This is a genomic window from Henriciella marina DSM 19595, from assembly GCF_000376805.1.
Lineage (GTDB): Bacteria > Pseudomonadota > Alphaproteobacteria > Caulobacterales > Hyphomonadaceae > Henriciella > Henriciella marina.
The window spans coordinates 1,197,345-1,311,628 of record NZ_AQXT01000002.1 but is presented as its reverse complement, the minus strand read 5'-3'; the positions used below and the strand labels follow the sequence as shown (position 1 = coordinate 1,311,628).

The following is a 114,284-nucleotide window of genomic DNA, read 5'->3' as shown; positions in this document are numbered from 1 at the left end:
CGTTGTCGCACAAGGACAATCCCGGCCGTCTGTGCGCGCGCCCCGTTCGGGAGGTTCAAGGCCTCACGCGTGCTGAGCGTCCGCATGGACGCATAATGCTCGCGCAGGAAAGACATGGGGTGGGCTTTGAGCGACAGCCGGGTGGTCTGATAATCCTGAAGCACATGCTCCGAAGCGGGCATCTCGGGCAGGCGCGTTGCCGCCTCGCCGCCCTGTTCGGCGGTGTCGGCCGCTGCAAAGAGCGGCAGGGTCTTGCCAGCCGCTTCCCCGCGCGTGGCCCAGAGCGCTTCGCGTCTGTCGAGGCCCATGGAGCGGAAAGCATCCGCCGCCGCCAGCACCTCCATTGCGCGGCGCGTGATGCCTGTGCGGCGGCGGATATCTTCAGGTTGCTCGAAGCCGCCGCCGCGCACTTCCATCATGGCTTCCATCTCATCCTCGCGAAGCCCGTCGATCTGACGAAAACCAAGGCGCACCGCGAGGGAGGCATCTTCCGCAGGCTCCAGCGTATTATCCCAGTCCGACAGGTTCACATCCGCTTCGCGCACCTCAACACCATGCTCACGCGCGCACCGAACGATTTGCGCAGGGGCATAGAAGCCCATTGGCTGACTGTTCAGAAGGGCCGCGCAGAAGATATCCGGGTGATGGCATTTCAGCCAGGACGAGACATAGACCAGAAGCGCGAATGAGGCTGCATGGCTTTCAGGAAAGCCATACTCGCCAAACCCCTTCACCTGATCGAAACAGCGCTGGGCAAAGGTTCTCTCATAGCCGCGCGCGACCATGCGTTCGACCATCAGTTCTTCATAGTTCTGGATCGTCCCGACCTTCCTGAACGTCGCCATCGCCCGGCGCAGGCCATTGGCTTCGTCGGCAGAGAATTTCGCCGCATCCATGGCGATCTGCATGGCCTGTTCCTGAAAGAGTGGCACCCCATTGGTTCGCTTCAGGATGGTTTCCAGCTCATTGGCCGGGCCATGCCTCGGGGAGGGCGATGGATAGGTCACCGTCTCCTGTCCGTTGCGGCGGCGCAGATAAGGGTGGACCATATCGCCCTGTATCGGCCCCGGCCGGACAATGGCGACCTCGATGACAAGGTCATAGAAGACCCGCGGGCGAAGGCGCGGCAGCATGTTCATCTGCGCCCGGCTCTCCACCTGGAAGACCCCAAGGCTGTCGCCCTTGCAGAGCATGTCATAGGTCGCCTCATCCTCCTGCGGGACGGTCGCCAGCGAATAGTCGAGCCCCTTGTGAAGGCGCAGCAGGTCGAACGCCTTGCGGATACAGGTCAGCATGCCAAGCGCCAGAACATCCACCTTCATGATGCCCAAGGCGCTGATGTCGTCCTTGTCCCACTCGATGAAGGTGCGCTCATCCATGGCCGCATTGCCGATGGGCACGGTCTCGACCAGCGGCCCGCGCGTCAGGACAAAGCCGCCGACATGCTGTGAGAGGTGACGCGGAAACCCGATCAGCTGGCGGGTCAGCTGGACCGCGCGGCGCACCACCGGATTGGTGGGGTCTAGGCCCGCCTGCCGGATCTGCTTTTCCTTCACGTCCGATCCGAAACTGCCCCAGACAGTCCCCGCCAGCGCCGAGGCGATATCCTGCGACAGGCCAAGCGCCTTGCACACTTCGCGCACGGCAGAGCGCGGACGATAGGAGATCACGGTCGCCGTCAGCGCGGCCTTGTGGCGGCCATAGCGGCGATAGACATACTGGATGACTTCCTCGCGCCGCTCATGCTCGAAATCGACATCGATGTCCGGCGGCTCTTTCCTTTCCTTGGTCAGGAAGCGCTCGAAAAGAAGGCTGGTCACCGACGGATCGACGCTGGTGATGCCAAGACAGTAACAGACTGCCGAATTGGCCGCCGAGCCGCGCCCCTGACAGAGAATGCCCTTGTCTTTTGCCCAGGCGACGATGTCATGGACCGTCAGGAAGTAGGGTGCGTAATTAAGCTCACCGATCAGGGTCAGCTCTTTCCTGATGGCCGCCGATACCTTGTCTGGAACACCGCCAGGATACCGCCAGGCGGCCCCCTCCCAGGCCAGTTTCTCGATATGCTCCTGAGGCGTCGTTCCGGGCGGGACGGGTTCGTCAGGATACTCGTAAGCAAGCTCATCCAGTGAAAATGGACAGCGATCGGCAATCTCCTGTGTCCTGCGAAGAGCAGGCTCGAACCCCTTGAAAAGCCGCACCATTTCTTCAGCCGGCTTGAGGTGGCGTTCGGCATTGGCTTCCAGCCGGAAGCCCGCCTCATCAACGGTGCAGTGCTCGCGGATACAGGTCACGACATCCTGTAGCGGGCGGCGCTCAGCGGCATGGTAAAGCACATCATTGACGGCCACGATGGGCACACCGCCTGCCTTGAAACCGAGGTCTGCCAGCCGGGCAATCCGCTCACGGTTCTGGCCCTGAAACCCATAGCGCGCGCCAAGATAAAGCCGGTCGCCCCATTGCGTGCGCAGCCATTCAAGGCGCAGCCGGTAGGTCTCATCCGGAGAGAGCGGCGGCATGGCGATGAAAACCATGCCCTCGGCATGGGCAAGCACATCCTCAAGCGTGATATGGCATGCGCCCTTTTCGGCCCGCAGCTTGCCTTCCGAAAGAAGCCGCGAAAGCCGCCCATAGGCGTCCCGGTCCTGCGGGTAGGCGATGAGGTCGAACCCGTCTGTCGTGATCAGGCGCGCCCCGACAAGCAGGCGCATCTCATAGTCCCGGGCCGCAAGATGGGCGCGGACCACGCCGGCCAGCGTATTGCGGTCTGCAATGCCAATCGCGGTGAGCCCCAATCCCTTTGCCTGCGCGACCAGTTCTTCTGGATGGCTGGCGCCCCGCAGGAAAGAGAAGTTCGTCGTAACGGCGAGTTCTGCGTAACCGGTCATGCAAACAGCCCATGCATGAACCAGAGCGGCGCGCCGCCCCGTCCATCCTCATAGAGCCCCTGCCGGAACAGCCAGAAGCGGCGCCCATCGCTGTCTTCTATGCGGTAATAGTCGCGGGCCCGCGGCAGGTTCGAGACAGGCGCACCAATGTCCTCCATTTCAAGTTCGGCGCGGATGCGACTTATAAGGGCCGCGTCCGCGCGCGGGTCGAGCTTTGGGTTGAGCCATTTGCGGTCCACCCCTTCAGGGCTGCCGGATGGCGGCGGGGGCGCTGTCCATGTCCACCATTCAGGCGCAAGGCGTTCTGGCCCATCCGCCCGCGTCACGGCATGCGGGACCCGCCGCCAGATAAAGCGCAAGGGCGGACCATCCGGCACTTCGGCGAGGACTTTTATCTCTTCAGGTGGGTCGATCAGACGGATCGGGCGCGGCCCATGAGAGATCTGAGGGACAGCAGGGGCTGGCAGCGCCCCATCAAACGCCGCTTTGCGTTCAGCCTGTTCAGGCAAATGGCTTTCATGCGCCTCTGTAATCCTTACCGCGCCTTCACCGAGCTTGGCGGTGATCCGGTCGGCAAGGGCCGAGAGAAGGACGGGGTCTGTATCGCTGGCGGCAAGGTCGCCGGAAAGGGCTGGCGCGCTGATATCCATCGCCCCGGTACGCCGGGCTTCCAGCATCATGAGGTCGATGCCGAAGCCGGGGTCGATCTTGTCCAGCTTCTCTGAAAACAGGCGCAGGATGTGTTTCGGGGTCCGCACCGGTCTTGCGAGCGTGACCGAGATAGAGCTGACCTCTCCATCTGCGCGAAAGGCATGAAAGGCAAAGGCACGCGCGCCCTGTCCCTGATCGGTTAGCTTGACGCAAAGCGCGTCTGCCAGCTGCTGCAGCCCGGCTTCGACGCCCTCGATGGCAAGAAGCGGTTCAGGGCAGGGCAGGCGGGTGATGTGTGACGGTGGCTCTGTGAGCGGGGTGAGCGGTTCCCGGCGAAGGCCCAGCGCCTGATCGAGACGGAGGAGGACCGCATCACCGGCCGCGCGCGACTGAAACCGCCGCCCCAGCGCCCTGCGGTCTATGCCGTAAAGCTGGCCGATCCTGCGAAGGCCGAAGCGTTTGAGCAGGGTTTCCGCCTCTGCCGACAGGCGAAGGGCGCTGATCGGAAGGTCGGCAAGGTCGGCCGCTTCCTCGCCGTCGGCAAGGATATGACCGGGCCGTGCCCGCGCGAGGGCACTGGCAGCGCCCGGCGTGCTCGCAAGGCCAAGCGTATGCGGAATGGCATTGCGCTCAAGCAGGCCGGCTACGGCCTTCATCATCTTCGCTTCGCCGCCATGCAGGTGATCGCACCCTGTGGTCTCGACCATCAGCCCGTCATAGCCGTCAAGCGCGACGACAGGAGAGAGGCGCACCATCCAGTCGCCGATCCGCTGCAGGGCGGTCTGGTCGGCCTGCCGGTCGATATCCTCGTGCAGGAGGTCCGGGCAGCGGGCGCGCGCATCGGTAAAGCCAAGGCCAGCCGATATGCCAAGCGTGCGCGCCGAGGCATTCGCCGCAGCGACGCGCAGCCCATGCGGGCCATCCTCGACCAGGACGAAGGGCTTGCGGGCGGGCTCAACCTGTTTGCTGCCGGGGCGGGGCGTCACGGATGTCGATGTCGGCTGGCGCCGCGCGCGGCGAAGGCGCGTGAGCGGCCAGCCCGGAAACCACACGGAGAGATAGCGTTTCATGGTCGAGCTCGATGTTGAAGACGTGCCCCGCCATCTGCGGTGCCTGCCGGGACTTCTCCAGGACGGCCTGCCAGCGGCTGGCGCCCGGCGCGCGGGCGTCGAAGGCATTTGGGGCGGATGGGCGGGAGGTCACACGCCAGCGGGCTGTGGCGGCGCTGCTGCCATCCCGGCGCCATGGCAGAAGCAGGATGAGCGGGATGCCATGACGACTGGCCGCAAGGGTCAGCCGCCGCGATGCGGTAAAGTCCAGGCTCTCAATCTCGGCGATGACCAGGCCGACAGCGCCTGAACAGATGGCTTCCTCGCTCGCCCAGAGCGCATCGCTTGTCTTGCGGGTTTCCACCGAGAGAAGGCCCGCAGGAGGGCGGGCGACCGTCTCCAGCCCGGCATGCAGCAGCTGCCCGTGTTCGCGTGACAAACCGAACTGGCGAACCCAGAACACAGCCCCGGCTGGCGGGCGCGCGGCAGCCAAGGCAAAGCCTGTCATCGCCGCCATGTCGCCATGAGACGCCTCGCAGATCTCATGCACGCCTTCGCGGCCAAGGTTCAGCGGAAAGCCGGGGTCGGGCTTTCTACGCGTCTCGCCAAGCCGGAAGACGCCGGGGATATCTAGGGCTGTGGACTCCATATGTTCTTATTTTGTTCTCAGGCCAAAGAGTCAAGCGAGAGGCGCCTTCTGCGCGCATCCTTCGGTGGAATTCCAGAAAACCGGAAAGCCCGAAATCCATCTGACCGTTGCCAGCGCTTGCGAAACTATGGTCTGTTTGGAGGTGGAGGACGAACGGCATGCCGGACACAGTGAAGACAGGGGAACGCTGGACCAACTGGTCTGGCAATCAGACGGCAAAGCCAGCCGTCATCCATGAGCCTTCAACGCCTGACGCTTTGAAAGATATCGTGAAAACAGCTCCCGGCCCGATACGGGTCGTTGGGGCTGGCCATTCGTTTACCCCTGTCGCGGCGACGGACGGGACGTTGCTGAAGCTGGACAGGATGGGGCTGGTTCATTCGGTTGATCCCACGACCAAGCGCGCCTGGGTGAATGCCGGGGCCCGTTTGAAGGACCTGTCGCCCGAGCTTGAGAAACACGGGCTCGCTTTCAGAAACCTCGGCGATATCAATGTTCAATCGCTGGCGGGCGCCATTTCCACAGCGACCCATGGCACGGGCGAAACCCTCGCCTGCCTCTCAGCTGAGACGACGGCCTTCAAAGTGATGACGGCCAATGGCGATCTCCTGACGGTTTCGCGTGATCAGGACCGGGATATTTTCGAAGCTTGCCGCGTCTCGCTTGGCGCAATTGGCGTGCTGGTGGAGGCGGAAATTCAGCTGGTCGACGCCTACAGGCTCCACCGCACGACATGGGCCGAACCGCTGGATGAGCTTCTGTCCAAGGCGATGAAGCGCTGGCAGACCCTTAGAAATTATGAGTTTTTCTACGTGCCGTTCTCTGGCTACGGCATCTCGATCGCACATGAAGAGACCGATGCCCGCGCAACTGAGCGCGCGGACGCCGACGATGATGACGCCGTCCTCGGCCTGAAACGCGCCCGCGACTATGCCCCGGACGACATTGCCTCCAGGCGCCAGTTCCTTGAGCGGGCGTTCTCGAATTTCGAGGGTGAGGATGTCATCGGCAATAGCTGGCAATTGCTCGCCAGCGAGCGGAATGTCCCCTTCAACGAAATGGAATATCACCTGCCAGCCGATGCCGCGCTGGGCGTCCTGAAAGAGGTCATCGATTACATCGAACGCGAACGTCCGGACGTTTTCTTCCCCATCGAAGTGCGCAAGTCCGCAGGCGACGATATCTGGCTCAGCCCGTTCAATGGCGAGGGCCGGATTTCCATCGCCGTCCATGCGTTTGCTGAAGATGCCTATGACTTCTTCTTTTCAGACATTGAGCCGATTTTCAGGCGGGCAGGGGGGCGGCCACACTGGGGTAAGCTGCACAGCCTCGGTCATGATGAGTTGCAAGCCCTCTATCCGGATTTTGCCCGCTTCTGCGAGGTCCGCCGCCGCGTCGACCCGAAAGGCCGTTTCATGACGCCGTACATCAAATCGCTCTTCGCGCCGGAGGCAGAATGACCCCCTCTGACGCGGCCTATTTCGAGAAGCTCCAAAGCGCGCTCAACGCCGCTGGCATTGCGCAACCGACGCTGGTCATCGACCGGGCGCGTCTCGATGCCAACATAGAGACATTCAAAGGCCATCTGCCAGACGGGATGGGCTACCGCATCGTCGCCAAATCCCTGCCGAGCCTGCCGCTGCTTCAGCATATCCGCGAGAAGACCGGCACAGACCGCCTGATGACGTTCAACCTCGAAATGCTGATCGAGATTGCGCGCGCCATGCCGAATGTGGGCCAGCTGCTTGGAAAGCCGATGCCCGTCGCGGCGGCGCGCGCCTTTTACGCAAAAGCGCCGAGCGACGCAAAGGTGCAATGGCTGGTCGATACGCCCCTGCGGCTGGCGCAATATCTGGATCTCGCCGAAGAAATTTCCACTGAGCTCGATATCGTCTTCGAGCTGGATGTCGGGCTTCACAGGGGCGGCTTTTCAGCTGACGAGACCCTCAAACATGCAGCGGACAAACTGAAAGCGTCCAACAGGGCGCGGTTCGGAGGTCTGATGGGGTATGAACCGCACATCGCGAAGATGCCCGAAAAGAATGATTTGCGGCGGAAAGCCCAGGACTTTGCCCGGGAAAGTTTCGAGTCCGCGAAGGTGCTCACAGGGTGTCTGGGCGGTGTCTCGGCGGTACACGATCTGACCCTGAATACGGCTGGCAGCCCGACCTACCGGCTCTACACAGACACGGAGATGGCGAATGAGGTGTCGGCCGGATCGGTCCTGGTCAAACCCACCGATTTCGACACCGACCTCTTGAGCGAACATGTGCCGGCAAGCTTCATCGCCGCGCCGGCCCTCAAAGTGATCGACGGGATCAATGTGGCCGGCTTCGATTTCCTGCCGGGCCGCGAGCCTGAGGTGCCAGAAGGCCACACAAAGACGGTCTACACTTTTGGTGGCAACTGGATGGCAAAACCGGTCTGGCCCGAGGCCATCGAAGTGAACGAGAAGTACGGCCGCTCCAGCAACCAGCAGATGCTGACCGGCCCGGCCGATATGACGCTCCAGCCCGACGATTTCGTCTTCTTCCGGCCCACCCAGTCAGAAGCGGTCTTCCTGCAATTTGGCGATATCGCCGTCTACGAAAACGGCCAGATCACAGAGACCTGGCCGGTTTTCAAGGCATCGGCTTAAGCACAATTCAGGAGCTCCGAAAGGTGTGTCGGCGCTCGTCCTTCGACTTCGCTCAGGATGAGCGCCGTGTACCTTCGCAACCTCATCCTGAGCCTGGCAAAGGATGACGCGCTACTCCCCGCTAACTGACAGAATCTCACGCGCGCCTTTTTCCGGGTCGCTGACCATTTCAGGCTCCACGTTGAATTCCATGACCATGCGGTCCTCTAGCGAGTAGGGCTGCCAGTCGGGCAAGAGGTCTGAGGTGGGGGTGCCGGTTCGGGCGAAGCTGATCCAGGCGTCGGACATCATCTCGCCGAGCTGGACCGGCGCGGCGCCCGGGCCGACGAGGACGCGGGACTCCTCGACATTGTCGAACATGAAGGGGATTTCGAGCGTGTGCGGGGTTTTCAGGATGCCGCCGCTGACCGGCGTCTCATAGGTGAGGCGGTACATGTAGACCGGTGCATCTTCCTGGCGGGCTTTCTGGTCGGCGATGATATAGGAGCCCTGAATGAAGCGCGTGCCCATGGCGCGCACGGCCACATCTGTTGGTGTCGCATCTTCGCCGAGGAGGCCCCGATAGTTCTCAACCAGGGCAGGGCCCGCTTCTCCGAAACTGCTCGCCATGGCGTCCAGCATGCCGTCGGTCAGCATGCCGAACCATGGCTGCGAGGCCACGAAGAGCGTCATCTCATCCTTGTTCCAGCCAATCATGAGCGGCACATCGCTCGACTGTTCAGGGGCGCTCGGCAGGAACGGGTCGCCGGGCAGGACGACACCGTCAGCGACGGGGCGAAGTTCCAGCCGGCCAGCAAAAATGCCGCCCATTTCTTCCTGCGCGCGGAAGGCGGCCTGTAGCAGATCATCTGCCGGTATGGTCATCAGGTCCTCGGCCGTCTCGATCCCGGCCTGATCGAGCACGGCGTCGGCGGTCTTGATCGCATCTTCGATGCTGACGGCCGTGACACCGGGCCCCGATTGCACGATGGCCTTGTCGAAGAGGCCGTCGGCCGCCGGGGTCGCCATCAGGTGGGATACTTTCGAGCCGCCGCCGCTCTCGCCCATGATGGTGACATTGTCCGGATCGCCGCCAAACGCCTCGATGTTCTCTTCAACCCATTCAAGCGAGGCGATGAGGTCGAGGTTGCCGAGGTTGCCGGACTTGGCGAAATCGTCGCCGAACCGGTCAGCCAGATACATATAGCCAAAGGCGTTGAGGCGGTGGTTCACCGTGACGACGACAACATCGCCTTTCTCAGCCAGGTTGCGCCCGTCATAGGCAGGCCAGTTGCCGGAGCCATAGGCGTAACCGCCGCCATGAAACCAGACCATGACAGGGCGTTTTTCCTCGTCTGCGCCGGGCGTCCAGACATTCAGGAAGAGGGCGTCCTCATTGTCGATCTTGGTTTCGCCATCGGTCGGGAAGATGGTCTGGATCTGGCGGGTAAACTCGGTGACGCGCGTGCCGCTGGGCGTGTACATCTGCATGGCCGGGGCGCCCATGCGGGTGGCGTCATAGATACCGTCCCAGCTTTCAGGCGGCTCTGGCGGCTGGAACCGCAGCTCGCCGATGGGCGGGGCGGCGTAGCGCAGGCCGAGATATTCCTGGATGCCATTATCCTTGAAACCCTGCACCTTGCCCTGCGCGGTCTCGACCACGGGCGTCACCTCAGGGATCGTGGTTTTTGCCGGGGCGTCATCATGGGCGACCGCACTGAGCGGCAGTGTAAGTGCGAGCGCCGATGCGGCGGCAATGGCCTTCAATACTGGTCCGGATATCATGTGCGTTCCCTCTGGCTAGTTTCCTGCTCTTGGCGCCAATACTAGCAGAAAGGCCCGGCCGCCCGCCACGTCTAAACGGGGCGACCTGACTGAAAGGGTGGCAGGGGCGCGCGAGAGAAGGGCTGTTAAGCCTTTGCCTGTCGCGAAATTGCTGCAGGTGCGCTAAGAACAGAGACAGTAAAGGTAAGGCAGTCGTTTCATGGCCATTCTCGCCAGCATATATCACCTCACGTACTACAAATATGACCGGCCGGTCCTGCTTGGCCCGCAGGTCATCCGGCTACGGCCTGCGCCGCAGTCGCGCACGCGGATCGTCTCGCACAGTCTGAAAGTGTCGCCGTCGACGCATTTCGTGAACCATCAGCAGGACCCGTACGGGAACTGGCTGGCGCGGTTTGTCTTCCCTGAGCCGGTGCGTGAGCTGAAGATCGAGGTCGACCTCGTCGCTGACATGACGGTCTACAACCCGTTCGACTTCTTCGTGGAAGAGCGGGCCGAGACCTGGCCGTTTCAATATGACGATGAATATGCGCCGGACCTTGAAATCTATCGCAAGCCTGAACGCCTGACGCCGCTGCTGAAAGCCTTCCTCGATACCATTCCAGAAGACCCGATGAACACGGTCGACTTTCTGGTCGATGTGAACCGCCGGGTCGAACAGGTCGTCGATTATATCGTGCGTCTGGAGCCGGGTGTGCAGACACCGGAAGACACGCTGCGGATCGGCTCTGGCTCATGCCGGGACTCGTCCTGGCTGCTGGTGCAGGTGCTTCGCCGGCTTGGTTTTGCCGCGCGATTTGTGTCCGGCTATCTCATCCAGCTGAAACCTGATCTGGTCGCGCTTGATGGCCCGGCCGGGACAGATCACGACTTCACCGACCTGCATGCCTGGGTCGAAGCCTATATCCCGGGCGCTGGCTGGATCGGTCTTGATCCAACCTCCGGCCTGATGACCGGCGAGAGCCATATTCCGCTGGCCGCCACCCCGCATTACCGCAATGCCGCGCCAATCTCTGGGGGCTTTAGCGGTGATCCGGATACCGAAACCACGTTCGACTTCGACATGACGATCAACCGGGTCGCCGAGCATCCGCGCATCACCAAGCCGTTTTCGGACGAAAGCTGGGCCGATCTCGATGCGCTCGGCCAGAAGGTCGACAAGGAGCTGGAAGAGGGCGATGTGCGCCTCACCATGGGCGGCGAACCGACGTTCGTGTCGATCGACGACTTTGAAGCCGCAGAATGGAATACCGCCGCCGTTGGTCCGACCAAGCGCGCGCTGGCCGATGATCTGATCCGGCGCCTGCGCGACCGGTTCGCGCCGGGTGGCATGCTGCATTACGGGCAGGGCAAGTGGTATCCGGGCGAGACCCTGCCACGCTGGACGTTCTCTCTCTACTGGCGCGGCGACCGCAAGCCGGTCTGGCGCGACGCCGACCTCATTGCCCGCGAAGGCAAGTCCAATGGCGCAACCGCCGAGGATGCGCGCCAGATGGTCGAGAGCATGGCGAGCGAGCTTGGCCTTTCAGAGGACCTCGTCGAGCCCGCCTATGAGGACCCTGCCGAATGGCTTCTGCGCGAAGCCAGCCTGCCGGAGAATGTCACGCCGGAAAACTCCAAACTGAAAGACCCTGAAGAGCGCCAGCGCATCGCCAAGGTTTTCGAGCGCGGCCTGACAGAGCCGGTGGCCTTTGTCATTCCGGTCCAGCGCTGGCAGGCAAAGGCGGCAACGTCTCGCTGGCGCAGCGAGAAATGGTCGTTCCGGCGCGGCAAGCTCTTCCTCGTGCCGGGTGACAGCGCGGCGGGCTACCGTCTGCCGCTGGAGTCGCTGCCGCACCTTCCGCCTGCGATCTATCCTCACATGAATATCACCGACCCGGCCGAACCGCGTGGGCCGCTGCCGGAGTATTCAATCGAAGAAGCCGTCGAGCAGCGCGGCGCAGAGCCAGGGGCCCGCCAGACCGTCTCCAGCCGCAAAGAGGCCGTCAAAGGCCAGGATGTTCGCGAACAGCAGGTGACGCCTCAAGAAGAGGTCAGCGTTCGCACTGCGCTCAGCGTCGAGGCGCGTAATGGTCATCTCTGCGTCTTCATTCCGCCGACCGAAGCGCTCGAAGACTATCTGGAGCTTGTGGCCGCAGCCGAGAAAGCCGCAAAAGGAGTGGGCCAGCCGGTCCATATCGAAGGCTATGCGCCGCCGGCCGATGAGCGTCTCAATGTCATCCGCGTCGCCCCCGATCCGGGCGTCATCGAGGTCAACATCCATCCGGCCCATAACTGGGAAGAATGCGTTGCGACGACCGAAGCGGTCTATGAAGAAGCGCGCAACACACGGCTTGGCACGGACAAGTTCATGATCGATGGCCGTCATACCGGTACCGGCGGCGGCAATCATGTCGTTGTTGGCGGGGCGAACGTAAACGATAGCCCGTTCCTGCGCCGGCCTGACCTCCTGAAAAGCCTGATCCTGCACTGGCAGCGTCATCCGAGCCTGTCCTATCTCTTCTCAGGCCTGTTCGTCGGCCCAACCAGCCAGGCGCCGCGCATCGACGAAGCGCGTAACGATACATTGTATGAGCTTGAGATCGCGCTGTCGCAGATCCCGGCGCCGGGGGAGGGCGATGTCCCGCCATGGATGCTGGACCGGCTGCTGCGCAACTCGCTGATCGACGTGACGGGCAACACCCACCGTACCGAGATCTGCATCGACAAGCTGTTCTCACCCGATGGGCCAACCGGCCGTCTGGGCCTTGTTGAGTTCCGCGCTTTCGAGATGCCGCCAAATGCGCGCATGAGCCTTGCCCAGCAGCTTTTGATCCGTGCGCTGATTGCCCGGTTCTGGAAAAGCCCGATCACCGGCACGCCCATTCGCTGGGGAACGACGCTGCATGACCGGTTCATGTTGCCGGAATTTGTCTGGCAGGACTTCATGGAAGTGCTGGGCGACCTCAAGGCGCATGGCTTCGACCTCAAGCGTGAATGGTATGAGGCCCAGTTCGAGTTTCGCTTCCCGTTCTGCGGCGAGGTCAGCTATGAAGGCACGACGCTGGAACTGCGCCAGGCTATCGAGCCGTGGCATGTCCTCGGTGAGACCGGCGCGATTGGCGGCACTGTTCGGTATACGGATAGTTCCGCAGAGCGCCTGCAGGCCAAGCTGGTGACCGGTGCGCCGGGTCGTTTCACGGTCACTTGTAATGGCCGCCGCCTTCCGATGACGAAAGCGGGTGGCAGTGCAGCAGAGGTGGCCGGTCTTCGCTACAAGGCGTGGGCCCCGCCTGAATCGCTGCATCCGACACTGCCGGTGAACACACCGCTGACCTTCGATATCTTTGATACGTGGAGCGGGCATGCTGTCGGCGGCTGCGTCTATCATGTCTCGCATCCGGGCGGGCGCAACTATGATACCTTCCCGGTCAATTCCAACGAAGCAGAGGCGCGGCGTCTGTCCCGGTTCGAGCCGCACGGTCACCGCCCCGGAAGCTTCCTGCCGGAAGCCGAGCGCATGCATCCTGAGTTTCCGCTGACGCTGGACCTTCGCAGGCCACAAGGCGTGTAGTGGATGCCCCGCACGACGAAAGCTGCAGACGAAACAGTTTTCAGGCTGCTGTCTAACTATACCCCTGTCCCGGGTGTCCCTGATGAACTCATGGATAGCCAGGGCAGCGTACGGTCTGTCTGGCAGAACTTTCTCAGCCATCTTTCGCAGCATGATCCGCATACACTCGAGCAGATGTTTGCGCGAGGCGACGCCTATCTCCGCAACTCCGGCGTCTTTCTTCGTCAGTACACGGAAAACCGTGCGATTGAGCGTCCATGGCCGCTGAGCCATATGCCGGTCCTGATCGACGGGGCCGAATGGGACGATATTTCAGGCGCGCTGAAACAGCGGGCCGACTTGCTGGAAATGATCGTCGCCGATCTTTACGGCGAGAACCGCCTCGTCGCCGATGGCGCCCTGCCGGGTCAGCTGATTGCGCAGAGCTCTGAGTGGATACGTCCGCTTGTCGGCATCAAACCGCGCGGCGGGCATTTCCTGAACTTTATCGCCTTCGAAATCAGCCGCGGCCCGGACGGAACGTGGTGGGTGCTGAATGATCGCACGCAGGCCCCGTCGGGGGCAGGCTATGCGCTCGAAACCCGCGTGGCGACGTCCCGGATATTCGCTGAGCATTATGCGACGGCGCAGGTCCACCGCCTCGCTGGCTTCTTCGCGGAGTTTCGCGCCGCGCTCCTCAATATGCGGACCCAGCCGGACAGCCATGTGGCGATCCTGACGCCGGGGCCGTTCAGCGAAACCTATTTCGAACAGTCCTATATTGCCCGCTATCTCGGGCTCCTCCTTGTCGAGGGCGAGGATCTGACGATCCAGCAAGGCCAGGTCTTCGTGCGGACCGTCTCTGGCCTTCAGCCTGTCGATGTTCTCTGGCGGCGGCTTGATACGCTCTATGCTGACCCGCTGGAGCTGGATGAGACCTCGCAGATCGGCACGGCCGGTCTGGTTGGCTCTGTCCGCCGCGGCATGATTTCGGTCGTGAACGCGCTTGGGGCAGGCATACTGGAATCGCGGGCGTTGCTGGCTTTCATGCCGCGCATATCACGCAAGCTGACGGGCGAAGCCCTCCGCATGCCGAACATTGCCACTTGGTGGTGCGGGCAGCCGGCCGAGCGTAGCCATGTCCTGTCGCGGCTGGAAAACATGCTCATTGCACCAGCCCTATCGACCCGCCAGATATTCGATCCGGACGAGTCCTCAATTGTTGGCAGCCAGCTACGCAAGCAGGGCGTCGATTTCGCGCGCCGGCTGATCGACACCGAGGGTGATCTTCTGGTTGGCCAGGAAGCCATTTCCTTCTCGACATCACCGGCCTGGGTAAATGGCAAGCTCGTTCCGCGCCCGATGAGCCTGCGCGTCTTCATGGTCCGGACGCCAGCTGGCTGGAGTGTCATGCCCGGCGGCTTCGCCCGCATCGGCGAAGAGATCGATACGAATGTTTTCAGCATGCAGGCGGGGAGTTCCGTGGCCGATGTCTGGATCGTCAGCGACAAGCCGGTCGATACGACAACCCTGCTGACGACCGGGCAGGCCCGCGACCCGCGACCCAAAAAGGGCGCGCTGCCAAGTCAGGCCGCAGAGAACCTTTTCTGGCTCGCACGCTATATGGAGCGGGCCGAGAGTTTCACGCGGCTTGCGCGGGCGCGCCACGACCGGCTGGCCGAAGCGGCCTCTCCGCAATCGCCTCTGCTCGTCTATCTCACAAGGTATACGTCCCAGATCGGTCTGGACACGCAGGCGTCGATCCCGCCGTCGCTGGCTGCCACAATTCACGCGGCGCTCCGCGCGGCCGGCAGCGTGCGCGACAGGCTGTCGCCGGATGGTTGGGCGGCCATCGTTCAACTCAATGACCGGCTGGATGACGCGCTGGAGCAGGACGTTGCGCCCGGCGACGGCGCCGCGCGCGAAATGGGGGTGCTGCTTCGCCAGTCGAGCGCGTTTACCGGCCTCCTCAAGGACAATATGTACCAGTTCACCGAGTGGCGGTTCCTCAGCATTGGCCGGTCGGTTGAGCGGTTGATGGCGCTCTCCTCGGCGCTCTCCTGCTTTCTGGCCTCCGAGGCCCCTCAAGGCAGCCTCGATCTGGCGCTGGAATATGCCGACAGCTCGATTTCGCACAGGCGCCGCTATGGCTTTCAGGCGACCCTCCACTCCGTTGCTGAGCTGACCGTTCTCGATGAGCTGAACCCGCGTTCGCTGATCTTTCATCTCTGCGAACTGGAGGCGCATATGCATCCGCTGGTCGATGTGATGAGGTCTGCTGACAGCGAGGCCCTGCGGCGGACTTGCCGGGATTCGCGCAAGACGTTTCAGTCGCTCCAGCCCGAAGATATCGACCCTGCCTATCTTGTCGCGTTCCGCACCAAGGTCGCCAATATATCCGACGACCTGACACGCATCTTCTTTAGCTGAGGTCACCCGGCGTGCTTTACGATATCTCTCTCAAGGTGATGTACCGATATGGCGGCCCCGTTCGCACGGGACGGCATCTGGTTCACCTCTGGCCTCTATCGCTGCCGGGCATCCAGTCGGTTGGCGAAACCCGTGTCGATATCACGCCAGAGCCCGCAGACCGCAGCGGCTTCAAGGACTTCTTCGGCAACTGGGCATCCGAGATCGTCTTCGACACGCCGCACCAGCGGTTTGAGGTCAAGCTTTCGACACGTGTCGAACGCCACCTGATTACAAGCCCCCGGCCGGCGTCCATAGCTTTCGACAAGCTCGCCGAGGCGCTCGGTGAGACCAATAGTCTCGCGCCGAACTCCCCGCTTCATTTCCTCGGAACGACGCCCCGCGTGCGGCCTAATCTGGTACTTCAGGACTATGTCATGGACCTTGCCCCGCCGCAGGCGTCTACGCGCGACATGGTCCGCCTGCTGGGCGAACGGCTAAACAAGGACATGACATTCGATGCATCGGCGACATCTGTCGATACCCGCCACGAGGATGCCTTCGCCTCGCGCAGGGGCGTCTGTCAGGATTTCAGCCACATCATGATTGCGGCCCTCCGCAGCGTTGGCGTGCCGGCAGGATATGTCAGCGGGTGCCTGCGCACCGAGCCGCCGCCCGGGAAAGAGCGTCTTGAAGGCGCAGATGCGATGCATGCCTGGGTACGCGCATGGTGCGGGCCGGAGACAGGCTGGATAGAGTATGATCCGACCAATGCCTGCGAGGTTTCGACCAATCATATCGTGATCGCCTATGGCCGCGATTATTCCGATGTCTCACCGGTGAAGGGCGTTCTGCGCTCAGCTTCGGGGCAGGCCGGGTCGCAGGCGGTCGATGTCGTGCCTGTCCGGGAGGCCGAAGGCGCGGCCGATCATGGTTAAACCGACCCGTTAAATGCGAGCGGCCTGCTTGCGGAAGGTTTAAACCGCGCAACGTTACAACGAGGCTTTCCAGCTATCTGGAGGGTTTCCCCTCGTGAAAATGACACCGATCGTATCTCTTGTGCTTTCCCTTGTTTTTGCCGGGGCCGCCGTTCTCGGCGCGCGCCTCTGGCTGGGCGGCAACAATGATGAGCCGGCCCCGGCCGAAACCGTCGCCGCAGACCCGGTTGTCATCGAGACGCGGGAGGTTCTGGTTGCCGTTCGCGATATCCCCCGCGGGGTCACGCTGGATCCGGCCTGGTTCGAACCAGAAACCATTCCGGTGAGCGATGTGCCGCGCGGCGCATTTGAGAGCCGGCCGGAACTGGAAGAGGCAGGCCTCGAACGCCCGACGCTGATCGAGATCGCGAGCGGCGAAGTTCTCTCCGAAAAGATGCTGCTGGCGGTCGGTATGCGCGCCTCGCTCTCATCGAAGATCCGTCCGGGCATGCGCGCCTACACGATCCAGATGAATGACGTCTCCGGCGTTGCCGGTTTCGTTCTGCCAGGTGATCTGGTCGATGTGATCTTTATTGCGAATGACGGCGCAGCGCTGGTCGATGACCTGCCCGTGAGCTCCGGCGGTGCAAGCGCCGAAGTGCTGTTGCAGAATGTGGAAGTGATGGCGCTGGACCTCAATGACGACGTGGCCGGCAATGATCCAAGGACTTTCCGGACAGCGACGCTGGCGGTAACGCTCGAGCAGGCCCAGACGCTGTCGGTCGCTGGCGAGTCCGGTTCGCTGTCGCTGGCCCTTCGAGGCAGCGCCGACGATGCCTATGAGCAGGCCGAGGCAGTCCGGCTACGGTCCGCGCCAGCGCCGCGCCGCCAGGTCGCTGCGACCTCCCAGCCGCGCGCGCCAAGGCAACCTTCAGGCGCTCAGATCGCCGTCATTCTTGGTGATCAGGAAGCGACCGTGCAGGTCCCGGCCAGCCAGTAAATTGCGAAGCCGCTTGCGAAGGGCCTGACTTTCGCGTTTCATGAGCGTCTCTTTGAAAGAGGCGCTTGATGGACCCGGTCACGACCATTGTCTTATGTCTTGTCTTCATCCTGCTCATCGCTGTCATCAATGCAGCGGTGGCGGCAGGGCGAAGCGGCACGGGTAAAACGGATGGCGGCGCTGACAAGACAGCGCCAGCTAAAGTTTCTGATCAGCGAGGCCCGCCACCGCAGGAAAAGCCGCGTACACGACCTGCCCAGTCAGGCGCGGAGCCTTCGCTGTCGCATCCGCTGATGGCGACGTCCGCAGATGTCTGGATTGAACCGGATGGAAAAGATCCTGTCGCCGCGCGGTCACAACAGACGGAGATGCCGAGAGGGCGCGTCGGGCTGGTCACATTCGTGCAGTATACCGAGTTTATGGTTATACGCCGCAGACCCTGATCCGTCCCGGGATAGCCCGTCAGCTCGAGGTCGCCGCCATAACGTCCATCATCCGCACGACCGCCGGGAGCATGAGAACCGTCAACAGGGACGGGAAAACGAACAGGATCAGCGGCACGACCAGTTTTGCGGGCAGGGCGAGCGCCTTTTCTTCTGCATAGAGCATACGCTTCTCGCGCATGTCATTGGCAAAGACGCGCAGCGTTTCGCCGACACTGGTGCCAAGTTCTTCGGACTGGCGCAGCATGGTCGCAAGCGCGCGTGCTTCATCGAGACCCAGCCTGTCGGCAAAATTCTTCCAGGCTTCCGAGCGGGCGCGGCCAGCGCGGGTCTCTAGGTTCATGATCTTGAGATGGTCTGAGAGGTTTGGATAGCGCTGTGTCAGCTCTTCAGAGACACGCTGAACGGCGCCATCAAGGCTGAGGCCCGCCTCGACGCAGGCAACCAGCAGATCCATCATGTCGGGAAAGCCCTCGCGGTACTGGCCTTCCAGTTTTCCAAGCTTCTTGTCCAGCATGAAGGAGGGCGCGACGAAGCTGATGACGGCAAGGCCGCCTGACGCAAGCATGAGCGCATTGCCGGGGAGCTTGTCGCCATAAAGCGGCCATGTCAGCAGGAGAATGACCTGCGGGACGATCAGGGCAATGAAGCGAAAGCCGACAAAGAGGTAAGGCGCGGCCTTGGAATAGTAGCCAGTCTTGAAAAGACGCGCGCGCAGCTTGTTCAGCGCTTCGGAATTGGGGTCGGAAAAGCGGCGCCCGAGTTTCTCGATAAGCTGATCGCGTTTCTGGCTGGCGCTCTGGCCCGTTCCCCGCCTTCGCCGGGCCGCGTCATTTTCAAGTCGCTGCGCCATTTTCTTATTCGTATCGACCACTTTTGCGGTCTTGGCCGCAACATAGGCGATCACCGAAAGCGCCACGATCGCGAGGATCGAGATCACGGGGAGGTTTGGCGTATTGAGAAGACTGGCGAGCATGGCTTTGCGGTCAGACCTTGAAATTAATCATCTTGCGCATGACGAGATTGCCAACCGCCATCCAGACAAGGCAGGCGCCGAGGCCGTATTGGACGAGCTTTTCGTCGAGCACGCTGCCGTAGAAGTGCGGGGTCAGCATGTGCATCGCGCCCATCACGATGAAGGGCGCTGAAGTCAGGATGAGGGCTGAGGCGCGGCCCTCCGATGAGGCGGCCTTGATCTTCAGGCGCATCTTCTGGCGTGCACGAACGGTCGACGAATTGACCTTCAGAAGGCTGCCGAGGTTGCCCCCTGTTTTGGCCTGGAGCCGGACGGTCGCGGCGAAGAGCTCGACATCTGGTTGCTGGGTCCGCTCGGCGAGTTTCTTGACCGCTTCCTCCAGGCTGGAGCCGTAAGCGATCTCGTCGGCCGCCATGCCGAATTCCGAGCCGATGGGGTCCGGCATTTCCCGGCCGACAAGCGACACCGCCGTCGGCACGGGGTGGCCAGCTTCGAGGCTGCGGACGATGATTTCGAGCGCGTCAGGGAGTTGCTCGCCCAGTTTCTTATCGCGCGCGCCAGCCTTCATCTTCAGGAACAGGATGGGCAGGACGAGGGCCGAAAGAATGCCGACGAGAGGCGTCAGAAGCAGGCTGCAAGTAAAGTAAAAGACAGCAGACGCGGCCCCAATGCCGACCGCCGCTGCGATCATGGCCCAGGTCAGGGGCTCATAGGTCAGGCCGGACCGTGTGACGAGATCGTTGAACCAGCGCAGGGACAGCCGGCCATTGCCATCCTTGTCCTGGCCGCGCTGGCGCCGCAGCTCCACGATGAGGTCGGCGACGCTTGCCTGCTTTTCCTGTACGCGAAGCCGTCTGTTCAGCTTACTCTTCTGGACCGCGCCCTGACCAAAGCCGAGCATGGACTGCGCCGCAAGAAATGCCGAGGCGAACGCCAGAACATAGATGACGGCGGATGTGTCCATTTATTTGCTCGGTACTTCCAGCAGCGGCTTCGACGGGTCGAAATATTCCATGGGCATCTGAACGCCCCGGCGCTGCATTTCATCAAGGCATTTTGGACGCAGGCCAGTGGCGCGGAACTCGCCAATCACGGTCCCATCCTCACCCGTGCCCAAGCGGTTGAAGAGGAAGATATCCTGCATCTGGATGATGTCGCCCTCCATCCCTGTGACTTCGGTGACGTGGGTGATGCGGCGCGACCCGTCAGACAGGCGCTGTGCCTGAATGATGATACCGATGGCAGAGGAAATCTGTCCACGGACGGCTTCAGACGAGATGCGGAGCCCGCCCATGGCAACCATCTGTTCAAGTCGGCTGATCGCCTCGCGCGGATTATTGGCGTGGATCGTCGCCATTGAGCCTTCATGGCCGGTATTCATGGCCTGAAGCATGTCGAAGGCCTCTTCTGAGCGCACCTCACCTAGGATCACCCTGTCAGGCCGCATACGGAGGGCATTCTTCACCAGTTCGCGCTGGCGGATCTCTCCCTTGCCTTCCAGATTTGGCGGACGGGTTTCCATGCGGGCGACGTGCGGTTGCTGGAGCTGAAGTTCGGCGGCATCCTCGATCGTGATCAGGCGCTCCTTGTGACTGATCGCCTTGGAGAGCGCGTTCAGCAGCGTCGTCTTGCCTGAGCCGGTCCCGCCAGAAATGATGCATGTCACCCGGCATTTGACGGCGTTGAAAAGAAACTCGGCGACCTCTGTCGGCATGGCACCGAAACTGACCAGCTTTTCTAGCGTCAGAGGCTTCTTCGAAAACTTCCGTATAGAGACGAGTGGGCCGTCGATTGCAACTGGCTCAACGGCTGCGTTTACGCGGGAACCGTCCAGAAGACGCGCATCGACCAAAGGCTGGCTTTCATCCACCCGGCGGCCGACCGCAGACACGATCCGCGAGACGATCCGGCGAAGGTGGGCATTGTCCCGAAACTTGGCTTCTGAGAGCTCCAGCTCGCCGCGTCGTTCGACATAGACCTGTTTGGCGCCGTTGATCAGAATATCGGAAATGCTTGGATCGGCGAGGAGAGGTTCCAGAGGCCCGAGCCCCGTCATCTCATGATAGACGGAATCGGCGAACTCCAGCACTTCGGCCTGGTTCATCGGGATGCGCTCATCGCGCACGATTTCCGATACCAGGCGCCCGACCTGTTTCTTGATCTCCGTCTCATCGAGCTTGTCGAGCACGGAGAGATCAAGCTCGTCGATCAGCTTGTTATGGACCCGCAGCTTGGCCTCCAGAAGGTCAAACGAAGCTGGCTCGTCTACCTTGTCCTTTTCATCGGCGTCGTCAGCTTCGAACGCCGGGTCTTCCAGCGTGATGTCTTCGTCGCTGCCGGTGCCTTCAGGCAGAGACGACTTGGTGTCCTTGGCCTCGGAAGGCTGTGCAGATTTCGAGAGAAGTGAAAAGCGCGCCATCTATGATCTTTTTCTGCTTGGGATTGGGGGGCTGAGGGCGGCCTCCTCGCCTGGTTCGAGAAGTTCGATGATGCGGGTAACATCCTTGGCGAGCCTGTTTCCTGGCTTTGCCTGACTGACAGATTGCCCAAAATTCACGGCGGCAAGTGCAGCTTCCCATTCCGACGAGATGGTCGCGAAAACCGGTCGTCCGATCGCTTCTTCCGCCTGCGAGACTGTAACCGTATTGCCGAACAGTTTCTTGGACATGCGGTTCAGGATGACCCGCGGTTGCGCAATGCCTTCGGACACGTCTTCCAGCTCCTCTGCCCTGTTGCGGGCGGCGTGGAGCGCAGGGACGGTCAGCTCGCTCATGACGATATTTTCGTCTGCGCCAGTGACGACAGACGACATCCACGGAGACGGCCAGCGCGGCAGATCCACGATGACATAGTCATAGAGGCGGCACGCAATATCGAGCACTTTGAGGATTGCTTCGGGCTTGATCGCATTCCAGAGACGATTGGAGCGCGGGGCCGCGAGCAGGTCGATCCCGTTCTTGTGATGGGTAATAAACGCCTGCAGCAGGGCCTCATCGATCCGGTCGGCCGACTGGGTGAGGGCGCTCTGGCTGAGGTTTGCGGGGCAATTGAGATAGGACGCACAAGCGCCATCGAAGAAATCGAGATCGACGAGACAGACCTTGTTGCGCTCTTCGCGCTGGCTGAGCTGATAGGCAATCTCAACCGCGACAAGCGTGGCCCCGGCACCGCCAACAGAGGGCGTCACCGTCCAGCATTTGCCGGACGTTCCGTCTGATGGCGCGCTATCTTCCCTGCAGATCATCTCCAGCGTCTCGGCGAGGTGCTGGCTCTCTATCGGCGGGGGCAGCATGTCCCAGCGCTGAAGGGTCATCAGGCGTTTGACCGCCAGGATAGGGATATTGTCGCCGATGATGATGCCGGGCAGGGTCGGGGCCGTCTCAGAGACCCGGATCAGGAATTCAACGAGATCAAACGTGCCGGTATTCTCTATCACCAGAACGCTGCCGCGCTCAGCGCTCGCTGCCTCTAGCGAAGTATTGGGATCGCGATGAGTGGCGATGGCCACATTGGAGAGACCCTTCACGCTCGCCGACAGACTTTCGCCTTTACCGGGCGCAAAGACATGAAGGCGGACTGAGCCTGTCGTCTGAACCGACTGACTGCTCATTTTTACTGGCCTCCCATGCCCGGGACATAACCAAGGTCCTGTCTTGCAGGCTGGGGCGCGGGGCGGACCGGCGTGATCCCGGTGGAGGCCTGTGAAGGGGCAGGGTCAGTTTCGAGCTTCCCCAGGAGCAGGCGCTCTGCTTCAGATGGCATCGGATTATTGGTCAGCGGATCTGGAATGCGTGTACCTGCGGGTGCTGGCAGGACGATGCGCGGCGTGATGATGATGATCAGCTCGGTCTCATTCTCCCGGAACCGATTGGAGCGGAAGAGGGCGCCAATCACGGGCACATCACCAAGCCACGGCGTCTGTACCGATGTAGTATCAACAGTGTTCTGTATCAGGCCCGCGATTGCGAAACTCTCACCATCTGAAAGCTCGATGATGGTCGTTGCGCGGCGCACGCTGAGGGCAGGAATTTCGACGTTCGATAGGCGCACGGAGTTTCGCGGATCGAGCTGGCTGACCTCCGGGCTGACTTCCAGGCTCATCCGGCCATTGGAAAGGATGGTCGGCGTGAATTCGAGGCTGACGCCAAACTCACGAAACTCGATGGTGATTGTGTCCTCATCGGCTGAGACCGGGACCGGAAACTCACCCCCGGCAAGGAAGCTTGCCGTCTCACCTGAACGCGCAACCAGGTTCGGCTCGGCGAGCGTTCGGATGATGCCGCGTTGTTCGAGCGCTTCCAGGAAGAAATCGATATTCACACCGCCGGACGCGCCAAGGAGGCTGAGGATCGACTGCGGAGCGCCGCCCGAAAGAAGGCCCGAGCCTGTCGCAAAGAGAAAGTCACCGGAGCGGCTGATTTCGCTGCCAATGCCAAGCTCTTTGACGTCTTCGCGCGAGGCCTCGACGAAGCGAACTTCAAGCATCACCTGCTGTGGGCTGTTCACGTCCAGCGCATCGATGACCGCGTCAGGGGCATAGCTTGATGCGATCTGGATGATCTCGGCTGCCGTTTCGTCATCGGGCACGTTGCCGCGGATGTGCAGACGCTGGGCCACGGTGCGCAGCTGCAGACTGATATCAGGGAAGAGGGCGGCAATGTCATTGCGGATGGCGCCGAGGTCGTGCTCAACCCGCACATCGATGAGTTCGATCAGTTCGCCGTCTTCATCGTACACAAGGATGTTTGTCGAGCCGACCGTCCGTCCACGAACGTAGAGCCGATTGTCCGACGTCGGTGACGCGTCGGCGATTTCAGGCTGGGAGATGGCGATACGTTTGAAGGCGCGGTCGATTGAAACGGGCGTCGACCGGTTGACGACAACGGTGAGGTCAGTCTGTGCAGGTCCGGACTGGCTCGAGACCGCCGGATAGGCAGCTGTGTCGCCCGTCGGCACGGGGTCTGCCTTCGCCGGCGCGAACATGGATAGTCCGAGCGCGACCAATGAAACTGCAAACACTTGCAAGATGGAGGACGTCATTCTGTGCCTCTGAGCCGCTATCTGAGACCTGCATTTCTTGCAGGCGTTCAGAAAGCAGCCCTAGAGGACAGTCTTGAAGCCGGGCTGAAACAGCCGCGGCAAACTTGCGGAAAATTTGCCGTATCCTGATCAAGATGTGTCAGCACTTTCGCGCTGATAGGCTGGAAGACGGTCAGGCGGGTTTGGCCGGACCGATCCAGACCTGCTGCGCGTTCACGAACTCCAGGATGCCATGCGGGCCAAGCTCACGCCCGAGGCCTGAGGCCTTGGTGCCGCCGCTTGGGAGACGGGGGTCTGTCTTCACGATGCCATTGATGCTGACCTGGCCGGTATCGATCGAACTTGCCATCGCTTCGCCGCGATCCGTGTCAGTCCAGATGCTGGCGGCAAGCCCGTAGCGGGTATCGTTTGCCAGTTCGAGCGCATGGTCTGCGTCGCGCGCCCGCACCAGGACCGCAACCGGCCCGAAGGTCTCTTCATTGAACGCACACATGTCCGGCTTCACATTCGAAAGCAGCGTGACCGGGTAGAAATAGCCGTCGCCGTCCGGCAGCTCCCCGCCAAGCAGGCAGTCAGCCCCTTCGCTGATCGTGGTCTGGACCTGTCTGTGCAGCTGATCGCGAAGATCGGGCCGCGCGATGGCGCCGACATCGGTCGTCGTCTCGCGCGGATCGCCAACTTTCAAGGCCGAGAGCTTCTCACGCATAAGTGCTTCGACCTTATCGTAGATGCTTTCCTCAATGATGATCCGTTTGGCCGCGATGCAGGACTGGCCAGCATTGATGATGCGCGAGAGGGTCAGCACATCGGTTGCCTTGTCGAGGTCGGCATCGGCGAGAACGATAGACGGGTCAGAGCCGCCAAGCTCCAGCACGGCCGGCTTGATTGCAGAGCCTGCAATACCCGCGACGGCAGAGCCACCCTTGGATGAGCCGGTAAAGGAGACGCCGCGAATACGGTCGTCGCGGATGACCGCTTCGACGCTCGGCGTTTCAAGGTAGAGCGCCTGGAAAAGGCCTTCGGGCGCGCCCGCCTTCGCGAAACACTCCACGATGGCTTCGGCGCAGCCCGGCACATGGGGGTCATGCTTCATGAGACAGGTATTGCCAGCCATGAGGGACGGCGCGGCAAACCGGAAGGCGAGCCAGAAGGGCGCATTCCAGGGCAGGATGCCTAGGATCGGGCCAATGGGCAGATGCTGAACGTAAGAGAGGCTGGCATCGGACTCCAGAACCTGCCGGGAGAGATAGCCCTCGGCATGATCTGCATAATGGTCCGCGCAGAGCGCTGACTTTGCGACTTCGCCGTGCGCTTCCTTGATGGGCTTGCCCATCTCTTCGGTCATGATGGGCGCCAGCGTCTCGACATGTTCGCGCATATAGGCCGCGACAGATTTCAGCAGTTTCGCCCGTTCGGCAAAGCTGGTCTTCTTCCATTTCTGGAAAGCGGCAACGGATGCTTCGATCTTGGCGTTGACGTCGGCCTCGCTGTCGAGCGAGGTTTCACGGACGGTCTCGCCGGTGGCCGGATTGACGGCTTTCAGCATAGGTCTCTCCTGATTGTTTCGGGCAGCTCGGACTATTTGGCTGGCTGGGCCTGTTTTCCATTTGTCTTCGAAACAGGCGCAGACGCAGGCTTTCCGGTGCCAGGTTTCAAGGTGAACTCTTCGGGCATCGTGAAGAAACTTTCGCAGCCATCTTCAGTGACATAGAAGGTGTCCGAAATGCCGACTGTCTTGTCGCCATCAACGCCCCAGACCCATGGAATGATATGGAAGGTCATGCCTTCCTTCAGGATCTGCGGATCGCCTTGCATGAGGGAAAGGATATACCCCTCGTCCCAGCTTGGCGGGAACGCGATGCCGATCGAATAGCCGGACCGCGTAATCAAAGACCCGCCATGTGAGCCGTCCGCAATGATGTCGCGGACGATCTTGTCTGCGTCCGACACGGTGAGGCCCGGCTGTACGCGTGAGCGCAGCTCCTTGAGGGCCTTCTGCATCTGCTCTTCGGCGCTGCGCATGGAGGGCGAAAGCTCATCCTGCATGACGACGGTTCGCATCATGGCCGTGTGATAGCGCCGGTAGCAGCCGCCGACCTCGAGGAACACATGTTCGCCTTCCTGAACGGTGCGGCCTTCCCAAGTGGCGTGCCCGATCATCGAACGCGGACCGGATGTTACGTAGGGCATGACGGCGGGTGGCTCGCCGCCCGCTTCGAACATGGCCGCCGAGATGGCCGCGCCAATCTCATTCTCGGTGACGCCGGGCTTCGCGATCTCGATACCGGCCTTCATGCCGGCTTCGGTGGCACGCGCCGCCTTCTTCATCACTTCGATTTCATGCTTCGACTTGCAGGCCCGGCCTTCTTCGACAATGCCGAAACAGTCCAGCAACCGGCCGCCGGTATAGGCGGAATGGAAGCGGTCCTGCTGATAGGCGGGCAGGAAGTATGAGTTCCGCTCATAGCCAACCGTGCTGTTGTAAAGCCCGGCCTCACGCAGCGCTTCGATCAGGCGCTGAATGGCATCGCCATTATCCGCATAGGGACGGGTTTTCTCGACCCATGTGCGGGCGTGAACATTGGATTCCTCCATGTTCCGCGTGACCATGAAGCAGTCGCCATCGAGCGGCACCACAAGCGCCTGGAAGAAGGAATAGCCGGTCGTCTGGTAATCCGTCAGATACATGATGTTCTCGGGGTCCGAGATCACCACCGCATCGAGACGGCGGCTTTTCATCCGCTCGCGCAAATCCTCGATCCGGCGGACATACTCCTCCGCCGGAAAGGTCATGTCATCGCGGTGCTTCATGCGGGCTCCATGACGGTCTGCATTGCGGTTTCCATGATGTTGAGGCCTTCATCGAGGTCAGCATCATCGATTGTCAGTGGCGGAATAAGCTTGGCCACCCGGCCTTCAGTGCCGCAGCCGCCAAGCAGAAGACCCTGATTGAAGGATTCGGCGACGACCTTTTTGGCGAATGCGCCGTCCTTGGTATCAAGCCCCTGCATCATGCCCTTGCCGCGCACTTCCATGCCGGGACCGGCCATCTTCTTGAGGCGTTTTTCCATGATCTCACCCTTGCGGCGGACCTCTGCCATGAAGCTGTCGTCCTGGAAGTAGTCCATGGCAACCTTGCCTGCGATGAAGGAAATGCCCTGTCCACGGAAGGTGCCGGTATGTTCGCCCGGCGACCAGTGCTTGTCGAATTCAGGCTTGTTGAGGTTCATGGCGAGCGGGGTCCCGAAGCCGCCAATGCCTTTGGCGAGCGTGATGATATCGGGATCGAGGTCCATGCCATCGAAGCTGAAATAGGACCCGGTGCGGCCACACCCGGCCTGGATGTCATCGAGAATGAACAGCGCGCCGCGGTCGCGGGCGAACTTCCGGATGTCCTTCAGCCATTTTTCGTCAGCGACGTTGACGCCGCCCTCTGCCTGAATGGGCTCCACGAGGATGGCGGCAGGTGGCTCATAGCCCGAGGACGGGTCTGAATACGCTTCCTCCATGCCGTCCAGCGGGTGCCCGAATGGCAGGCGTTCGACATAATTGAGCGGGACGCCAGCGGCATTGCGGAAATAGGCGTTTGCCGTGCAGGCAAGCGCACCAAGCGTCATGCCGTGGAAGCCATTGGTGAAGGCGATGATCCGGCGACGGCCTGTGACACGGCGCGCCAGTTTCAGGGACGCTTCAACCGCGTTTGTGCCGGTCGGGCCGGTAAACTGCATCCGGTAGTCCCAGCCGCGCGGCTCCATGATCGTCTCTGTGAAGGACTTGATGAAATCGCGCTTGGTCGTCGTCATCATGTCGAGGCTGTGCGGGATGCCATCCGACTGAATGAACTCGATGATCGCTTCCTTCATCTTCGGGTTATTGTGCCCGAAATTCAGGACGCCCGCGCCGCCGAAGAAGTCGATATAGGACTTGCCTGCTTCATCAGTCTGGCGGGCATTCGACGCAGATTTGAAAACGGTCGGGTATGTCCGCGCATAGCCCCTGACATTCGATTCCCAGCGTTCAAACAGGTCCATCACGGTCTCTCCTTGGATTCGTTTTCAGGGTTGGTCGTTCAATAAGGTCGATTGAGCTGGCAGAGGCGCGCCGGCGAGCCGCGCATAGATGCGTGTCACGATTGGCAGCAGCCTGTCATTGAAGTCATAGCGCGGCGAATGGCAGGGTTCGTGATGCCCGTGGCCGTCATCGGCGCCGATCAGGGCAAAGGCCCCGGGAATTTCTTTCAGGTAATAGGAGAAGTCCTCAGACGCCATGATCGGCACGGGGATCTCGCCAAAGTGCCAATCGTTGCCAAGGTCGGCAGCGATCGCGTTGCGCATAAGACCGGCTTCGGCGACGTGATTGACGGTGGCGTCATAGCGCGGAAAGACTTCGACATCGGCTTCGACGCCATAAGCCTTCGCCTGGGAGATGGTGATGTCTCTGATGAGGCCTTCAATGAGCGGTCGATCAGCAGCGTTGGCGAGACGGATGCTGCCAGCCATTTTTGCGCTGTCCGGGATGACCGTTTCTCCGCTCGGCGCCTCGATTGAGGTGACGCTGACCACCGCCGCGTTCTGGGGTGTGATCCGGCGCGAAATGATCTGTTGAAGGGCCATCGTCACGGCTGACGCGGCCAGGACCGGGTCGCGCGTGTTCTCAGGCTGGCTCGCATGACCGCCAGCGCCCCTGAGGGTTATCCGGAATGTTCCATTTCCCGCCATGACAGCGCCGTTGGGACAGACAGCTTTGCCGAAAGGAATCGCAGGCCAGTTGTGCCAGCCGAAGATACAGTCCAAACCGTCAATGGCGCCGTCCTCAATCATCTTCTTTGCGCCATGCCCGCCTTCTTCTGCGGGCTGAAACAGCAATGTGACGGGGCCGGGAAGCGACGCCTCATGGTGCTTCAGCCAGGCCGCTGTCGACATGAGAGCGGCTGCATGCCCGTCATGGCCGCAGGCATGCATGCAGCCATCATGAGCCGAGGTATAGGCGAGGCCTGTTGCTTCATTGATGGGGAGGGCGTCGATATCTGCCCGTAGGCCGACGTGCCGCCCGCTAGACGACGCATTGAGGGTCGCGACCGTGCCCGTTCCTGCGCAAATCCGATACGGGATGCCGAGCTGAGCGAGCGAGACGCGAATGATTTTGGAAGTGTCGCGCTCCTGCCATGTCAGTTCAGGGTGACGGTGGAGATCATGCCGGAAGGATGCTGAAGCAGCGACAAGCGCGGGCCAGTCTGTTTCCATCCCCTGTGGCAAGGTGAAGCCTTGTCGCGACATGGCTTCACCGTACAGGCTAAGCGACCTGCTTCAAGGACGCGCCTGATAAAATGATTTAATTTGGGAAAGTGCCTTCCAGACCACCATTGGTGGCAGGTTTCAGGCGCTCGACTTCTGATCGGCAGCTTTCAGAAGGTTCATGAACTCATCGGGCACAGACTTCTGGGACACGCGGTCATAGGTCCGCTTCAGACCAGATGACATTGCATTGCGGAATGCACGGCGGGCGTGGCGCTCTTCGGCGCTCACTTTTGTTGTTTGTCTTTGCTCACGTTTAGAGGTCATGGTTTTGTCTCGATGCTCAACCTGTAAACAAACTGGGCCAGCGACCGTTCCGATTTTCTAGCTGTGAGATGATTAACATTTTGCAGCTCTGCGTTCAGATCTGATCGAGCCGGGCCCAGTTGGCGCATGGCTGACGGGACATCTTTTGCGCTCTAAAGTCGCGCACCTAAGCTGTAGAATTCCTTTTACTGTCGGCGTGTTCCTGATATGTTCCTGTCATGGGAAAACGCTCTCTTATCGACCGCCTGGCCATCCTGGCGGATGCGGCAAAGTATGATGCCTCATGCGCCTCATCCGGTTCGGCCAAGCGAAACTCGCTTTCTACCAATGGGATAGGTTCGACCGAAGGGATGGGCATTTGCCATGCCTACGCGCCGGATGGGCGATGCATCTCCCTCCTGAAAATCCTGATGACGAACTTCTGCATCTACGATTGCAAATATTGCATCAGCCGGGTGTCGAGCAATGTTGAGCGCGCCCGCTTCAGCGTCGATGAGATCGTCCAGCTCACGCTCGATTTCTACAAACGCAATTACATAGAGGGGCTGTTTCTCTCTTCCGGCATCATCCGGTCGTCCAACTATACGATGGAGCAAATGGTAGAGGTCGCTCGCAAGCTGCGGGTCGAGCACCAGTTTGGCGGGTACATCCATCTGAAATCCATTCCGGAGGCTGATCCGGCGTTGATTGAGCAGGCGGGGCTTCATGCCGACCGCCTGTCGATCAATATCGAACTACCCCGGGAAGCATCGCTGAAATCCTATGCCCCTGAGAAGTCCGGCGCGGTCATCCGGTCGGCCATGGCCAATGTGCGCAACGGGATTGAGTCGCGGCAAACTGACCGCAAGGAGCGCGGCAAGGCGCGTCCGCCGCGCTTCATACCGGGTGGCCAGTCGACACAGATGATCGTTGGAGCCGATACATCGTCGGACAAGGACATCATTACCACCAGCGCGACGCTCTATTCGGGCTACAAGCTGAGGCGCGTCTATTATTCGGCGTTCAGCCCGATTCAGGACAGCTCCGGCGACCTGCCGCTGATCAAGCCGCCGCTTATGCGCGAACACCGGCTTTATCAGGCCGACTGGCTGATGCGGTTCTACGGCTTCGAAAAGGATGAGATCTTCGAGGCGCGCGGGGATGGGATGCTCGATCTTGATCTTGACCCCAAGCTCGCCTGGGCGCTGGAACGGCGCGAGCGTTTTCCGGTGGATGTGAACCGGGCCAGCCGCGAAGAGCTTCTGCGCGTGCCAGGCTTTGGCGCAAAGTCGGTCGCAAAAATTCTAGCAGCGCGCCGTCATACGCGGCTCCGGCTTTCTCATATTGCGCGGATCGTCCGGTCGCTCAAAATCTGCCGCGACTTCATCGAGGCCGCGGACTGGCATCCAGCACGAACGCTGGATCTGGCCGGTTTGCGTGAAAAGTTCGTGCCGCAGCCCCAGCAGCTGCAGCTGCAGCTTCTGTAATGCAGCAGGTGGTCCTTTCTTCGGAGACCGATTTTGACGGCTGGCGCGATGCGGCGAGACGTCTGGCAGGGCAGGGTGTGCCGCCCGCCCATGTGCATTGGACCTGCGAGGGCGGCAACGCAGATCTGTTCGCTGCTGGCGGCGAGGTCCAGCCAGCACAACTGAAAGGCGACATGCAAATCCGTGTCCCGAAAGAGTTCGTCGATATGGCAAGGCGCGTCGTCTGTCACCGCGATCCGGCGCGCTTTGCCTGGCTCTATCAGCTGCTCTTCGACCTGCAGCAGAACCGAGCGGCGCTTACAGACCCACTGAACGATGCGGCCCGGTGGGTGAAGGGTGCCGACAAGCAGATCAGGCGCGACGTTCACAAGATGCATGCCTTCGTCCGTTTTCGCAAAGTCGGCGAACGGGATGGCCGCGAGGTTTTCATGAGCTGGTTTGAGCCGGACAACCGGATTGTCGGCCTCACCGGGCCGTTCTTCATGCGGCGCTTTACCGGCATGGACTGGACGATCCTGACGCCGGATGCCTGCGCCAGCTGGGATGGAAAGACGCTGAGTTTTGCCGAAGGCGCTGATCGCTCGCAGATGCCGGACGAGGACGCAATCGAGGATCAGTGGCGGACTTATTATGCGTCGATCTTCAATCCGGCCCGCCTCAAAGTGAGCGCCATGCTGTCGGAAATGCCAGCCAAATACTGGAAGAACCTGCCAGAGGCGGAGCTTATTCCGGACCTCATCAAGCAGTCTACCCAGCGCACAGGCGAGCTTCTCTCAGCGCCCGCCAGCGCCGCCAATATCAGAGCCTCGCGCATGTCGAATTTCTTCGCAGAGGATGAGGCGGCCGAGATCAATTCGCTTGAAGATGCCAGGCGGTCTGCCTCACGGTGCGATCGCTGCCCCATTCATGAATGCGCTAGTCAGACCATCTTCGGTGAAGGGCCGGAAGCCGCGCGCCTGATGATCATAGGCGAGCAGCCGGGCGACCGCGAGGATATTGCCGGCAAGCCATTTGTCGGTCCGGCGGGCCAGCTCTTCGATAAAGCCCTTGGCGAAGCGAATATCAACCGCCGAAAGGCCTATGTCACCAATGCGGTCAAGCACTTCAAATTTACCCCGCGCGGCAAACGGCGGATGCACCAGAAGCCCAATGCGGGTGAGATCGATACGTGCCGCTTCTGGCTCGATCTGGAGCGCAAATTCATTGCCCCGGATATCATTGTGGCGATGGGGACGACCGCCCTGCGCGGTGTATTCGGGAAGGCCGTCGCCTTGAAAGAGCTGCGCGGCGCGCTGACAGAGCTTGATAATGGGACGCGTCTTATCGCGACGGTGCATCCATCCTATCTGCTGCGCCTTCCAGACCGCCAGCGCGCTGAAGAGGAGTATGCCCGGTTTGTCGATGATCTCTTCCGGGCGCGATCCTTGCTGCCACAGGACGCAGCCTGATCCTATCCGCCGAACAGGCCTGCAAATTGCCCCCATGGCACGAGGGCAACCGTCAGGGCTGCCGCTATTGCGGCCATCAGATAACCGAGCAGCATGAGCACGCCGTCGCGCGCCATGAAGGCCAGTCCGAACAGGGTCACAGCCCAGCCGGGCGCTGCAACGGCGAAAGGCACCAGTTCCAGCGGGACCATCAGAAGTGCGAGAAAGATGACGATAATGGCGGAGACATAGATCGACCACCGGCCTGTCAGCATGGTGATACGCTCGGAAACCAGCCCATCTATGCGTTTGAGCCAGGGTTTTGCTTTCTCGTCGGCCGCCTTCAGCTTTTCCTTGGAAATGGACCGGTGTTCGATGAAGCCGGGAACCCAGATGCGCTTTGCGCCGAAGACAATCTGGACCGTGAAAAGAATGATGACGAGGCCGACAATCATCGGCAGACCGGGGACCGCGCCAATCGGGGGTACGGTCACAAGCAGGCCGAGCAGCACGATAACCGGACCGAATGAACGTTCGCCAAAAAGGTCCAGAATGTCTCCGAAGGTGACGTTGTCACCGTCGATTTCATTGATGGCCCGCTCAAGTACATTTTCGAGGGGGTTATCCCGCGATGCTGTCATTGATTTTGTCCTTGCCGCTCAGTGTCACACTTATAGCGTGCGATGTGAGGGAAAGTTCATTCAGCCGCGGCGCGATTTTCAGGGGAAAGAATGAACAGCATCGTCTCGCGCATGAGTTCGGCCATACTCTCGCGGTCGAGACCTGGATGACGAAGCAGCCTGTTGGCCAGCCCGGAAAAGAGCATCATGATCATATCGGTTCGTGCGCCGGGCTGATCCACGCCGATCTTGTCGCGTAAAAGATGGGTTAGCTGTTCGCGAACATATCGGTCATGTCGCTGGATGATTTCGGCGATGACGGGGTTTCTCTGGCATTCGGCCAGCATCTCCATGTTCAGCGCAGACTGGAGGATATCGGTTTTTTCCGCGACTGAAACGACTGCCCGCTCCGTCATGACGTCGGCAAGCTCGGCGCTGTCTACTGCATCGAGCTCTGCGAAGCGTTCGGCGGCCCTTGCCGATTCCCGGTCGACGATCGCCGAGATGATCGCCTCCTTGTTCTCGAAATAGTGGTAGATGTGGCCTGGGCTCATACGCGACCTGGCGGCAATCTTGGCCATGCCGGCGCCGTGAAACCCATACTCGACAAAGCATTCGGCCGCTGCGTCAAGGATTTGCTCAATCCGCGCAAGGCGACGCTTCTCCGCGCCGGTCAGGGCTTTCTGCTTTTCGCTCAATTAATTCACCTGCCTGTCATTGACTTTGTGCAATGCAGCAACAAATAGAATGTTCATTCTAAAATCAAGCGCTGTCGTGAGTCGTTCGATAGGTGCTGACCGGTCCAGAAGGGGAATACAATGTCCCGTCATATCAAATCGTCTGCAGCGCTGCTTGGCGCGGCCCTTGTCATGGTTGCCGCGTGCGGCAGCGGTAGCGGCGAGGGCACGGAAGCGGCCGGCCAGCAGCAAGCCCAGCAGATGGCGACCCGTGTCGAAGTCATCAATGTCGAGCCGACCTCCATCGGCAGCGTTCGCATCCTGCCGGGCCGTGCCACGCCTTATGCAGAGGCGGAAATCCGGCCGCAGGTGACAGGCCTCATTGAGAGCCGGCTGTTCACGGAAGGCGAGCTGGTCACCGAAGATCAGGCGCTCTATCAGATCGACGCTGACGAATATGTGGCCGCCGTACAAAGCGCGCAGGCGTCGCTAGAGCGCGCGGAGGCAACCGCTGCCACGGCGACGCAAACCGCGCTCAGGTTTGAACGCCTCGCAGACATCAACGCCGTCAGCCAGCAATCCTATGACGAAGCTGTCGCGGCGCAGAAGCAGGCCGAAGCAGACGTCGGCATTCAGCGCGCTGCCCTCCAGAGAACCCGCATCGACCTTGCCCGCACCAAGGTTCGCGCCCCCATCGGCGGACGCATTGGCCGGTCTGCGGTGACTGAAGGTGCCCTGGTGACGGCCAATCAGGCCACACCGCTTGCGCGGGTGCTTCAGCTCGACCCCATCTATGTCGACATGACAGCCTCCAGCGCGCAGGTTCTGCGATGGAAGCGCGATGTTGCTGACGGCAAGATTGAAACGCTTGGGCCAACATCAGGTCGCTCTGCCGCCGTTCCCGTGACGCTGGAATTTGAAAATGGCGAAGACTATCCGCTCGAAGGCCAGCTGGAATTCTCGGAGGTCAGCGTCGACCAGCAGGCCGGCACGGTCATCGTCAGGGCGCAGTTCCCCAATCCGGGAAATCTCATCCTGCCGGGCATGTTCGTGAAAGCGTCTTTTGCCGCGGGCACTTATAATGACGTCTACCTGATCCCCCAACGCGCGATGCAGCGCACGCCCCAGGGGCAGGGATATGTCTTCACCGTGAGCGATGACGGGACGGCGGTTCGCAAGGATCTCACCATCCAGGAAGCCAACGGCTCGAACTGGGTCGTTACCGAAGGTCTGGTGCCCGGCGAGAGGGTGGTCGTCAGCGGATTTCAGAATGTCCGCCCCGGCACCCAGCTTGAAGTGATCAGCTCACAGAGCGGCGCGCTGGCGTCAGTGAACGGCGATCCGAACGCCGAATCCACGCCAGAATAAGAGGCAGACCAATGGCAAGTTTCTTTATCGACCGCCCGGTCTTTGCCTGGGTGATCGCGATCGTCATCATGATCGCCGGGGCGATGTCGCTCCGCGCCCTTCCAGTGTCGCAATATCCTGACATCGCCCCGACAACCATCTCCGTGAACGCTGTCTATCCCGGTGCGTCTGCCAAGGCGGTTGAGGATTCGGTGACGCAGGTGATCGAGCAGCAGATGACGGGCCTCGACGGGCTGGATTACATCTCCTCCTCGTCAAGCTCATCGGGGCAGGCCTCGATCACGCTGACCTTCGAAACAGGCACCGATCCTGACATCGCGCAGGTCCAGGTGCAGAACAAGCTGTCGCTCGCGACGCCATTGCTGCCTGAACCGGTTCAGCGCCAGGGTGTGACGGTCAACAAGGCAAGTTCCGGCTTTCTGCTGATCACGGCGCTTTATTCGCCGGACGGGAGCTATGACCAGACCGATCTTGGCGACTATATCCGCTCGAATATGTACGACTCCATCAGCCGTGTTGATGGCGTGGGTCAGGTGCAACAATTCGGCTCGCAATATGCGATGCGGATCTGGCTCAATCCTGACAAGCTCGTCCAGTTCGACCTGGTCCCATCCGACGTGGTGGCGGCAATTCGCGCCCAGAACACGCAGGTTTCCGCGGGCGCCCTCGGCGGCGCACCTTCGGTCGAAGGGCAGGAGATCAATGCAACGGTGACGCTCCAGTCGCTTCTGACGACGCCGGAAGACTTTCGGCAGCTCTTCATTCGCACCACGCCTGAGGGCGGGTCTGTCCGTCTTTCGGATATTGGACGCGTCGAGCTTGGCGCAGAGAATTACGCGTTTAATTCCAAGTATAACGGGCAACCCTCCTCAGGCTTCGGCGTCTCACTGGCGACCGGCGCAAACGCACTCGAAACGTCAGAAGCGGTGAAGGCCGAAGTCGAGCGCATGGCGCAGAGCTTTCCCGAAGGGATGGAGTATGCCTTTCCGGTTGATACGACCCCCTTCATCGAGACCTCGATCGAAGAAGTCCAGAAGACCCTGATCGAGGCTGTTATCCTCGTCTTTCTGGTAATCTTTGTCTTCCTTCAGAGCCTGCGCGCCTCCTTCATTCCCATGGTGGCGGTGCCCGTGGTGCTGCTTGGCGTGATGGTTGGCCTTCTTGTTCTCGGCTTCTCGATCAACACGCTCACCATGTTCGCTATGGTCCTGGCGATCGGCCTGATTGTCGATGACGCCATCGTCGTGGTCGAGAATGTCGAACGGGTGATGGAAGAAGAAGGGCTTGGGCCCGTCGAGGCGACACGAAAGTCGATGCAGCAGATTACCGGCGCACTTGTCGGCATCGTGGTGACGCTCTCGGCCGTCTTCATTCCGATGGCGTTCTTCCCGGGCTCTGCCGGTCTGATCTATCGCCAGTTTTCGGTGACCATCGTGTCCGCCATGGCCCTGTCGCTAGTGATCGCACTCGTCCTGTCGCCTGCACTCTGTGCGACGATCCTGAAAAAGCCTGACCATGACAAGGCACCCGGCATGCTCCAGAAGCCTGCCGTCTGGTTCAATAATGGCTTTGACCGGGTTCGGGACGGGTACGGATCGGTCGTCGACCGCATCCTGCGGCGCCGCTGGATTTTTGCCGGTGTCTTTGCTGTTATCGTGGTCTTCATGGCCATCGGGTTTGTGCGCCTGCCGACCTCCTTCCTGCCTGAAGAAGACCAGGGCCAGTTCATTACGCTGGTCCAGCTGCCACCGGGCTCCAGCCTTGAGCGGACCACGGAAGTCATGGATTCTGTCGGTGACTATTATTTCGACACGCAGGGCGAGAACATTCGCGGCCTCTTCACGCTGGCAGGCTTCAGTTTTGCCGGTCAGGGTCAGAATAACGGCATCGCCTTTGGCGCACTCGTTGACTGGTCTGAGCGAGAAGATGCTGGAGAGTCCGCTATGGAAATCGCCGGCGCCGCAAGCGGGGCGTTCAGCCAGAACACCGACGCCCGGATCTTTGCGATTGTGCCGCCGCCCATTCGCCAGCTCGGTAACTCTTCCGGCTTCGACATGTACCTTCAGGATGCTGGCGGGATAGGCCATGAGCAGCTCGTGCAGGCGCAGGGCCAGCTTCTCGGCATGGCAAATCAAAGCGACGTGCTGACATCCGTGCGCCCGAACGGTCAGGCCGACGGCCCGCAATTCAATATCGATATCGACTACCAGAAGGCGCAGGCGCTCGGCGTAGACGTCTCAAGCATCACCAACCTTCTGTCGACGGCGTTCGGCGGGACCTATGTGAACGACTTCCTGGACCGGGGCCGTATTAAACGCGTCTATGTTCAGGGTGAGGCCGATAACCGGATGCAGCCCGATGATCTTGGCGGCTGGTATATTCGCAATAGCTCCAGCGAGATGGCGCCGCTGGAGGAAGTCGTGAGCACAGGATGGACTTACGGGTCACCGCAGCTGCAACGCTATAATGGCCTTCCAGCGCTGAACGTTCAGGGGGCGCCTGCACCGGGCGTCAGCTCGGGTGTTGCAATGGATCAGATGGAAGCTCTGGTCGAGCAGCTGCCCCAAGGTCTCGACATGGAATGGACGGGCATCAGTGCGCAGGAACGCGAAGCCGGTAATCAGGCAACGCTTCTCTACATCATGTCGATCCTGTTCGTGTTCCTTTGCCTTGCCGCGCTCTATGAAAGCTGGACCGTCCCTGTCGCGGTGCTTCTGACGGCCCCCCTCGGCGTGGCCGGCGCGGTTCTCGCGGCGCACATGCGCGGTCTCGACAATGATATCTTCTTCCAGGTGGCTCTGCTGACAACGGTTGGCCTTGCCTCGAAGAACGCCATTCTTATCGTCGAGTTTGCGCGAAACCTGGAGCAACAGGGTGTTGAACTTCTCAAGGCTGTCGAGGAGGCGGTCCGCATGCGACTTCGCCCGATCCTGATGACCAGTTTTGCGTTCGGCTTTGGTGTCCTGCCACTCGCGCTCAGCACCGGGGCAGGGGCGGCTGGCCGTCAGGCTATCGGTACGGCCGTTATTGGCGGGCTGATCGTGTCGGTTATCCTTGGCCTGCTGTTCGCTCCGCTCTTTTATGTGATGATCCGGAAACTGACCGGCGAGAAAAGCCTCGTCCCAGCCGGTAACAAGGAGGCCACGGCATGATGTCGATGAATCGTCTGGCAACCGGGGCCATCGCCGCCCTGATGATCTCTGCCTGTGCAACCGTCACAGAGCCTTATGAGCAGCCAGAAGCGCCAATTCCTGACGCGCTGCCGGTCGTGAACGAGGAAGGCGACGTCGTTGAGCCGATTTACTGGCAGGACGTCTTTCTCGGCGATGAGCTGCGCGACCTTGTTCGCCTTGCCCTGGCAGAGAACCGCGATCTCAGGATTGCGGCGGCGAATGTTCAGCTGGCCCGCGCACAGTACGGCATAAGCCGCGCCCAGCGTCTCCCGACAGTCTCTGCAAATGGCAGCTTTTCCGAAGGCGATACGATCAGCGGCGGCGGTAACGGCGGCAATTTCGACAACGCGTCGGCCAGCATCGGCATCACGGCCTATGAGCTGGATCTTTTCGGCCGGGTTGGCGCGCTCAACCAAGCGGCGCTTCAAAGCTATCTTGCGTCGGCAGAGGGCGAGCGGGCCGCGAAGATCACCATCGCCGCGACCGTCGGCGAAATCTGGATGCAGCTTGCCGCCGACAAGGCGCTTCTCGCGCTGGCCGAAGATACGGTCGATGTTCAGTCGGAATCGCTGAACCTCACCCAGGAGCTTTTCAATGCGGGCATCTCAACCGAGCTCGATGTCAGACGTGCGTCCGCCAGTGTCGAGACAGCCCGGGCCCAAGCGGCGCAATTCTCCGCACAGGTAGAGCAGGACCTCAATGCCCTCCGCCTCGCGGTTGGCACCGATCTGCCGCAAGGGACGCTGGCTGCAGCCGAGCTCGCCCCGTCGCCGCTCGCTGAAGAAGTGCCCATTGGGCAATCCTCACTCGTCCTGCTGACCCGTCCGGACGTTCAATCTGCCGAGCGCCAATTGATGGCGGCAAATGCGAATGTCGCGGCTGCGCGGGCCGCCTTCTTCCCGATTATTTCCCTTACCGGCCAGGTTGGTTATTCCAGCAGCGAGCTCACCGATCTTTTCGATGGCAGTCTTGGCTGGTCCTTCGGGCCGTCCATCACCTTGCCAATCTTCGATGCCGGGGCCCGCCAGTCCAATCTCGAGGTGAGCCAGGCCCAACGCGACCTTGCTGTGGCGCGCTACGAGCAGGCCATTCAATTCGCTTTCCGCGATACCGCCGACGCGCTTGCCGTGCGCCGGACGATCGATGAGCGGGTTGATGCGCTGGTGAGCCTTGTCGATGATACCGCGGTAACGCGCGACCTTTCAGAGGAACGGTTTCGCGTCGGGGTTGATGACTATCTGTCCGTGCTCGATTCCCAGCAACTCTATTACGATGCGCGCCAGCAGCTCATCCGGGCAAACCTTGTCAGGAACCTCAACGTGATTGCCGTTTATCGCGCGCTTGGCACATGGCCAGGCGATAGCTGAGCCCAGCTGAACCTTGACGCAGACCTATTGTCAAAAGCTGGACAATTGTTCGGTTTCGCTGTTCACTCGCAGGTATGAAACAAGCTGAATTTGACGTCATTATCGTAGGCGCCGGCCTCTCCGGAATCGGGGCCGCCTATTATCTTCAGGAACGCTGTCCCGGCAAAAGCTATGCGATCCTCGAAGGACGCGGCGCCATTGGTGGCACATGGGATCTTTTCCGGTATCCGGGCATCCGCTCCGACAGCGACATGCACACGCTGGGATACGACTTCAAACCCTGGAAAGAACGCAAGGCCATCGCCGACGGGCCGGCCATCCTCAATTATGTGCGCGAGACCGCCGCAGAGAATGGCATCGACCAGCACATCAAATTCAATCATCTCGTTCGCGAGGCAAGCTGGGACTCTGAAGCCGCCCTCTGGACCCTCCGCGTCGACGACAAGTCCGACGGATCCGAGCGCCTGCTGACCTGCCGCATGCTGCAGATGTGCGCCGGCTACTATTCCTATGAAGGCGGCTACAAGCCGGATTTTCCAGGCGAATCTTCCTTTGGTGGACAGGTCATTCACCCGCAGGCCTGGCCAGAAGATCTGGACTATGCAGGCAAGAAAGTCGTCGTGATCGGGTCTGGCGCCACGGCTGTGACCCTCGTGCCCGAAATGGCAAAAACTGCCGAGCACGTCACAATGCTCCAGCGCTCTCCGACCTATGTCGTCTCACGGCCTGCAGAGGACAGGATTGCGCTCGGTCTGCGCAAGATCCTCCCGGAAAAAACGGCTTATGGCCTGACCCGCTGGAAGAATACGCTGTTGCAGATGCTCTTCTTCCGGATGGCACGGCGCCGTCCCGAGAAGGTCAAGGAACGCATCATCGGGATGGCCGCCGAGGAACTTGGTCCCGACTATGATGTCGGCACGCACTTTACCCCAGATTACAATCCGTGGGACCAGAGGCTCTGCCTCATCCCGGACGGCGACCTATTCCACGCTCTGAAGGACAAGTCGGCCAGTGTGGTGACGGACACGATCGAAACGTTCACGGAAAATGGGATCAAGCTAAGCTCCGGCGAATTGCTGGAGGCGGACATCGTCGTCTCGGCGACCGGTCTTCAGCTTGAGTTCATGGGCGGCGCAGACCTCGTCGTCGACGGCGTTGCAGTCAACCCGACAGACCTGCATGGCTATCTCGGCATCATGTTCAGCAATGTTCCCAACCTCGTCGTGACATTTGGCTACACCAACGCGTCCTGGACATTGAAGGCCGACCTCATCGCCCGATATCTGACCCGCCTTATCCGCCACATGGACAAGACCGGTGCCGTTGAAGTGCGTCCTATCGCAGATGAAGACCCAGGCGATGCGCCCTGGCTGGATTTCTCATCCGGCTATGTCACCCGCGCGCTCCACCGGCTTCCAAAGCAGGGGCAGAGCGCGCCCTGGAAGCTCAATCAGAACTACATTCAGGATATCTTCGAGATCAGACACGCCAATCTCGATGACGGCGTCCTCCACTATCGCAAACCCGGTGACCGGGCTTTCACGGTGCCGGAGCCCGCGCACACCCAGCCCATCGCGGCAGAATAGAGCGCGCGGAAATGACTGCAAAGGAGTCGGCAAACCGTCTTGAACGCTTGCCCGCTTCCGCGTATGTGCGTGCCAAGTGCCGCCTTAGCTCAGTTGGTTAGAGCGCTGGTTTGTGGAACCAGAGGTCCTCCGTTCAAGCCGGAGAGGCGGTACCATCTTCCCGATTCGCACAATGTGTCTCAAACCGGGCTGCGACATGCCCACGGCGGGGCAATAGCAAAAAAATGTTGTATTTACGCCGCGCTCTCTGGAAAAAACGGGAAGATTCAACTAATTTCCGACTTTGTGCACTCGTCTCGGCAACGAAGTTCCGTTAGATGAGTATACACACGGAATGGTCCGTTAAGTCTCTGCGGTCGGTGAGCAATAGTGCTCATGCGGCTCACAATAGGGGATGAGTATGAAAAGAACTCTTATGTGCGCGACAGCCGCGGCCGCCTTGGCGTCTGCGATGTCCGTTGCTAACGCTCAGGACGGCTGGTATGGCCGCGCCGATTTGGGCTACAGCTTTGATGGTGAGCTCGACAGCGATCCACCAAGAAACGTTCCGCTGACACTCGGCGGCGACCAGGAGATTTCCGGCGACGGCCTCCTTGGTGCCCAGCTTGGCCTTGGTTACGGTTTCGGCAACGGCTTCCGTCTTGAAACCACGTTCGGATACCGCGGCGGTCAGCTCGATCCTTCCCGCGTCATCAATGGTGCGGCCGTTGCTACGGTCCCGTCCGGCTTCGATCTGGGCTATGCACCAGGCGGCAGCGGCAACGTCGATATCTATGACCTGATGTTCAACGGCCTTTACGACTTCAACCCGAATGGCGTTGTTCAGCCATACATCGGTGCTGGTATCGGTATGGCCAAAGTCAACGCTCGCGCGACCAACTTCCGCGCTGGTGTCGTGACGCCCGGTGGCATCCAGACGTATGACGCCAACGGCTTCAACGACGACGACTCGGGTCTTGCCTATCAGGCACTGGCCGGTATCGGCTATGACATGACCGAGCGTCTGACGCTTGATCTTGGCTACAAGTACTTCATGGTTGAGAGCCTCGACTTCGACGGTCAAGGTCCTCGCGGCGGCGCCGTTCCTTATGAAGGCACTTACAGCGATCACTCAGTGACCGTTGGTCTGCGGTATCAGTTCGCTGCACCAGCAGCGCCACCACCACCACCGCCTCCGCCACCACCGCCACCACCACCACCGCCACCACCACCGCCTCCGCCACCACCGCCACCACCACCACCGCCACCACCGTCGTGCTCGACGCTGAACCAGGCGTTCGTGGTCTACTTCGAGTGGGACAAGTCGAACATCACCAGCCAAGCTTCGGCAGTGATCGACCAGGCAGTTGCGAACATTCGTGGCCGTCAGGAATGTGCGCCGAACTCGGTGACCATCGTTGGTCACACCGATACGTCGGGTGCTCAGTCCTACAACGCTCGTCTTTCGGAGCGTCGTGCCGGTGCAGTTGCAAGCGCTCTTAACGAGCGTGGCATCCCATCCAGCATGATCACCACCGAAGGCCGTGGCGAAAACGATCTGGCGAAACAGACCCGCGACGGCGTTCGCGAGCCTCTGAACCGTCGTTCGGAAGTCACGATCATCGTTCGCTAGTCGATCTGATCTGACACATGAATTGATGATGGCCCGGCAGAGATGCCGGGCCATTTTCGTTGGGGCGTCAGAAATCGTTTGATACAGCGCGGGCCGTCCACGCTGCCGTCAGAAAAAAAGCGCCGGCCCCTTTAATAGGGACCGGCGCTTTCGTTTTGATTGTCTGACTTCAAACGCGTGGGTAAGAGGCGATCAAACAGGCTATTCGGCCTCGCTTGCGGACCGGGAAATATCGTAGTCATCGACCAGACCGACACTCGCCAGCGCGAACGCATATTCGATCGCTGTTTCTTTCAGCCCTTCGAAACGTCCTGTGGAGCCGCCATGTCCGGCATCCATATTGATCCGCAGATAATAGGGCCCCGCATCAGGCGCTTCATTGCGAAGCTGCGCCGCCCATTTCGACGGTTCCCAATAGGTGACACGCGGATCTGAAAGCCCGCCCGTGATCAGCATGGCCGGATAATCCTTGTCGCCGACATTCTCGTACGGGCTGTAAGCCATGATGGTGTCATAGGCGGCCTCATCCGTGATGGGATTGCCCCATTCGGGCCATTCCGGCGGTGTCAGGGGCAGGCTGTCGTCTGACATCGTATTGATGACATCGACGAATGGGACGGCAGCGATAATGCCGCCGAACATTTCCGGATCCATATTCGCTGCCGCGCCCATGAGCAGGCCGCCAGCGGATCCGCCATGACCAACAACACGGCCCTCGGCGCCATATCCCTGCTCGACAAGATAGCGTCCGGCGGACACGTAGTCCTTGAAAGTATTGTCTTTCTTCTCGAGCTTGCCATCAAGATACCATTGGTAGCCCTTGGCCTGAGATCCCCGGACATGAGCGATCGCGTAAATGAAACCACGATCGACAAGCGACAGGCGTGAAGTCGAGAAACTCGCTGGAATAGTGATACCGTAGGATCCATACCCATAGAGCAGGAGGGGCGCAGAGCCATCGACCGGCGTATCGGCACGCCGCAGAATGGTGACCGGGACCGTCTCGCCGTCCCAGGCCGGGGCCATGATCCGCTCGACAACATAGTCGTCCGGATTATGCCCGGACGGCACTTCCCGTGTCTTGCGCAGGACGCGCTCGCGCGTCGCCATGTCATAATCGAAGACCTGATCTGGCCTCGCGGGCGAGGCATAGTCATAGCGCATGATGGTCGACTCATATTCGCCCGACCCAAGTCCGAGATCGTAGGCGCTTTCGTCCATTTCGATCGCATGCTCGTTTCCATCGGCGCGCTCGCGCACCACAATACGGGGCAGGGCATTAGCCCGCTCAAGCCGGACTAGATGATCTTTATACGGGTCGAGGCCAAGCACGAGCGTTCCTGGACGATGGGGGATGACTTCTTCCCAGTCCTCGCGTCCCGGATTATCGATCGGCGCCTTCATGACCTTGAAGTCCACGGCCCCATCGGCGTTCGTCAGGATGTAGAAAGCATCGTCCCAGTGGACGACGGAGTATTCCTCGTCGTCACGGCGGGGCGCGATGAGAGCAGGCTCAGGCGCTGCTGCGTCTGCAGGGAAGAACCAGACTTCACCAGATGTGTGCCCGCCGGTTTCGATGAAGATGAAGTCTTCAGATTCCGATTTTCCGACGCCGACAAAGAAGCCGGGGTCCTCTTCGCGATAGATTTCAACGTCTTCGCCTGTGGAAAGATTGCGCTGAAACACAGCGGTCGGGCGGCCATTTTCGTCGCGTTCCACCCAGTAAAGAAGGTTCGAATCAGCGCCCCATTCAAAGCTGCCATACGTGCCCTCGATCGGCGCGCCTATGGATTCCCCGGTTTCAATATCGCGTACGCTGATCGTGTAATACTCGCTGCCCTGCGTATCGATGGCAGAGGCGAGGCGCTTATGGTCGGGCGATTGATCCAGTCCGCGGATCGAGAAGTAGGATTTGCCTTCCGCTTCCTTGTCGCCGTCGAACAGCACGGTTTCCGGCGCATCGGTCTCGAAGGCCTGCTCGGCCGGCTTGCGCGCCAGGATCGGATATTCTCCGCCCTCGCGGTAGCGCACATAATAGGCGTATGGCCCGTCTTTCGCCGGCACCGAGCTGTCATCCTCCTTGATGCGGCCGCGCATCTCGCTCACGAGCGTCTCGCGCAGGCTATCGGTCGGATCTTCGAGCGCGGCCTTGGTGTAGGCGTTTTCCGCTTCGAGGTATTCGCGGATGTCCTCGCGCAGGACAGACGGATCGCGCATCACCTGCTGCCAGTTCTCGTCCTTCATCCACTGATAGGCGTCGACCCGTTTGCGGCCGACCTGTTCTATCTCCACCGGCTCGCGTTTTGCCGAAGGCGGCGTCAAGGCGGTCTCATTTCCGGCGGTCAGTTTTGCCGTGGCAGTTTCATTCATATTGGTTTGGCTCTGGTCAGATTGGGGTGTGCACCCTGTAAGAAGGGCGGCACTTGCAGCGCTCGCCAGAAGATAGCTTAGACGCATGGATTCGGGGCTCCGGTTCACATAGAGAAACGAAGACCCTAGTCCCGGTGCCAATGCTGTCTAGCGAAAGCCGGCTCAGGCAGGTTTAAAATTGAGAACGACACCATTGATGCACCAGCGCTCACCCGTTGGCGGCGGGCCATCCTTGAAAACATGGCCCATATGAAGCCCGCACGTGGCGCAATGGCACTCCTTGCGCGGCATGATCATCTTGAAATCGGTTTTGGTGTCGACGGCTGTCTCGCGAACCGGCTTGTAGAAGCTCGGCCAGCCGGTGCCGGAATCAAACTTGTGCTCGGATGACCAGAGCGGGGTATCGCACCCGACACAGTGATACAGCCCATCGCGCTTTTCGTCATTGTGGTTGCCAGGCGAGAAAGCGCGTTCGGTGCCGTCTTTGACGCCGACGTGAAACTGTTCGTCCGTCAGAAGCTCACGCCATTCAGCATTGGAACGGCTGACGCGTTTGAAATTGTCTGCGGGCTTGGGTGGCAGCATGTCTTGGCACTCCTGTCTCGAGGTCTTGTCTTCGAGATATGGGGTCGAGCGCCGCTTTCAACAGCGCCCACCCACAGGCAAGGTCCGAAAGCTCAGTCGCCAGCGAGTTTCAGCCCCCCCGTCTGCCATGCCGCCAGGCAATCATTGGCGTCATGAAACGTATCTTCGGCAAGAAGCGGCGTACTTGTCATACCCTCGCCAGCAAAGCGCGGGTCGTCACATTCGCCATCATTGGCCCACTGGCTCTCATTGTCGCCAAAATTGATGCCGTTGAAGAAAATCCCTTCATCGGCGTCGATCGCGGTCTCGCTTGTCTCGCTTGTGCCAGCGTCGACTGCGCTTGATGGAAGCTCCTCGGTCTCGTCCGTGTCGGGCTCATCCGCGCCGGGGACAAATTCGTCTTTCTTGTCTCCATTGGCTGCTTCGGCGGTCTCGCGAAGTTCAAGCCGACCCGCCTCAAAGGCGCCCCGGCAATCGGTCGCGTCGCGGCCAATATCGTCCTCGATGAGCGCGGTCGATGTCATGCCCTCGCCGGTGAAGCGGGCGTCGTCACACTCGCCGTCCAAGGCAAACTCGCTGGTGTCGTCGCCAAAATCGATGCCGTCGCCTGATACTTGTTCAGCATCGGTCTCGACCGTTCCAACGTCATCCGCGCCGACTGTGTCGTCACCGGTTTCTGGTTCCGCGTCTGGATCAGCCGCTTCGATGTCATCTTCAGGGGTGGCTTCATCGTCGTCAGACGCGGCCTCCGACTGCTCGTCCACATCGGTTTCAACCGGGGCTTCGGCGTCCAGCCCGTCTTCGCTCACCGTATCAGCATCGTCGGCCGCTTCTTCAAGATCGACTTCGTCTGTCTCGTCGGTTGCGTCGTCTGCGTTCTCTTCGGAAAGGGCCGTCTCGTCGCCAGCACCGGCTTCATCAAGTGTTGCCTCGTCTTCCGGGGCGCCGGTCTCAGCGTCAGATGCCTCGACTTCGTCAGTGGTTTCGTCCTCGGTGGCAGGGTCGACGGCAGCGTCCTCGTCCATATCCGAAGCCGGCTCTTCTTCAACAGGCGCATCATCAATTTCAGTGTCGATCTCTGCTTCGGCGCCGGTCTCTGCTTCAATCTCTGCCTCTGGTTCAGCCAGCCCAGGGGTCTCGTCGCCAGAAACCTCGTCTTCTTCGCCCTCGGCGATGTCAGACGCGTCAGTCATATCCTCTTCCGAGGTCAGATCGACGTCAGCCTCGTCCGTCTGCTCGGCATCTTCAGCAGCTGGCTCTTCGTCTACGACCTCTGGTTCGACCTCTGTGTCTGCCTCTGCCTCTGCCGCATCGTCCGCAAGCAACTCATCTGACGTTTCTTCAGCGGTGTCTGAGTCTTGGACGGCGACACCGGCGTCCTCATCGACCTCAGCTTCAATGGCCAGCGTCGCATCGTCTTCGGCGTCGTCGCCCGTTTCAGCGTCTACGCCCGCGTCAGAAGCGGCGTCCTCGCCGGCGTCTTCAGTGCCTGTGTCAGAGGCGTCTTCGACGGCATCGACAGCAATATCCTCGTTCGTTGCGGTGTCATCTTCAGCCGCGACGTCTGCCGCATCGTCCTCGACCTCAGCTTCGGCGTCGATTTCAGCTTCCGCGTCGCCCTCAACCTCAGCCTCTGCCTCTTCCTCGTCCAGGTCGGCGTCAGCGTCGGTACCCTCTGCCTCGCTTGCCTCTTCCAGATCAACAACCTCGCCTGCATCTTCGACCTCAGCCTCAGCCTCAGCCTCCTCGACCTCAGCCTCTTCAACCGTCTCAGCCGGCACGATCAGCGTGATGTCACCCGCGTCAAACGCAGCCTCGCAATCAGCCGCATCATTGAGAAGGGCGTCATCAACCGGGGTTTCGGCCATGCCTGCTCCCTCAAAGCGCGGGTCGCTGCAGACATCATCGCCAGCAAAAGCTTCTGCCGTCATGCCAAAATCGGGACGGTCAACCGCCTGGGCCAGGGCGGGCAGGGCGAGCAGCGCCATGGCGCTTGTCGAAAGGAAAAGGGACTTTGGTTTGAGATACATGGTCGGGACCCTTCTTGGGAGGCGCAATCGATAAAGCTATCCGACATCAGACAGCCAGCAACAAACACTTCCCTTCACAAGCGACGCACGACATGTGCCCCGCGGACAATCTTCCAGCTGGCAAACTGCAAGATTTATACCTTAACGCTTAAATCGGTCGAAAAAAGGGCTGGCAGTAAAGACCGCCAGCCCCTTGTTCATAGGCATTTTAAGCGGCTCTAACCGTAAACGACGGTCAGCGTCTCAGCCACCAGCGCCGGGCGCTCCTGGCCTTCGACCTCGATGGTCGCTTCCATACGGGTCTGCTTGCCGCCCGCCTTTGGTTCAACGGCAAGGCATTTCTGGCGCAGACGCACCTTGGAGCCGACAGGCACCATATTGGTGAAACGGACCTTGTCGGAGCCGTAATTGATGCCGCGCGTGGTGCCTTCGATACGCATGACCTGCGCACCCAGCATCGGCAGCAGGGAGAGGGTCAGGAAGCCATGCGCGATCGGGCCGCCCATTTCCTTCGTCGCACGCTCGACATCGACGTGGATCCACTGATGATCGCCGGTCGCGTCTGCGAACTTGTTGACGCGGTCCTGATCGATCAGGACCCAGTCGGACACGCCAACCTCCTTGCCGACCATGGATTCAAGATCGTCATAGTGAACTTTCGTTGGATCAGCCATATTCTCTGGTTTCCTTCCTGATGTGCTGGATATGTTTTGTTGGGCGTACTTTTGCGGAAACTGGACGACAATCGCAAGCCTTGGCGCAACGGGAAGCCGATTGTTTCAAGTGGAAAGGCCAGCCCAGGTGTCTCTTGCGCTCATACGGAAGAGGCGGCAGCGTAGGCGCCTACCAACCCGCCGAATGAGAGGTGCCCCAATGTCCGACCCCATAGTGACAGTCGATCCCGGTCAGAAGGGGAATGCCAACCTCGTCTATATTCTCTATCTTTGCAGCTTCCTGATCGGTGTTTCGGCTCTCGTTGGCGTGGTGATGGCCTATGTCGGGAAAAGCACCGCCTCGCCGCTGGTCCAGTCGCATTACGAAAACCAGATCAACATCTTCTGGAAGATGTTCCTCTTCATGGTGATCGGCGCGGTCCTGACGCTCCTCGTCGTGGGAATCCTGATTATCCTCGCCGCGATCGTCTGGTACGTTATCCGCGTCGTCAAAGGGATGCAGGCGCTTTCATCTGGCGAGATAATTACAAACCCGGAAAGCTGGGGCATCTAGGACGCCCCAGCCCAGGGCCTAGACGATGGTCGTTTCGGTCTTGCCCCAATACCGGTCGCGCACCAGACGCTTGTAAAGCTTGCCGGTCGGGTGGCGCGGCAGGTCCGGATCGAAGTCGACCGTCTTCGGGCATTTGATCTTGGCCAGCTGCGAGCGGCAATACTCCAGAAGCTCTTCCTTCAGGGCCTCGTCAGCCGGTATGCCTTCGGCAGGCTGGACAACCGCTTTCACCTCTTCGCCGAACTCGTCATTCGGGACGCCGATGACGGCGACATCAGCCACTTTCGGGTGGGTGATCAGCACGTTCTCGGCTTCCTGCGGATAGATGTTCACGCCGCCGGAAATGATCATGAACGCCTTGCGGTCCGTCAGATAGAGAAAGCCATCCTCGTCCAGCCGCCCGACATCACCCAGCGTCGACCATTCGGCGTTCTTCGGGTTAAGCGCGTCTTTCGTCTTGTCAGGGTCGTTGTGATAGGTCGGCGGTGTGGTGCCGCCATAATAGATCGTCCCGGCCTCGCCGACGGGCAGTTCATTGCCGTCCTCGTCGCAGATGTGCAGCTCCCCCATGACCGGCAGGCCGACAGAGCCCTTATGGCCGAGCCACTGCTCGGAATTGATCCAGGTCATGCCATTGCCCTCGGAGCCGGCATAATATTCCTCGATCACCGGACCCCACCATTCGATCATCTGCTCCTTGACCGGGATCGGGCAGGGGGCAGCGGCATGGATGGCGGCGCGCAGCGAGGACACATCATATTTCTCGCGTACGTCCTTGGGAAGTTTGAGCATTTTGACGAACATCGTCGGCACGAGTTGGGTGTGCGTCACCTTGTATTTCTCGACCAGCTGGAGGTATTTCTCCGGGTCGAACTTCTCCATGATGACCAGCGTGGCGCCCATGCGCGTGAACGACATGCACCAGCGAAGCGGCGCCGCGTGATAGAGCGGCGCGGGCGACAGGTAGACCATGTCATCGCCCTGCGCCTTGGCGAGAAGCTGGGCGAGCTGCACCAGCACGCTTGGCTCATCGATCGGTATATCGCGCTCAAGCGGCGGCCGAATGCCTTTCGGACGGCCCGTCGTGCCGGAGGAATAGAGCATGTCCGTACCCATCATCTCATCTGAGATCGGCGTGACGGGCTTGTTCTTGCAGAGGTCTTCCAGCTGCTGATAGCCGAAGATCTCGCCATCGATGGACCAGTAGGCATCCAGCTTGGTCGTGGCGTTCACTTCGGTGGCCACACTGCTGAGAGACGCCGACGCAATCACGATGCGCGCCCCGGAATCAGAGAGGATGTATTCCACTTCCGGCGCCGTCAGACGCGAAGAGATACAGACATAATAAAGACCAGAGCGCTGCGCGGCCCAGGCGATCTCGAAATAGCGCGCGCTGTTTTCCGCGAAGATCGCAATCGTGTCGCCGGCCTTGATGCCATGATCGCGGAATAGATGCGCCATCTGGTTGGAGCGCTCTTCAAGCTGCTTGAACGTCACCGTTTCACCGGACCCGCCCATGATATAGGCGGGGTGGTCTGGCTTGGACTTGGCAAAATGGCTTGGATGCATTCGGGGCCTCTCCTGTTTGAATGAGCGCGCTCTCGGTCCATGCCGGGCGGGCATTGTGGCTTTGTCGAGGTTTCTATCAAGCAGGTATGGCGCGTCCATGCCCAACGTAGCGGAAACTGGCGCGCTCCCGCGCACCTCCCATGCGGACAAATTCAATTCGTCCCACCCGGACCAGCCTGTGGTTCAATCTTCGTCATGACACGCGACTTCGTTCTTGGCATTCTTGGAAAGCTTCCGGTCTGGCTCTGGCCGGTCTTTCTCTGGGATGTCGCGATCTGGCGCCGCTGGCTGGCAACCCTGCCTGAGGAAACCGCGGGCCTGCTAATTCTCGCTGTCACGCGCGGCGGCCGCATCGTCGTGGCCAATTACTTCGACGCCGACAAACCGGCTCCAGCTGACTGGACGCGCCATGCACCGCGGGCCCCGTGGCTCAATCTTGAAGGTGGATACCCTGACGGCGTCTGCGGCGAGACGCATTCTGCGCATGCGCACGCCTCTCCGGCGGCGCGCCCCCTTGGCACTAACCCCTCGCGCGCAGGGCCGGCTTTCATCGACACCGGGTGACCGGGCTCTCTCAAAAAGCCAGCGCTTTACGCCGTCAGTCCCGCCGGGCCTGCGGCCGGTCGCGCTGCGCGCGCTGCCAGTGCGCACGCACGTCCACGCTCCGCATATGATTGCCGTCCGGGCTCCAGCCAGGCGCGTTCACGGCGCGTCTCGCCCAGGTGCGCGGGCGAAAGCCGTCGCCTGCGCAATCTCTGAGGAGGGCCGCCGCCTCATGGAAGGCCACCTTGATGGGGTTGGTGGAATTGAGCGGCTTGAAAATCCCGTAATGTGGGCGTTCCTCGGCCCGTTCGGCCTCGAACGTGCCGAACAGCCTGTCCCAGATGATCAGCGTGCCACCAAAATTGCGGTCCAGATAGCGCGGATTCGTGGCGTGATGGACGCGGTGGTGGCTGGGCGTGTTGAAGATGAGTTCATACCAGCCCGGCAGCCGGCCGATCGCCTCGGTATGGATCCAGAACTGATAGGCAAGGTGAAACGCCGATGCGAGGACGATCCATGCAGGGGAAAAGCCGATCAGCACCATCGGAATCCCGCTGAAGACAAGGCCGGTCAGCGGCCCGGTCCAGGGCTGGCGCAAGGCGGTGGCCAAATTGTAGTCGGGACTGGAATGATGCGTCACATGCTCGGCCCACATGGCGCGGGTCATATGCCCCAACCGGTGCTTCCAGTAATAGAAGAAGTCATAGATGAGCATCACCACCGGAAAGAACAGCCAGGTGTCCGGCATGTCCCAGATGTGAAGGTCGCAGATAGATTTCAGCACCCAGAGCGACAGAAGCGCCGTGGCCGAATTGATCGCCACATTGCCGATCCCCATGCAGACTGAAGTCAGCGCATGGCGGGCGTCGTAACGCCCCCGGGCGCGTCCGGTACTGACCGCCCACCACTCCGTTGCAATGGCAAGGCCAACAACCGGCAGGGCGAGGATCGAAAGGGAGGGAAGATTGTCGATCATGCTTCTGGCGCTGGCGGTCCCGCTTTTAGCGATTGGGACCGTTGCTACCGGCTATCGGCCAGGATGGCGAGGGCCGGGACTGCGACCATTCGGCCGCCCGGGCGAGATAGACGCCTATTCGGCAGCCGATGGCAGGTCTGGCTGTCGACGCGGCATGTCCTCCCCGGGCGCAGCCGCGCCGGCCTGCGCCGCCGCCCAGGCCGCTCTGATGTCCTCGCTGCGATTATGATTGCCGTCAGGGCTCCAGCCGGGCGGATTGATGGCGCGCCCAAGCCAGCGCAGAGGTTTTAAGCCGTCCCGGCGGCAGTCAGCCACAAGGCCACCTGCTTCATGGAAGGCGATGGTCACTGGATTATAGCTGCCGAGCGGTTTGACGATGCCATAGGTCGGCGGTTCGTCTTCGCGCTCTTCGACGAAGCTTCCGAACATCTTGTCCCACACAATGAAGACACCGGCATAATTGGCATCGAGATAGCGCGGGTTGGTCGCGTGGTGGACGCGGTGATGCGACGGCGTGTTCATCACGGCTTCGAACCAGCCCGGCATCCGGCCAATGGATTCGGTGTGGATCCAGAACTGGTAGAGAAGGTTCAGTCCGCCCGCGAAGAAGATGAAGAGCGGGTGGAAGCCGATCAGGACCAGCGGCAGGCCAAGCAGGATAAGCCCTGTGAACGGGCCGAACCATGGCTGGCGCAGCGCGGTAGTGAGATTGTAATGGGTCGAGGAATGGTGGGTGACATGCTCCATCCAGAACCAGCGCACCCGGTGGGCGAGGCGATGCTTCCAGTAATAGGTAAAGTCATAGGCGACAAAGAGGAGAATAAAGCTCCACCAGGTGACCGGTATCTCCATCAGGCGGAACGGCCAGACCAGCATCATCATCCAGAGCGTGATTGCCCCGGTCAGCGTGTTCACGACGAGGTTGCCGACCCCCATCGCCATCGAGGCCACGGCGTCCTTTGTTTCATAGCGCCCGCCGGCCCGGCCGGACTTCACCGCCCACCACTCCCAGATAACCGCCAGCACGAAGGCTGGGGCTGCAAGTGTGGTCGGGGAAGGAAATTCAGGCATGGGCGCTTTCGTTCGGGGCGGGTCAGTTCGCGGTCGCGGCGCCGTCCTTTTTTAGATCGTGCCAGCTTTCATCACGAAGTCCACATCGGCCAGCAGCTCAATATACTCGAGCGGGTCGACAGACATGCAGGATGGTTGCGAGGAAATCAGGTCAGCCGCACCCGGCGCCAGCATAGACGAATTGCTCATCCTGTTTGAGTATCCAGGACCAGTCGCCATCATGGCTGACCTCGCACCAGACTTCCTCATCGATCATGCTTTCGGTGCAGTTGCGCACCTCCATGCAGACCCGCGGTTCAATCTGGCCTTCAATCGAGGAGTTGAGGCTCCCCATGAAGCGCTTGTTCATTCGCGCCCGGGTCTCGATCGGCAGAAGGTCGAACCGGCTGCCGGGCAGGCCAAGATCGTGATCCTGCGCGCACTGTCCGGTGTCGTAATAGCGCACGCAGTCCGCGGTGGCTGTTTTGCCGAAACCGGCCGCGCCGCGATTCGGCGCAGGGGCCCGGCGCGGACGTTCTGGCGGCGGGGCGCGCCTGGCTGGTTCGCTGCCCATGACGCTCATCGTGACTGCATCGCCATCGCCGATGATGCCGGTGTATCCGGCGCCTTCAGGTGTGACGGCCATGAGGATATCGCCATGCGCGCCAAGGAAGCGGACCGTCCCCCTGTCGCCAACAGCGTAACGCTCGAAGGGCCCGACGCGGCAACCCTGGTCGAGATGGTCGATCATGCCCTGTCCGATCCGGTTTTCGTCTTCCACAAGGACGACCCGGCAGACATCGCTATAGGCCTCAATGCCCCAGACCGTTTGCGCCGATGCCGTTGCTGCCAACCCAGCTGCCGCCATGAACATGATTGAAAGCCGCTTCATCTATGCCCCCTATACCCCTGTAATCGAACATTTTGCCGTATTTCGAAGAGCATATTGTCCACCAGCGCGCAAGTTGCCCGCGCCGGGTTTCGCAACGACACTTCGTCGAAAACCTGCTTGACGAACGCCGGGGAAGCCCGCCTCTGTGGGCGCCAAGACCGTAGCAAAAAAAGGGAGACACGTCCGATGAGCGCGACCGTGATCAAGGAATTCGAACAGATCAAACTGGAGAAGGAAGACGGCATTGCCATCCTCACCCTTCACCGCCCGGAGAAGATGAATGCCTTCACCGGCAAGATGATGATGGAAATGATCGCCGCCTTCGATGAGACCGACAAGGATGACGACATCAAGGTCGTTATCGTGACCGGCTCTGGCGAGCGCGCCTTCTGCGCCGGCGCGGACCTCTCCGAAGGGGCCAAGACCTTCGACTATGACGCACGTGCGGCATCCGGTGAGGCAGGCCGTTCCACCTCCGAGGACGTCCAGCGTGATGGCGGCGGGCGCGTCACGCTTCGCATCTTCGAAAGCCTGAAACCGGTCATTGGCGCCATCAATGGCGCGGCTGTCGGGATCGGTGTGACAATGCAGCTGCCGATGGATGTCCGCCTCGCGTCTGACAATGCCCGCTTCGGCTTTGTCTTCAACAAGCGCGGCATCAATCCGGAAGCCGCCTCGAGTTGGTTCCTGCCGCGCCTCGTCGGTATCTCGAAAGCGCTGGAGTGGTGCTACACAGGCCGGGTATTCCCGGCAGCCGAAGCGCTCTCTGGCGGTCTGGTTTCCGAAGTCGTGCCCCAGGCCGATCTGATGACGCGCGCGAAAGAGCTGGCCCGCGAGATCGCTGACAATACCGCGCCGGTTTCGAACGCCCTCACCCGTCACATGATGTGGCGCATGCTTGGCGCAGAGCATCCGATGGAAGCCCACATCGTCGACTCAGCCTCGATCTATGAGCGTGGCCAGTCGCCAGATGCCAAGGAGGGCGTGATGAGCTTCCTCGAAAAGCGCCCAGCCAAATATGAAGGCTCGGTCTCCAAGGATATGCCAAGCTTCTTCCCATGGTGGGACGAGAAGAAGTTCAAATGGATTTCCAAGAAGGGCGGCTGATCAGTCCCTCTGGTTTTAGAATAAAGGCTGCGAGCAGGACCCCTGTTCGCAGCCTTTTCTTTTGGGCCGTCAGCTCTTCTTTGCAGCCGGCACAGCGTGTTTCATGTTCCAGATCGGCGTGCGGGCCACCATCCAGACGATCAGGATTGTCATGCCGAGCGCTGGCACGACGGCGACCCGCTGGGGCTGTTCCGGAAAGAAGTCGATCAGCCAGCCCATGAGCGCTGCGCCAAACGGGGCGCCCGCCATGAAGCCGAGCTGATAGATCGACAGCACACGCGAGAGATGGTTCTTCGGTGCGGCATCCTGAACAATGGATCGGCTCATCGCGATCGAGATGCCGGCGGCGAGGCCCCAGACGAACACGATCATGAGGAAGACATAGTGCGGGGGCTTGGCCAGCATGATCAGGATGGCAAGCGAACCTAGAAGCTGCGCCGTCAGGAGAAGGCGCCCCTGCCGCTTGATATGGCGGAAGAGCGATAGCGTTACAGACGAAACGAAAGCGCCAAGCCAGAAGGTCACGAACATGTCGCGGATACCGTCCGACGAAAGGCCATAAATGTCCCGGTTGATGATTGGGAGGACCACGAGGAATGACCCGATCACGAAGATGCCGACGCCGAACATCAGGACGGTCATCGCCCAGAGCTTGCTATCGCCGATGACGACCGAGAAGCCTTCCTTGATGTCGCCATAGGCCGCGCCGAGCCCGGACCGGCCTGTCTTGACCCGCCGCCCGTGCGCAAGGAAGAGGGCAAATCCGGCGCCGAGGCCGACGATGATGCCCTGAAAGGCCAGAAGCTCCCAGCTGGGGATCGGCCCGATCGAGAACCCGCCTAGCCAGTCGGGCATGCGGGTCAGCTTGTCCGCATAGCCGCCGATGATCAGGCCAGCGATCTGTGCGGCGAACTGGGCAATGGTGGCAAAAGCGACCCCCTGTTGCAGCGTCACGTCCGAGCCAACCCGGGCTCGCCGGTCGACGACTTCATTGATGATGGAATCGCGCGCCGGCATCATGAAGGCCCCGACGGTGCCCATCGCGACGCCGTAAATGATCATATAGCCATAGACGAGATTTCCGGTGGCGATCACGAAGGCGAGTATGACCGCAGGAACGGCCGCCATCAGGTGAAGCAGCATCAGCAATGACTTGCCGGAGGCGCGCTCTGCGATCACACCGCCAAGCAGCAAGAAGACGACCGAAGGGCCAGAGAGCGCCATATTGGCAAGCCCGAGCTCTGTGCCGTCGAGGCCGAGCCGGTTTGTGATGAGATAAGGAAACAGCACCATCTGGAGCCCGAAGGCGGTAAACCAGCTGCACTGGATCAGGAGATAGGCAGGAAGCTCTGACTTTACGCGCCGATGGGTCCGGCGGCTGAACAGGTTGCGCGCTGTCAGTTCAACCGAAGCGCCAGCACTGGTCGCGCTATCGAGGCCACTTACGGGTGACTTGGCCTGTCCGGTCCGGTCATCCTGTAGGCTTTCAAGCTGGCGCTCGTCTTCTTCCATGCGTGACCCATTATCCTTCCCGGGAAGCCGGGACTGTACTTCGTGAAGTCTGCCAGAAAAGCAATTTTCCCCTCAGCGCTGCATTCACCTTATCAGAGTCGCCTATCACCCCCGGTGCCGTTGAGCTTTACCTCCCCCGGTCCTATCGTCGCCCGTCGTTCAAGATTCAGGGAGCCCCCGGACATGTTTGCAATGCGCCTTCTGGCGAGCTGGCTGTTCGCGGTCTTTCTGATCTTCGTCTATGTGAACGCGACCCTGCACCCATTGCCGAACCCGCCCGAAGGCTTTGTAAAGCTGTTCGATCGGCCGGGTGACAATGTCATCTTCCAGACAATGGTGAACAAGACAGGGATCGCGCTTCTGGAGCCGACAGGCCGTGTGGTGGTCGCTCTGTTCGAGCTACTGCTCTGCGTGCTCTTGTTCATTCCGGGTACGTGCCGGCTCGCCGCCGGGCTTTCGGTGATGCTGATGACGGGGGCGGTGACCCTGCATCTGATGCCGGACGTGCTGGGCCGGGAGCTGCCGGCATCGACCACCGTCTTTGAAAGCGAAACGGACTTTGGGCGGGTCTTTGCGCTTGCTGTGTCCATGCTGGCGGTGTCAGTGCTGCTTTTCTTTGTCCATCCAGAAAAGCGCGAGAGGCGTTAGGCGCGGGGGGCTTTCGCCATACGGCCTGTTAACCTGTCAGTGTCAGAGTTTGCCCTGATTATTGGAGCAAGCCGACCGGGCCAGTCATGTCAGACATCAAAAAGATGCCCGAAGCCATCCAGCCGAGACCGGAGGGATCGAATGGCGGGCGCGCCAGACGCCTCCTGTTGCGGCGGCTTATCGACTTTGTTGCGCTGCCTGCGACATCGGTCGCGCCGCAGGACCGGTCCATGGGCGGCGACATCCTGCTGGAAATGCTGTTCCATGCCTCGGTCGAGGACCGTGAATTCTGTGCCCGCAGGCTGCAGCTCAACAAGGAAGCGCCGCGCCGGCTGATGCGCTATCTCGCCATGGCCGATCTGGATGTGGCACGGCCGATCCTGGAAGCCAATGAGGGTTTCGATGCGGCCGATCTTGCCACGATTGCAGACCAGACAACGATCGATCACCGGCTGCTGATCGCCAACCGCAAGCGCATCGACCCCTGCGTGGCCGAAGCGCTCTGCGTGCGCGAAGAGGCCGCGGTACTGAAAGCGCTGGTGGTGAACAAGGGCGCCGACATTTCAGAGACCGGGATGGACATGCTCGTCCAGCACTCGCGCAAGATCGAAGGCCTGCCCGCCCTGTTGATCAAGCGGCTGGAGCTTATTCCCAGCCAGGCCATGGCCATGTTCTGGTGGGCGGACGGCGCAACGCGCCGCACGATCCTTCAACGGCAGGCGGCTGACCGGCTGGAGCTGGTCGATCTCTGCTCGGATGTCTTTGCTGTCGCGGCAGAAGAAAACTGGCAGGACCCGGTCGCGCGCAAAACGCTACAGCTCATCGAGCGGCGCCAGCGTAATCGCGCAGCGATCAAGAAGAGCCCGTTCGATAGTCTCGAGCATGCCATCGAAGTGGCTGCCGAGAAGGGGCTTACCCCGCATATCGCTCAGGAAATCGGCTTCCTCTCGGGCGTTAAGCCGGTGACGATTGCAAAAATCCTGAGCGACCCGGGCGGGGAGGGGCTTGCGGTGCTCTGCAAGGCCACCGGTCTCAAGCGTCCATATCTTGCGCATCTCTGGCACGCGCTGCGCCGTCCGATGGAAATCGATGACGGAACGGTCCACCCGCAATTTGCCTACATGTCGGAGACCTATGAGCTGCTTGCCGTGGCCAAGGCGCAGACCACGCTTCGCTATTGGAACTGGTCGCTATCCTCGTCCTATTCTCCGGGAAGGGCCGCGCCGGATGACCCGGATGCGACAGATTCGCCCAGCGATTCCCGTTTTTCCACGTCACGCCGGACAGCTCATCTGGTTTTCGGTGAGTAGACTGGAAGAGGGTCTGGTCAAACTCCTGTCGAGCGATTAACAGCGTCGCCTAGTAGTTGTTGAACGAAGAGCGGAGCGGCACCTCGTGGGCTATTTTCTGGGGCTGATCTTTGTGCTGAGTGCACTCTGGCTCGGCCTGTCCGGAATATACAAGCCTTTGCTGCTCGGGCTCGGCGCTGTTTCTGTTCTTATCTCCATTATCCTTGCTGCACGGCTTGAGACGGTCGACCGCGAAGGCTCTCCCTATGGGCGAATCCTGCCGATCTTTGCATATTGGGGCTGGCTGATGGTCGAAATTTTCAAGGCGAACTGGCCGGTCATCAAGGCCTGTCTCGGCGCGAATCTGAATATCAATCCGGCACTCGTACGTTTGAAGACCCGGTGCGAAAGCGATCTGGCCAAGACGATCTTCGCCAACTCCATCACGCTGACGCCGGGAACGGTCGCGATCGAGGTCGAGGGCGGCAAATTCCTTATCCACGCGCTCTTCGAAGAGGCGGCCACGCCAGAATCCTTTGCCGAGATGGACCGGCGCTCCTACGAAGCGGCTGATGGCAAGCGTAAGGAAGAGGTGGCTGCATGATCGAAGTTGCCGCCATCGCCCTTGCTGTCGCGATTGCGCTGACGCTGATCCGCGCGCTTCTCGGGCCGACGCTTTATGACCGCGTGCTTGCGGTAAATGCGCTCGGTACAAAGGTCGTTCTGTTTATCGGGTTTCTCGGCTTTGTCCTCGGACGCCCTGATTTCCTTGATATTGCTGTGCTCTATGCGCTGATCAATTTCGTCTCGACGATCGCGATCCTCAAATTCTTCCGTTACCGCTCCTTCCAGGTGCCGCTTCACCGCCAGGCGGTAACACGCCCGACGGGGCAGGGGGGCGACGATGTCTGAGCTTCTGAACCTCGCCCTCATCGTGAAGCCATGGATTGGCGGTCTGCTCTGCATCATCGGGGCAGTGCTTGCCCTGGTCGGCTCGATCGGTGTGCTTCGTTTTCCCGATTTCTTCACCCGGCTCCATGCTGCCAGTGTCACCGATACGGCAGGCGCGACGCTCGCTTTGGTCGGCATGGCATTCCTGGCGCCGAGCTGGCTGATTGTCTTCAAACTGGTGGCGATCTGGCTGTTTATCTTCCTGACCAGCCCGACCGGCTCGCATGCGCTTGCAAACGCGGCCCACACAGCAGGTCTTCAGCCGATTATCGGGCGGGACCTCAAGCGGGCCGACAATTCGGAGGAGGAGTCATGATCGGTTACGCCGGCGCAGATCTCGCCATTGCCCTCATCAACGTTATCCTGCTTGGCCTGCTTTTCGTAATCGGCGTTGCGATTGCGCGCATGCGCAGCCTGTTCGCGATCGTCATGCTGTCGGGCATCTATTCGCTTATCTCTGCGACCTGGTTCGTTGCGCTGGATGCGGTGGACGTCGCCTTTACAGAGGCGGCTGTCGGTGCGGGCATCTCGACCGCTCTGCTGCTCGGCGCCATGCTGCTGACGGCCCGGACCGCCAAGCCAGAGACCGGCGCCATGCGGATCGTGCCGATCCTCGTCGTCATCGCGACCGGGGCGATGCTGGTCTACGCCACAATCGACCTTCCCGCTTTCGGTGACCCGGACAGCCCGGCCAACACCTATGTTGGCACCGACTATATCGAGCGCACGCCGCAGGAAATCGCCGTGCCGAACATCGTGACCGCGGTGCTCGCCAGCTATCGGGGCTTTGATACGCTGGGCGAGACGGGCGTCGTCTTTGCTGCGGCCCTGTCGGTCATCCTCCTGCTCGGCTTTGGCGAGCGTTCGCTCTCGGCGACCTTCAAGCGCAAGAAGGATAAGAGCTAATGGCCGAGGCCCGTTCAGATCATCACGTCATCCTGCGCGTTGTCGCCAAGCCGCTGATCCCGATTATCGCGCTCTTTGCGCTCTATGTGCACTTCCACGGCGACTACAGTCCCGGCGGCGGTTTCCAGGCCGGTGTGATCATCGTCGTGGCTGTCGTGCTATATGCGCTGATTTTCGGTATCACGCCCGCCATGCGGGCCGTCCCGCCGGTCTTCGCGCGCACACTGTCAGCGCTCGGCTTCCTGATTTTCGCAGGTGTTGGCGTCTGGGCCTTGTTTATGGGCGGTAATTTCCTCGACTATGACGTTCTCTTCAATGAAGAGCCGGGCGGGCATATGGGCCAGCACTATGGCATCCTGATGGTTGAGCTTGGCGTTCTGTTCGCGGTTGCAGGCTCCATGCTGTCGATCTTCTACGCCTTTGCTGGGCGCGTGACAGAGATCAAGGACGAGGACTGGTAATGCTGGAATTCGTTCTGGAGCGCGGCAATTACTGGGCGATCATCGGTCTGATGATGATCGGTCTCTATACGCTCTTTGCTGCGACAAACTTTATCAAGAAGCTGGTCGGTCTGTCGATCTTCCAGACGTCGATCATTCTTTTCTACATATCGCTCAGCCGCATTGATGGCGGCACGGCGCCGATCCTCTATGGCAAGGATGCCAAGGGACACGGCGGTGGTCATGATGAGGCGAACGCCGCTTATGGGGCAGGCGAGGCGGCGGGCCGTGGCGTAGCTGATGCCGCGCATGGCGCCAGCGATGCGGCCCACGCCGGCGCGAGCCACGGCATGGAGCACATCTACTCCAACCCGCTGCCGCACGTCCTGATGCTGACCGCGATTGTTGTCGGCGTTGCGACGTTGGCGGTGGGCCTCGCCATCGTTGTCCGTATCCGCGAAGCTTACGGGACGATTGAGAGCGACGAGGTCCGCACCACCGACCTTGAAGTCGCCCGCGCCGAGTACGCTGTCGATAAATCTGAAGAGGCAAGTGCAGCATGATGGATTTTGTCCTTCAGATTGCGCCAGCCTGGGCTGAAGCGCATGCGCCCGCGCTGCTGGTGCTTCTACCGATGCTGGCAGGGCCGCTCTCTGCCTTCCTGCCGGGCGGCGGGCGCGTTGCGTGGGCCATGACCGTGGTCGTGACCGTGCTTTGTACGCTCCTGTCGATCATTCTGCTGGCACAGGTCCGCTCGGTAGAGGGCGGAGCGATCATCTCGTACGCCATGGGCGGCTGGGCGCCTCCGCATGGTATCGAATTCCGTATCGACGCGCTGAATGTGCTGATCCTGCTGCTGGTGAGCTCAATCGCGCTGCTGACCAGTATTTTCAGCTGGCCAACCGTCAAAGCAGAGATTGCTGACGGCAAGCGCGCCATGTTCTATGGGGCCTTCCAGGTCTGTTTCATGGGCCTTCTCGGCGTTGCCTCGACCGGGGACGCGTTCAACCTTTTCGTCTTCCTCGAACTCTCATCGATTGCGACCTATGTGCTTGTCGCGCTCGGCGCTGGGCGTGACCGCCGCGCGCTGCCTGCGGCGATGAACTATTTGCTGATGGGGACGATAGGCGCGAGCTTCTTTGTCGTCGGTGTCGGCTTTCTTTATGCGGCCACGGGCACGCTCAACATGGCCGATCTCGCGGTCCAGCTGCAGGATGTCGGCGGCAACCGTGCCGTGCAAGTTGGCTTCGCGTTCATTCTTGTCGGTCTTGGCCTCAAGGCCGCGATGTTCCCGCTGCACCAGTGGCTGCCAAACGCCTATGCCTACAGCCCAAGCTTCGTCACCGCCTTCCTGGCCGCGACCGCGACCAAGGTCGCGATCTATGCGCTTGTCCGCTTCCTCTTTACCGTCTTCTCACTTGAGTTTGCCTTTGAGGGGATGAGTCTGGCCTTCATTCTGGCCCCTATGGGTATTGCCGCCATGCTGGCTTGCTCATTCCAGGCGATCTTCCAGGCAGATATCAGGCGGACGCTGGCCTACTCGTCGGTGGCGCAGGTTGGGTACATGCTGCTTGGCATCTCGCTGGGTACGGCGGCCGGTGTGTCGGCAGGCATGTTCCATCTGGTCAATCATGCGCTGATAAAGGGCGCGCTGTTCATGGCGGTTGGCGGCGTCGTCCTGACCTATCAGGGCACGCGTATCCATGACTTTGCAGGCCTTGGCCGCTCTGCGCCCTGGACAATGACCGCCTTCGCGATCGCCGCGCTGTCGCTTATCGGCGTGCCGTTGACGGCTGGCTTCCAATCGAAATTCGCGCTTGTCTCCGCGCTGCTGGAAAGCGGCTGGTGGTGGGCCGCGCTGATCGTTGTCTTCTCGAGCGTGCTTGCGGTGATCTATATGGGACGCATCCTCGAGGCTGTGTTCTTCAAGGCGCCAAACAATCCGCACAAGTCGCACAATGAAGCACCGCTGCTCATCCTCATCCCGCTCTGGATTCTAGCCATTGCGAATATCTGGGTGGGGGTCAGTGGCGGTTTCGTCTTCGGACTCGCAGACGATGCGGCCTCAGCGCTCTTCCTCGGAGGCGCGTCATGACCGGTGAAACACTGATCCTCGCTGCTCTGATCCTGCCGATGCTGACAATGGCAGGGATCTATCTGACGGGCAAAATGCCAGACGTGCGTGAAGGCGTGACCCTCGTCGGCGCGGCGCTGCTATTCCTGGTCGCGGTTCTTCTGACCGCCACCGTCGTTTCAGGTGAGCCTGCCGAATATGTTCTCGGGACGGTCGTTCCGGGCCTCGACCTTGCCTTCAAGCTGGAGCCGCTGGGCGCCATGTTCGCGCTGGTCGCGAGCGGTCTCTGGATCGTGAACAGCTTCTATTCGATCGGCTATATGCGCGGGAACAAGGAGCGCCACCAGACGCGCTTCTATATGTGTTTTGCCATCGCGCTTATGGGCGCAATGGGCGTCGCCATGGCGTCGAACCTGTTTACGCTGTTCGTCTTCTATGAGGTGCTGACCCTTTCGACCTTCCCGCTGGTTGCCCACAAGGGCGATGCGACCTCCCTGCGCGGCGGCCGGATCTATCTGATGACGCTTCTGGCGACGTCGATTGGTCTCTTCCTCGTTGCGATCATCTGGACAGCCACCCTGGCGGGCAGCATGGATTTCGTCCCCGGCGGCCTGCTGGCCGGGGTTGAGGGCGTGACGCCGGTCATCGCCAGCGCGCTTCTCATTCTCTTTGCCTTCGGTATCGGCAAGGCAGCGCTGATGCCGGTTCATTTCTGGCTGCCCAATGCCATGGTCGCGCCAACGCCGGTCTCTGCCTTGCTGCACGCCGTTGCGGTGGTGAAGGCGGGCGTCTTCACCATGGCGAAAGTCGGCATCTACGTCTTCGGGATCGATCTTCTCGCCGATACACCTGCACGCGATTTCGTGCTCTTCATGGCCTGCTTCACGATTGTGGTCGCCTCCCTCGTTGCGCTGACAAAGGATGATCTGAAAGCGCGTCTTGCCTATTCGACCGTGGGGCAGCTTGCCTATGTGACGGCGGGCGTGATGCTGGCCAATGAAGCCGGCATGATGGGCGGCGCGCTACAGATCCCGGCGCACGCCTTCGGCAAGATGACGCTCTTCATGTGCGCTGGCGCAATCTATGTCGCGACAGGCAAGAAAGCGATCTCGGAGATGCGCGGGCTTGGCCGACGGATGCCGTGGGTGTTTGCAGCCTTCCTGATCGGTTCGCTGTCGATCATCGGTATTCCGCCGCTCGCAGGCGGCTGGCCGAAAGTGCTCCTGATGCTCGGCGCGGCAGACAGCGGCGATTCCTATGTCGCCTGGGTGCTGATCATCTCGTCGCTGCTCAACATCGCTTACCTCTTGCCGATCTCAATTCTGGCGCTCATGCCGCCCCGAGGGACCCCGGAACCTGCGCCCTACAAGCGGCCGGAAGGGGCTCCCGTCCTCGCAGTGGCTGCACCCGTCTTCACCGCTGTGGGGACACTGGTCCTGTTCTTCTTCATGGGTGAGCTCTACGATTTCCTTCTTCCAGCAATAGGAGGCCAGCCATGAGCGATCACGCAACCCCGCCTCATATGAGCGACCATGGCGAGCATCAGCCCGATGAGAGCCAGACCAAGCCTGCCGCAAGGGCGCTGTTCGGCTGGACGACCAAGCCCTGGGCAGGCAAGGCCCTGTTCTGGGGGCTTCTGGCCGCGTCCATTTTCCTGATCGCCATAGAGCCGGTTCTGGAAATGCTGGCGCCTGAAGGCGAGCATTTCCGTCATCCCTATTTCAGTATCGACGGGACGACAGGTTTCAACGCCATCTGGGGCTTCGGAGCCTTTACGCTGGTCGTCCTGGCCGGCTGGCCGCTCGGCCGCCTGATGCGTCGGCGCGAAGACTATTATGAAGACGAGGATGAACCAGCCGGAACGGAGCCGCACCCATGAACGGGCTGATTGGAGCGATCAATCCGGGCCTCGTGCTCATCCTGGCTGGCTGTCTTGCGGCGGTCATCCCTGTGCAGCGCGTGCGCCAGGGCCTCGCCTTGGCTGCGCCGCTCATCGCGGCCGCGCTGCTGCTGGCGGCCCCGCGTGAAACCGATCTTGCCAGCTTTGGCGTGCTCGGCTTCGATATGGTGCTTTACCGCGTTGATTCGCTTTCCTTTATCTTCGGTCTCGCTTTCCTCATCGCGGCCTTTATCAACGCGATCTACGCCCTCCATCAGGACAGCCAGCTCGAGGATTCGATGGGCCTGTCCTATATGGGCGCGGCGGTGGCTGCGGCGTTCTGCGGCGACTTCATCAGCCTGTTTGTCTTCTGGGAACTGACGGCGATCACGTCGGTTTTCCTGATCTTCAGGTCCGGGACGAGCGCCGCCTACAAGGCTGGCATGCGCTATCTCGGCCTGCATGTCCTTTCGGGCGTGCTGCTGCTCTTCGGGGCGATGCAGATCTATTTCGACACCGGCGATATGAGCATTCGCGCGCTGGAGCTTGGCAATCCGGGCGTCCTGCTTGTCTTCCTGGCCTTCGGTATCAAGGCGGGCTTCCCCTTCCTTCATACCTGGCTCGCGGACGCTTATCCAAAGGCGACTGTGGTGGGCACCGTGATCCTTTCGGCGTTCACGACCAAGCTTGCCATCTATGCCCTGGCCCGGACGTTCGCGGGTGAGCAGAGCCTGATCTGGATCGGCGCAATCATGACCGTCTATCCGGTCTTCTTTGCGGTGGTTGAGAACGACCTTCGCAAGGTGCTGTCCTTCTCGCTCAACAACCAGCTTGGCTTCATGGTCTGTGCAATCGGCGTGGGGACGCCTCTGGCGCTCAACGGCGCGGCTGCGCACGCCTTCTGCCACATCATGTACAAGTCGCTCCTGTTCATGAGCGTGGGCGCCGTTCTCTACCGGACGGGCACAGCCAAGGCGACAGAGCTTGGCGGTCTTTTCCGGACCATGCCGTGGACGACCGTCTTCTGTCTGGTCGGGGCGGCCTCCATCTCGGCCTTCCCGCTCTTCTCCGGCTTCGTCTCGAAATCGCTGACGATGAGCGCCGTTGCCGGGACCGGCTTTGTGATCCCATGGCTGATGCTGCTTTTCGCGTCGGCCGGCGTGCTGGAGCATTCGGGCATCAAGATCCCGTATTTTGCCTTCTTCGGCCATGATAGCGGCAAGCGGCCCAAGGAAGCGCCGTTCAACATGCTCGTCGCCATGGGCCTTGCCGCCTTCATCTGTGTGGCCGTTGGCCTCCCGGCCTTCTTCCCGGGCTTTGGCTTCAACTGGCTCTACTCGATCCTGCCCTATGCCAGCGACCCGTACACGGTCCGCTACGAGCCATATACCGGCGATCATATCCTGACGCAGATGCAACTGCTCGTACTTGCCGTCTTCGCCTTCGCCCTGCTGCAGCGCTTTGGCGCCTATCCGCCCGAAAAACGCGGTATCATCATCGATACCGACATCATCTACCGCAAGGCTGGCTATGGCCTGGCGGTCTGGGCGGGCAAGGTCTGGACGAAGGTTGGGGCAGGTCTCACCGGCGTCTTCGGCAATGTGGCCTCGCGTAGCTTCTCAAGGCTGGAGGCAGCGTTCAGCCCGCGTGGCACGCTGGCCTCTGGCGGGCTCTATAATGGCATGGCCATCTGGACAGCAGTGCTGCTCGGGCTTGCCCTGCTGGTTGCCTTCTTCATCAGGTGACGAGGCCCAGTACACGGGGCCGGATTGCCGGTTGTGACAGTGATATTGATATAGATCAGGGACGGACTTTGCCGGGTCCTCTACTTGCTCCAGCTGTGCTTATTTGAGTGTACTTGGAACTCAACTGAATTTAATGGATTTAGTTCGGTTGAAGCATAAAGGAGTAAGGCGTGGATACGGATACCGAGAAGAGCATCGCGGCAACTGATACACTGGAACTGACCACCGAAATCGTTGCGGCCTATGTCAGCAATAACCCGGTTCAGAGCGGTGACCTTGCCGGCCTCATCCGGAATGTCCACGCAGCACTGAACGGCCTCTCTGTCGAAGAGAAGCAGGCGCCTGAAGCCAAGCCTGCCATTCCGGTGAAGAAGTCCGTCACCGACGATTATCTGATCTGCCTTGAAGACGGCAAGAAGTTCAAATCCCTGAAGCGTCACCTCCGCGCCAAGTATGACATGACGCCGGACGAGTACCGCGAGAAATGGGGCCTGCCGTTTGATTATCCGATGGTTGCGCCAAGCTATGCGCGCAAGCGTTCCCAGCTTGCCAAGAAGATGGGTCTCGGAACCGGCAAGAAATAAGCCGTTAATCGCACCCGACTTACCGAATACTGTTGATCAACATCGTTGCGCTTGCGAAATGAAATATTTCGTTAGGCTTGGTTAATTTTTTGTTTCTGGACTCTTGCGGCGCGAATCGAATTCAGACACAGCTGATTCTATCGAATCGCTTGGGGTGGCTGACGATGAAGAGTCAATCGGATATTAGATGGTTGATCGACGCACAGAATGAGATCGTCGATTACTGGACGTCGAGACGAGGGGATGCGCTGGCGCCAAGCCGCAGCGACATCGATCCGGGCGCGCTCAGGGCTCATCTCGGCAGCATTTCAATTCTGGCGCTTGATGGGGCCGGGGCGGCGACGTTCCGGCTAGTGGGCACGCAGCTGAGGCAGCTGATCGGCGCCGATATGCGCGGCAAGCGGCTCGATGAGCTTCCAGATGAATTTGCGAGCATCTGGCAGACCGGCCGCGGAACTTTCACGAAAGATAACAGACCAGACCAGGGCATCGCAGATCTCGGCGATCGGCATCACGCCTGGCTGCGCCTGCCACTGCGTGCCTTTGAAGAAGACACCGCGCCTGCGCTCTTGCTCTGCCACGATATTATCCGCCGCAAGAAGCCGCGCGAGTACCGGTCAATTTTCTCGTTCCATCCGACCGCGGGACGGGCCGTCGCCGCTTAGTCCACAAAGAATAATTTCCGTAAATAGGAAAAATATCCTAATTGTATATGTGACAAAGCATGTGTGATTCGGATATAGAAGACGGCGTCAGGCCGGTACAGGAAATTGATGTTACAGAAGAGATGATTGAGGCAGGCGTTAAGCGCTTCTGCATCCTCAACGGGTGGGATGTGCCTTACGGTGCCGTTGGAGACCTTCTTGAAGAAGTTTTTCGCGAAATGGCTTTAAGTTCATCGCATCTTGAAAAAGCGGGAAATTAGCCTGGCAGTAGTCTGCCGCATTCTTAATAGCGTTTTCTCCAAGGCACTCCACAACGCTGGCTATTCGATCCTTGGTATCGGTAGTCGTAGATTGGGTCAGGAAGTAATAAAAGTTCACACCCTTCTCAACACTGGTGCCGATGTATGTGCCGTGCGCAACATGGTTTCGAATGCTCTGCACCTGCCGAAAGCCCGTTTTGAAAAAATCGTCTTGCAGCCTGGTGAAGACGTCTTCATCTCGTAGGGCCGCTAGTTTTCTGGCCATACTAATCCGTCTCGAGAGAGAGGTCGTGCCAATAAGGGCATCAAGCTGATAAGGCATCAGATTTGTAAGCTGGCAAAGGTGAAGGTTGAGTACGAACTCAAATTCGGAAAACTGCCGAACTATTTTGGCTATTTGCACCAGTATGTCGTCAGGCAGGGGCCGATCTGATAGCGTTGGCATATAATAAGGATACTGTTTCGGCATGACGGACCCCGAGAGCGAGTTTAACGACACCCTCAAACGGCTGATGGACAGCAAGCCCAAGCCGCAAGAGGACGTAAAAGGCAAGACGAAATCTAAGCGTGAGTCCGAGAGACGGCGCAAGATGGGACCGATCGATCCCCTCAAGCGTCGTCGTCGCGATTCTCGATTTTCTCACGTTTGCGGTAGCACGTGAAGGCGCATGCCTTTTGCTTAGGCGAGCGCGGCTTCACCAGTCCGCCGAAAGGTCAGGCGCTTGCCTGCCACTGACTTGGGGAGCTGGTTGTGACGCTCCTCGTCATTGATGCCGAGCTTCGTGGGACGGTCATAACGGAAGTCGAACTCTGTCATGCAATGCTGATAGGCCAGCCTTGTTGCTCTGCCACGATATTATCCGCCGGAAGAAGCCGCGCGAGTACCGGTCAATCTTCTCATTCCATCCGACCGCGGGACGGGCCGTCGCCGCTTAGTCCACAGAGAATAATTTCCGTAAATAGGAAAAATATCCTACACCTCTGTCATTCGCCCTAAGGTGGGATGCTTCAGACAGAGGAGTAGGACATGAACACAAAGAACAGGCTGCAGGACGAGCACAGTGTGCGTCTGGCTGTCGGTCTCACCGGCTATGCACTGCAGATACCCGCCGAGGTTATCCTCGCATCATCGAGGCGCGATCATCATATCGTCAGGGCCCGGCAGGTGGCGATGTACCTTTCGCACGTTGGCCTCGGCATGAGCCTGGCGCGCGTTGCATCGGCCCTTGATCGGGACAGATCGACCGTTGCGCATGGCTGCCACAAGATAGAGGATCTGCGAGATGATCCAGGCGTCGATGAGTGGCTGGACGAGCTGGAGCAGACGCTGAAATCGGCCGCGGACATTGGCCAGCATCAAAGAGACCTGTCGCTCAGCCCGCGCCAGCTTCAGAGCCTGCAACTGACTTGATACGCTCCAGCATGGACGCAAGCCCGTTGGAGCGCTGGGCCGAGAGGGCTTCACTGACGCCGATCTCATCAAAGAAGGCGAGGGCGTCGAAGGCGGCGATGTCGCCCGCGGGGGCATCGGAATAGAGCCGGATCAGTATGGCGATAAGGCCCGACACGATAAGCGCATCGGATTCTGCCCGGATCCGCAAACGGTCTTCTTCTTCCTCATCGATGACCATCCAGACCTGGGAGGCGCAGCCGCGCACCCGGGTCTCTTCGGTTCGCTCATCAGGGGCGAGGGCCGGGTTCGCCTTCCCCATATCGATGATGTGCGCGTAACGCGTCTCCCAATCATCAAGGAACTCGAACTCGGCGGAAATGTCTTTTGCGCGTTCTTCAACTGTCATGGGGGTGATTTGGGGCAACTGAAGGCAAAAGAAAACCCCGCCTCCCAGTTGGGTGACGGGGTGAGAGATTGAATATCTGCAATCCTAATTACTGACCTTGGCGATGCAACTGCCAATCTCAGCAAGCGCATGCTCGCCAAGGCAGAATGGCACTTCGAAATGCTGGTGCGTCGCCGCGATGCATTGCTGCAGGTTGAGCTGGGCCATGTTGATACAGCCTGTCGTCTGGCTTTCGGACATGGCGCTCTGAACCGGCGCCGCTGCGCCGCCTTCGCCCCCAAGGACGCGGTAGGCGGCCAGCGTTGCGATCTTGTCGGCGACCTGTTCACTGCCGGGGGCGACGCGCCGGCGTGTGCCATCGGAAAGACCAGTGCTGATATTTACACCGCGGATCTGCCCGGCCGCATTGCTGACACTGCGCCAGACAGAGGGGGCGCCCGTGCGCCCTGCGCTGGAAAGGACAGACCCGAAATCCGGCGCGCGGAACGCTGTCGTCATATCATTGCTTGCGGTGCGCCCGACGAGGGAATCAGCGCGAAGTTTTGTGGCGATCGCACCGGAATCGCCCAGCCGCCCCTTTGCCCAGCCAAACGCCTGCAGGCTGTAGGCCTGTTCCTTGACAAGCTCGGCCGTGGACTGGAGCCGCTGCGCATCTGCCGCGCCAGCATTGAGCGCCGCGCTGACGGCCGTTGAACCACCATGAAGATTACGCGCATAGCGCACATCATTCTGGAGGCCGCGCACCAGGGCATCGCGTCCGTAATAGCCTTCAATGTCGCGAACAGCTGCGCGGAACTCCGGGTTCTGCGAGGCGACAAGCGCCGAATAGGCAATCCAGCCGCGCGAAAGCTGTTCGGCATTCTGGCTGCCAAGATCGGTCAGAGCCGTCTGAATGGAGTCGACATCATCGAATTCATTCTGCTCAAGCTCGGTCACATCGCCCTGATAGGTCGCGTACACGGCGGCGGCCGAGGAGAGAGGATCAGGCGCCGGGGTTATCGAAAACGGCCTGATGGTCGCCGCTTCGGCAGAGGCCGGTTGCGCTGTATCGGTGGGCGTTGTCTCCTGCGCTGTTGCAGAGAGAGCCAGGAAGAGTCCTGCGGTAAGTGTTGCGTGAATCCGTCCGGTTTTCATTCTGGTTTCCTCGAAGAGCGTCGCGTCAGGCTCGCTCTATCATTCTCGCGCTACAGGTCTTAGTCTAAGGTGAAACAGGCAGGCGACTCAACTTGAATTCTTCACCTGCCAGAATGCAGGTGAAATCTAACCGGCAGATGAACATAGTGCCTAAACAAACTGTCACAATTGCATCCCTGATCTGGATTATCTCCGCGCTCGCTGCGGCGATTGCAGGTGTACGGGGTGGGCTGGACGAGCTACCGGCGACGGCCCTTTTCGCAGGCGCTGCGCTGCCAGCCGCGCTGACCATACTGGTCGCGCTAAGGGGGAAACGCTGGCCTTTCGGGCGTAAGTTCGCCGTCGCCATCTTCCCCTGGATCGTTTTCACGGCGGGGATCATCACCCTCTCTGGCGGTATAACCTCACCCGCATTGCTGCTGGTCGCTCTCGCGCCGCTCTACACGCTGGCCTTTGGCTGGAAGTCCCATGCTGTGGAAGCCTGCATCTTCGCGCTGCTCGGGCTGGTTGGCAGCCTGCTGGCGGTCCTGCTTCTTGATACATCTCTGGTTGGGCCCTCGCTTGGAACGGTAAGCGGTATCCTGTCGCTTGGCGCGCTCATCTCCGGCGCTGTCCTTCTTGCAGCGATCCTCCGGCGCCAGACATTCATGAGACCAGGCGGGCGCGCTGCAGCAGCGCCGCCCACCCCCGCCGCCAGTGACACCGACGCGCCCGGTCGCTCAGGTCCTGTCATGATCGTCGATGTCGCCGAGGATGGCCGTGTCCGGATGGTGTCCGGGGAGCTGCCCGTAAACATCGATCCCCGGCAGAAGCGCCCCTTTATCGAAGCGTTCAGGGAAAGCGATCGCGAGAAGGTCGAAGGCGCGCTTGCCTCCGAGGGCACATCGCTTGTCCTGGACGTCGGCAAGACACGGTTGGAGCTCATCTTCGATCCACATGTTGCCGGAACACGCGTCTTCATGAGCGAGGCAGAAGACGATACCGAAACCCGCGCGGCGGACGTGATCGCGAGCGATGCAGAAATTCGCGCCCGCGAAGCTGAAACGCTGCTGAAGGAGAGGACGGCGTTCTTTGCAAGCCTTGGCCATGAGCTGAAGACCCCGCTCAATGCCATCCTCGGCTTCTCTGATCTCATGCGCAATGAATTGCGCGGCGAGCTTTCCGAAGCCTATAAGGAATATGTCCAGCTCATCTATGAAAGCGGGCAGGACCTGCTCCTGACGGTCGAGGATATTCTCGACTACGCCAAGGCAGAGTCCGGCAGCACAAGGCTGGATCTGGAGCCGGTCGATCTTGTCGCCAGCAGCGAGTCGGTAATTGCTCAGCTCTCCGGATTTGCTGACCGTGCCGGTGTGTCGATCCGCCAGAAGGCGACAGGCGAGGTCTGGGCGACCGCTGATGCGCGCGCGATCCGCCAGATCTGGCAGAACCTGCTCTCGAACGCGATCAAGTATTCTTCCTCTGGATCGACGGTCAGCCTCGATGCGCGTGCAGGAACCTCGACCGTGGCGTTGTCTGTCCGCGACAACGGAACCGGTATGAGCGCGCGTGACCTCGAACAGGTTGCGCGTCCGTTTCAACAGGGCACGAATGCGCGGGGCAGGGCGGGGACCGGTCTTGGTCTCGCCGTCGTGAAATCCTTTGCCGACCTCATGACGGGGAAAGTCATCATAGATACCGCGCCCGGTGAGGGCACGCGGGTGCGTGTCATCCTGCCGAAAGCTGTCGGGGAAGAAACCGAGACGCGGCAATTAGAGGAAACGGTCGGCTAGGCGAAGATATCAGTGGTCTGAGGAAGACTTGCGTTCGATGCGCGTCTCTCGAAGCAGCAGCGCAAATCCGCTGACCAGCATCGCGCCGATCAGGATGAGAACCACTTCAAGCGGCAGCACGCTGGACCCGGTCGCTTCAAGCGCTCGTGCCGAAAGGACGTCCTTGCCACCAAGCGAAAGCGCAGTGACGCTGCCAGTGAGCTTGTCGCCAGATGACTGGATTGCGGAAGCTGCTGTGGCAAGGAATTGGATCATGGTGTGGCCTGGCTTCGCGCGTTAGGGTCTCGGTCTGATCAACGCGTTGCAAGCGACATGCCGGTCATCTGAGGGGCGAGGAATTTGCTGGAAGAACGATTGCCAACATGGCTCTGGGTCGACGCCCTGGTGCGCCGCGCACAGGTCGCAGGCGCGAGCTGTTTCGTGGTCCAGAAGGGAGATCGTGAGCGCGGGGACGTCATGGTCAAGGTCGCCGACCTGTCCGGCGGCGCGCGTGTCTATGTGCCGCGAACGAGTATGGACGGAGAACGCATCTTTTCCGATGTCAGGCTTCAGGGGGTCGGCGAAACAGAAGCCGAGGCCGACGACTATGTCAGACGCGCGCGGGGCCGTGACCTCGACCTCTGGGTTCTGGAAGTTGAGGACAAGCAGGCCCGCCATTTCCTGACCGAAGATATCGAGACGCCTGATGAATGATTTCCGGCCAGATGTGGAATCGCGCCAGGCCTTTTGCTGATCGGATGCGCCCGGAATCCAGAGGAGACACGAGGTCTTGGCAAAGCTCTATTTCACCTATTCGGCAATGAATGCCGGCAAGTCGACGATCCTGCTCCAGTCGGCGCATAACTACCGCGAGCGCGGGATGACCGTCATGCTCTGGACGTCGCACCACACCAAGGCGGGCGACAGCGACCTCGCCAGGATCAGTTCGCGCATCGGTCTTTCGGCGGACGCGCACCGGTTTGCAGAAGATGTCGATCTGTTCGATGCCATCGCGGCGGCCCATGCCAGCACGCCGCTCAGTGCGATCCTTCTCGATGAGGCACAGTTTCTCACCCGCGATCAGGTCTGGGAGCTCTCCAGCGTGGCCGACCGGCTTTCCATCCCGGTGCTCTGCTACGGCCTTCGAACAGACTTCCAGGGCAAGCTCTTTGACGGCTCGGCGGAGCTGTTGGGTATCGCCGACAGCCTGCGCGAAATCCGCACCATCTGCCATTGCGGAAAGAAGGCCACGATGACGGCCCGCGTTGATGAGGCTGGCCAGCCCCAGACAGAGGGCCAGCAGGTCGATATCGACAAGGATCATTACCAGTCCCTTTGCCGCCAGCACTGGCGCGAAGTTACCGGTCTGCAGGAAAACTGAGAGGAACCAGACGGCCTGGCATCTTGTTGTTGAGGCAGAAGCAGAATGCTTCGCGCAACCAACAGAAAGGAACTGCCATGCCTACACCAAAAGGACATACAACAGCCATCCGCGCCTCCCGCGTGATCGGAACAAACGTCTACTCCACCAACGGCGACAAGATCGGTGAGATCGAGGACGTCATGCTGAACAAGCTCGACACGAATATCATGTTCGCTGTCGTCGGCTTTGGCGGTTTCCTCGGCCTTGGCGAGAAATTCCACCCCATTCCATGGTCCTCCCTCGACTATGAAAAAGACAAGGGCGGCTACATCGTGCCCTTTACCGAAGAGCAGCTGAAGAATGCGCCTGCCCATAGCCTTGAAGAGCTCACCAAGGATGACGGTGCAGCGGCCCGCGACGCCGCCTTCGACTATTACAAGGTTGAGCGCTACTGGGTCGTCGGCGCCGAATAGCACCGATAATTCCATAGCCGGACTGCGCTGTTAGACCAGCGCGATCCGCCCTTCGAAAGGCAGGCCAGCGTCATCGCTGCGCCTGCCTTTCCCTATTTAGTTCTGCTAATGCGACCGTTCCGGCGCTTGCACATTTGCCTCTCCACCGTCATGTCACGCAGCGACCAGTGATTATCGGGATCAGACTATGACGACTGCCAGCCAGCAATCTGCCGCGCCACGCGTCAATCCGAACGCGCCGACCGAGGAAACCGTCCTGTCGGTTGAACACTATACCGACCGGCTGTTTTCCTTCCGGATCACCCGCCCGCAAAGCTTCCGCTTCCGGTCGGGTGAGTTTGTGATGATCGGCCTGCCGCGCGAGAACGGTAAACCGCTCCTGCGCGCCTATTCTGTGGCGTCTCCAGCCTGGGACGACTCGCTGGAGTTTTATTCCATCAAGGTGCCTGACGGGCCGCTGACCTCGCGCCTTCAGAAGATTCAGCCGGGCGACAAGGTCCTTCTCGGCAAGAAGCCGACCGGCACGCTGGTGCTGGACGCACTGACGCCGGGCAAGCGTCTCTACATGTTCTCCACCGGTACGGGCTTTGCGCCTTTCGCCAGTCTGGTGCGCGATCCTGAAACCTATGAGAAGTTCGAGGACGTCATCGTCACCCACACCTGCCGCCAGAACGGAGAGCTTCAATACTCCACCAAACTGGTCGAGGACCTCGTCAACGATCCGCTGGTTGGCGAAATGGTGCACGGCAAGCTGAAGCTGTTCACCTCCTGCACGCAGGAAAAGTCAGACCGTATGGGCCGGCCAACCGACCTCATCCGCTCCGGTGAGCTTTACAAAAGCCTCGACCTGCCGCCGATGGACCCGTCCACGGACCGCGCCATGATCTGCGGCTCCATGCCGATGACGCTGGAAATGAAAGAGCTGATGCAGGAGGCAGGCCTGACAGAGGGCTCCAACGCCGCGCCAGCTGAATTCGTGATCGAGAAGGCGTTTGTGGGGTAATCTTACTTTCTTGAAGAACCGCTCGTTAACCGCCATCCCAGCGAAAGCTGGGACCCATGGCGGTTGAGAGCAGACCACCCAGCCGTCATGGACCCCACCTTTCGGCGGGGAGGCGGCAGCCAAGATGTTCAGCGAATTTGAGGGGGCGGTTACCCCATCTGCCCTTGATGCCGGAGCTTCGCATCTGCGAGCACGCAAGCCATCATCGCTTCTGCGACAGGCACCGCGCGGATGCCGACGCAGGGGTCGTGACGGCCCTTGGTGCGGACATCCACCTCGTCGCCGTCCCGCGTCACGGAACGGGTCTGCGACAGGATGGAAGAGGTTGGCTTGATCGCGATCCGGACGACGACGTCCTGACCGGTCGAGATACCGCCGGCCACACCGCCATTATTGTTCGACAGGAAGCGCACGCCTTCATTGCCCATGCGCATCTCGTCGGCATTCTCTTCGCCGGAATAGGACGCGGCGGCAAAGCCTGCGCCGATCTCGACGCCCTTGGCGGCATTGATGCTCATCATCGCGCTGGCAAGTTCGGCGTCTAGCTTGCCATAGATTGGCGCGCCCCAGCCAGCCGGGACGCCCGAGGCGTGCACTTCAACAACGGCGCCCGCGCTGGAGCCCGACTTGCGGGTCTCGTCCAGAAAGGCTTCCCATTTGGCTGCTGTCTTGGCATCGGGGCACCAGAACGGATTGTTCGATGTCTCGTCCCAATTCCAGGCTTCAGGGTTGATCATGTGCGGGCCGATCTGGACGACTGCGCCGCGGATCGTGATGGCGTCGCCGACGACCCGGCGGGCCACTGCACCGGCAGCCACGCGCATCGCCGTTTCGCGCGCTGACGACCGTCCGCCGCCGCGATAGTCGCGGATCCCGTATTTCTGGTCATAGGCATAGTCGGCATGGCCGGGCCGGTAGCGGTCGCGGATTTCCGAATAGTCCTTGGAGCGCTGGTCGACATTCTCGATCATCATCGAGATCGGCGTGCCTGTCGTGACCTGGCCGTCTGTCCGGTCATCGGCAAAGACACCAGAGAGAATGCGGACCTCATCTGGCTCCTTGCGCTGCGTGACGAAACGGCTCGTTCCGGGTTTCCGCTTGTCGAGGAAGCCCTGAACATAGGCTTCATCCAGCTTGAGATTAGGCGGGCAGCCATCAACCACGCACCCGATGGCCGCCCCGTGGCTTTCGCCCCAGGTGGTCACGCGGAAGAGGTGGCCGGACGTATTATGAGACATGGCTGCCCGTCGATTTGTTGAGGGTAAGTGCTGCTGGCCTTAGGAGCCGAGCAGGTCCTTTACCGCTTCGCGCTCTTCGCGCAGTTCTTTTTCGGTCGCGTCCATCTTGGCGCGCGAGAACTCATTGATCTCGAGGCCCTGAACGATGGTGTATTTGCCGTCCTTGCAGGTCACCGGGTAGCCATAGATAACGCCTGGCTCGATGTCGTAGGAGCCATCCGACGGAATGCCCATGGAGACCCAGTCACCGTCTTCGGTGCCGAGCGCCCAGCTGCGCATATGGTCGATGGCAGCTGAGGCGGCAGACGCGGCAGAGGACGCGCCACGGGCCTTGATGATCGCCGCACCGCGTTGCTGCACCTCTGGAATAAACGTGCCGTCATACCAGTCCTGATCTACCTTGGAGAGCGCCGGCTCGCTTTTGATCGTCGCGTGATGCAGGTCCGGATACTGGGTCGCCGAGTGGTTGCCCCAGATGATCATCTTCTTGATGTCGGTATTGTGGGCGCCGGTCTTCTCAGCCAGCTGGCTCATCGCGCGGTTATGGTCGAGACGGACCATTGCGGTGAAGCAATTGGGGTCGAGGTCAGGGGCGGCCTGCTGGGCGATCAGGGCATTGGTGTTGGCCGGGTTGCCAACAACGAGAACCTTCACATCGCGCGAGGCGTGATCATTGATCGCCTTGCCCTGCGGTCCGAAGATCGAGCCGTTGGCTGACAGCAGGTCCTTGCGCTCCATGCCTTGCTTGCGGGGCATTGCGCCAACCAGCAGCGCAAAATCGCAATCCTTGAACGCCACGTTCGGGTCATCCGTCGCAACGATATTGTTCAGCAGTGGGAAGGCGCAGTCATTGAGCTCCATCACAACGCCGTTCAGAGCGCCGAGGGCGGGGGTGATTTCAAGAAGGTGCAGGTCCACCGGCTGGTCTGGACCAAGCATGTCACCAGCCGCGATGCGGAAAAGAAGCGCATAGCCGATCTGGCCAGCGGCTCCGGTGACGGCAACTTTGACGGGCTTTTTCATGGGAGTATCCTTCTCGCAGATGTCTGGAATTTGCGCGCATCAATGGCGAATTTAGAGAGCAAGGGCAAGCAGTCCGGCAGCGATGCCGCAGTCTATGCCCCTGGATTCAACGCGGTGGACCGCGGCAGAGCCGATCAGGGCTCTGTCAATTGCGGTTCCATATACTGGATGCGCCGGATCAGGCCGTCAGAGGTGACGGTGTAGAGGACCGAAATCGATTGCGATTTTTCCTTGCCATCGTCGCCCTGCCAGGTGGCGGTTTCCGTTACCTGGACGCCAGATGACGTTTCGCGAATGTCCGAAAGGCTCGTTGTCGTCGGCGTTTCGGTGCGGAAATTATCGAGCATCTGCGTCTTCATCACCTTCTTGCCGGAGCTGATCGCCTCGAGCCCGTTTCCACTCATCGCCATCAATTGAATGTCTGGATGCAGCAGGTCGGCCATCTCTTCGGCGTCCTGCCTGTTGAAGGCGTCGGTGTAGGCGCGCACGACCTGCGCCTTGTCCTGTTCGCCATCATCGGTCTGATCGGCTGCGGCAGGCATCCAGAACGCAGATCCCGCAAGCAGCATTCCGATAATCAGCTTCGCATGCGTTTTCATATTCAATCCTGTTTTCACTTGGGCGTCAGTATGATCGACGCGGCCTTCTGTGTCACGCCAAGCTCATTTCATTGCCAAGATGGCTGATTGCAATACGCTTTGTTCAAACAAACCATACTGAGGAGGAGATTTAGAATGACCTATGATTTTTCCGGAAAGAATGCCGTCATCACCGGAGCCAGCCGTGGCATCGGCAAGGCGATCGCCCGCACGCTGGCAGAAGGCGGCGCCCGTGTCGCGCTGGTCGCCCGAAGCGTTGAGGCGCTCGAAGAACTGGCAGCCGAGCTTCCCGGAGACCCGGTCGTTATCCATGCCGACCTTGGATCCTCCGATGGATGGAAGCCGACGGCCGAAGCCATCCTCGAACAGCTTGGTCCTGTCGATATCCTCGTGAACAATGCTGGCGTCAGCGTTTATGAGCCGGCCGGACGTGTGACAGAGGACGGTCTGGACATGACGCTGAACGTCAATGTCCGCAATCTTATCCTGCTGACCGATGCACTCGCCGAGAGCCTGAAGTCGCGCAAAGGCAATGTCGTGAACATCTCGTCGGTCTCGGCCAGCACCGGGAGCATTGGCCAGATTGCCTATTCGGCTTCCAAGGGCGCTGTGAACTCCATGACCCGCAACATGTCGATAGACCTTGGCCGGGCAGGGGTGCGTGTGAACGCTGTTGCGCCGGGTGTGATCGACGATGGCATGTGGACCACCGCCTTTGAAAGTGGCGCGGTCGACCGCGAGAAGACGATGGCCGGCATCGCAAAGGTCATCCCCCTGGAGGGCCGCTGGGGCAGCGCGCAGAATATTGCTGATGCTGTCGCATTCCTTGCCTCCGGGAAAGCAGATTACATTACCGGGCAGGTGCTGCGCGTTGATGGCGGCATCCTCGCCTGATCAGGTTTTTTAGAGAGCACATCCATGAGCGATCACAATGTCATCCCGCCCACGCCGACGGACGCCGATTATAAGCGCGACAGCGAAGGCAATCCTCTCATCGCGGATGCAGCAGATCCGCTTGTCCTGTTTGCCGAGTGGATGGCGGCGGCGCGAGAGAAGGAAGTCAACGACTCGAACGCCATGTCGCTCGCCACTGTGGATGGGCATGGCCGTCCCGATGTGCGGGTGGTGCTTCTTAAAAGTGTCGGACCTGAAGGCTTTACCTTCTACACCAATTTTGAGAGCGCCAAGGGTGACCAGCTGAAGGTCATCCCCCACGCCGCGCTTGGGTTTCACTGGAAGTCACTGCGCCGCCAGGTTCGCGTGCGCGGCGAGGTCGTCTCTGTCCCTTCAGAGGAAGCCGACCAGTATTTCGCGTCACGCGCCAAGGCGAGCCGGATCAGCGCCATCGCTTCTGATCAATCACGGCCACTGCCGTCACGTAGTGTCTTTGCCGAACGGATAGAGACGCTTCAGGAAAAATATGCCGATCGCGACGATATTCCGCGTCCTGACAATTGGGGCGGGTATCGGGTTGTGCCCCAAAGCATCGAGTTCTGGCAGGACCAGGCCTTCCGCATGCATGATCGTCTGAAGTTCACCCGCAAGGACGGCGTCTGGGCCCGGGAGCGACTCTATCCATGACGCTTTGAGATAGGCGCTGACGCTACCGCTCCCGTCTGATAGATAAGATGCAACGCCGCATGACGTGGCGTGGGGGGGCATCATGAAACTTGGACTTCAGATCGTGCTCGGCGTCCTATCGCTGATCCCGCTCGCTTTTGCGGGCATGGGGCTCTGGTTCGGGGCGGCCTATTTCCTTCCGGCGGGCGATATTCCGGCGGGGCTGGACAACCAGTTTCGCTACCTGTCCGGCGTGTATGTACTGGTCACGCTGCTGCTCTGGTGGGCGATCCCGCAAGTTGAGCGGCACGGCAGACTGCTGGCCTTTATCTGTGCCGCGCTTGTGATTGGCGGCCTTGGCCGGCTGATCTCCATGCTGACAGTGGGGCCCGGGGATCCGGGTCAGCTGGCGGGCATGGTGATCGAGCTTGGTTCGCCGCTGCTCCTGCTCTGGCAGAGGGCCGTGGCAAAACGGGGCGCGGCCAATACCGGCTAATGAAGGGCAGGTGGCAGCCTTGTCGCGGGCCGCCACCCTCAATCAGCCCGTTCAGACGAACGCGGCGCTTTCGCGCATGATGACAAGATGCGGGACCCCGTCGCTGGTCTTGCTCCACGAGATGCCATCTTCCGACACCATGGCGCTGACGCGCTGGCGTAATCCGGAAAAGCTATCAAATTCAACGACGTCCACCGGCTTGTCGAAGTGTAGAGTAACCTCGTAGCCCATGCCGCCCGCAAGCTCTCGCACGCCGTGAACGCGGCCCGCGAAGGGCTGTTTCAGATAACGGCCGGACACGCGTTCGCCGACCTGGATAGGGATATCCGCCTGATTCGACAGGCGTGCGGATGCTGTGTTCCAGTCGCGATAGCCAAGTTTGTGGGCGACCGCTTCCAGCGCGCGGGCATGGCTGAGGCTTTCGCCGCGCTGGGCCGCTTCGGCACGTAGTTCTCGCGCATGGGCTTTCGCCTGCGCTCTCGTCGTAATGTTGTGTGACATCTTCCGTTCGTCTTTCACATCGATAGACCGGGCGTATGATGCGGATGTTCGCCTTGCCGCTGGACCGGTCCCCTGATGGGAAGGACAGCTCCGGGAGGACGAGGCTTTCGCCCCGGAGATCTTCACCATCGGACTTGTCGTCCGGCGAACGGCAGGCGTCTCTCACCTTGGGGCGGGCAAATACGCCTGATGGCAGGAAACGTCAACTCAAACGGTTTCGAGCGTTGGTGGGATAGGAAGGCTAAAGCTCATCCACCCGTGCGCCGCGCGCTTCGAGGACGGGCTTCATTTCCCAATAGGCTTTCGGCGTCCGATAGAGCGGAATACGCGGATGCAGGTGGTGGATCACATGATACTGCATACCCATCGATCCGATATTGCCGAGGATGGAGCGGAAGCTGCGCGTGTTGCGGTAGCGGCCTTGTTCGGAGGCCGGGTGATGCGGCGCCCAGCTCAAATAATACTGGATGTAGGTGCGAGCGATGTGACGCGGCAGCCACCAGAGAAGAGCAGCCTCAAGCGCAAAACCAGTCCAGGCGAGCGTGAAGAGCGTGCCGTAGAAGATCAGCTCATAAGCAATGAAGTCGAGCGCGACATCGGGCCGGCCAATCCGAATGAGCGTGTCGCCATAGGCATTCTTCTGGCCCGGCTGCCGGCCCTGGATACTCGTCCAGATGGCGTGGAGCGGCCCGCGTGCGCTGGTGCCATGGTCCGGGTCCAGCGCAGGGTCATTGGCATGCTTGTGATGCTCAAGATGGGTGAGTTTCGCGACCCGGTAGGGCAGCACGAGCGGTATCGTGGACAAATGCCCGACCAATTCGTTCAGCCAGCGCAGCCGTGCGCCGGGCAGGGCGATGATATCATGCTGGGCCTCATGCGAAGGCAGATAGCTGAGCATCACGTTCAGCGTCGCGATGATAAAACCCATCCAGAGCGGGATGACCCCCATCAGGACGAGCGGCCAGAGACTTAGCCAGACAGCGAGATTGGTCAGAGCCCACACCACTGCGAGCCAAGGGAATTTCCCGATATGCCGACGCGCAATGTCGCGCTCGATGCGCATCAGTTCAGCGTCACTTTTCGAGGCGAACTCACTCATATCCAGCGCCCCCGAACTTGCGCCGCCAGACCCAGGGTGCCGGCAATGATCAGCCCTGACATCAGCGGACTGGCACCGAATGGCGGTGTGACTTCAAGCGCCTGCACGATCTGGGCGATCAGCGGCGCGAGGAAGCCGAATGCGAACAGGATCGGTCCGAACTTGAATAAAGTGCGTAAAGCGACAGCCATGCGTTTTCCCCACGAAAAGGAAAATGACACATGCGTCAACTTTTGACAATGGCGGATTTTTTAGGGGGCCCTAAAGGTCCTCGATACGGGCGCCTTGCGCTTCCAGCACTGGCCGCATCTCCCAATAGGCCTCAGGCGTGCGCAGGAAGGGAATGCGGGGATGGAGGTGGTGCACGATATGATACTGCATGCCGAGCGAGCCGATATTGCCAAGCGCGGCACGGAAGCTGCGCGTATGCCGGTAGCGGCTGGTTTCGTTCGCAGGGTGGTGCGGGGCCCAGCTCAGGTAATACTGGATGTAGATAAAGCCGACATGGTGGGGCAGCCACCAGAGAGCTACAGCCTCGATCGCATGACCGCTCCAGGCCAGCGCGAACAGCGTCATGAACCAGAAAAGCCGGTAAACTGCCGCGTTTTTTAGAATACCGATCTGACCCGTCCGCTTAAGTGTGCGGGCATAGGCATTATAGCCGCCCCTGGCGCGGGGCTGAACGTTCTGGATTGCTTTCCAGATGGCATGTAGGGGCCCGTTGGCTCTGGAGCTATAGTCAGGGTCGAGGTCGGGATCATTCGTATATTTGTGGTGCTGGACGTGCGTTGCGCGCGCCAGAAGATAGGGCAGACCAAGCGGAATGATCGCGACATGCCCGACAAGCTCGTTCAGCCATCTGAGACGTGAACCGGGCCGCGCAATAATGTCATGCTGCGCCTCATGCGAGGGCAGATAGCCGATCACAGCCAGCACGGTGGCCGCAATAAAGCCCGCCCAGGCCGGAATGATATCCATGAAGACGAGCGGCCAGAGCGCAAGCCAGGCCACGAAGACACCGAGGCCGGCAGCCACAGCACCCCAGGGAAACTTTCCGATGTGCCGCCGCGCGATATCGCGCTCTATGCGGGCCAGTTCTTTCGGTGTCAGATTGTTGAGATCACGGTTCGACATCAGACCCAGCGCCCCCTGATCTGCGCCGGAATGGCAATCAGCATGGCGAGCATAAAACCGGTCATCAGCGGTGACATGCCAAAGGGCGGTGTCGCGCCTGCGGCCTTGATCAGCTGCGCGGCAAGCGGCGTCAGGAACCCGACCGCAAAAATAAGCGGTCCGAATCTGAAAATACGACGCAGCACAGCCGCTTGCATAGGAGTCCCCCTGGTCCGCCAGTCCCGCAATGATCTGGTGTCCCCTCGATCATTGTGTGGCTTCTACTGAGGATTAAATGGCCCGAAATGATGAATATTCTCTTTCCAAAGATAAAATATTGAAGACTTTTTTGCCGGGTGTGGCCCGGATTTATCCCGACCCCAATTAGCTGAGGCAGCTGGTGGCCTTATCAAGCATGGCCGGCGGCAGGCCATCTGGCCCGAGCAGCCTGTAGGGTTCATCAGTTGCGATCATCGCCAGGCCATTCTCTACCAGTGATACGTATTCCGATGGGTCGCCGTCCTGCCAGTAGATATCATCGAGCCGCTCGCCGGGGCGCCCAAGTGTGCCAAATGCGCTCTCGATGTCCTTCGACGCCAGCCCGCGCCATTTGCCGGGGCTTGGCCTGCGTGTGCCTGTCCAGGCGATGAGATGTTCGGCGTTGACGCCGCCTTCGAGCAGGCTTGCCTCATGTGCGCGGTCACCGACCCCCGCCGTCATCATCAGCCCCGGTGCAAGCTCTGCAACCTGCCAGGCTTCTTGATCTGAATAGGTGATGATGAGGACGTTTTCCCCGGCGCCAGCGGCCCGGACCTCATCTATGATATTACGGAAGCTTGTCGTTTCCTTACGGTCGAGCTCCAGGATGGCGCCGGTGCGGACCGCCCATTCCAGCGCATCGGACAGCTTGGGCGGAGCGAATGCGGTGACCCGTCCCTCATTATCGACGAGGCGCAGGCGCGAAATCTCATCCCAGCCCGTATCGGCCACCGGGCCCTCGCCAGTTGTCGTGCGCGTCAGTGAGCGATCATGCATCAGGAAGAGAACGCCGTCCCGGCTCTCTGCGACATCGATCTCCATGACGGGCGCACCGGCATCAAGCGCGTATTGAAGTGTCTCGATGGCATTTTCCGGATAGCCCGGAGCAGGGCCGCCGCGATGGGCGGCAACCAGAACACCGCCGGCCTCGCGCACGCAATCCATCTTTGCGGGCAGCCCGCCTTCGTAAGCCGCTCGCGTCGCCGCCTCGCTCTCGACAGAAGCTGCGGTGTCAGTCGTTGCCGTCGGCGCCTGCCCACAGGCTGCAGCAAGCATCCCCGCTAGAAGGACGCTGGCTATTAGATGCAGTTGGGACATTTGACCTCGCTCGCCATCGCTTGCCGTTGAAGAAACGGGGACATAGAAGAAACCCAACGCAACGGAAACCCGTAAAAATTCTTGGAGGAGAGAACATGCAGGGCTTGATGCAGAACTGGCAACTGACCGTCGACAAGGTGCTCGACCATGCCGCCCACAATCATGGCGACCGCGAGATCGTTACCCGTGAGGTCGAAGGCAACGTCACCCGCACCAACTACCGCACCCTGCACACACGCGCCAAACAGGTCTCGTCCGCGCTTCTGGCTGATGGCATCAAGCTCGGCGACCGTGTCGCAACGCTGGCCTGGAATACTGCCCGCCACATGGAAGCCTGGTATGGCACCATGGGCATCGGCGCCATCCTCCACACGATCAATCCGCGCCTGCACCCAGATCAGGTCGCCTGGATCGCGAACCACGCCGAAGACCGTATCCTGATGTTCGATACGACTTTCCTGCCCATCGTCGAGGCGGCGAAAAGCCAGTTCAAGTCGATCGAAAAATTCATCGTCCTGACCTCGCCGGAAAACATTCCGGAAAACTCGCTGGGCGCTGTCTCCTACGAAGACTGGATCGAGGGCAAATCGACCGACGTCGTCTGGGGCGATTTCGACGAGCAGACCGCCTGTGGCCTCTGTTATACGTCCGGCACCACCGGCAATCCGAAGGGCGTGCTCTATTCGCACCGCTCGAACGTACTCCACACCTACGTCACGATGGGCGTCGATACGCTCGGCATGGGCGCCGCTGATGTCGTCCTGCCAGTCGTCCCGATGTTCCACGCAAACGCCTGGGGTCTCGCCTTTGCGTGTCCGGCCACGGGCGCGAAGCTTGTCATGCCGGGCGCGGACATGTCGGGCAAAGCCATCTATGAGCTGCTGGATAAGGAGAAAGTCACCATCACGGCGGCTGTGCCGACGGTCTGGCTTTTGCTTCTGACCTATCTTGAAGAGAACAATCTGAAACTGCCGCATCTTCGCAAGGTCATCATCGGTGGCTCTGCCGTGCCGGAGCGGATCCTGCGCGCCTTCGAAGAAAATTATGACGTTCAGGTCTTCCACGCCTGGGGCATGACGGAACTCTCGCCAATGGGCACGCTCGGCGCGCTGCCAGCTGCGCTCATCGATGCGCCACATGAAGAGCAGATCGCCTTCAAGCTTAAGCAGGGCCGCCCGCCTTTCGGTGTGGAGCTCAAGATCATCGACGATGAAGGCAGGGAACTCCCGCGCGACGGCCAAACCTCTGGCCGTCTGATGTGCCGCGGGCCTGCCATATCCAAAACCTACTTCAAGGCGGATGAGCTGGCTGTGGACGAAGATGGCTGGTTCGATACCGGCGATGTCGCCACGCTGGACGAGCATTCGACGATGCAGATCACCGACCGCGCCAAGGACGTCATCAAGTCCGGCGGGGAGTGGATCAGCTCCATCGATATCGAGAACTTCGCCGTTGGCCATCCGAAGGTCGCCAACGCCGCCGCCATCGGCATCTACCACCCAAAATGGGATGAGCGCCCGCTGCTCATCGTTCAGCCGGCAGAGGGTGAAAACCCGTCGCGCGAAGACGTTCTGAAACAGCTTGAAGGCAAGATCGCGAAATGGTGGACGCCGGACGATGTTCAGTTTGTCGACGAGATCCCGCTTGGGGCAACCGGCAAGATCAACAAGCTGAAGCTTCGCGAGATGTTCAGGGACTACAAGCTGCCGACCGCTTGATCCGATGGACCTTCAACTGAAAGACAAGGTGGTCTTTGTCGCGGGCGCTAGCCGCGGCATCGGTCTGGGTATCGTTGAAGCACTTCTGGAAGAAGGGGCGCGGGTCGCAATTGCGGCGCGCGGCGCTGAGAAACTGGAAGAAGAACGCGCGCGTCTCGCCAGTCAGTACGGTGAAGACCGGCTCTGGGCGCGGGCGGGCGATCTTCGCGACACCAAGACCATCGAAGAGATGGTCGAGGCCATCGAGACAGGCTTCGGCCCGCTCTGGGGCGCGGTTGCCAATGTCGGCATCCATCCCTGTCCGCCGGGCTTTGATGTCGATGACGACAACTGGACCGCCGGGATGCAGCAAAACCTCGACAGCGCGTTCCGGCTCGCCCGGACCTGCCTTCGCCGGATGGAGCCGCGCGGGCAGGGCGCACTCCTGATGATCTCGTCGATCGCGGGCATGGCGGCCATGGGCTCGCCGCTGACCTATGGCACCGGCAAGGCGGCGATGAACCACCTCGTCCGCGAGCTGTCGCGCATCGTCGGCCCGTCTGGCGTGCGCATCAATGCAATCGCGCCGGGCAACATCATCTTTCCCGGCGGATCCTGGGAAAAGAATGTCGAAGGCGAGCGCGGGGAGGCCTGGAAAAAGTGGGTGCGCCGCGAGGTGCCGCTCCAGCGTTTCGGCAAGCCGGAGGAGATCGGCGCGGCGGCTGCCTTCCTCCTCAGTGAACGCGCAAGCTTCCTCACCGGCGCCATTGTCCCGGTGGATGGCGGCCAGACCCGGCAGGGTTGATCATGAATTTGCGCAGTCCCGCAGACCCTTGCTAAAGCTCACAGCAGGGCTAAGGCTCGCAGCCTGAAGTATAGACCGGTCGGGGAGGCCAGTATGAGTGCAGAGACAAAGAGTGCCGGTTGGCGATTGAAGCTGGCTGCGGCGGCGCTGGGCATCGCGATATTCACTGTCCTCTGGTTCGCGGCCGCTGCGCTGGGGGCCAAATTCGGTCTGTGGGGCTGGCAGTTTGGTCTCGGCAAGATGACCCTTGCATGGGGTATCCCGCTTGCTTTCTTTTCCATCGGACTTTCGGTTGTCGCGCTGATCATCGGTTTCATCAAGGCGCCGCGGACCCAGCCTGTGATCCTTGGCCTTGGCGCTCTGTTGATTTCCACGATGGTCGGCTTCCGCGTCATTGTCGGCTTTGGCGGGCAGGCCGCCTCGCTGCCGCCAATTCATGACATCCAGACAGACTGGTCCGAACCGATCGCGTTTTCAGAATCGCTCATTGCGCAGCGTCGCAGTGATGGGGCGCTCAATCCGGTCAAAGATGACCCGAGAATTGACGAAGCCGCCGACAGTCGCTGGCCTGGTATGGGCGGGCGGCGCGTCGCCGAAGTTCAGGAAGAGGCTGAAAGCGAACGCACCGTCGATGGTGAGACGGTTGCGCCCGCTTATGACCGCCCGATCGAGCCTTTGTACTTTGACCAGACGCCTGGCGAAATTGCAGCCTTGGCGATCGAGATCGCCGAGGCGCGCGGCTGGGAGATCTTCTCACGCCCTGAAACGGGTGAGGACGTCGAGCGCACGATGATCGAGGCGACCGAAACCTCGACCTGGTATGGTTTCAAGGATGACATCGCCATTCGCATTCAGGCTGTTGAGGGCGCCACACGTGTCGATATGCGCTCGATCAGCCGTGTGGGTCTGTCAGATCTCGGCATGAATGCCCGGCGCGTCTCCAGCTTCATGGATGAGCTCGAGGCCCGCGCAGAGGGTCGCCGCGAACCCAGATGACGCGGGCGCCGTTTCGCGATAGGGTGAAACGGCTGCGCAACTGGCGCTTTGGATGGGCAACCATCAGGGAACGCAGCACCAGCAAGCCGCGCGCCTGGGCATGAACCTCATTTCATGGAGGGGCCGACCATGCCCGAATTTTCGCCGCTATCTGTCGCTTTTCTTCTGTTTCCGAATGTCACCCAGCTGGACCTGACAGGCCCGGCGCAAGTGCTTTCGCGTCTCGGCAACACCACTATTCATCTCGTCTCGCGAAGCCTGGACCCGGTGCCGACAGATGCCGGTTTCTCGCTATTGCCCACGGACACGTTCGCTGAAGTGGCCAGCGCAGATATCATCTGCATTCCGGGCGGATTTGGAACGGTCGAGGTAATGCAGGACGCCGAGACCCTCGACTGGGTCCGGCAGGTCGCGCGAGAGGCCGACTGGGTGACCAGCGTCTGCACCGGCTCTCTGGTCCTTGGCGCGGCTGGGCTCCTGAAGGGCTATCGGGCCACAACGCACTGGGCCTCGCATGAGCAGCTTGGCTTCTTCGGGGCCATCCCGACAAAGCAACGCATCGTTCTCGACCGTAACCGCCTGACTGGGGGCGGTGTTACCTCGGGTATCGACTTCGCACTTGCGCTAACGTCCCGCATCCGGGGCGAAGAGCATGCGAAATTTATCCAGCTTTCGATCGAATATGACCCGCATCCGCCCTTCGACAGCGGCTCGCCTGAGAAGGCCGATCCTGAGACAGTCGAACGCTATTGGGCCTTGATAAACAAGACAGCGCCGGGCCGGGTCGAGAAAGTTAAATCGATTGCCGAAGACCTCGGCTTCTAGTCGAGGATAAAACCTCAAGCCGAAGAACCGGCCTCATCCTGAGCCTGTCGAAGGATGGAACAACAGAAGCCTAACTGACCGTCTGGAGCGCTTTCCAGCGAAATTCCGAGCGCACGGTCGGGCTGGAATCTTCCGTCTGAACGCGGCCTTCATCGACCAGCTTCAGCATATGGCCGAGAACCGAGAGGGCAGCCGCCGGGTGCAGACGCTTGTCGACGTCGGCATACATGGTCTCGACCATTTTCGGGATGTTGGTCTCACCCGCTTCGAGATGCTTGATGATGGCTGCTTCCCGGTCGAGACGGTGATTGCGATAGGCCTGAATGAAGCCGTTCACATCTTCGCGGATCGGGGAGCCATGCGTCGGCCACAGAATATCGAAATTGCGTTCCTCTATCTTGTCGAGCGAGCGCATATAGTCGCCCATATTGCCGTCAGGCGGCGCGACAATCGTGGTCGACCAGCCCATGATATGATCGCCGGTCAGGCAGGCGTTTTCTTCGCGCAGACCAAAGCAGAGATGGTTGCAGGTGTGGCCGGGCGTCTCGATCACGTCCAGCGTCCAGCCGGGGCCGGAGATGACGTCGCCATCACCGATCTGCACGTCTGGCATGAAGCCAAGGTCGTCGGCAGAGCCGAGCTCACCCTTGGCCGTCGGCACGCCGGAATTCCTTGCATAGGTCATGCAGCCTGCCCAGTTGGCGAGCGGTTTTGCCAGCGGGGAGTGGTCTGAGTGGCCGTGCGTGACGAGGACGTGCGTAACTGTCTCGTTTTTCAGAATTTCTTTCAGCGCGTCGAAGTGCTCTGACTGTTCAGGGCCGGGGTCGATCACGGCAACCTTGCCATGCCCGATGATGTAGACGCCGGTCCCGACAAAGGTGAAAGGGCCCGGATTATTCGCGATTACGCGGCGGATCAGCGGCGAGACCTGCTCGACCTTGCCGTACTCGAACTCGATGTCTTTATTGTATGGAATTCCCACGCGAACTCCCTTGTCTGAACTTGCGTATTATCAATGTGAACGTATCTAAGAGGACCGTTTTGGTGCAAACGCGGTGACGAAAGCGCGCGCCATACGGCGTGTCGCCTTCAGCTTGTTACCCAGATTCAGCGCCACTGGGGGGCCCATATCCGTCTTGTTTGCATCAACGATATAGATGCGTCCTGTCTCTCGATCCCTTAGTACGTCGACCCCGCCCCATTCGAGACCGATTTCTGCAGCGAACTGGCTGACCACTGCGATTTCATCAGCCGAATAACATTTTTTCGGCTCATCCAGAATGACGTCGGCATTTTCGTTCAGGAAGCGGCGCGATATGGGCCGGCGTTTGCGGAAGACGACTGTCGGGGCGCCGCCAACGATGCAGCAGCGAAGATCTTCGACCAGACCGCCTTCGATCTCATTGTCGATCAGGCGCTGATATGTCTTGCCCTCGATCGGATCCATAGGGCCTTCAATGATCCTGCCATCATGACAGGCATTCTTTTCGGACTTTTCGACCATGGGCCCGGTATAGGTCGTTGGATCGACCTTCAGGCTGTAGCCTGCTGCGCGTTCCCAGCTTTCAGCCACGCAGGACTTGGAAATGTCGGTGCAGCCAAAGTTCACAAGACGCGCCCCGGGCTTGGTGATTGGCGTGTGCGTGTCTGTGTGTGTGGAATCGTCGAACTGGAAGACGATGTCAGCCTCCGAAACGTCCGAAATAAGCTTGGCGCCAGAGGCGTGCATGACAGGCCAGATGAAATACCAGGGCCGCGGCTTGTCAGGATGGAAGGCGATGGTCGGGCGTTTGTGGCCGGTGACCCGCCGCCAGGTTCGCCAGGACTGCGCCATAGTATAAAAGGTCAGCCACGTGAAAACATCATTGGCGAGCTGGCGAGTGGCAGGAACGCGGTGACCCGTTTTCTTGACGAGCCAGGCACCATCTTCGTATTTGAAATCGGCTAGCCAGTTCCTGGACATAAATTGCATCCCCTGCGTGCAGGCGCGTCTTGAAGTTACTCAGCGCCGGAATCGCACGTCTTTCCTCTACGCACAATTCATATGGTGCTGATCTATCGTGAGCAAATCTTTACTGCCGCGCCGCTGAAAGCACCTTATAGCAAGGGCTTGAGACCTGACAGGTCGTAGCCGGCGCCTGCCGCCGCTTCAATGATATCATCAGACTGGCCCTGTCCTCCATGGGAGAGCGCCCATGCAGTGATCGACCGTGTCCCGGTGCGGCAATATGCCAGTGCCGGGGCTGGGGCTTCCGACAGGATCGAGTTCATTCTTTCGATGATTTCCGGCGTTGGTGCGCCGGAAAAGGGCAGGGCGACAAAGGTCAGGCCCTTCTCCTCTGCGCGTGTCCGGATCGCGCCCATGCGGGGCTGGTCGACGCCGCCCTCACCATCGGGCCGGTTGGCGATAATCGTCTTGAACCCCGCATCAGCAATGGCATCTACGTCGTCTTCAGTGATCTGCGGCGCAACAGAAAAATGGTCTGTTACGGTTCTGATATCGGCCATCGGTTACCTCGGTGTCATGTGGCGTTGACAAGCATTCGTCTGGCGTGAACCTAGGAAGCGTCCGGCGAACTGCCAAGTCTCGCCTTACGCTTCTGTTCGAACGACAACGAGATTCCAACACGTGTCAGCGCTGCAGCGAAGCCTTTCCCGCATACCATGGGCGTACGTTTTACGTCGGTTGCTCTTTGCGATCCCGACGCTGCTTCTCATCATCGCGCTCGCCTTTTTCATGATGCGGCTTGCCCCAGGCGGCCCGTTTGACGGTGAAAGAAAACTCAACGCCGCCACCGAAGCGGCCATTGCGGCGAAGTTCGGCCTCGACCAGCCGCTCTGGAAACAGTTCGTCGACTATCTCCTAGGGGTTTTGCAGGGCGATTTCGGCCCGAGCATGAAAACGCTCGGCAAGAGCGTGAACGACCTCATCGCAGATGGCCTTCCGGTCAGCCTCGCCATCGGCTCGCTCGCCATGCTGGTTGCGCTGATCGTCGGCACCGGCCTCGGCGTCTTTGCGGGCCTGCGCCAGAACACGGCCGGCGACTATACGGTGATGGGCTTTGCCATGGCCGGTATTTCCATTCCGACCTTCGTGACGGGGCCCTTGCTGATTCTCGCCTTTGCGCTGGGTGTTGGCTGGTTTGCCGTGGGCGGGCTCGGCGAATACCCGAATATCGGGATGAATTTCAATAATATGACCCTGCCGGTCATAACGCTCGCCTTGCCACAGATTGCCATCATCTCGCGCCTGATGCGCGCCTCGACGATCGAGACGATGCGCTCACCGCATGTCCGGACGGCACGCGCCAAGGGCTTGCCGGAACGCACGGTTATCCGCCGCCACGTCCTGCCGTCGGCAATTCTGCCGCTGGTTTCCTATGCAGGGCCCGCCATGGCGCGTGTGATGACAGGCTCGCTGGTGATCGAGCGGATATTCGGTCTGCCCGGCATGGGCTCATACTTTGTCGATGGCGCGATCAATCGCGACTACACGCTCGTGATGGGGGCGCTGATCATCTACGCAACGCTGATCGTGCTGCTTAATCTGATCGCCGACATCCTCTACGCGCTGCTCGATCCGAAAGTGAAATATGACTAAGGCCTGGATCCGATTTTTTTGGCGTGGTGGCGACGCAATGCCAAAGGAGCGTGAGGAAAGACGCGCAGGACGGGCAAAGGCCCGTTCAAGCGTCTTGACGCTGCGATCCGCAGGCAGTGTGGCGTGCCCACAGTGGTTCGCGGCCTTTTCGGCACCTGCTGCGTTGCAGCGCCTTGAAAGCCGGCGGGCTTCCTGCGGCGCCGCGCCTTGCATGTACCAAAAATTCCGCAAACCACTGCGGCAAAAAAATCGGATCCAGGCCTAATGGTTGATACGCTGGACATGACGGGCCGGAAAGATCCGGTCGAACAGGCCCTCATGGGCGGGCGCTCCCTCTGGGACGATGCCAAGCGGCGCCTGTTCAACAACAAGGCGGCCGTCATTTCGATGTGGGTGCTTGCCGTCCTTATTTTCCTTGCGGCTATCGGTCCGTTCATCTGGGTACACGATTACAGCCAGATTTCGGCCGATACAGAACTCGCCCCGACATTTGATAACTGGCACCTGCTCGGCACGGATGAGCAGGGCAGGGATCTTGTCGCGCGTAACCTGCTGGGTCTGCGTATCTCCATGGCTGTCGGCATGGTGGCGACACTTGTTTCGCTGGTGATCGGCGTCACCTGGGGCGCGATCGCGGGCTATGTTGGCGGGCGTACGGACAACCTCATGATGCGGTTCGTGGACGTGCTCTACGCCATGCCGTTCATCTTCTTCGTGATCCTTCTGCTGACCGTTTTCGGCCGCAACATCATCCTGATCTTCGCCGCCATTGGCGCAGTGGAGTGGCTGACAATGAGCCGGATCGTGCGGGGCCAGACCCTCGCCATCAAGGGCAAGGAATTCATCGAGGCCGCCCGCGCCGCGGGCGTTTCCGGCCCGGCCATTATCCGCCGCCACATCCTGCCGAACGTCGTCGGACCGGTTGCCGTCTATGTGACACTGACCATCCCGGTCGTCATCATGGCAGAAAGCTTCCTCTCTTTTCTCGGCCTCGGCGTGAATGAGCCACTGACCTCGCTCGGCGTGCTGATCTCAAACGGCGCAAAGGAAATGCAGGACAAGCCCTGGCTGCTCATGGCGCCGGCCATTCTGATGGCGGCGACGCTGCTCTGCCTCAACTTTATCGGCGACGGCCTGCGTGACGCGCTCGACCCGAAAGAGCGCTAGACGCTGCGTCACGTTCAAGGCGGCTTTTCATGGCCGCAAATTTTGCGCTAAAGCCCAACGCCATGACAGACGCGCCCTTCATCGACCTGAAATCGACCCACAACCCCTATCGCTGGTACCTACCGGTTGAGGAACGCTATTGCGTTGGCCCACCCGGAAAGAAATTCCTGTTCGGCGGCGTCGGCCTCGGCACCGCGATCACAGCGCTGGAGCGCACGACAGGCCGCCCCTGTATCTGGGCCACGGCGCAATATCTTTCCTTCGCTAATCCGCCGGATGTGCTGGATGTCGATGTCCGGTCACCCGTGGTCGGCAAGAACATCACCCAGGCGCGCGTCCTCGGCCATATCAAGGACCGCGAGATCTTCACGGTGAATGCCGCCGTCGGTGAGCGCGAGTCCGAACACTCAAAGCAATGGCAGGAAAAGCCGGACGTCGCCCGGCCGGAAGACTGCCCGCCCATGCCGCGCTTCGACAAACACAATGTGGACCTGCACCATTATCTCGATATGCGGGTCGCGCAGGGTCGCTATTCACCGGACCGCGCAATTGAGGGCGGCAGCAGCAAGGATGGCCGCGTCGTGCTCTGGGGCCGCTCCAAGACGGGCCACCCGATCGATTCCGCCATGCTTGCCATCATCAATGACTTCGTGCCGTCAGGTACCAGCCACGCGCTTGGCCTGCCTGCCGGCGCAAACTCGCTCGATAATACGCTACGCATCCACAATATCGTCGAAACCGAATGGGTGTGCTGCGATATCCAGATTGAAGGCGTCCATAATGGCTTCGTTCATGGTCGCGTCTGTATGTTTGCAGAGGATGGGACCCTGATGGCGACCGGCAGCCAGTCCGGCATCATTCGTTTCTTTGACCCGGAAGCGTTCAAGGCGCGGTTCGAGAAGCCATAAATTCTGGAGAGAGAACGCCAAAAGGAGCCGGGGTGCATTCTGCAACCTCGTCCGGCTTTTGGGGGCGCAGCCATTCTGGCTAAGCGTAGGGGGAGGACAGGCCGTGATCCTTCTGATCACGGCGTTGGTCTGTCAGGGGACGTCATTCTGAAGTCCTGCATACACTATGCGTGAGACGCCGCTATCGTTCCGAAAAACATGCAGATACGATAAGTGTGCCAGATTGGGTCATCTGTAATGTTTATTGCAGGGCCGCGCGTGTCGCCTCTGTATTTGCGGCGCAGCTGCCTGCACCCGCATGCAGGGTCGGCGGGGTCTCGGCACCGCCCGAAAGGGCAGCCGCCGCGCCTATTGCTTCAGCGTCCGAAAACATGGTCGCCAGCCGCTTCAGGCTCTGCTCGCGGCCTGCCGGTGTTTCAGCCGTTTCCAGGGCCGCAAGCTGGTTCTCGCCTTCTGCGGCCATGCCGCGAAAGATGCAGCCAAGATCTGACGGCCCGCCAGATCCATCGATCCAGCTGCCGAGTCGTCCCGCCGTCAGGGCAAACCGGCCAATTTCGGTCTCATAGCTGCCCGGGACGTCAGAAAGATCGCTGTCGCTGTTCAGCATGTTCACCGTCTCCTGATAGAGCGCACTCGCGCGCGTGCCCCAGTCGCGGGCAAGTTCAGGCGACGCACCTGCCGTCAGGGGCAGCGCGCAGAAGACGAAGCAGGCGATCAGACGTTTCATTGGGACACAACTCCATAATTCGCCTCTCAGGGGAAGCAAGCCCGGTGCCAGTCGCCTCTCGCGACAGCTGTCGCGCCCGTTCGCTTGACTTCGCCGCCCTCGCTCCATATCCAGCCGGGTAATGAACACAGAGCTGCATCACCATCACCACCACGCGTGACGCGCCGCATGAGGCGCGACCCTGTCCGGCTGCGCCTCTCTCCCAAGTGTTCATCCCTTTACATTGAACCGCCAGAGGCCAAAGCCGCGACAATGGGTTTCGCGTCTTGTCCAGCGTGTCTGCTTCACACTTTTACCGGCTTCGTCTAAGCGAAGCGCGACTGACCAGACAGGACCACCGATATGGCCAAAAAGAAACAGGACCCGGACGCCCCGAAGAGTGGCAAGGACCTCGCCCGCAAGCCGCGCGGCTTTCCAGATCGCCGCGAAGCGCTGATCCATGCCCAGGCGGAGATGATTGACCGGGTCACCAGCGTCTATCGCCGCTGGGGGTTTGAGGCACTTGATACCGGTGCGTGGGAATATGCCGACGCGCTCGGCAAGTTCCTGCCAGACGATGACCGCCCGAATGCCGGGGTCTTCTCCATGCAGGATGATGACGAGCAGTGGGTTTCTCTCCGCTATGACCTGACCGCGCCACTCGCGCGCTTTGCAGCAGAGAACTGGCAGACCCTGCCAAAGCCTTTCCGCCGTTATGCAGCCGGTCCCGTCTGGCGCAATGAGAAGCCGGGCCCCGGCCGCTTCCGTGAATTCCTGCAATGCGACGCCGATACGGTCGGCGCTGCAGGCGCGCATGCTGATGCGGAAATGGTCGCCATGGCCGCCGAAGCGATGCGGGCCGCAGGCGCTGGCGACGGAGAGTTTGCCGTCCGCGTGAACACCCGCCGTCTGCTCAATGCGGTTCTCGACGGCGTCGGTGCCAACTCAGAAGGCGGCCGCCTGACGATCCTGCGCGCGCTCGACAAGCTCGACCGGCTCGGCGAGGACGGGGTGAAGCTCCTGCTCGGACCGGGCCGTGAAGACGACAGCGGCGACTTTACCAAGGGCGCAGGTCTCGACACGGCCGCCATCGACAAGGTGATGGCGTTTGCGCAGGCAGGCCGTCCGACACGCGGGGAAACGCTGGAAGCCCTCGGACGCGCGGTTGGCACGGGCGAAGACGCAGAGGCAGGCCTTGCAGAGCTTGCCGCCATCGCGCGCGGTCTCGAAGCCTTCAACTGCCCTGACAGCGATGTCCTCTTCGACCCATCCGTGGTGCGCGGACTTGAATACTATACCGGCCCGGTTTTCGAGGCAGAGCTTTTGCGCGAAACGGTCGACGAAGACGGCAACGTGGTCCGCATCGGCTCTGTCGGTGGCGGCGGGCGCTATGACGACCTCGTTGCGCGCTTTACGGGTGAGAAAGTCCCAGCGACCGGCTTCTCGGTTGGCATCTCACGCCTCGCGACCGCTTTCGCCATCTCAGGCGGGATTGACCAGCTGAACGGCCCCGTCGTCGTCCTCAACCTCAACCGCGATGACCCGACCGAAGCGCTGAAACTGGCGACCGAACTTCGCGCCGCCGGTATCCGCGCTGAGGCCTATATGGGCAGCTCCGGCATGCGTCCGCAGATGAAATATGCTGACCGGCGCGGCGCACCCGTCGCCGTCATGGTCGGCGAGGATGAGATCGCCAAGGGCGTCGTCACCATCAAGGATTTGAAAGAGGGCGCCAAGCAGGCCAAGGCCATCAAATCCAATGAGGAGTACCGCGAGGCGCGCCCCGGCCAGTTCGAAGCCCCCCGCGCCGAAATGGTCTCCCATATCCGCGCCATTGTGGAGGCGTCGGAATGACCTCTGCCATCGATATCTTCGCCCGGCTCGGCGGCGACGTCGTTGACCCGCCAATCGTCATGCCGGCGAGCCAGCCGCTGGAGCTCTCCGGCGAAGCCGTTCGCGCGCGGCTTTGTGTTTTCGTGAATGAACTGGGCGAGGAATGCGCGCTCCGCCCGGACCTCACCCTGCCTGTCGCCCTGGCGCAGGCGAAAGAAGGCGTCAGCGGCGAAACCGTCAAACGCTATGCCGCGCGCGCCTTTCGCCTGCCTGTGGTGCCCGGTGATCCGCTGGAGTTCACGCAGATCGGCTTTGAACGCTATGGCGCCCCCTCGACCGCGGCCACCGATGCAGAGAGCTTCGCGCTTGTCTGTGAGGCCGCGTCAGCTGCGGGGGCAGGCGGCTGCGATGCCCGGCTCGGGGATCTCTCGGTCTTCCCGGCCTTCGTCGACGCGCTCGGCCTTGCGCCCGGTCTTGCTGACGCGCTCAAGCGCGCCTTCAGGCAGGCCGGCGGCGTTGCTGCGCTCCTGAAATCTGGCGGCTCGCAGCCTGTCCACGGTCTTGCCGCGCGGCTGAAGGGCGCCGCCCCTGATGAAGCCAAGGCCATCGTCGCCGACATCTTCGCCCTTTCTGGTATCCAGACCCAGGGCACCCGCACGCTTGATGAGGTCGTCGAAGGCCTGCTCGCCCAGGCAGCAGACGCTGAGTATGGCGCGGCGCCTGACACGGCGCGTCAGACGCTAGAAGCGGTCATGGCTGTGAACTGCCCGCCCAATGATGCCGCAGACAAGCTGCTGGCCATCTCCCGTCAGGCAGGCCTTGACGGGCTCGACCCGGTGCTGGAGCGTCTGCAGGCGCGCACCGATGCGATGGTCAAACTCGCGCCCACCTTCATGAAGTCGGCCCGCTTCGGCACGCCATTCGGACGCCGCTTCAACTATTATGATGGCTTCCTGTTTGAGCTCTTCCATCCGGGCGAGGCAGACAGCCGCCGTCCGTTCGGGGCAGGGGGGCGCTATGACACGCTGCTGGCGCGCCTCTCTGACGGCAAGACAGACACGACCGGCATTGGCGGCGTCGTCCGTCCTGACCGCCTGACAGAGGGAGCCACCGCATGACCCGGCTCAAGCTCGCCATCCCGTCCAAAGGGCGGCTGAAAGACAATGCTGAAAGCTGGCTTGCCCGCGCAGGCTTCAAGCTCCGCCAGTCCGGCGGCGATCGCGGCTACACGGCAGAGCTGAAAGGCCTGCCAGACGCGGACGTCCTGCTGCTTTCGGCGCGTGAGATCGCGCAGGGGCTGATCGATGGCTCCTTCCATCTCGGCGTGACCGGCGAAGATCTCCTCAACGATCTCTCGGCTGATCTTTCCCGCGATGCCTCTGTCATCAAACGCCTCGAATTTGGCGGCGCCGATGTCGTTGTGGCGGTTCCTGCCGCCTGGCTCGACGTCAACACGATGAGCGATCTGGAAGCGGCCGGCGCCCGGTTCCGCCAGCGCCACGGCCGCCGCATGAAGGTCGCGACCAAATACCTTCGCCTCACGCGCAATTATTTCTCTGAGAAGTCGGTGGGTGAATACCGGCTGGTGGAAAGCGCTGGCGCAACAGAGGCCGCGCCCGCGTCCGGCCAGGCCGAGGTGATCGTCGACATCACCTCTACCGGCTCAACGCTGCGGGCCAATAGCCTGAAGGTACTCGATGATGGGGTCATCCTGCGCAGCCGCGCCGCGCTGGCCGGCTCACTTCGCGCAGACTGGTCACCCGGTGCGAAAGCCGCGCTCCAGCAGCTTCTCGCCTCCGTGGAAGCGGTCGAATCGGCCGACGCGACCAGCCTCCTCATGGTGTCCGGCGACGTGCCGGCCCAGCTGGTTGAAGCGCTCAGCCTGATTCCCATGGGGGACAGGTCTTACCTCAGCCGATCCGGGCAAGCGGTGGAAAATGCCCGCCTGCTCGCTGATTCTGGAGTGAAATCTGTCGCTATTCTCAAGTCCGACTTCATTTTCGACCAGGCAACCCCGTCTTACGAGGCATTCATTGCCCAATTCGATGCAGACGCTTGACTTTGTGACAGAAAATTAGCATTCAGATAAGGCAAGTTTCTGGGAGGAAACGCTGCATTTACTTTTTACGGGCGCGGCCGCAATGCCGCGCCTTTTTTTATGCCCATCCTGCAGTATCCACTCCACACCGGTCATTTCCATCAGGCCGTATAAGCGCCTGATGAGTAAGTCAGCTCATAGCTGTGGCTGTAGATTTCGAAGACGATACCGAACGGATCTTCGACATAGACCATCCGATATGGCTTTTCGCCGGGATAGTATTCACGGATTGGCATGCGCTGGCGGCCACCGGCTGCCAAGATTTTCTCGACAAGGCCTTCGACATCAGGGTCCTGGATGCAGAAGTGGAACGTGCCATGGCGCTTGTGCTCAAGCTTGTCTTCCGGCGCGTAATTTCCTGGGAACTCGAAGATTTCGATACCGATACGGTCAGCTGTTGAAAGGTGAGCGATGCGCAGGTTTTCCCAGCCTGGCCCAAACACGTCCGTGCACATAACGCCGACGGCGCTATCGTCTTCAGTCACCGTCGATGGCGGCATGATCACGTAAAGTCCAAGCACTTCGGAATAGAATTTGACTGCGGCATCGAGGTCCGGGACGGACAGACCGATATGGGAAAAGGTACGGGGGGTCATCATTGGGTATCTCCTGTGAATGGCGTCTGTCCAGGAGATGGCCTTGTCTGGGTGTTATTAAAAATTATCATTAGAAATAACAATCATAACACAATGATATCATCATGCTGAATGCAACCTGGCTCGAAACCTTCACCGTGCTTTGCGAAACGGGCCACTTCACGCAGGCGGCCCGGAAGCTGGCGATGACGCAACCGGGGGTCTCCCAGCAACTCCGCAAGCTTGAAGACCAGATGGGGCAGTCTCTTATCGCCCAGCACGGAAAGACGTTTTCCCTTACCCCCGCAGGTGAGGCCGTGTTTGCTCTTGGTCAGCGACGTCGCCTCGAAGAACGCCAGCTCATAGAGCTGATAGAAGCGGATGATCCGGGAAAGGGTGAGGCGCACCTCGCCTGCTCAGGCGGATTTGCCGTGATGCTCTATCCAAAGCTCGGACCATTGATGCAGGCCTCTCCTGAGCTGGAAATACATCTCCACGCGGCGCCGGAAGCAACGGTGCTGACCGGCGTACTGGACGGGCAGTTTGATCTGGGCCTGTTAAGTCATGATCCAGACCATCCGCGGCTGTCCGCCGATCTCATCGGCCGCGAAGAGCTCTGTCTCATTCTGCCAGCGGCTGACATGCCCGAGGGGGTGACGTTCGCAGACCTTGAGGCGCGCGGCTTCATTGCTCACCCTGATGGCTTCGCATACGCCAACGATCTTTTCTCGCTGAATTTCCCCGATGAGTTTCAGGGCGCTGACCGTCTCCGCCTGCGAGGCTATCTGAACCAGATGAGCCAGATTCCGGCCCCTGTGGCCGACGGTGCTGGCTACACGCTGCTGCCGAGGAGCGGCGTCGACTCGTTCAGACAACCAGAACGACTGGCCGTCGCAAGTCTGCGCCGGCAAATCCATCAAGAGCTCTGGCTGGTCCAACGGCGCGGCAGACCGCTCAGCGCGCGCTTGCAGGCGCTCGCGGCGGTGATGCGCGAGCTCGCCCACAATCTGTCAGGGAAATAAGACCTCCAAAGAAAAAAGGCCCCTCTCGGGGCCCTGTATAGGTAAGTCTCTTTTGAAGGGGTACCCGGCTGGCGGCTCAGGGTCAGGGCGTCAGGGTACGCCACCAGCCGGGTCTTCTTATTATTGTTTTTCAATATATGGCTTATCGATAAACGTCAAGCACTTATCGAAAAACATTATGAAAAATTCGTAATCCAATCCATTCGGAGGAGCGGAAGCGGCGCACGTAATGCACCTCCGCTGGTTTGACTACAGGGCAACTGACATGGCTTGCATGCAGAGTTGCAACTGAAATAAAAATTAGGCGCTGCGACAGGCTCGCCTTCAGCAGGGCGCGGGCCCATGTGTTGACTTTGGAATCAGCCCCAGCCATCCCCAAGTCAAACGCAGTCCTGATCCGCTTAGGAGCCCGAACATGTCAGACCCCCGCGCCCACATCATGCCCGTCTACGCCCCGCCATCGGAGGTGTTTGTGCGCGGCGAAGGCGCGAACCTCTTCACCGAAGAGGGCGACAAGTATCTCGATTTCGTCGCTGGCATCGCGGTGAGCTCGCTTGGCCACTCGCATCCAAAGCTGGTCGAGACACTCCAGGAGCAGGCCGGCAATCTCTGGCACCTCTCCAACATGTTCCGCGTGCGCGCCGGCGAGGAGCTTGCCGACAAGATGTGCGCGCGCACCTTTGCGGACCGCGTCTTCTTCACCAATTCCGGCACCGAAGCGGTTGAGTGCGCGCTCAAGGCAGCCCGCAAGTATCACTGGTCCAAAGGCAATGATGACCGGATCGAGTTCATCACCTTCACCGGCGCTTTCCATGGCCGCTCGCTGGGTGCGATCAATGCTGGCGGCAACCCGAAATATCTGGAAGGCTTCGGCCCGGAAATCCCCGGCTTCCGCCAGCTTGAATGGGGCGATCACGACGCCCTCAACGAAGCCGTCACGGAGAAGACCTGCGCGGTCTTCGTTGAGCCGGTACAGGGCGAGGGCGGCGTGCGCGCCATGCCCGAAGAATGCCTCACCGGCCTGCGCAAGCTCTGCGACGACACCGGCACGCTGCTCATCTATGACGAGGTCCAGTGCGGCATGGGCCGGACGGGCAAGCTCTTCGCGCATGAATGGGCAGAACATGCCGAACCGGATATCATGTGCGTTGCCAAGGGTGTCGGCGGCGGCTTTCCGTTCGGCGCCTGCCTGATGACCGAAGAGGTCGGCCTGCCCATGCAGCCCGGTTCCCACGGCTCGACCTATGGCGGCAACCCGCTCGCCATGGCCGTCGGCAATGCCGTCTGGGACATCATCTCGGACGAAGAGTTCCTGGCCGAAGTCCGCCGCGTTGCAGGAACGGTCGCCCAGGGCCTCAAATCGCTCGCAGACAGCCATGCCGACAAGGTCGACGGTGTCACCGGCAAGGGCCTCCTCACCGGCCTCAAGCTGAAAGCGGCGCCAAAGCCTGTCCAGAATGCCTGCCGCGAAAAAGGCCTTCTGGTCGGCGTCGCTGGCAACAATGTCCTGCGTCTTGCCCCGCCGCTCATCATCGAAGACGGCGACGTCCGCAAGGCCGTCAGCGTCATCGATGAAGCGCTGAGCGAGTGGGAGATGGAGGGGTAGGAGCGCTTTTGTCCCCAAAAGTTTACTGCTCTCATCTCGAGTGACCGCCAACTTCTTGTGACCGGATTGGCCGGTAACAACAGAAGGAAGAGAGTCATGAGCAACTACAATGTCGATGAGCACGAAAAGCACGAGAACGACAATCATTCCAACCAGCTGAATCCGAATAACGACGCCTATCGGTCGTCGCGCCGCTAGGATGACAGGGTTCCGATACGGGGGCAGGCGCTCAGTTGAGCGCCTGCTTGTCCCCGGAGAAATTCGCGATGGCCTTTGTCATCAGGCCGAAATCATCGAACATCGACCATCGTGCAGTGAGGCTCTCGGGCCCCTCTGGGGACGCGTCGATGATCATCGCGCGCAGCTGCTCGACATTATGAGCGTACACGACCGCGACATATCCTAGCTTCATGTCGAGCGCCTGCTGCGTCTTGCGAAGGCGTTGATCAACAAGACCGAACGCCTTGGCATACGGCATGAGCTTGCCAGAGCGATGCCGCCAGGATTGTTGGCGGGCAGAGTCCGGATCGGCGTGCGTCTGCTGCCAATGGCGTGTGAGCCATTGCTGGTTTCGGTCAAATGAAAGCTCACCGATCCGTTCCAGCCATGCACCGATGGGCGGGCGCGGAACTTGTGCGCTATTGCTGGCTTCAACGAAGGTCGAGAAGACTGGCAGAGTGCTGTGGGAGAGGTCCGACTGCACCGCTGCAAGCAGGCAATTCACGGCTTTCAGACCCAAGAGAGAGAAGGCGGGGTCCGCTGTCGGGTCCGGAGAATGTTCAACAAGCCAAATCAGGTCCCTGACACTGGCGCTTTCGCTGTATGGGAGCGCTTTCAGAGCGTGAACGAGTGCAGGTCTGTCCTCATTATCGAGAGCGATCTGTGCCTCTTCGCGCACAGAGGAAAGTTGGGCGATTGTGCGAGCGGTGCAGGGCATCTGGCCGCGTTGAGCAGCAGTGTCTTCGCCGGTCGAAACTCGCCCTTGCAGTATAGGAACAACAGCAGGCGGCGGGTCGAGGTGCCAGAAGTGTGCAGGGCTTAGCAGCTCGCGGTCCTTCTGGGGGACCTTCAGGCGCTCCATCAGTGCGTCATGGATTGTGAGTGCCTGTCGCAAACCAATTTTTTCTTTCGGATCGAGTGCACGCTGGACACCCTTCCAGGCTGCATCATTTCCCAGTCGCTTCCCCAAAAGCAATTTTGGTACCGACTTTTTTTTCGGCTCGGGACTGAGCAGCGACAACATTCTGGGGTCGAAGGACGGCAATGGCATAGGTGCGACCTTGCCAGCTAGAAGCCTTTCATAAAATGAAGCAAAGCATATCAATTTAAAAGGATACGCTTTGCGCCTCAGGTTTACGGACACAAAAAAGCCGGCCCCGAAAGGCCGGCTTTCTCATGTCTGGTTCAGGCAAAACCTACTTCTTGGTCATGCCCTTCATGCCCATGCGGCCGATTTCGGCGCGGCCGACGACCATGTGGTGAACTTCGTCAGGGCCGTCAGCGAGACGGAGCGTACGCTGGCTGGTGTACATGTCGGCGAGCGGCGTCCACTGGGACACACCGGTGCCACCATGGATCTGGATCGCGTCGTCGATGATCTTGCAAACGCGTTCCGGCACCATCGCCTTGACCATCGAGATCCAGACGCGGGCTTCCTTGTTGCCAAGCACGTCCATCGCTTTGGCCGCTTTCAGCACCATCAGGCGCATGGCTTCAATTTCGATACGGGCGCGCGCCGCCTTCTCCTGGTTGCCGCCAAGCTTGATCAGCGGTTGACCGAAGGCTTCACGGCTCATGCCGCGTTCCAGCATCAGGTCCAGCGCTTTCTCTGCGGCGCCGATTGAGCGCATGCAGTGGTGGATGCGGCCTGGGCCGAGGCGCAGCTGCGAGATCTCGAAGCCGCGGCCAACGCCGAGCAGGATGTTCTCTTCAGGCACCTTCACATCCGTGAAACGGATATGCATGTGGCCGTGTGGGGCATCGTCCTTGCCGAAGACATGCATCGGGCCGAGAACTTCGACGCCTGGCGTGTCCATCGGGACGAGGATCTGCGACTGTTGCTCATGGCTCTGGCCGTCTGGGTCTGTCTGCACCATCACGATCATGATCTTGCAGCGCGGATCACCGGCACCGGAGGCGTAATACTTCTCGCCATTGATCGTCCACTCGCCATTCTTGAGCGTCGCGCGGGTGCGAACATTGCGAGCGTCAGAACAGGCTGAGTCCGGCTCGGTCATGGCAAAGCATGAACGGATCGTACCTTCAAGCAATGGCTTCAGCCACTGGTCTTTCTGGGCCTTGGTGCCAACGCGCTCGAGCACTTCCATATTGCCCGTGTCAGGCGCGGCGCAGTTCATGCATTCGGACGCCAGCGAGTTCTTGCCGAGCTCTGCGGCAATATACGCATAGTCGAGGTTCGGCAGGCCTTCGCCGGTTTCGGCGTCCGGCAGGAAGAAGTTCCAGAGACCCTGGTCCTTGGCTTTCTGCTTGACCTCGTCGAGCAGCTCCAGCTGCCCTGGTACATAGGAGAAGCGGTCAGCCCGGCCGGCCCCAAGTTCGTGGAACTTGACGCTCATCGGTTCGACTTCTTCCTTGATGAACTTCTTGACGTGCTCATAGAGCGGCACTGTCTTTTCAGACATGCGCAGGTCGTTGAGCTCGTCGCGAACGCCCATTGTGCCGAGTGTTGCAGTATCCATTGTCGATCCTCCCAAAGATCAGGTGTTTGAAGGCTTGGCAGCTGTTCTGAGCAGCCCTTGGGCGACCGAACAGTTGATTGTTTCACTAGTGAAGTATATCTCTGACAGAGAGGAATCGCAAGGGCTGGATATGTCGCAGGACACGAAAAACCCGCGTATCTATTCGCGTCTGCAGATCGCAGCGCAGCTTTATCGCAAGGTGGCGGACCGCCAGCTTGTCGAGGCTGCGGGCATAACCGCGCCGCAACTCGGTGTGCTGACGCGGGTCGCTGCCGCAACCGCGCTGAACCAGACAAGCTTGGCGCGCGACCTTCGCCTCAACGATTCTGCGATCACTGCCATGGTCCGCCGACTCATCGGTCTCGGCATGCTGGCAAAGACCCGCAGCCAGAGCGATAGCCGCGCCTGGGTCCTGAAACTGACCGACAAGGGCCAGGACGCCATCGACCGCGCGACGACACAGCCGATCGCTATCAACCAGCTGATCGAGGCCGAGCTTGGCGCCGAAGCGCTGGTCACCCTCACCGAAAAACTCAACCGCATCATCACCCTCTGCGATCAGGAGCAGACGGTTGAGGTGGAGGGGTAGGGTGAGGTTCTAGATAGAGGGCAGCGCCTCGGTTAGGTGCCACTCTCGACCGCAAAGCGGTCTGAGGGTCCATCTCCTAAGCTTTCGATACTCAGGCCTGCTCAGCCCCGATCCGCCAGATCAGGCCTTCACGCTCTCACGTGCGCTCATCCGGTCGAACCAGGCCGATACATTTTTCAGCTCTCGGTCCAGCGGTTGGCCGACCTGTTCGCCGAACGCGACGAAGGAATAGAGAAGGATGTCGGCGAGTGTGAAGCGGTCTCCGACGATCCAGGTCTTGCCCGCCATCTGTTCGTCGAGCCATTGCAGGGCAACCTGCACACATTCCTTGAGGCCCGGCGCGGCGTCCGGAAAGCAGGGCATTCTGTCCTGAAAGAGAGGCAGGCCCTCTGAATAGCGAAAGCCGCGCGTCATCGGGTCAACGACTTCAAGGTCGACCCAGCGCATCCAGCGGCGTGTCTGCGCGCGCTCTTCAGGCGTTGCGCCAATCAGGCTGTCGCCGGGCTGTGTCTCGTCGAGATACTCGCAGATCGCCGTGATTTCCGTGATGAGCGAGCCGTCCTCGAGGATCAGGGCGGGCATCTGGCCTGCGGGATTGATCTTCAGATAGGCTTGCTTGCGGTTTTCACCGCCCATCAGATCGACATCGGCCATGTCCAGCTGGATGCCGCGCTCGGCGACAAATGTGCGGACGGTCTGTGGGTTCGGACCAACTGAATTAAAGAGTTTCATCGCGCGTCTCCTCCGGCGTGTTTATCGTTTGGCCGGGAGACTATCGGCGCGCCCGCCTGCGGCAAGCCATGACGCCGCGTTCAGCCGGTTTTGCTGTTGGAGGTGGGGCGGCTGGATTTGCGGGCCTTGCCGCCGCGTCCTTTCGCGGTCTTCGTGGTCAGGCCGCGGTCACGCCTGCTGATCACGCCGTTTGTTTCGGCGCCGGTGCAGATCGCGAAGGCCGATAGCCACAGCCACATGAGGAGCGCGGCAACGGCGCCTAGGGACCCGAACGTCTCATTATAGTCGGCAAAGGCGCTCAGATAGAATGAGAAGGCGACAGACGCGAAAAGCCAGATAACGCCGGCGACAATCGCGCCGGGCAAGACGGGCCGAGAGCGGCTTTCCTGCGAGCGCACCCCGTGCGGGCGAGCGGTCCGCATGAAGGCATAGATGCCGAGCAGGAAAATGCTGATCAGGCCCAGCCAGCGCACGATCCGCAAGAGCGCATCAAGCAGCGCGCCAAGCTGCAGCGCTTCGATAATCGGCGGCACAGCGCCAATGGCGGCGAGCGAAATGATCGCGAAAATGATCGAGCCGGCGGTGAAGCCAAGGGCCAGTATATTCTGCTGAATGAAGCCGCGCTTGGTCGGGTGGTCATAAGTTACGGCAACTGCCAGCAGCAGCGCATTTGCCCCGCGCGAGGCAGACCAGAGCGCAATCACAAGCGACAGGAGCGCGCCCCAGGAAAGGCCCGATGACTGCGATTCCGCGATGCGGATCATCTGGTTGGTGATCAGGCGGTAGGCTTCTTCAGGCAGAAAGGTCTGCATGATCTGGAAGTAGTCGCGAAGATCGGCAGAGCTGGTAAACAGCCCCCAGATCATCAGTGCGCACGCCACCGCCGGGAAGACCGACAGGAAGGCGTAAAATGCGACACCCCCTGATACGAGCGCGACGTCATCCTCGCCGATGCGCCGGAATGTCCGGGTGACCGTATTCACCGTTGGCCGCGCATACCGGCGGTATGCAGGAGCGCTTCTGATTTTGAGCAAGAGGTCCGAACCGATCATTAGCCTATTAACTCCAGCAGGTGAGCCACGTTCCTCCAACATGGTCGCACCCTTGACCAAGAGGACTGAAGGGCCAGTATCGCAGCTCCCATGTAGATAGAACGACTGGAGCGAAGATCATGTTGAAGAACCCGAAAAGCTGGCTCGCGCTGATCCTGTTCATCCTGGTGATGATCTTTGCCTTGCAGAACATGACCCAGATAGAGGTCAATTTTCTTGGCTTCACTTTCCCGACCCGGCGTTTCTTTGTCATGGTGATCTGCCTCATTGTCGGTTTCATTCTTGGCAAGACAATCCGGTTTAAGCGGACCTGATCGGGGCGAGCAGACGCACCCAATCGGTTTGAGGGAGAGCGGATCTGATGCGATTATTCGCAGGTTTTTTTCGAGGCGCTCTGCTGGCCTGTCTGTGCACCGTGGGGACACCGCCGGTACACCGTGCAAACGCCCATTCAGCTGTCGGAAACTCGGAACGAACCTTGCCGGAAACGGCCCCCGGCGCCTTGCAGGATGTTGAGGCGCTCTGCCAGACCGTGCGCGAGCACTATGTCTATTTCGCTCCGCGAGAGGCGGTCTGGGAGGCGACCTGCGAAAGCGCAAAAGAAGCTGCGCTGAAACCTAAGGCCGAGACGCCCGCCGGGCATCTATCGCTTCTCGAAACCATGCTGGATCAGCTCTGGGACAATCATGTCTCGCTGAACATTAATTCGTCCAGCTCGCCCCGGCTCGTGCCTTCGGGCAGCGATTACTGGATTGATTTCAAAGGTGGAAAGGCCATCGTGACGGCGGTCCGGCCCGGCTCTGGCGCTGCCGCTGCCGGGCTGGAGGTGGGCGACCAGGCCGTGGCCCTCAATGGCGTGCCGATCCTGAGCGCAGCGCTCGACCGAATAGGCTATGGCCGCAATGCGGTCAGCGAGGCGCGGCTGATCTGGGCCCTGAACGCACAGGCTGCGGGATATCGCGGCCAGTTGCGCGGCGTGACGGTCGAAAGGGGCGGGACAGAAACAGACCTCGTCCTTGAAGAGCCAGTGCCAGACACGCCTGAGGCGCTGGTCAGTCATGAGCGCCTGACAGGTAATATCGGCTATATCCGAATCGAGGATTCGCTTGGCGATGAGGCCGCCGTTGAGGCTTTCGACGCCGCGCTGGAAGAGCTGAAAGGCGTCGATGGCTGGATCATCGACCTTCGCAATACGCCGAGCGGCGGCAATACCAGTGTCGCCGAACCGATGCTCGGCCGGTTCATTCGCGGTGTGCGGCCCTATCAGAAAGCGGGTCCGCGCTGGGAAGGCGAGGCGGTGCGCCGGGTCGCCTCAAGAGGCCCCTGGCGTGTGAAAAGGCCGGTCGCAGTGCTGGCTGGCCGCTGGACGGGCAGCATGGGCGAGGGGATGGCCATCGGCTTTGATGGGCTGCGACGCGCAAGGGTTTTTGGCTCTCCCATGGCGGCGCTGGCCGGTGGCGTAGAGGTCTATAAGCTCCCTGCGAGCGGCTGGTCTGTGCGTCTGCCGAGCTATAATCTATACCATATCAAGGGTATGGAACGTCATGTCTGGCACCCGACCCATGAAGTGACGGCCGACAATGGGGCCGGGCCGGACCTCGCCTTGCAGGCGGCTCTGGACTGGCTTGCACGCTAGAGCTTGAAGCCGGGATAGAGGTGGCTGTCCCTCAATCGCCGACGTCGCCGTCTCCATCATCGACTGCGTCATCTCCCAGCACGGTTGAGCCGCCGGTTGGTTCATCGGCAGACTTCGCGCTGGATGGTTCTGCAGCGGCTTGTTTCGGGCCGCTGTCGGAGACCTTTGCGCCATCCTTGAGGAGGGCGATTTCGCCGACATTGCGGAAGTTGATGTCGCGCTGCGGGAAGGGGATCTCGATTTCGTATTTGTAGAGGGCGGTGTGCAGCGCCCAGTAATAGTCGGCTTTCACCCGGGCCGGCTTCTTCACCGCTTCCTCGGTGAGCCAGACGACCAGTTCAAAATCGAGACTGGAATCGCCGAAGCCGACCAGCCAGACCTGTGGCTCACGGCCCGGAATGCCGCTAAAGGTCCAGTTGACCTCCTCAGCGGCCTCAAGCGCGGCCTTCTTCACCAGTTCCTTGTCGGTGCCATAGGCGACCCCAAACCCAACCCGCATGCGGCGGCGGGCGTCGCGCAGGGTCCAGTTGATGACCTGCGATTTGATGAACTCTTCATTGGGGACGAGGATGTCGACATTATCATTGGTCGTGATCAGCGTGGAGCGGATGTTTATTTCCTTCACCAGACCCGTCACGCCGGACTGAAGCTCTATGAAATCTCCAACTTTTACAGAGCGCTCAAAGAGAATGATGATGCCGGAAATAAAGTTCGAGAAGATCGACTGGAGGCCGAAACCGATACCGACACCAAGCGCACCGCCAAAGACGGTCAGCGCGGTCAGGTTCACCCCGAGCGTCGACATTGCAATGATGATGGCAGCTGCCATGAAGGCCACTTTCAGCACCTGCCCCAGAAGGCCGGCCATCGAAGGGTTGAGCGCCTTGTTAGATTTAAGCTGCGACTGCGCCGCATCGCCGGCAACCCGGCCGAGCCACAGAGCCACGACGGCAATGAACACGCTTGTGATAACCCTCAGCAAGGTCACTTCGACGCCAGCCACGGAGAAGGCGGCGGCGTTCAGTGCCGATGTGACCTCATCAAGCAGGTGAAGGATGTACAGCGCGGCGACCGTCCAGGCGACCACGGCAATGGCGGTCTGCCAGAAGCCGGGTTGCAGGTTTGACGTCACGAAACGCACGACGATCCAGGCATTCATGAGGCTGGCGGCGACACGAAGTCCCTCGTTCGGCAAGCCAACCGATTCAAATACGGCTGTCGCAATCCAGAGCAGGACCACCGTGAAGGCTGGCCAGACAATCTTCGCAACCGAGAGCGTCAACCGGGTCAGCACGTCCCGCGTTTCGCGGCTTTCAGCGTAGGCCCGCAAACGCTTTGTTGGATAGCGCGACCCGAAATAGCCGATGCCAAGGGCAGCTAGCACGGCAATCAGTTGCCAGAGCGAGCCCCATGAAATGAAATTTTCCTGAAAGGTCTGCAGGCCCGACATCGTCGTTTCCTGGATGTCCTGCCAGTTGATATTGGCTTCGAGAAGATTGCCGTCCTCGTCCCCGCCTTCGCCTCCCCCCTCGTTCTGGGGGTCCTCGCCATCGTTCGGTAATTCTTCGGCAATCTGCTCACTTGGGGTCGCTTGCCGCGCAAGGTGAGAAACGAGTGTCATCAAAGCCATTTGAGTTTCCGGAAGATAAAGAATTGAAAGCCCATGAGAATGCCAAGGGCACCGCAGGTAATCCAGAAGGCGTTGGACGATTCCACGCCTGGAATACCGCCGACATTGATTCCCAGGAGGCCAGTCAGGAAGCCGAGGGGCAGGAAGATCGCGGCGACGATGGACAGCATATACATGGTCTGGTTCATCTTCGCCTGCGCGCGATTGTTCAGGTCGTCCTGCAGGACGATCGCGCTCTCCTTGGAGACGTCGAGGTCTTCCAGATAGCGCCGCAGCCTTTCGCCGGTTTCGCGTATATCAGTCAGATTCTCTTCAGATAACCAGGGCGGCGAGGATTTCTGGATGGTCAGCACCGCTTCGTGTTGCGGCGACATATAGCGCTTGAGGGCAAGGCAATTGCGCCGGATCGACGCGATCTCGGAGAGTAGGTCCTCTATGTCGCAATCGTGGTCTTCTTCCATCTCGTCGATCCGGTCATTCATGTCGACGATCGACCGGTTCATCTTGATGACGAGCTCTTCAGCCAGCAGCGTGAACAGGTCTCCGGACGTAGAGGGACCCTGATTGTTCTTGAGCTCGGCATAGACATCGCGCGGCGTCTGGAGCCGTCGGCGGCGCAAGGTGATGAGACGGTTGCCATCGCACCAGATCTGCATCGCGATCATGTCTTCGGGCTCGGCGCCCGGATTGAAATTGATGCCGCGAAGAACGGTCACGAGCGCGTCCTTTTCCCGGAAGGCACGCGGCCGGGTTTCGTTCGACAGAAGGACGTCGGCAGTGGCTTCGTTCAGATCGAGCGTTTCGGTCAGCCAGTCATCGAGATCGGCATACATGCGATCGAGATGAAGCCAGAGGACCTCGCCGACGCGCGACGGTGTCCAGCTGCGGGCCGTGTTCCAGTCGACATCCCGGCACCCGCCGCGCCCGTCGAGCACACAGCCAAACAGCAGTGGGCCGTCAGCGGCAGCATCCGGGACAGGCGGCGGCGATGTTGGAACAAGAGCATTACCCATTGACCCGACTGTACGTCTGGCGGGCTTCAAGGCAAGCGACCTGCGCTCAATTAAACCCTATCAGGCAAGCGCCGCCTTGATGGCGTCGTTCAGACCGTTCTCATCATAAGGCTTCTTCAGAATCGGCACGTTCAGAAACTTCGAGGAGAGCGCGCTCGAGTCGCCATACCCCGTCGCGAACACAAAGGGGACGCCCCTGTCGCGCAATTCGGCGGCGATCGGTTCGCTGGTCTCGCTGCCAAGATTGACGTCAAGGAGTGCAAACTGAAAATCGGTTGATGAGAGCGCCTGCCGGGCTTCCTTGACCGAGCCGCAAAGGGAGACGGTCCGGGCACCTGCTGCCTTGAGCAGGTCTTCTGCATCGAGGGCGATAATCATATTGTCCTCGACGAGGAGGGCGCTGCCCTCCAGCACCGGGGCGCAGGGCGGTTCCTGAACGCTGGCTGGCTCAGAGGCCATGGCACCTTTGGCGGCTTTGGTGAAGCTTGAAACATGACCGGCGGGGATCACGAAATCAGCTTCCAGCCCTGTCAGGGCGTAGCGCAAATCCGCTGCGCCACCGAGCTCATGCGGGATCGATTTGGTGATGATGGTTGTACCAAAGCCTTGGCGTGTGGGGGCCTGAACCGCGGGGCCGCCGGATTCGCGCCATGACAGTGAAAGTTCATTGTCGGAGGTTGCTTCGGTGCCAATTGTGATCTGGCCCTCGGAGTCCGCCAGCGCGCCATATTTGGCCGAGTTCGTCGTCAGCTCATGCAGGACCAGCGACAATGTGCTGAACGCATTTGGCATGAGCAGGACGTCCGGGCCTTCAAGCTTCACACGCGCGGCCTTGAGACCAAGATAAGCCTCTGTCTCGGTGCGGATAAGCCTGTGCAGTGAGGCTGGCGCCCAATTGTCTTCGGTGAGCTGATCATGTGCCCGGGCGAGGGCCTGCACCCGGCCGCCAATGATGTTGCTGAGCTCAACGATCGAGGTGGCTTCACGGGCGCTCTGGCTGACCAGACCGCGAATGAGGTTGAGGATATTGCGAACGCGGTGATTAAGCTCCGCGATAAGAAGTTCCTGGCGCTCATTTGCGCGCTCGCGGTCCTGATGGGCCTCATCCGACATGCGAAGCACGACTTCCAGAAGCGTGACCCGAAGCTGTTCGGCGGCAGAGATTTCCGCACTCCGCCAGGGGACCGAATTGCCGGTAACGGTCTGCTGCCAGCTCTCGAAACTCTTTCGGGGGGTAAGGCGCGCGCCGTTGGGGCCATAAGTGACCGGCTTTTCAGGATTGCCCGCCCAGTTCACTTTCTGCGCAAATTCTTCCCTGAACAGAACGACATAGTCGCGCGGCCGGCGCGAGACGGGCACGGCGAGAAGCCCGGCTGCACGGTCGACATAGTCTCTTGCCGGCGGGTGAACCTCACCAAGCTGGGAGGTGGCGTAAACGCGGCTTCCTGCCGTGGTGTTCAGGAAGCGGACGATGCCCATGAAATCTTCACGCGTGGGCGTTTTTCCAGTTGCGACATACTCTCCATCAACCCAGGCGGCGACGCCGTCATTCGGAATAACCGAGCTCAAGGCCTCCGCGATCGCAGGGAAGTGGTCTTGCACGGACCGCCCGCCCGCAAGCTGAGCCATCAGCCGGTCATGCAGGACCTGGACGCGCCGGTGATGTTGGCTGGCCTCATCGGCAATGAGCTGGCCGAGCACAAAGCTGAATAGCTGGGCAAAGAGTTCTGCGGCCGAGCGGATTTCATAGGGCAGGACGCGCGGCTCATAATGATGGCAGGCAAAAAGGCCCCATAGCTCGTCCCGGTGCAGGATCGATACAGACAGGGACGCATCGACCCCCATATTCTTCAGATACTCGATATGTATGGGTGAGACCGCACGTAGCCCGCTCATCGAGAGATCAAGCGGGCGGCCCTCGGGCCCGCGCTCTGGAATGATTGGCGAGACCGTTTCCTTGACGTTGGAGATGATGCGCAGAAGGTTTCTTCGATAAAGTTCGCGCGCCTGCTGGGGGATGTCTGTTGCCGGGTAATGCAGGCCGAGAAAGGAATCCACGTTCGGGCTGACGGCTTCGGCGATAACCTCGCCTGACTGGTCCTCGCCGAACCGGTACACCATGACCCGGTCGAAGCCGGTCAGCGCCTTCATCTGGCGCGCCGCGATCTTGCAGAGTTCCGGGACCGATTTCGCCTTGCGGACCCGGTCGATCATCGGGCGCACATAGGAGGTGTAGTCGTTTGTCATCTCCGCGCGCTGTGGCTCGATCTCGATGATGACGGACTGGCCGGAGAGGTGAACGGCGATATTGTGGCGGGTATCTGACCCAGCCATCAGCTCGATACCAAACAGACGTTCGACGGCGTCGGCGCCATCAAGTTGCTGGACGCGACCGCGAATGGCGCGCAGTGCGTCGGCGGTGATGAGATCGCTGAGGGCAGATCCAACGATGGATTCCGGGTCCAGCGACA

General features: G+C 60.5%; 107 protein-coding genes, 1 tRNA gene and 1 riboswitch (2 of these 109 cut by a window edge). Of the genes, 56 read left to right on the top strand and 52 right to left on the bottom strand.

The window, feature by feature from the left end:
• The 3 genes in view from F550_RS0106490 to F550_RS19300 are tightly spaced (each overlapping or abutting the next) and all read right to left on the bottom strand, a layout consistent with a single transcriptional unit that may run on beyond the window.
• On the bottom strand, positions 1-2,888 hold the 5' portion of the coding sequence (locus tag F550_RS0106490; protein WP_018147723.1) for an error-prone DNA polymerase. 370 nt of this gene lie to the left of the window's left edge; only the first 2,888 of its 3,258 coding nucleotides appear in the window; it begins with the start codon at positions 2,886-2,888; the stop codon falls past the left edge of the window.
• Positions 2,885-4,609: a Y-family DNA polymerase gene (locus F550_RS0106485; RefSeq protein WP_169332254.1), complete on the bottom strand. Its 1,725-nt coding sequence runs from the start codon at positions 4,607-4,609 to the stop codon at positions 2,885-2,887. The genes F550_RS0106490 and F550_RS0106485 overlap by 4 nt, the downstream gene beginning before the upstream one ends.
• A complete protein-coding gene (locus F550_RS19300; RefSeq protein WP_018147721.1) occupies positions 4,494-5,237 on the bottom strand; it encodes an ImuA family protein in 744 nt (247 codons plus the stop codon). Before F550_RS19300 ends, F550_RS0106485 begins: the two co-directional genes overlap by 116 nt.
• A gap of 158 nt (positions 5,238-5,395) precedes the next feature.
• On the opposite strand from F550_RS19300, the gene F550_RS0106475 reads away from it, so the two are divergent.
• Both F550_RS0106475 and F550_RS0106470 read left to right on the top strand, forming a co-directional pair.
• Positions 5,396-6,697 (top strand): D-arabinono-1,4-lactone oxidase, encoded by a 1,302-nt coding sequence (locus tag F550_RS0106475; protein ID WP_018147720.1) that lies wholly within the window; start codon positions 5,396-5,398, stop codon positions 6,695-6,697.
• Entirely contained in the window at positions 6,694-7,875 is a 1,182-nt protein-coding gene (locus F550_RS0106470; protein WP_018147719.1) for an alanine racemase, read from the top strand. The genes F550_RS0106475 and F550_RS0106470 overlap by 4 nt, the downstream gene beginning before the upstream one ends.
• 111 nt (positions 7,876-7,986) lie before the next feature.
• On the opposite strand, the gene F550_RS0106465 is transcribed toward F550_RS0106470, so the two are convergent.
• The gene (locus tag F550_RS0106465; RefSeq protein WP_156807846.1) at positions 7,987-9,639 is read right to left on the bottom strand and encodes a carboxylesterase/lipase family protein; all 1,653 of its coding nucleotides are present in this window, start codon (positions 9,637-9,639) and stop codon (positions 7,987-7,989) included.
• Positions 9,640-9,838: 199 nt separating this feature from the next.
• Here F550_RS0106465 and F550_RS0106460 point away from each other — a divergent pair, with 199 nt between their 5' ends.
• From F550_RS0106460 to F550_RS0106440, 5 genes are all read left to right on the top strand, one after another.
• Positions 9,839-13,192, top strand: coding sequence for a transglutaminase family protein (locus F550_RS0106460; RefSeq protein ID WP_018147717.1), 3,354 nt, complete (start codon positions 9,839-9,841; stop codon positions 13,190-13,192).
• Positions 13,193-13,195: 3 nt separating this feature from the next.
• A complete protein-coding gene (locus F550_RS0106455) occupies positions 13,196-15,601 on the top strand; it encodes a circularly permuted type 2 ATP-grasp protein (RefSeq protein WP_018147716.1) in 2,406 nt (801 codons plus the stop codon).
• Between the two features lie 11 nt (positions 15,602-15,612).
• The gene (locus F550_RS0106450; protein WP_018147715.1) at positions 15,613-16,518 is read left to right on the top strand and encodes a transglutaminase family protein; all 906 of its coding nucleotides are present in this window, start codon (positions 15,613-15,615) and stop codon (positions 16,516-16,518) included.
• Between the two features lie 100 nt (positions 16,519-16,618).
• A complete protein-coding gene (gene cpaB / locus F550_RS0106445) occupies positions 16,619-17,497 on the top strand; it encodes a Flp pilus assembly protein CpaB (protein WP_018147714.1) in 879 nt (292 codons plus the stop codon).
• A gap of 68 nt (positions 17,498-17,565) precedes the next feature.
• Positions 17,566-17,940: a hypothetical protein gene (locus F550_RS0106440; protein ID WP_018147713.1), complete on the top strand. Its 375-nt coding sequence runs from the start codon at positions 17,566-17,568 to the stop codon at positions 17,938-17,940.
• A 19-nt stretch (positions 17,941-17,959) separates the two neighbouring features.
• Here F550_RS0106440 and F550_RS0106435 read toward each other — a convergent pair whose 3' ends face one another.
• From F550_RS0106435 to F550_RS19115, 10 genes are all read right to left on the bottom strand, one after another.
• Positions 17,960-18,916 carry a type II secretion system F family protein gene (locus tag F550_RS0106435; RefSeq protein WP_018147712.1) on the bottom strand — a complete coding sequence of 319 codons (957 nt, stop codon included), beginning with the start codon at positions 18,914-18,916 and terminating at the stop codon, positions 17,960-17,962.
• A gap of 10 nt (positions 18,917-18,926) precedes the next feature.
• Entirely contained in the window at positions 18,927-19,880 is a 954-nt protein-coding gene (locus F550_RS0106430) for a type II secretion system F family protein (protein WP_018147711.1), read from the bottom strand.
• Complete coding sequence (locus F550_RS0106425) at positions 19,881-21,335, bottom strand: CpaF family protein (protein WP_018147710.1); 1,455 nt, start codon at positions 21,333-21,335, stop codon at positions 19,881-19,883. It lies immediately after the preceding gene.
• Positions 21,336-22,526: an AAA family ATPase gene (locus tag F550_RS0106420; RefSeq protein ID WP_018147709.1), complete on the bottom strand. Its 1,191-nt coding sequence runs from the start codon at positions 22,524-22,526 to the stop codon at positions 21,336-21,338.
• Between the two features lie 2 nt (positions 22,527-22,528).
• A complete protein-coding gene (locus F550_RS17055) occupies positions 22,529-23,956 on the bottom strand; it encodes a type II and III secretion system protein family protein (RefSeq protein ID WP_083910929.1) in 1,428 nt (475 codons plus the stop codon).
• Between the two features lie 172 nt (positions 23,957-24,128).
• Positions 24,129-25,502, bottom strand: a complete 1,374-nt coding sequence (locus tag F550_RS0106410; protein WP_018147707.1) for an NAD-dependent succinate-semialdehyde dehydrogenase — start codon at positions 25,500-25,502, stop codon at positions 24,129-24,131.
• 32 nt (positions 25,503-25,534) lie between these two features.
• On the bottom strand, positions 25,535-26,767 hold the full coding sequence (gene doeA / locus F550_RS0106405) for an ectoine hydrolase (RefSeq protein WP_018147706.1): 1,233 nt from the start codon (positions 26,765-26,767) through the stop codon (positions 25,535-25,537).
• Complete coding sequence (locus F550_RS0106400; RefSeq protein ID WP_018147705.1) at positions 26,764-27,987, bottom strand: aspartate aminotransferase family protein; 1,224 nt, start codon at positions 27,985-27,987, stop codon at positions 26,764-26,766. Before F550_RS0106400 ends, doeA begins: the two co-directional genes overlap by 4 nt.
• Positions 27,988-28,011: 24 nt before the next feature.
• Positions 28,012-29,232 (bottom strand): N(2)-acetyl-L-2,4-diaminobutanoate deacetylase DoeB2, encoded by a 1,221-nt coding sequence (gene doeB2 / locus F550_RS0106395; RefSeq protein WP_018147704.1) that lies wholly within the window; start codon positions 29,230-29,232, stop codon positions 28,012-28,014.
• Between the two features lie 99 nt (positions 29,233-29,331).
• A complete protein-coding gene (locus F550_RS19115; RefSeq protein ID WP_156807844.1) occupies positions 29,332-29,517 on the bottom strand; it encodes a NepR family anti-sigma factor in 186 nt (61 codons plus the stop codon).
• A 218-nt stretch (positions 29,518-29,735) separates the two neighbouring features.
• Between F550_RS19115 and F550_RS0106385 the strand changes: the two genes are divergently transcribed.
• Positions 29,736-30,983: a putative DNA modification/repair radical SAM protein gene (locus F550_RS0106385; RefSeq protein ID WP_018147702.1), complete on the top strand. Its 1,248-nt coding sequence runs from the start codon at positions 29,736-29,738 to the stop codon at positions 30,981-30,983.
• The gene (locus F550_RS0106380; RefSeq protein ID WP_018147701.1) at positions 30,983-32,431 is read left to right on the top strand and encodes a UdgX family uracil-DNA binding protein; all 1,449 of its coding nucleotides are present in this window, start codon (positions 30,983-30,985) and stop codon (positions 32,429-32,431) included. The genes F550_RS0106385 and F550_RS0106380 overlap by 1 nt, the downstream gene beginning before the upstream one ends.
• 2 nt (positions 32,432-32,433) lie before the next feature.
• Here the strand turns inward: F550_RS0106380 and F550_RS0106375 are convergent, their stop codons facing one another.
• Positions 32,434-33,051 (bottom strand): exopolysaccharide biosynthesis protein, encoded by a 618-nt coding sequence (locus F550_RS0106375; RefSeq protein ID WP_018147700.1) that lies wholly within the window; start codon positions 33,049-33,051, stop codon positions 32,434-32,436.
• Between the two features lie 56 nt (positions 33,052-33,107).
• Positions 33,108-33,728 (bottom strand): TetR/AcrR family transcriptional regulator, encoded by a 621-nt coding sequence (locus F550_RS0106370; RefSeq protein ID WP_018147699.1) that lies wholly within the window; start codon positions 33,726-33,728, stop codon positions 33,108-33,110.
• A gap of 120 nt (positions 33,729-33,848) precedes the next feature.
• Here F550_RS0106370 and F550_RS0106365 point away from each other — a divergent pair, with 120 nt between their 5' ends.
• From F550_RS0106365 to F550_RS0106340, 6 genes are all read left to right on the top strand, one after another.
• Positions 33,849-35,075, top strand: a complete 1,227-nt coding sequence (locus F550_RS0106365) for an efflux RND transporter periplasmic adaptor subunit (RefSeq protein ID WP_018147698.1) — start codon at positions 33,849-33,851, stop codon at positions 35,073-35,075.
• A gap of 11 nt (positions 35,076-35,086) precedes the next feature.
• Entirely contained in the window at positions 35,087-38,227 is a 3,141-nt protein-coding gene (locus tag F550_RS0106360) for an efflux RND transporter permease subunit (RefSeq protein WP_018147697.1), read from the top strand.
• The gene (locus F550_RS0106355) at positions 38,224-39,615 is read left to right on the top strand and encodes an efflux transporter outer membrane subunit (RefSeq protein ID WP_018147696.1); all 1,392 of its coding nucleotides are present in this window, start codon (positions 38,224-38,226) and stop codon (positions 39,613-39,615) included. Before F550_RS0106360 ends, F550_RS0106355 begins: the two co-directional genes overlap by 4 nt.
• A gap of 74 nt (positions 39,616-39,689) precedes the next feature.
• The gene (locus tag F550_RS0106350) at positions 39,690-41,201 is read left to right on the top strand and encodes a flavin-containing monooxygenase (RefSeq protein ID WP_018147695.1); all 1,512 of its coding nucleotides are present in this window, start codon (positions 39,690-39,692) and stop codon (positions 41,199-41,201) included.
• A gap of 78 nt (positions 41,202-41,279) precedes the next feature.
• Positions 41,280-41,356: transfer RNA gene (locus F550_RS0106345), tRNA-His, on the top strand.
• Positions 41,357-41,601: 245 nt separating this feature from the next.
• Positions 41,602-42,813, top strand: a complete 1,212-nt coding sequence (locus F550_RS0106340) for an OmpA family protein (RefSeq protein ID WP_026180612.1) — start codon at positions 41,602-41,604, stop codon at positions 42,811-42,813.
• Between the two features lie 201 nt (positions 42,814-43,014).
• On the opposite strand, the gene F550_RS0106335 is transcribed toward F550_RS0106340, so the two are convergent.
• The 4 genes from F550_RS0106335 to F550_RS0106320 form a co-directional block, all read right to left on the bottom strand.
• On the bottom strand, positions 43,015-45,183 hold the full coding sequence (locus F550_RS0106335; protein WP_018147693.1) for a S9 family peptidase: 2,169 nt from the start codon (positions 45,181-45,183) through the stop codon (positions 43,015-43,017).
• Between the two features lie 162 nt (positions 45,184-45,345).
• Positions 45,346-45,768: a peptide-methionine (R)-S-oxide reductase MsrB gene (gene msrB / locus F550_RS0106330; protein WP_018147692.1), complete on the bottom strand. Its 423-nt coding sequence runs from the start codon at positions 45,766-45,768 to the stop codon at positions 45,346-45,348.
• Between the two features lie 92 nt (positions 45,769-45,860).
• Positions 45,861-47,798, bottom strand: a complete 1,938-nt coding sequence (locus tag F550_RS0106325) for a midas domain-containing protein (RefSeq protein ID WP_018147691.1) — start codon at positions 47,796-47,798, stop codon at positions 45,861-45,863.
• Positions 47,799-48,016: 218 nt separating this feature from the next.
• Complete coding sequence (locus F550_RS0106320; protein WP_018147690.1) at positions 48,017-48,472, bottom strand: MaoC family dehydratase; 456 nt, start codon at positions 48,470-48,472, stop codon at positions 48,017-48,019.
• 199 nt (positions 48,473-48,671) lie between these two features.
• On the opposite strand from F550_RS0106320, the gene F550_RS0106315 reads away from it, so the two are divergent.
• A complete protein-coding gene (locus tag F550_RS0106315; protein ID WP_018147689.1) occupies positions 48,672-49,025 on the top strand; it encodes a DUF4870 family protein in 354 nt (117 codons plus the stop codon).
• Positions 49,026-49,043: 18 nt separating this feature from the next.
• On the opposite strand, the gene F550_RS0106310 is transcribed toward F550_RS0106315, so the two are convergent.
• Positions 49,044-50,594, bottom strand: coding sequence for an acyl-CoA synthetase (locus F550_RS0106310; protein WP_018147688.1), 1,551 nt, complete (start codon positions 50,592-50,594; stop codon positions 49,044-49,046).
• A 195-nt stretch (positions 50,595-50,789) separates the two neighbouring features.
• Between F550_RS0106310 and F550_RS0106305 the strand changes: the two genes are divergently transcribed.
• Entirely contained in the window at positions 50,790-51,158 is a 369-nt protein-coding gene (locus tag F550_RS0106305; protein ID WP_018147687.1) for a hypothetical protein, read from the top strand.
• A 34-nt stretch (positions 51,159-51,192) separates the two neighbouring features.
• Here the strand turns inward: F550_RS0106305 and F550_RS0106300 are convergent, their stop codons facing one another.
• From F550_RS0106300 to F550_RS0106285, 4 genes are all read right to left on the bottom strand, one after another.
• A complete protein-coding gene (locus F550_RS0106300) occupies positions 51,193-52,113 on the bottom strand; it encodes a sterol desaturase family protein (protein WP_018147686.1) in 921 nt (306 codons plus the stop codon).
• 114 nt (positions 52,114-52,227) lie between these two features.
• Positions 52,228-53,184, bottom strand: coding sequence for a sterol desaturase family protein (locus F550_RS0106295; protein WP_018147685.1), 957 nt, complete (start codon positions 53,182-53,184; stop codon positions 52,228-52,230).
• A 51-nt stretch (positions 53,185-53,235) separates the two neighbouring features.
• A complete protein-coding gene (locus F550_RS19110; RefSeq protein WP_156807842.1) occupies positions 53,236-53,373 on the bottom strand; it encodes a hypothetical protein in 138 nt (45 codons plus the stop codon).
• The gene (locus F550_RS0106285) at positions 53,336-54,055 is read right to left on the bottom strand and encodes a hypothetical protein (RefSeq protein ID WP_156807841.1); all 720 of its coding nucleotides are present in this window, start codon (positions 54,053-54,055) and stop codon (positions 53,336-53,338) included. Before F550_RS0106285 ends, F550_RS19110 begins: the two co-directional genes overlap by 38 nt.
• Positions 54,056-54,241: 186 nt before the next feature.
• On the opposite strand from F550_RS0106285, the gene F550_RS0106280 reads away from it, so the two are divergent.
• Complete coding sequence (locus F550_RS0106280) at positions 54,242-55,162, top strand: crotonase/enoyl-CoA hydratase family protein (RefSeq protein WP_018147682.1); 921 nt, start codon at positions 54,242-54,244, stop codon at positions 55,160-55,162.
• Between the two features lie 69 nt (positions 55,163-55,231).
• Here F550_RS0106280 and F550_RS0106275 read toward each other — a convergent pair whose 3' ends face one another.
• Positions 55,232-56,674, bottom strand: coding sequence for an MFS transporter (locus F550_RS0106275; protein WP_018147681.1), 1,443 nt, complete (start codon positions 56,672-56,674; stop codon positions 55,232-55,234).
• Between the two features lie 183 nt (positions 56,675-56,857).
• On the opposite strand from F550_RS0106275, the gene F550_RS0106270 reads away from it, so the two are divergent.
• From F550_RS0106270 to F550_RS0106205, 14 genes are all read left to right on the top strand, one after another.
• Positions 56,858-57,322: a hypothetical protein gene (locus tag F550_RS0106270; RefSeq protein ID WP_018147680.1), complete on the top strand. Its 465-nt coding sequence runs from the start codon at positions 56,858-56,860 to the stop codon at positions 57,320-57,322.
• Positions 57,323-57,408: 86 nt separating this feature from the next.
• Positions 57,409-58,632, top strand: coding sequence for a DUF2336 domain-containing protein (locus F550_RS0106265; RefSeq protein ID WP_018147679.1), 1,224 nt, complete (start codon positions 57,409-57,411; stop codon positions 58,630-58,632).
• Between the two features lie 85 nt (positions 58,633-58,717).
• Positions 58,718-59,215, top strand: coding sequence for a Na+/H+ antiporter subunit E (locus F550_RS0106260; RefSeq protein ID WP_018147678.1), 498 nt, complete (start codon positions 58,718-58,720; stop codon positions 59,213-59,215).
• Complete coding sequence (locus tag F550_RS0106255) at positions 59,212-59,523, top strand: monovalent cation/H+ antiporter complex subunit F (RefSeq protein WP_018147677.1); 312 nt, start codon at positions 59,212-59,214, stop codon at positions 59,521-59,523. Before F550_RS0106260 ends, F550_RS0106255 begins: the two co-directional genes overlap by 4 nt.
• Complete coding sequence (mnhG, locus tag F550_RS0106250; protein ID WP_018147676.1) at positions 59,516-59,878, top strand: monovalent cation/H(+) antiporter subunit G; 363 nt, start codon at positions 59,516-59,518, stop codon at positions 59,876-59,878. The genes F550_RS0106255 and mnhG overlap by 8 nt, the downstream gene beginning before the upstream one ends.
• Entirely contained in the window at positions 59,875-60,468 is a 594-nt protein-coding gene (locus tag F550_RS0106245) for a DUF4040 domain-containing protein (protein ID WP_018147675.1), read from the top strand. The genes mnhG and F550_RS0106245 overlap by 4 nt, the downstream gene beginning before the upstream one ends.
• Positions 60,468-60,929: a Na(+)/H(+) antiporter subunit B gene (locus tag F550_RS0106240; RefSeq protein WP_018147674.1), complete on the top strand. Its 462-nt coding sequence runs from the start codon at positions 60,468-60,470 to the stop codon at positions 60,927-60,929. Before F550_RS0106245 ends, F550_RS0106240 begins: the two co-directional genes overlap by 1 nt.
• On the top strand, positions 60,929-61,471 hold the full coding sequence (locus tag F550_RS0106235) for a cation:proton antiporter subunit C (RefSeq protein WP_018147673.1): 543 nt from the start codon (positions 60,929-60,931) through the stop codon (positions 61,469-61,471). The genes F550_RS0106240 and F550_RS0106235 overlap by 1 nt, the downstream gene beginning before the upstream one ends.
• On the top strand, positions 61,471-63,003 hold the full coding sequence (locus F550_RS0106230; RefSeq protein ID WP_018147672.1) for a monovalent cation/H+ antiporter subunit D family protein: 1,533 nt from the start codon (positions 61,471-61,473) through the stop codon (positions 63,001-63,003). Before F550_RS0106235 ends, F550_RS0106230 begins: the two co-directional genes overlap by 1 nt.
• Positions 63,000-64,481: a proton-conducting transporter transmembrane domain-containing protein gene (locus tag F550_RS0106225; RefSeq protein ID WP_018147671.1), complete on the top strand. Its 1,482-nt coding sequence runs from the start codon at positions 63,000-63,002 to the stop codon at positions 64,479-64,481. The genes F550_RS0106230 and F550_RS0106225 overlap by 4 nt, the downstream gene beginning before the upstream one ends.
• Positions 64,478-64,861: a hypothetical protein gene (locus tag F550_RS17050; RefSeq protein ID WP_018147670.1), complete on the top strand. Its 384-nt coding sequence runs from the start codon at positions 64,478-64,480 to the stop codon at positions 64,859-64,861. Before F550_RS0106225 ends, F550_RS17050 begins: the two co-directional genes overlap by 4 nt.
• Positions 64,858-66,606: a Na(+)/H(+) antiporter subunit D gene (locus tag F550_RS0106215; RefSeq protein WP_018147669.1), complete on the top strand. Its 1,749-nt coding sequence runs from the start codon at positions 64,858-64,860 to the stop codon at positions 66,604-66,606. Before F550_RS17050 ends, F550_RS0106215 begins: the two co-directional genes overlap by 4 nt.
• 170 nt (positions 66,607-66,776) lie before the next feature.
• Positions 66,777-67,190 carry a MucR family transcriptional regulator gene (locus tag F550_RS0106210; protein WP_018147668.1) on the top strand — a complete coding sequence of 138 codons (414 nt, stop codon included), beginning with the start codon at positions 66,777-66,779 and terminating at the stop codon, positions 67,188-67,190.
• 191 nt (positions 67,191-67,381) lie between these two features.
• On the top strand, positions 67,382-67,855 hold the full coding sequence (locus tag F550_RS0106205) for a PAS domain-containing protein (RefSeq protein ID WP_026180606.1): 474 nt from the start codon (positions 67,382-67,384) through the stop codon (positions 67,853-67,855).
• Between the two features lie 156 nt (positions 67,856-68,011).
• On the opposite strand, the gene F550_RS0106200 is transcribed toward F550_RS0106205, so the two are convergent.
• Together F550_RS0106200 and F550_RS19105 are read right to left on the bottom strand one after the other, a co-directional pair.
• Complete coding sequence (locus F550_RS0106200; protein WP_018147667.1) at positions 68,012-68,584, bottom strand: hypothetical protein; 573 nt, start codon at positions 68,582-68,584, stop codon at positions 68,012-68,014.
• Positions 68,585-68,794: 210 nt separating this feature from the next.
• On the bottom strand, positions 68,795-68,932 hold the full coding sequence (locus F550_RS19105) for a hypothetical protein (protein ID WP_018147665.1): 138 nt from the start codon (positions 68,930-68,932) through the stop codon (positions 68,795-68,797).
• 210 nt (positions 68,933-69,142) lie between these two features.
• Here F550_RS19105 and F550_RS0106185 point away from each other — a divergent pair, with 210 nt between their 5' ends.
• A complete protein-coding gene (locus tag F550_RS0106185; protein ID WP_018147664.1) occupies positions 69,143-69,526 on the top strand; it encodes a helix-turn-helix domain-containing protein in 384 nt (127 codons plus the stop codon).
• On the opposite strand, the gene F550_RS0106180 is transcribed toward F550_RS0106185, so the two are convergent.
• The gene (locus F550_RS0106180) at positions 69,489-69,914 is read right to left on the bottom strand and encodes a SufE family protein (protein ID WP_018147663.1); all 426 of its coding nucleotides are present in this window, start codon (positions 69,912-69,914) and stop codon (positions 69,489-69,491) included. The genes F550_RS0106185 and F550_RS0106180 overlap by 38 nt on opposite strands.
• Before the next feature lie 84 nt (positions 69,915-69,998).
• The gene (locus F550_RS0106175) at positions 69,999-71,048 is read right to left on the bottom strand and encodes a hypothetical protein (protein WP_018147662.1); all 1,050 of its coding nucleotides are present in this window, start codon (positions 71,046-71,048) and stop codon (positions 69,999-70,001) included.
• A gap of 146 nt (positions 71,049-71,194) precedes the next feature.
• Here F550_RS0106175 and F550_RS18455 point away from each other — a divergent pair, with 146 nt between their 5' ends.
• Positions 71,195-72,820, top strand: a complete 1,626-nt coding sequence (locus F550_RS18455; RefSeq protein ID WP_169332253.1) for a sensor histidine kinase — start codon at positions 71,195-71,197, stop codon at positions 72,818-72,820.
• A gap of 9 nt (positions 72,821-72,829) precedes the next feature.
• Here F550_RS18455 and F550_RS0106165 read toward each other — a convergent pair whose 3' ends face one another.
• Entirely contained in the window at positions 72,830-73,075 is a 246-nt protein-coding gene (locus F550_RS0106165; RefSeq protein WP_018147660.1) for a hypothetical protein, read from the bottom strand.
• A 99-nt stretch (positions 73,076-73,174) separates the two neighbouring features.
• On the opposite strand from F550_RS0106165, the gene F550_RS0106160 reads away from it, so the two are divergent.
• The 4 genes from F550_RS0106160 to F550_RS0106145 all read left to right on the top strand — a co-directional run bounded on the left by F550_RS0106160 (position 73,175) and on the right by F550_RS0106145 (position 75,638).
• Entirely contained in the window at positions 73,175-73,513 is a 339-nt protein-coding gene (locus tag F550_RS0106160; RefSeq protein ID WP_018147659.1) for a DUF1491 family protein, read from the top strand.
• 76 nt (positions 73,514-73,589) lie between these two features.
• A complete protein-coding gene (locus F550_RS0106155; RefSeq protein ID WP_018147658.1) occupies positions 73,590-74,180 on the top strand; it encodes a thymidine kinase in 591 nt (196 codons plus the stop codon).
• A 77-nt stretch (positions 74,181-74,257) separates the two neighbouring features.
• Entirely contained in the window at positions 74,258-74,635 is a 378-nt protein-coding gene (locus tag F550_RS0106150; RefSeq protein ID WP_018147657.1) for a PRC-barrel domain-containing protein, read from the top strand.
• A gap of 187 nt (positions 74,636-74,822) precedes the next feature.
• The gene (locus F550_RS0106145) at positions 74,823-75,638 is read left to right on the top strand and encodes a ferredoxin--NADP reductase (RefSeq protein ID WP_018147656.1); all 816 of its coding nucleotides are present in this window, start codon (positions 74,823-74,825) and stop codon (positions 75,636-75,638) included.
• A 149-nt stretch (positions 75,639-75,787) separates the two neighbouring features.
• On the opposite strand, the gene aroC is transcribed toward F550_RS0106145, so the two are convergent.
• From aroC to F550_RS0106130, 3 genes are all read right to left on the bottom strand, one after another.
• Positions 75,788-76,876, bottom strand: a complete 1,089-nt coding sequence (gene aroC, locus F550_RS0106140) for a chorismate synthase (RefSeq protein WP_018147655.1) — start codon at positions 76,874-76,876, stop codon at positions 75,788-75,790.
• A 39-nt stretch (positions 76,877-76,915) separates the two neighbouring features.
• Positions 76,916-77,899: a malate dehydrogenase gene (locus F550_RS0106135; RefSeq protein WP_018147654.1), complete on the bottom strand. Its 984-nt coding sequence runs from the start codon at positions 77,897-77,899 to the stop codon at positions 76,916-76,918.
• A 134-nt stretch (positions 77,900-78,033) separates the two neighbouring features.
• Positions 78,034-78,498 (bottom strand): nuclear transport factor 2 family protein, encoded by a 465-nt coding sequence (locus F550_RS0106130; RefSeq protein ID WP_018147653.1) that lies wholly within the window; start codon positions 78,496-78,498, stop codon positions 78,034-78,036.
• Positions 78,499-78,633: 135 nt separating this feature from the next.
• Between F550_RS0106130 and F550_RS0106125 the strand changes: the two genes are divergently transcribed.
• The 3 genes from F550_RS0106125 to F550_RS0106115 all read left to right on the top strand — a co-directional run bounded on the left by F550_RS0106125 (position 78,634) and on the right by F550_RS0106115 (position 80,554).
• On the top strand, positions 78,634-79,392 hold the full coding sequence (locus tag F550_RS0106125; RefSeq protein ID WP_018147652.1) for an SDR family NAD(P)-dependent oxidoreductase: 759 nt from the start codon (positions 78,634-78,636) through the stop codon (positions 79,390-79,392).
• 24 nt (positions 79,393-79,416) lie between these two features.
• Complete coding sequence (pdxH, locus tag F550_RS0106120) at positions 79,417-80,079, top strand: pyridoxamine 5'-phosphate oxidase (protein WP_018147651.1); 663 nt, start codon at positions 79,417-79,419, stop codon at positions 80,077-80,079.
• 82 nt (positions 80,080-80,161) lie between these two features.
• Positions 80,162-80,554: a DUF4345 domain-containing protein gene (locus F550_RS0106115; protein WP_018147650.1), complete on the top strand. Its 393-nt coding sequence runs from the start codon at positions 80,162-80,164 to the stop codon at positions 80,552-80,554.
• A 51-nt stretch (positions 80,555-80,605) separates the two neighbouring features.
• Here the strand turns inward: F550_RS0106115 and F550_RS0106110 are convergent, their stop codons facing one another.
• From F550_RS0106110 to F550_RS0106085, 6 genes are all read right to left on the bottom strand, one after another.
• A complete protein-coding gene (locus F550_RS0106110; protein WP_018147649.1) occupies positions 80,606-81,055 on the bottom strand; it encodes a glyoxalase superfamily protein in 450 nt (149 codons plus the stop codon).
• 241 nt (positions 81,056-81,296) lie between these two features.
• Positions 81,297-82,154: a fatty acid desaturase gene (locus F550_RS0106105; RefSeq protein WP_018147648.1), complete on the bottom strand. Its 858-nt coding sequence runs from the start codon at positions 82,152-82,154 to the stop codon at positions 81,297-81,299.
• Positions 82,151-82,345, bottom strand: coding sequence for a hypothetical protein (locus tag F550_RS0106100; RefSeq protein ID WP_018147647.1), 195 nt, complete (start codon positions 82,343-82,345; stop codon positions 82,151-82,153). Before F550_RS0106100 ends, F550_RS0106105 begins: the two co-directional genes overlap by 4 nt.
• Before the next feature lie 70 nt (positions 82,346-82,415).
• Positions 82,416-83,288, bottom strand: coding sequence for a fatty acid desaturase (locus tag F550_RS0106095; protein ID WP_018147646.1), 873 nt, complete (start codon positions 83,286-83,288; stop codon positions 82,416-82,418).
• The gene (locus F550_RS0106090; protein ID WP_018147645.1) at positions 83,288-83,485 is read right to left on the bottom strand and encodes a hypothetical protein; all 198 of its coding nucleotides are present in this window, start codon (positions 83,483-83,485) and stop codon (positions 83,288-83,290) included. Before F550_RS0106090 ends, F550_RS0106095 begins: the two co-directional genes overlap by 1 nt.
• A gap of 166 nt (positions 83,486-83,651) precedes the next feature.
• Entirely contained in the window at positions 83,652-84,623 is a 972-nt protein-coding gene (locus F550_RS0106085) for a glycerophosphodiester phosphodiesterase family protein (protein WP_233349001.1), read from the bottom strand.
• A gap of 95 nt (positions 84,624-84,718) precedes the next feature.
• Here F550_RS0106085 and F550_RS0106080 point away from each other — a divergent pair, with 95 nt between their 5' ends.
• From F550_RS0106080 to F550_RS0106065, 4 genes are all read left to right on the top strand, one after another.
• Positions 84,719-86,341 carry a long-chain-fatty-acid--CoA ligase gene (locus F550_RS0106080; RefSeq protein WP_018147643.1) on the top strand — a complete coding sequence of 541 codons (1,623 nt, stop codon included), beginning with the start codon at positions 84,719-84,721 and terminating at the stop codon, positions 86,339-86,341.
• 4 nt (positions 86,342-86,345) lie between these two features.
• The gene (locus F550_RS0106075) at positions 86,346-87,125 is read left to right on the top strand and encodes an SDR family NAD(P)-dependent oxidoreductase (protein ID WP_018147642.1); all 780 of its coding nucleotides are present in this window, start codon (positions 86,346-86,348) and stop codon (positions 87,123-87,125) included.
• A 93-nt stretch (positions 87,126-87,218) separates the two neighbouring features.
• The gene (locus F550_RS0106070; protein WP_083910926.1) at positions 87,219-88,121 is read left to right on the top strand and encodes a DUF1499 domain-containing protein; all 903 of its coding nucleotides are present in this window, start codon (positions 87,219-87,221) and stop codon (positions 88,119-88,121) included.
• A gap of 26 nt (positions 88,122-88,147) precedes the next feature.
• Positions 88,148-88,228: riboswitch (ZMP/ZTP riboswitch) on the top strand.
• A 22-nt stretch (positions 88,229-88,250) separates the two neighbouring features.
• Positions 88,251-88,946: a DJ-1/PfpI family protein gene (locus tag F550_RS0106065; protein WP_040500829.1), complete on the top strand. Its 696-nt coding sequence runs from the start codon at positions 88,251-88,253 to the stop codon at positions 88,944-88,946.
• Between the two features lie 70 nt (positions 88,947-89,016).
• On the opposite strand, the gene F550_RS0106060 is transcribed toward F550_RS0106065, so the two are convergent.
• The 3 genes from F550_RS0106060 to F550_RS0106050 all read right to left on the bottom strand — a co-directional run bounded on the left by F550_RS0106060 (position 89,017) and on the right by F550_RS0106050 (position 91,454).
• A complete protein-coding gene (locus tag F550_RS0106060) occupies positions 89,017-89,928 on the bottom strand; it encodes an MBL fold metallo-hydrolase (RefSeq protein WP_018147639.1) in 912 nt (303 codons plus the stop codon).
• Positions 89,929-89,973: 45 nt separating this feature from the next.
• Positions 89,974-90,909: a hypothetical protein gene (locus tag F550_RS0106055; protein ID WP_018147638.1), complete on the bottom strand. Its 936-nt coding sequence runs from the start codon at positions 90,907-90,909 to the stop codon at positions 89,974-89,976.
• A gap of 134 nt (positions 90,910-91,043) precedes the next feature.
• A complete protein-coding gene (locus F550_RS0106050; RefSeq protein ID WP_018147637.1) occupies positions 91,044-91,454 on the bottom strand; it encodes a TIGR01244 family sulfur transferase in 411 nt (136 codons plus the stop codon).
• A 121-nt stretch (positions 91,455-91,575) separates the two neighbouring features.
• Here F550_RS0106050 and F550_RS0106045 point away from each other — a divergent pair, with 121 nt between their 5' ends.
• From F550_RS0106045 to F550_RS0106035, 3 genes are all read left to right on the top strand, one after another.
• Positions 91,576-92,547, top strand: coding sequence for an ABC transporter permease (locus F550_RS0106045; protein ID WP_156807838.1), 972 nt, complete (start codon positions 91,576-91,578; stop codon positions 92,545-92,547).
• A 264-nt stretch (positions 92,548-92,811) separates the two neighbouring features.
• On the top strand, positions 92,812-93,714 hold the full coding sequence (locus F550_RS0106040) for an ABC transporter permease (protein ID WP_018147635.1): 903 nt from the start codon (positions 92,812-92,814) through the stop codon (positions 93,712-93,714).
• A 29-nt stretch (positions 93,715-93,743) separates the two neighbouring features.
• On the top strand, positions 93,744-94,622 hold the full coding sequence (locus F550_RS0106035; protein ID WP_018147634.1) for an acyl-CoA thioesterase: 879 nt from the start codon (positions 93,744-93,746) through the stop codon (positions 94,620-94,622).
• Positions 94,623-94,863: 241 nt separating this feature from the next.
• Here F550_RS0106035 and F550_RS0106030 read toward each other — a convergent pair whose 3' ends face one another.
• A complete protein-coding gene (locus F550_RS0106030) occupies positions 94,864-95,349 on the bottom strand; it encodes a hypothetical protein (RefSeq protein WP_018147633.1) in 486 nt (161 codons plus the stop codon).
• A 342-nt stretch (positions 95,350-95,691) separates the two neighbouring features.
• On the opposite strand from F550_RS0106030, the gene hisS reads away from it, so the two are divergent.
• Genes hisS through hisG form a run of 3 tightly spaced genes read left to right on the top strand, consistent with a single transcriptional unit; the run spans position 95,692 to position 99,220 of the window.
• Positions 95,692-97,182 carry a histidine--tRNA ligase gene (gene hisS, locus F550_RS0106025; protein WP_018147632.1) on the top strand — a complete coding sequence of 497 codons (1,491 nt, stop codon included), beginning with the start codon at positions 95,692-95,694 and terminating at the stop codon, positions 97,180-97,182.
• Positions 97,179-98,279: an ATP phosphoribosyltransferase regulatory subunit gene (locus tag F550_RS0106020; protein ID WP_018147631.1), complete on the top strand. Its 1,101-nt coding sequence runs from the start codon at positions 97,179-97,181 to the stop codon at positions 98,277-98,279. Before hisS ends, F550_RS0106020 begins: the two co-directional genes overlap by 4 nt.
• Positions 98,276-99,220 carry an ATP phosphoribosyltransferase gene (gene hisG, locus F550_RS0106015; protein ID WP_018147630.1) on the top strand — a complete coding sequence of 315 codons (945 nt, stop codon included), beginning with the start codon at positions 98,276-98,278 and terminating at the stop codon, positions 99,218-99,220. Before F550_RS0106020 ends, hisG begins: the two co-directional genes overlap by 4 nt.
• Positions 99,221-99,360: 140 nt before the next feature.
• Here hisG and F550_RS0106010 read toward each other — a convergent pair whose 3' ends face one another.
• Positions 99,361-99,858: a lactoylglutathione lyase family protein gene (locus tag F550_RS0106010; RefSeq protein ID WP_018147629.1), complete on the bottom strand. Its 498-nt coding sequence runs from the start codon at positions 99,856-99,858 to the stop codon at positions 99,361-99,363.
• A gap of 101 nt (positions 99,859-99,959) precedes the next feature.
• Between F550_RS0106010 and F550_RS0106005 the strand changes: the two genes are divergently transcribed.
• Positions 99,960-100,856, top strand: coding sequence for a LysR family transcriptional regulator (locus tag F550_RS0106005; protein WP_018147628.1), 897 nt, complete (start codon positions 99,960-99,962; stop codon positions 100,854-100,856).
• A 415-nt stretch (positions 100,857-101,271) separates the two neighbouring features.
• Positions 101,272-102,462, top strand: a complete 1,191-nt coding sequence (locus F550_RS0106000; RefSeq protein ID WP_018147627.1) for an aspartate aminotransferase family protein — start codon at positions 101,272-101,274, stop codon at positions 102,460-102,462.
• A gap of 229 nt (positions 102,463-102,691) precedes the next feature.
• Here the strand turns inward: F550_RS0106000 and F550_RS0105990 are convergent, their stop codons facing one another.
• Together F550_RS0105990 and F550_RS17040 are read right to left on the bottom strand one after the other, a co-directional pair.
• Entirely contained in the window at positions 102,692-103,825 is a 1,134-nt protein-coding gene (locus tag F550_RS0105990) for a hypothetical protein (RefSeq protein WP_156807837.1), read from the bottom strand.
• A 52-nt stretch (positions 103,826-103,877) separates the two neighbouring features.
• A complete protein-coding gene (locus tag F550_RS17040; RefSeq protein ID WP_018147624.1) occupies positions 103,878-105,161 on the bottom strand; it encodes an acyl-CoA dehydrogenase family protein in 1,284 nt (427 codons plus the stop codon).
• 130 nt (positions 105,162-105,291) lie between these two features.
• Here F550_RS17040 and F550_RS17035 point away from each other — a divergent pair, with 130 nt between their 5' ends.
• On the top strand, positions 105,292-105,750 hold the full coding sequence (locus F550_RS17035; RefSeq protein WP_018147623.1) for a MarR family winged helix-turn-helix transcriptional regulator: 459 nt from the start codon (positions 105,292-105,294) through the stop codon (positions 105,748-105,750).
• A gap of 120 nt (positions 105,751-105,870) precedes the next feature.
• Here the strand turns inward: F550_RS17035 and F550_RS0105975 are convergent, their stop codons facing one another.
• Positions 105,871-106,482 (bottom strand): glutathione S-transferase family protein, encoded by a 612-nt coding sequence (locus F550_RS0105975; RefSeq protein ID WP_018147622.1) that lies wholly within the window; start codon positions 106,480-106,482, stop codon positions 105,871-105,873.
• Positions 106,483-106,562: 80 nt separating this feature from the next.
• The gene (locus F550_RS0105970) at positions 106,563-107,465 is read right to left on the bottom strand and encodes a YihY/virulence factor BrkB family protein (protein WP_169332252.1); all 903 of its coding nucleotides are present in this window, start codon (positions 107,463-107,465) and stop codon (positions 106,563-106,565) included.
• Positions 107,466-107,653: 188 nt separating this feature from the next.
• Here F550_RS0105970 and F550_RS0105965 point away from each other — a divergent pair, with 188 nt between their 5' ends.
• Together F550_RS0105965 and F550_RS0105960 are read left to right on the top strand one after the other, a co-directional pair.
• Positions 107,654-107,848: a LapA family protein gene (locus tag F550_RS0105965; protein WP_018147620.1), complete on the top strand. Its 195-nt coding sequence runs from the start codon at positions 107,654-107,656 to the stop codon at positions 107,846-107,848.
• 164 nt (positions 107,849-108,012) lie between these two features.
• On the top strand, positions 108,013-109,170 hold the full coding sequence (locus F550_RS0105960; protein ID WP_018147619.1) for a S41 family peptidase: 1,158 nt from the start codon (positions 108,013-108,015) through the stop codon (positions 109,168-109,170).
• Positions 109,171-109,201: 31 nt separating this feature from the next.
• Here F550_RS0105960 and F550_RS0105955 read toward each other — a convergent pair whose 3' ends face one another.
• The 3 genes in view from F550_RS0105955 to F550_RS0105945 are tightly spaced (at most 60 nt apart) and all read right to left on the bottom strand, a layout consistent with a single transcriptional unit that may run on beyond the window.
• On the bottom strand, positions 109,202-110,800 hold the full coding sequence (locus F550_RS0105955) for a mechanosensitive ion channel family protein (protein WP_156807836.1): 1,599 nt from the start codon (positions 110,798-110,800) through the stop codon (positions 109,202-109,204).
• A complete protein-coding gene (locus F550_RS0105950) occupies positions 110,791-111,813 on the bottom strand; it encodes a zinc transporter ZntB (protein WP_018147617.1) in 1,023 nt (340 codons plus the stop codon). The genes F550_RS0105955 and F550_RS0105950 overlap by 10 nt, the downstream gene beginning before the upstream one ends.
• Before the next feature lie 60 nt (positions 111,814-111,873).
• Positions 111,874-114,284, bottom strand: partial view of an HWE histidine kinase domain-containing protein gene (locus F550_RS0105945; RefSeq protein ID WP_018147616.1) — the 3' portion only. The gene runs 160 nt beyond the window's last position; the window shows 2,411 of its 2,571 coding nt (coding positions 161-2,571); its start codon lies beyond the right edge, outside the window; its stop codon occupies positions 111,874-111,876.

Coding starts and splice junctions, on each gene's coding strand:
- F550_RS0106485 (WP_169332254.1), bottom strand. CDS start 4,609: ATGAAACGCTATCTCTCCGTGTGGTTTCCGGGCTGGCCGCTCACGCGC.
- F550_RS19300 (WP_018147721.1), bottom strand. CDS start 5,237: ATGGAGTCCACAGCCCTAGATATCCCCGGCGTCTTCCGGCTTGGCGAG.
- F550_RS0106475 (WP_018147720.1), top strand. CDS start 5,396: ATGCCGGACACAGTGAAGACAGGGGAACGCTGGACCAACTGGTCTGGC.
- F550_RS0106470 (WP_018147719.1), top strand. CDS start 6,694: ATGACCCCCTCTGACGCGGCCTATTTCGAGAAGCTCCAAAGCGCGCTC.
- F550_RS0106465 (WP_156807846.1), bottom strand. CDS start 9,639: ATGATATCCGGACCAGTATTGAAGGCCATTGCCGCCGCATCGGCGCTC.
- F550_RS0106460 (WP_018147717.1), top strand. CDS start 9,839: ATGGCCATTCTCGCCAGCATATATCACCTCACGTACTACAAATATGAC.
- F550_RS0106455 (WP_018147716.1), top strand. CDS start 13,196: ATGCCCCGCACGACGAAAGCTGCAGACGAAACAGTTTTCAGGCTGCTG.
- cpaB (WP_018147714.1), top strand. CDS start 16,619: ATGACACCGATCGTATCTCTTGTGCTTTCCCTTGTTTTTGCCGGGGCC.
- F550_RS0106440 (WP_018147713.1), top strand. CDS start 17,566: ATGGACCCGGTCACGACCATTGTCTTATGTCTTGTCTTCATCCTGCTC.
- F550_RS0106435 (WP_018147712.1), bottom strand. CDS start 18,916: ATGCTCGCCAGTCTTCTCAATACGCCAAACCTCCCCGTGATCTCGATC.
- F550_RS0106430 (WP_018147711.1), bottom strand. CDS start 19,880: ATGGACACATCCGCCGTCATCTATGTTCTGGCGTTCGCCTCGGCATTT.
- F550_RS0106425 (WP_018147710.1), bottom strand. CDS start 21,335: ATGGCGCGCTTTTCACTTCTCTCGAAATCTGCACAGCCTTCCGAGGCC.
- F550_RS0106420 (WP_018147709.1), bottom strand. CDS start 22,526: ATGAGCAGTCAGTCGGTTCAGACGACAGGCTCAGTCCGCCTTCATGTC.
- F550_RS17055 (WP_083910929.1), bottom strand. CDS start 23,956: ATGACGTCCTCCATCTTGCAAGTGTTTGCAGTTTCATTGGTCGCGCTC.
- F550_RS0106410 (WP_018147707.1), bottom strand. CDS start 25,502: ATGCTGAAAGCCGTCAATCCGGCCACCGGCGAGACCGTCCGTGAAACC.
- doeA (WP_018147706.1), bottom strand. CDS start 26,767: ATGAAGCACCGCGATGACATGACCTTTCCGGCGGAGGAGTATGTCCGC.
- F550_RS0106400 (WP_018147705.1), bottom strand. CDS start 27,987: ATGGACCTGTTTGAACGCTGGGAATCGAATGTCAGGGGCTATGCGCGG.
- doeB2 (WP_018147704.1), bottom strand. CDS start 29,232: ATGTCGCGACAAGGCTTCACCTTGCCACAGGGGATGGAAACAGACTGG.
- F550_RS19115 (WP_156807844.1), bottom strand. CDS start 29,517: ATGACCTCTAAACGTGAGCAAAGACAAACAACAAAAGTGAGCGCCGAA.
- F550_RS0106385 (WP_018147702.1), top strand. CDS start 29,736: ATGGGAAAACGCTCTCTTATCGACCGCCTGGCCATCCTGGCGGATGCG.
- F550_RS0106380 (WP_018147701.1), top strand. CDS start 30,983: ATGCAGCAGGTGGTCCTTTCTTCGGAGACCGATTTTGACGGCTGGCGC.
- F550_RS0106375 (WP_018147700.1), bottom strand. CDS start 33,051: ATGACAGCATCGCGGGATAACCCCCTCGAAAATGTACTTGAGCGGGCC.
- F550_RS0106365 (WP_018147698.1), top strand. CDS start 33,849: ATGTCCCGTCATATCAAATCGTCTGCAGCGCTGCTTGGCGCGGCCCTT.
- F550_RS0106360 (WP_018147697.1), top strand. CDS start 35,087: ATGGCAAGTTTCTTTATCGACCGCCCGGTCTTTGCCTGGGTGATCGCG.
- F550_RS0106355 (WP_018147696.1), top strand. CDS start 38,224: ATGATGTCGATGAATCGTCTGGCAACCGGGGCCATCGCCGCCCTGATG.
- F550_RS0106350 (WP_018147695.1), top strand. CDS start 39,690: ATGAAACAAGCTGAATTTGACGTCATTATCGTAGGCGCCGGCCTCTCC.
- F550_RS0106340 (WP_026180612.1), top strand. CDS start 41,602: ATGAAAAGAACTCTTATGTGCGCGACAGCCGCGGCCGCCTTGGCGTCT.
- F550_RS0106335 (WP_018147693.1), bottom strand. CDS start 45,183: ATGAATGAAACTGCCACGGCAAAACTGACCGCCGGAAATGAGACCGCC.
- msrB (WP_018147692.1), bottom strand. CDS start 45,768: ATGCTGCCACCCAAGCCCGCAGACAATTTCAAACGCGTCAGCCGTTCC.
- F550_RS0106325 (WP_018147691.1), bottom strand. CDS start 47,798: ATGTATCTCAAACCAAAGTCCCTTTTCCTTTCGACAAGCGCCATGGCG.
- F550_RS0106320 (WP_018147690.1), bottom strand. CDS start 48,472: ATGGCTGATCCAACGAAAGTTCACTATGACGATCTTGAATCCATGGTC.
- F550_RS0106315 (WP_018147689.1), top strand. CDS start 48,672: ATGTCCGACCCCATAGTGACAGTCGATCCCGGTCAGAAGGGGAATGCC.
- F550_RS0106310 (WP_018147688.1), bottom strand. CDS start 50,594: ATGCATCCAAGCCATTTTGCCAAGTCCAAGCCAGACCACCCCGCCTAT.
- F550_RS0106305 (WP_018147687.1), top strand. CDS start 50,790: ATGACACGCGACTTCGTTCTTGGCATTCTTGGAAAGCTTCCGGTCTGG.
- F550_RS0106300 (WP_018147686.1), bottom strand. CDS start 52,113: ATGATCGACAATCTTCCCTCCCTTTCGATCCTCGCCCTGCCGGTTGTT.
- F550_RS0106295 (WP_018147685.1), bottom strand. CDS start 53,184: ATGCCTGAATTTCCTTCCCCGACCACACTTGCAGCCCCAGCCTTCGTG.
- F550_RS19110 (WP_156807842.1), bottom strand. CDS start 53,373: ATGAGCAATTCGTCTATGCTGGCGCCGGGTGCGGCTGACCTGATTTCC.
- F550_RS0106285 (WP_156807841.1), bottom strand. CDS start 54,055: ATGAAGCGGCTTTCAATCATGTTCATGGCGGCAGCTGGGTTGGCAGCA.
- F550_RS0106280 (WP_018147682.1), top strand. CDS start 54,242: ATGAGCGCGACCGTGATCAAGGAATTCGAACAGATCAAACTGGAGAAG.
- F550_RS0106275 (WP_018147681.1), bottom strand. CDS start 56,674: ATGGAAGAAGACGAGCGCCAGCTTGAAAGCCTACAGGATGACCGGACC.
- F550_RS0106270 (WP_018147680.1), top strand. CDS start 56,858: ATGTTTGCAATGCGCCTTCTGGCGAGCTGGCTGTTCGCGGTCTTTCTG.
- F550_RS0106265 (WP_018147679.1), top strand. CDS start 57,409: ATGTCAGACATCAAAAAGATGCCCGAAGCCATCCAGCCGAGACCGGAG.
- F550_RS0106255 (WP_018147677.1), top strand. CDS start 59,212: ATGATCGAAGTTGCCGCCATCGCCCTTGCTGTCGCGATTGCGCTGACG.
- mnhG (WP_018147676.1), top strand. CDS start 59,516: ATGTCTGAGCTTCTGAACCTCGCCCTCATCGTGAAGCCATGGATTGGC.
- F550_RS0106245 (WP_018147675.1), top strand. CDS start 59,875: ATGATCGGTTACGCCGGCGCAGATCTCGCCATTGCCCTCATCAACGTT.
- F550_RS0106240 (WP_018147674.1), top strand. CDS start 60,468: ATGGCCGAGGCCCGTTCAGATCATCACGTCATCCTGCGCGTTGTCGCC.
- F550_RS0106235 (WP_018147673.1), top strand. CDS start 60,929: ATGCTGGAATTCGTTCTGGAGCGCGGCAATTACTGGGCGATCATCGGT.
- F550_RS0106230 (WP_018147672.1), top strand. CDS start 61,471: ATGGATTTTGTCCTTCAGATTGCGCCAGCCTGGGCTGAAGCGCATGCG.
- F550_RS0106225 (WP_018147671.1), top strand. CDS start 63,000: ATGACCGGTGAAACACTGATCCTCGCTGCTCTGATCCTGCCGATGCTG.
- F550_RS17050 (WP_018147670.1), top strand. CDS start 64,478: ATGAGCGATCACGCAACCCCGCCTCATATGAGCGACCATGGCGAGCAT.
- F550_RS0106215 (WP_018147669.1), top strand. CDS start 64,858: ATGAACGGGCTGATTGGAGCGATCAATCCGGGCCTCGTGCTCATCCTG.
- F550_RS0106200 (WP_018147667.1), bottom strand. CDS start 68,584: ATGCCGAAACAGTATCCTTATTATATGCCAACGCTATCAGATCGGCCC.
- F550_RS19105 (WP_018147665.1), bottom strand. CDS start 68,932: ATGACAGAGTTCGACTTCCGTTATGACCGTCCCACGAAGCTCGGCATC.
- F550_RS0106185 (WP_018147664.1), top strand. CDS start 69,143: ATGAACACAAAGAACAGGCTGCAGGACGAGCACAGTGTGCGTCTGGCT.
- F550_RS0106180 (WP_018147663.1), bottom strand. CDS start 69,914: ATGACAGTTGAAGAACGCGCAAAAGACATTTCCGCCGAGTTCGAGTTC.
- F550_RS0106175 (WP_018147662.1), bottom strand. CDS start 71,048: ATGAAAACCGGACGGATTCACGCAACACTTACCGCAGGACTCTTCCTG.
- F550_RS0106165 (WP_018147660.1), bottom strand. CDS start 73,075: ATGATCCAATTCCTTGCCACAGCAGCTTCCGCAATCCAGTCATCTGGC.
- F550_RS0106150 (WP_018147657.1), top strand. CDS start 74,258: ATGCCTACACCAAAAGGACATACAACAGCCATCCGCGCCTCCCGCGTG.
- F550_RS0106145 (WP_018147656.1), top strand. CDS start 74,823: ATGACGACTGCCAGCCAGCAATCTGCCGCGCCACGCGTCAATCCGAAC.
- aroC (WP_018147655.1), bottom strand. CDS start 76,876: ATGTCTCATAATACGTCCGGCCACCTCTTCCGCGTGACCACCTGGGGC.
- F550_RS0106135 (WP_018147654.1), bottom strand. CDS start 77,899: ATGAAAAAGCCCGTCAAAGTTGCCGTCACCGGAGCCGCTGGCCAGATC.
- F550_RS0106130 (WP_018147653.1), bottom strand. CDS start 78,498: ATGAAAACGCATGCGAAGCTGATTATCGGAATGCTGCTTGCGGGATCT.
- F550_RS0106125 (WP_018147652.1), top strand. CDS start 78,634: ATGACCTATGATTTTTCCGGAAAGAATGCCGTCATCACCGGAGCCAGC.
- pdxH (WP_018147651.1), top strand. CDS start 79,417: ATGAGCGATCACAATGTCATCCCGCCCACGCCGACGGACGCCGATTAT.
- F550_RS0106115 (WP_018147650.1), top strand. CDS start 80,162: ATGAAACTTGGACTTCAGATCGTGCTCGGCGTCCTATCGCTGATCCCG.
- F550_RS0106110 (WP_018147649.1), bottom strand. CDS start 81,055: ATGTCACACAACATTACGACGAGAGCGCAGGCGAAAGCCCATGCGCGA.
- F550_RS0106105 (WP_018147648.1), bottom strand. CDS start 82,154: ATGAGTGAGTTCGCCTCGAAAAGTGACGCTGAACTGATGCGCATCGAG.
- F550_RS0106100 (WP_018147647.1), bottom strand. CDS start 82,345: ATGGCTGTCGCTTTACGCACTTTATTCAAGTTCGGACCGATCCTGTTC.
- F550_RS0106095 (WP_018147646.1), bottom strand. CDS start 83,288: ATGTCGAACCGTGATCTCAACAATCTGACACCGAAAGAACTGGCCCGC.
- F550_RS0106090 (WP_018147645.1), bottom strand. CDS start 83,485: ATGCAAGCGGCTGTGCTGCGTCGTATTTTCAGATTCGGACCGCTTATT.
- F550_RS0106085 (WP_233349001.1), bottom strand. CDS start 84,623: ATGTCCCAACTGCATCTAATAGCCAGCGTCCTTCTAGCGGGGATGCTT.
- F550_RS0106080 (WP_018147643.1), top strand. CDS start 84,719: ATGCAGGGCTTGATGCAGAACTGGCAACTGACCGTCGACAAGGTGCTC.
- F550_RS0106075 (WP_018147642.1), top strand. CDS start 86,346: ATGGACCTTCAACTGAAAGACAAGGTGGTCTTTGTCGCGGGCGCTAGC.
- F550_RS0106070 (WP_083910926.1), top strand. CDS start 87,219: ATGAGTGCAGAGACAAAGAGTGCCGGTTGGCGATTGAAGCTGGCTGCG.
- F550_RS0106065 (WP_040500829.1), top strand. CDS start 88,251: ATGCCCGAATTTTCGCCGCTATCTGTCGCTTTTCTTCTGTTTCCGAAT.
- F550_RS0106055 (WP_018147638.1), bottom strand. CDS start 90,909: ATGTCCAGGAACTGGCTAGCCGATTTCAAATACGAAGATGGTGCCTGG.
- F550_RS0106050 (WP_018147637.1), bottom strand. CDS start 91,454: ATGGCCGATATCAGAACCGTAACAGACCATTTTTCTGTTGCGCCGCAG.
- F550_RS0106040 (WP_018147635.1), top strand. CDS start 92,812: ATGGTTGATACGCTGGACATGACGGGCCGGAAAGATCCGGTCGAACAG.
- F550_RS0106035 (WP_018147634.1), top strand. CDS start 93,744: ATGGCCGCAAATTTTGCGCTAAAGCCCAACGCCATGACAGACGCGCCC.
- F550_RS0106030 (WP_018147633.1), bottom strand. CDS start 95,349: ATGAAACGTCTGATCGCCTGCTTCGTCTTCTGCGCGCTGCCCCTGACG.
- hisS (WP_018147632.1), top strand. CDS start 95,692: ATGGCCAAAAAGAAACAGGACCCGGACGCCCCGAAGAGTGGCAAGGAC.
- F550_RS0106020 (WP_018147631.1), top strand. CDS start 97,179: ATGACCTCTGCCATCGATATCTTCGCCCGGCTCGGCGGCGACGTCGTT.
- hisG (WP_018147630.1), top strand. CDS start 98,276: ATGACCCGGCTCAAGCTCGCCATCCCGTCCAAAGGGCGGCTGAAAGAC.
- F550_RS0106010 (WP_018147629.1), bottom strand. CDS start 99,858: ATGATGACCCCCCGTACCTTTTCCCATATCGGTCTGTCCGTCCCGGAC.
- F550_RS0106005 (WP_018147628.1), top strand. CDS start 99,960: ATGCTGAATGCAACCTGGCTCGAAACCTTCACCGTGCTTTGCGAAACG.
- F550_RS0106000 (WP_018147627.1), top strand. CDS start 101,272: ATGTCAGACCCCCGCGCCCACATCATGCCCGTCTACGCCCCGCCATCG.
- F550_RS17040 (WP_018147624.1), bottom strand. CDS start 105,161: ATGGATACTGCAACACTCGGCACAATGGGCGTTCGCGACGAGCTCAAC.
- F550_RS17035 (WP_018147623.1), top strand. CDS start 105,292: ATGTCGCAGGACACGAAAAACCCGCGTATCTATTCGCGTCTGCAGATC.
- F550_RS0105975 (WP_018147622.1), bottom strand. CDS start 106,482: ATGAAACTCTTTAATTCAGTTGGTCCGAACCCACAGACCGTCCGCACA.
- F550_RS0105965 (WP_018147620.1), top strand. CDS start 107,654: ATGTTGAAGAACCCGAAAAGCTGGCTCGCGCTGATCCTGTTCATCCTG.
- F550_RS0105955 (WP_156807836.1), bottom strand. CDS start 110,800: ATGGCTTTGATGACACTCGTTTCTCACCTTGCGCGGCAAGCGACCCCA.
- F550_RS0105950 (WP_018147617.1), bottom strand. CDS start 111,813: ATGGGTAATGCTCTTGTTCCAACATCGCCGCCGCCTGTCCCGGATGCT.